The sequence below is a fragment of the Phreatobacter stygius genome (genome assembly GCF_005144885.1).
Lineage (GTDB): Bacteria > Pseudomonadota > Alphaproteobacteria > Rhizobiales > Phreatobacteraceae > Phreatobacter > Phreatobacter stygius.
Genome location: NZ_CP039690.1, coordinates 6,498,609 through 6,612,753, shown reverse-complemented (window position 1 = coordinate 6,612,753; position 114,145 = coordinate 6,498,609). Strand labels below are relative to the sequence as shown.

Below are 114,145 nucleotides of genomic sequence, written 5' to 3'. Positions count from 1 at the left end.
CTGGCGATCTCGTCGGGCCGGCCGAGGCGGCGCATCGGGGCGCGCGCCTCGATGAGCTGACGGTCGACCCGGCTGTCGGCGAACATCTCGAAAGCCATTGGCGCCTCGATATAGCCGGGCGCCACGCAATTGACCCTGATGCCCTTGCTCGCCCACTCGCAGGCCATGGTGCGGGTGAGATGAACGATGGCCGCCTTCGACACGCCATAGGCGTTGGAGCCGGGCAGGCCGATGAGGCCGGCGATCGAGGCGATGTTGACGATGGCGCCGCCGGCCTTGCGCGCCAGCATGTGCCGGCCGACGGCGCGGCTGACCAGGAAGGTCCCGCGCAGATTGACGTCGATGATCCCTTGCCAGGTGACGATGTCCTGATCCGTGGTGCGTCTGATCGGCTCGGCGATGCCGGCATTGTTCACCAGGATGTCGATCGCGCCGGCGCTACCGATGGCGCGCGCGACCAGATCCTCCACCGCCTCCTCCGACCCGATGTCGCCGGCGACCGCCATGGCCTCTGCCTCGGCCGGAAAGTCGCGCGCCGCCGCCTGAAGCCGCGCCGCGTCGCGATCGCACAGGATCACCCGCGCGCCGCCGCCGGCGAGGCGGCGGGCGATCGCCAGGCCAATGCCGCCGGCGGCGCCAGTGACCAATGCGGCGAGGCCGTCGACGTCGCGCGGAGCCGTCGTCATGACGCCACCCCGGGGGCTGCGGCGCGCTGCGAACGCTCGCGGAAGGCCTTGACGCGCTCGCGGTGGTCGGCGCTGGCATTGGTCAGGGCCTCATAAGCAAGGCCGGTATCCATCATGGCATGGGCGAGCTGTTTCAGGGCGATATTGACGGTGACCTTGGTCCAGCGGATCGCCTTGGTCGAGCCCTTGGCCAAGCGGTCGGCGAAGGCGTCGACCGCGGCATCGAGCTCGCCTGCGGTGGCGACATGGTTGATCAGCCCGATCGCCTCGGCGCGCCGGGCGGTGACCCGGTCGCCGGTGAACAGGAACTCCTTGGCACGGGCGAAACCGACGAGCTGTGGCCAGATCACCGCGCCGCCATCGCCGGCGACCATGCCGACCGAGACATGGGGATCGGCGAGATAGGCGGTCTCGGCAGCGAAGCCGATGTCGCAGAACAGGGCCAGCGTGGCGCCGAGCCCGACGGCCGGGCCGTTGATCTTGGCAATCGTCGGCTTTTCGCAGTCGAGCAGGGAGAAGACGATGCGTTTGGCTTCGGCGACCGTCGTTTCGAAGTTTTCAGGGTGATCGATGGCATCCTGCATCCAGTCGATGTCACCGCCGGCGCAAAAGGCGCGGCCGGCACCGGTCAAGACAACGATGTCCGATCCCGGATCATTGCCGGCATCCGAGAAGACCCGCGCCAGCTCTTCGTGCATCACCGCATCGACGGCATTCAGTGCCGCGGCGCGATCCAGGGTCAAATGGAGAACCCGGCCACGGCGCTCGATCCTGATGGTGCGGTAGTCAGCCTGCTTCATTGGTCGTGCTCCCATGGGACTGTTCGGCCGCGAGCCGGCGCAGGTCGGATTTCAGGACCTTGCCCATCGGGCCGCGTGGCAATGCGTCGGTGAAGGTGATGCGGCGCGGAATCTTGTAATCGGCGAGCTTGTCGCGGCAGAACGCCTGCAACGCCCCGGCATCGACCGTCCGGCCCGGCCGCGGCACGACAAAAGCGTGAATATCTTCGCCGAGTTTTGGATGCGGAACCGCGATGACGGCGGCGTCCTGGATGGCCGGATGGCGGAACAGGGCCTCTTCCACTTCGAGCGAGCCGATATTGTGCCCGCCCCGGATGATCATGTCCTTCTTGCGGTCGACATGGTAGAGGAAGCCCTCGGCATCGAGATAGCCAATGTCGCCGGTCAGCAGCCATCCGTCCTGCAGCGCTTTTTGGGTCAGCACCGGCTCGTCGTAATATTCCAGCATGACGCTCGGGCTGCGGATGGCGATCTCGCCCGCCGTGCCGGCCGCGACCGCTGCGCCCGCCTCGTCGACGACACGCACTTCGGTCAGCGGCCATGGCCGGCCGACCGACCCCAGCTTTGCTTGGCCGTCCTCGCCTTTCAGCACGGTCCCGGCCGGTCCGCTTTCGGTCATTCCATAGGTCTGGCGCAGTTCGATATGCGGGAAGGTCTCGGCCAGGCGCTGGATCACTTCGACCGGCATGGCGGCGCCGCCATAATCGAACATGGTCAGCGTCGACAGGTCGTGCCGCGAGCGGTCATAGTGATCGAGCAGGAAGATGTAGAAGGCCGGCGCGCCGATATATTTGGTCGTCCGCTCGCGCTCCATCCGGCCAATGATGGCGGGCACGTCGAGGGCCGGGTCGAGCACCGCCTGGGCGCCGGCCCACCAGGCCGGCAGCAGCAGGCAATGCAGGCTTGCCGTGGTGAAGAACGGGAAGAAGCTTTGAAAGACGTCGGTTTCGGCAAGGCTCATGGCCTCGGCGAAGCCATAAGCCGAGATGACGCTGCGCCCATGGGTCATCACGGCGCCTTTGGGATGGGCCGTCGTGCCTGACGTGAACAGGATTTCCGACATGGCGTCGGGCGGCACCGATGGCCAGGGCTCATGGCGGGCAGGGGCCTCGTCGAAGATCCGCTGCCAGTCCGCCGGCGCGGAGGCCGCGTCGCCACCGACGGTGATGACGTGCCTGACACCGGCAAGGCGTGGTTCAAGGCTCTGGAGCAGCGGCCAGAAGTCGCGCATGGCGATCAGCAGCCCCAAGCGCGCCTTGTTGACGACATAGACGATTTCATCCGCGGCGAAGCGGGTGTTGACCGGCACCACGACCGCGCCGAGGCGATGCAGCGCCAGCATGGTGACGGCGGCTTCCACGCCGGCCTCGTTGTTCATCATCATGCCGACATGGTCGCCGCGCGTGACGCCCAGATGCCGCAGGCCGGCGGCGAGCCGCTGCGCCCTTGCGAGCAGTTCTCCGTAACTCAGGCGTTGCTCCGCGCCGTCGGCCGACCGGGCCGTCAGGGCGAGGGCGTCAGGCCGTCGCGCCGCCTGGTCCGCGACGAGATCGATGATCGAGCGCCCGACCAGCGCGTCGGGCAGGACGAAGGCTGCCATGGCTTGTTCCTCCACTCGGGCGCTCGCCTTTTGCCGCCGGCGATCGGGCGGCCGGCCGGTACGAGCCGGCCGCGGCAATGGGCTTCGATCAACAAATTCGATTTCCGATTCGATAGTCAGTTTTCTTGACGTGTCCAGTGGAAAATTCTATGCCGGGGTCAAGCGATCGCAGTGACCGATTGCGTGAAAGGGGAGGACAGGCCATGCGTTCTTGGATCATGCGGTCTTGGATCATGCGTTCTTGGATCATGCGTTCTTGGACATTCGCGGCAGTTCTGGCCGCGGCGCTCGTTGCAACGGCGAGCCATGCTCAGACGCCGCAGCGGCCGCTGAAGATCGGGGTGCTGACCGATATGACCGGCATTCTGTCATCGGCGCTGGGGCCGGGTTCGGTCGACGGCGCCCGCATGGCCATCGAGGATTTCGGCGGCAACATGTTCGGACGGCCGATCGAACTGGTCGTCGGCGATCATCAGAACAAGCCCGACATCGGCTCCGGCCTGACCCGCCGCTGGTTCGACGAGGGCGGCGTGGACGTCATTGTCGACATCGGCAATTCGGCGGTGGCGCTGGCGGTGCGCGAACTGGTCCAGAGCAAGAACCGGATCGCGCTCTATGTTGGTGCGTCCAGCGCCGACCTGACCGGCAAGGCCTGTTCGCCGAACACCGCGCAATGGAGCCACGACACCTATCTGTTCGCCAATGCCTTGCCGGCCGAGCTGATGCGCCAGGGCAAGAAGAAGTGGTTCCTGATCGTCCAGGACTGGGCCTTCGGCCACGCGCTGCAGCGCGATGTCGGCAAGGTGGTGACCGATGGCGGCGGCCAGGTCATGGATAGCGTCCGTCATCCTCCCGGCACGCTCGACTATTCGTCCATGCTGTTGCGCGCGCAGGCGTCGGGGGCCGATGTCATCGCCTTCCTGAGCGCCGGCCAAGACCTCTCCAACATGATCAAGCAGGCGAGCGAGTTCGGCCTCGCCGGATCCGCCCAGCAATTGGTCGCGCCGGCCTTCCTGTTGTCGGACGCCCACGGCCTCGGCCCCCAGATGGCGCAAGGCATCGTGTTCTCGACCGTCTGGTACTGGAACCTGAACCCCGAGGCGCGAGCCTGGTCTGAGCGCTTCTTCGCGCGCAACCGGTTCATGCCGACGGAAGCCCATGCCGGCACCTACAGTGCCGTCAGCCATTATCTGAAGGCGGTGAGCGCGGCGGGCACCAGCCGGCATGATGCGGTCATGGCGCGGATGCACGACATGCCGGTGAACGACTTCTACACACGCAACGCCCGGCTGCGTCCCGATGGCCGGTTGATGCGGACGGCCTATCTCGCCCAGATGAAGACGCCGGCGCAATCGCGCGAGCCCTGGGACTATTACACGATCCTGTCGGAGGTCCCGGCCGAGCGCGCGTTCCGTCCGGAGAGCGAACAGGCCTGCAGTCTGCCGGCCCGGTGAAATCGGCATGCCGGCCCAAGTCAAAAGACCTGGTGGCATGCTAAAAGCCTCGGCCGGGCCGGACGGGCGCGGCCTTACGGGCAGGGAATGCAAGCCGATGGCGAAGACGGACGATCCGCGGCGCGACGACGGCGAGTTGGCGACGGCCGTGCCGGCCAGGAGAGCGCCGAAGCGCAAGCTGACGCGGATCGAGAAGTCGCAACGCACCCGCCAGGCGATCTGCGACGCGGCGGCCGAGATCATTGGCGAGTTCGGTTATGCCGAAGCCTCGATCGCGCGGATCATGGAGCGCGCCGGCCTCGGCCACGGCACTTTTTATGCCTATTTCGACAGCCGCGCCGCGCTGTTCGACCAATTGCTGCCGATGAAGGGCAGCGAGGTTCTCGACTTCCTGCACGACCGGGTGAAGGGCGCGTCGAATTTCGTCGAGATGGAAACCAAGGGTTTCCTCGGATTCCTGGAATTCGCCCAGAGCCATCCCTGGTTCTTCCGCCTGCTGCACGAGGCGGAAGTGGCGGCGCCGGACGGCTACCGGCAGCATATCGACAATATCATGGTGCGGTTCCGGCGCTCGCTGAAACGCAGCTGGGATCTCGGCGAACTGCCGGGATATGGCGAACAGGAACTGGATACGCTGGCCTATCTGCTGATCTCGGCGCGCGACTACGTCTATTCCCAACATGTCGCCCGCAGTCCCGACATGGCGTCAGCCCTGCAGGATGCGGTCGAGACCTATCGGAAATTCATCTCCTTCGGCCTGCGTGGCGCGCCGGGCGACCAAGCCGCGCCGCCGCCGGGCGCTTCGAGCCGCGCGAAACCGGCCTGAACGGAGCGGCCGCACCGCCGGTCGGAACAGGGCCGGGCGCGGTTGCCAGCACCAGGACACAACCGGGATCGGGCAGGGGGCTCAGGGGCGCCGATGGCCTGCCGGCTCATCGCGGCGCCTGTCCTCGAGGAGGTCGAGCCGCGTCATTTGGTGAATTTGACCAGCGCCTCGCTGCCGTCCCGAAGATGTCTCGACAGCCACATCAGTCCTTGCTCCCGGTTTCGAGCGCGGCAAGCGGCGAGAATCTCGCGATGTTCGGCCTGGGACCGCGCGCGGTAATCGAGATTTGACAGGAGAATGCGAACGTAGCGATCGGCCGCATTGTGCTGGGCTTCGATCAGCCCGAGCAATCGGGCATTTCCGCAGGCGCCATAAAGCGTCAGATGAAAGACACGGTTGAGGCTGCCCCACCGGCCAACATCAGGCTCCATATCGATCTGATCCAGCACCGCCGCTGCCTCGTCCAGCATCTGCCCGGTGAGATGGGGATAGGCCAGCCGCAGCGCTTCGATCTCCAGAAGCTCCCTGACCGCGTAGATCTCGCTGATCTCGGTGCTGTCCATCTGCGCGACGAAGGCGCCCCGTGTCGGGTGAATCGACACGATGCCTTCGGTTTCGAGCTGGCGAAGCGCATCGCGTATCGGCATGCGACTGAAGCCAAACCGCGCCGCAAGCTCATCCTGACGCAGCGGGGTGCCGGCGGTCAGCGAGCCCTCGGCAATGGCCTCGCGCAGAATATTGGCGATCTGCTCCGCCACGGTCTGCGGCTTCTGCATCGCCGTGCCTGCCAGTCCGCTCAAACGATCCATCCGATGTTCCACCCGCGACCAGGCCTGCCTAGCAGAAACGCTGTTGCTTGGACATGTGTATTCTCGTATACCAGTATCCAGCATTGGCTGTTTTCCTCCAAACACCATGTGCGGGTTTCGCTTCACAGCGTGAAACTGGAGACATCCATGCCGGGTTCAATTGCGCCGGATCGTCGTCCGCCTGGCAGTTCTCTTGCCAGTTCCCTTGGAAGTTCTCTTGGCAGGCCGGTGGAGGCCATCGTGATCGGTGGTGGCATCGCGGGCTGCACGCTGGCCTATGAACTGGCGTCGCGGAACGTCAAGACCGTCGTCCTGGAACAAAACTGGGTCGCCGCCGAATCGTCGGGGCGGAACACCGGCACGCTCCTGAGCGGCCCGCAGCGAGAGGTCGTGGAACTGCTCGATGCCTGCGCGGCGATCTATGAGGAGCTGGCCGAAGGACCGGTTCCATTCGAGTTTGCAAGGATCGGGCATCTCTTGATTTCGGAAGACGAGGCGAGCTTCGAGGCGGCGGGCGCCGTTGCCGATCGCTATCGCGCGGCCGGTGTCGGCATGGAGAAGGTCTCCGGAGCCGTGCTCGCGCGGGATCATCCGAGGCTGGGCTTCAACGTTGCCGGGGGCTATTTCGTCGAGCGCGCATGGTCGCTGGAACCAATGGGAGCGACGCATGCCTTTGCGCATGCGGCACGGGAGGCGGGGGCGACGATCAGGACCGGCCTCCGCGTCGCGCAGATATGCGCGCGCAACGGCAAGGTCGAGGGCGTGCTGACCGACGGGGGGATCATCGCCGCGGACCTGGTCTTTATTGCCAATGGTTTGTGGATGAACGACCTGCTCCGCCGCACTGTTGGCGACGGCCCGCTGCCCGGCTTGCAGTTCACCGCGGGACGCGGCTGGCTGATCCAGCTCGGCAAGTTGGACTTCGAGCTGCCGTGGATCGTCGAGGAGCTGACCTGGCCCGACCAGGAGGAGCTCGGCAGGCGGATGTCGCTCGATGGGCTCGCCGATGTCGCGGCCCAGCGAGACGACCAGCCGGCTGTCGAAGCGATCTGTCTCAATCCGATGCGCGGCGGCGATGCGCGGCTTGGCGCCTCGGTTCAGCCGGCGTTCCGGGACCTGGTCAGAAACACCGATATGGCGAGCCGTATCGCGGGGCGTACGCTGCGCATGCTGCCCGGCCTCGGTTCGCCGCGGGTCACGAACGTCTATCCGGGCAATCGGCCCATGCTGCCCGACGGGCTGCCGGTGGCCGGCAGGACCGCGGTCGAAGGCTTGTTCGTGCATGGCGGGATGGGGTCGATCGGCATGCATGCCGCGCCGGCCACGGCTCGATGGCTGGTTGATGCGGTGATGTCGGGCGACGGCAACCCGGCAAAGGCCTGGTTGTGTCCGCATCGCTTCCCGGGGTGGCGCGAATGAGCTTCGAACCGACAGGCTGGACCACGGTCCTTGTCCCGGACATGCTGGCCACCAGGACATCCGGGCCGCCGGGACAAAGCCCGGATCGGGCAGGGTGCTGCGATCCCCATGAGGAGAGCGAGCCGTGACCCTGGTCGACGATGCGACGCGCCGGATGCTCGCCGGCCTCTATGGCGCGCCGGACAGGTTCTATCGCGGCATGGCCCATGTGAAGGCCCTGCTCGGTCTGGCCGAGGCGCATTGCGCGGCGCTGGCCGATCGCGAGGCCGTCGAAGCCGCGATCTGGTTCCATGACGCGATCTATGACAGCCGCCGCACCGACAACGAGGCCAAAAGCGCCGATCTGGCGCGCGACCGGCTCAAGGGGGCCTGCGACCCGCTGCGCCTCGATCGTATCGCCAGCATGATCACGGCGACGGCGACCCATGTTCCGCCTGATTTCGCCGAGCCGGCCGCGCGCGCCGACGCCATGCTGTTCCTGGACATGGATCTCGCCATTCTCGGCGCGCCGCCGGCCGTATTCGACGCCTATGAACAGGCGACCCGCAAAGAATATGGCTGGGTCGACGACGCCACCTGGGTGCTCGGCCGGTCGCGCGTGCTGCGCGGCTTCCTGGAGCGCGCGAGGATTTTCCGCACGGCTGCGTTCCACCAGGCCTATGAGCAGCAGGCGCGCGCGAACATCGCGCTGTCGCTGCGGCGGCTCGCCGGGGGCGGCCAGGGCGATGCGCCTTGAAGGATGAACCACCGCCGTGACCATGACCGACCCCGCCGTCCGGATGACCACCTTGGCCGAGCAGCCGCATTTCCGCGAGGCGGTTTCCGATCGCATCTGGAAGGCATGGTGGCGCGATGAGGGGCATGCGCTCGCCGAGATCGACGACCGTGTCGGGCAAAGCCTCGGGGCCGGGCCGATCCCGTGCGCTCTGATCGCGGCCAGTGGCGAGCGCTTTGTCGGAACCGTGTCGCTGATCGAAAGCGACATGGACGAACGGCCTCAATACAGCCCCTGGATCGCGGCGCTGTGGGTCGACCCGGAGCATCGCCGGCAAGGCATCGGAGCGGCCCTGGTGAAGGCCGCGGCGACCAGGGCATTCGAGGCCGGCATCGGCATGCTCTATCTCTGCGCCACACCCGACAAGGCACCGTTCTACATGTCGCTGGGCTGGCGCCAGATCGAGGAGAACGTCGCCGGTCTGAACGTCCTCTCGCTGTCGCGATAGAAGGCGGACGGTTGGTGCCATGGCGCGTCGCGATGGCCGCGAAGACATCGCAGCCTTTGTCGAAAAGCGCCGGCCATCTTTCGACGGCCGGTGAGTGAGAAGAGGTGGGCGCCGGCCTATCTCTGATTCGCATAAGACATATTATGGAACCAAAACAGATCGAGGAAATGGCCGTCGCGAGCCGATCCCGGCGCTCCTGCGGCGCCTTGCGGTCCCGCCCTGGCATCTGAGCTCATCAGGCCAAGCCACTCGGATCATTTGATATTCTTTGATAGTCTTGGCCGTTGCGTTTGAACTGTGCGGCGCCTTGCCGGCCGCAGCCCGCTTCGTCGCTTGACGCATCGTGCCTCCGGCGCCAGCCGCGACGCTCTGCGTCCGCCATTCGAACATCCAGCGTTTCCTTGCTGCCATCTGGATCGGCCGCCTCAGAGCCGTCGGCGGCTCAACCTGCCGTCCCTTGCCTGGAACGCAAAGCCGAGCCCGCCAATGACGGTCTGCCGTCAGAGCTGGGTGACGCGCGCATCGGCGATGAGGTTGCGCATCTTGACCGAGTCGGTTGCGACATAGGTTGCAAAGCCGCTGGCGTTGAGCGGCATATGCTCGAACCCGATATCGGCCATTCGTTGCCTGAGGCCCTGTGTGCCCAGCGCCGCCTGAAGCGCGCCCTCCAGTTTGCTGATGACGTCCGTGGGCGTGGCTTTGGGAACCGACAGGCCGCACCAGGCCGCAATATCGAATTTTGGCAGGCCCGCGGCAGCCACAGGCGGCACACCCGGCAGCAGTTCGGACGGTTTCGCGGTGGTGACGCCGAGTGCGCGAATGGTGCCGGCGCGAATATGCGAAAGCGCGGTTGTCGCATCGACGAACATGTACTGCACCCGGCCGGCCATCAGGTCGGTCAAGGCCGGCGGCGTTCCCCGGTAAGGAATAGCGGTCGTGTCGATCCCCGCATATTCTTTGAAGGCCGCGCCAGCGAGCAGACCGGTTCCGTTGCCGACGGCATATTGCAGCGGCGTCGGCGACTTCTTGGCATAGTCGATCAGCTCCCGCACGTTGGTGGCTGGGAACGTCGATCCAACGGCCAGAAGGAACGGAAACACACCGATCAAGCCGACGGGGGCAAAGTCGTCGATCGGGTGGTAGGAATTGTTCACCCCGAGAGCGGGCGAAATGATGTTCGACGTCGACGTCGCCATGAGGATTGCATAGCCGTCTCCCGGCGCCCTGCTGACGAATTGAGGCGCGAGGGTTCCGGTGGCGCCGGCGCGATTGTCAATGATGATCGACCCGCCGATCGCTGAGCTCATGAGCGGCTGCACCAGACGAGCCACCGAATCCGTGCCGCTGCCGGCCGGGAACGGCACAACAATGGAGATCGTTCGGTCGGGAAAGGTGCTGGCCGACGCCGGCCGCGACAAGGCCGTCGCACCCCATCCAGCTGCCAACATATGAAACGAGCGGCGGGATATCATCTCATGGCGTCCTTTGCGGATCAAAAATTCCGGAAACGAAGGTCGCAGCTTCAGCGACGGTCGCGCTCTGTTCGGTATGAGTTTGCTGGGCATGCCAATAATTCACATGCGTGTATCATGAATGCGGATTCTTGGATTACAGGTCAATGGCTCCCGCAAGCCGTGGTCGAGCGCCACAAGGCCACAGAGCAAGCTTCTGCGCCCATGGCGCGGCCAGATTAGCCAATTTGTCCATATACTCGGCGATTTCGCATTCACCTCACTTATGAGACCGCTCCGCGCGCCCTCTGCCTAACGACCGATGATCCCGTCGGAGCGTCCGCACTATTCATGATCATGGATTCAGATTAGCAATATCATGAATTCATGAATGGACCCAACCGCGGGAGTGAGGGTCATCGATATGACGTCGGTCATCATGAAGCCCGGGCCACACCTGAAGGCGGCACGACGCGTGCCGGATTCGCGTCTCGGCCAAAGTCACCGGAACCAGGATTGCTAAGGTCGATGTTCGTCAGGCAGGCCTCAAACCTATTGGAACTGCTGGAGTATTTTTGCCAAGCGCCAGCGGCCCGCACGCATGTCCGAGAGGCGACCGCGAAATCTCAACACACAGAAAAGGACCGGGAGATGACATCCGCACCAGAGGCTTCGCCAGTTCACACCCGACCAATGTCACGCCGGCGCTTCGTCACCGCGGCCCTCGCCGGCCCGGCCCTGCTGGGCTCCGCGCAAGGAGCCTTTTCGCAGTCCTATCCCAATCGCCCGATCACCATGGTGGTGCCCTTCCCCGCCGGCAGCGGAACCGACACGGTGGCGCGGCTGGTTCAGCCGCTGCTGCAGGCTGAGCTCAACAGCAGCGTGGTCATCGACAACCGACCGGGTGTGAACGCGGCGATCGGCGCAGGCGTGGTCGGGCGAGCCGATCCCGACGGCTATACGCTGCTCTTCACCACGTCGACGTCGCATTCGATCACACCCTTCGTGACCAAGAACGTCACCTACGATCCCGTGACCAGCTTCACGCCGATCGGCCAGGTTGGGGTCTTTCCGGTGATCCTGGTCGCGGAGAACGGGCTCAATGTCCGCACCGTTGGCGAGCTGATCGCGCGGGCGAAAGCCGAGCCGGGCAAGCTGCAATACGCCTACGGCAATGGCACGGGCCAGGTCGCCGGTGCCGCACTCTCGCGGTTCGCCGGCATCGATGTGCTTGCGGTTCCCTACAGGGGCACGCCAGCGGCCATGACCGACCTGATCGCCGGCCGGATCAATTACATCTTCGTGGACGCCACCACGGGCCTGCCGCACGTCCGTGCGGGCGCGGTCCGTGCCCTTGCGGTCACGACCGAAGAACCGAGCCGGCTCCTGCCCGATCTGCCGACGGTCGCGGCCTCCGGTCTGCCGGCGTTCAATCTGTCTGCCTGGTGCGGCCTGTTTGCACCCGCAGGTCTGGAACCAGCCGTGCGCGACCGTCTGAGCCAGGCGCTGGCAAAAGCCGTTGCGGCGCCCGCGCTCAGGCCGCGGCTCGAAGAATTGGGGTTCGAGCTCATCAGTCGCGAGACGGGCAGCTTCGCTCAACTCGTCAAATCCGACGTCGAGCGCTGGCAGGTGATCATCAAGGAGGTTGGCCTGGCGCAGACCCAGTGACCGGTCTTGGCAAGACACTACAGGAAGGACGCACATGACAGACGCGACGCGCAGCTATTTCATCAAGGCCGGATCGCCTGCTCCCTACTCTCCGAAGAACCACACCGGGACCGTCAATCGCCGCATCATCGGTCGCGAAAATGTCGGCGCCACGCAGCTCGAAGTCGTGCTCGGTCGCGTCGAGAAGGCCCATGGCGCCCTGCCCCACAGCCATCCAGGCATTGAGCAGGTCTGTTACATGCTGTCGGGCGCGGCCGTCGCGGAAGTCGCCGGTCAGACAATGCAGCTCGGGCCGGGAGATGCCTGTTTCTTCCCGGCCGACGCTCCCCATACGTTTGTCGCCACCAGCGAGCAGCCGGTCGAGGTTCTGATCATCTATTCGCCGCCCTATGCGGAGACCCATGCACGGACGCACGAGAAGGCCTAGCTGCGAGGCCAGGCAGGCAGACCTGCCAACCGTCAGCCTGCTCCCCGGCCGAAGGGTGCCCCAGCCGGAGGACGGCGGTTCTCCCGCCCGTGTCCGCAGCGCCCATGGCAGCGGCACAAGCCTGCGAGCGTCGAGGCGGGGGCGCGACGCTCGCAGGGCCACGGCATGGGCTGCGGCTGGCCTCGACGTCGTTCAGCGATACCAGGTCATCCGGGTATGCCGTACATCCATATGCAGAATTGATCGCCGACGATAGGAACCGATGCCGCCGACCCCGGGAATCCCGCGCATCGCCTGCAATGCGACCCTGTTGCTGACCCGAAGTGGTCGGAAATCCACCGCCATGCAGTGGCCGTGCATGCCTCGGGATCGTCGATAGCCCGAGGTAATCTGAATGGGGCCTATTCGTGATTGAAGGATTGCTATCGCGTTTCGCAATTTGGCCGGGAAACAACTTGTCACGACGCGGCTGGTTTGAACATTCAGTCCGTGAGGCCGGGGGCGCGCCATGGTAGTGCTGATCATGGCGATTGAGAGCGCTGCGACCGAAGTGAGTAATTTGTACATTTGAAACTCCTAGGATCCTTGCTCGGGATCATTCGTTCCTATGGATTAGGTTGGAGTGCGGATGCAGCAATGCATGATCATGATTGAAAGCTTGAGCCTTCAATCGCGATGACTAACGGGAGTGCGGGGTATGTTGTCGGATTGCAAGTGATCCTGCCGCTATCCGAAGCAGCAGAATTGAAAGCAAATGCTACGCTGGCCGTCCCGAGGATCGCTCGGCGGTTGCTTCACGCCAGGACTTGATGCCGATCGTGAGGCGATCTTCGATGGTTCGCCCCAGGACATGCTCGTTCGATCGCGATCGCATGGCTCAGGATCGAATTGCCGCCGCATCGGCCGCACGGCAATTCCGTGGCCTTGTCCGACACATCCACGGCGAAAATGTGCCGGGCGTCGAAATGATCGTGAGAGTGGCGGCCGCGCGATCAGCCATCGCCGCCATGCGGCGGCCCCGGCGCAGCTGAACTGGCCGGCGCGGCATGGGAGTCCGGCCGGCCTGGCGGACGGTTGGTCGCGGCGGCGGACCGTCGCCTCTTCCTGGCCTGTCCGGCCTGCGCGAGATGCCGGCTCTGCAGGAACGCAAAAGCGATCATGGTCATCAGGGCATGGCGGTGAAGGCCGCTCCAGGAGCGCCCCTCGAAGTGATCGAGGCCGAGCTCGTCCTTCAGTTGCCGGTCGGCCTGCTCGGCGGCCTCGCGGGCCCGGATGATGCGGGCCAGCGTGCGCAGATCGGTCTCGGGCGGCAGATTGGCGAGAAAGTACCGCCGCTCTCCGGAGGCTCTGTGCTCGCCGATGAGCCAGACGTCGTCACCCGGGACATGCGGCTGCCGCTTGTCCTCCCGTTGCGACAGGCTGTCGGCGGTACGCACACGGACCGCGGCAAAGCGAACCTGCAGCGGGCCCTTCCGGCCGCCGTGCCGGCTGTCGTCCCGCGCTTCGGCTTCAGCCAGCATGGCTTCGGCGGACAGCGGCGGGAGATCTGGCGCCTGGACCTTTTCATGACGGGAAATGCCGGCCACCCAGGCCAGGCCGCGCTCGGTCAAGCCACGGCGGAACGATGCGCTGAGGCCGTAGCCGGGATGGGCGAGCACACAGCCGAAACGGACGCCGCCGGCCAGCAGGCGGTCGAGCTCGGCGAGCGCGATCGCCGGTTTCGTCCGGTGAGCGCGACAGGCGGCGGGAACGCCTGCCCGCTCGAGCCGGTCCGGATGGCTCGCCCAGTTCTCGGGCAGGAACAAGCGCAGCGCCACCGTGACGGGCACGTCGCCGCGGACCAGCGCCAAAGACACCAGGGTCTGGCAATTGGCGCTCTTGCCCAGCGCCGGGACATATTGCGCGGCGACGCCGACCGAGTGCTTGCCCTTCTTGGGCAGCGCCGTGTCGCCGATCACCAGGACCGCGTCACCGCCGCCAACGAGCTTGTCGGCCTGGACCAGCAGCTCGGCCTCGAGCGGCGCTTCGTCCCATAGGCCGGCGGCGACGAAATGGTGCAGCTGGTCATAATCCCCGGCCGCCAGCCGGCTCGCCATCGGCTGCATGCTCTTGCGCTCGCCCGGGCCGATCAGTCCGGAGACATAGAGCGGCAGCATCCGCCGCCGCGCCTTGTGCCTCAAGGCGGCGAGGAACGGCGCCAGCCAGACCTGCTGATGCTCGTCCCATTCCGTCGCCCGCTGCATGCCGCCGCTCCGCTCCCGATCGGAGCGCAGCCTTGGCCTCGAAGCCCTAAGATCCCGTCAATCTGCCAGAGTAGGACGACCCGGATTCGCCATTCGCGGCGCCCGGATCAGCGCGGCGACACCTGCGACGACGGCTGCCCGGAGGCGCCGGCGCCGGCCACTCCAGCGACGGAATCGGCGGTCATTGGCAGGCCCGGTGCGGGCCGGGCAATGGCGTACGCCCTGCCCGCGGCGCCTGCCACGGGCGGCTCGCGACCGGTCAAACTACCAAAGTAGGCTGTGAATTAACACCAAGATGACAAATTCTCGCCATCGATGGCAACGAGAAGTGCCGTGCTGGGTAAATGAACAAAAAGGACATGCCAAACATGACACTTCATTACACTGCGGGTGGCGGTATTGACGACAATGGTCAGTATGCTGCAGGAAAAGTTGGGTTCAATCTGGCGGATGTACAATCGCTGGACCAACTCAATGCCTTACCAGATGGCGTTAAAGGCCTGGTTTGGCTGGACGAAGGCAATGGCGTTACTCAGGAATTCATTGACAAGGTAACGCCTTACATTGGACATCCGAAGCTCGAGGGCTTCTATCTCGTTGACGAGCCCGACCCGACCGGCCAGTGGGGTCCGCTGGTGACGGCCGAGGATCTGAAGGCCGAATCGGACTGGATTCACGCCAATGTGCCGGGCGCCTCGACCTACATTACCCTGATGGACATGGGCTGGTCGGAACAGCCTGATTTCATGAACACCTACAACCCCGCCAATACCGGCATCGACTATTACGGCATCGACCCCTATCCGGTGCGGTCGGGCAACGGTGGTGAGGTCGATTACAGCATGATCGGCAAGGCTGTCGCCGCCGCCGAGGCGGCGGGCATTCCGATCGAGAAGATGGTGCCGATCTATCAGGCCTTTGGTGGCGGTGGCTGGACCAACGACCAAGGCGGGCAGTATGTCATGCCGACGGCCGAAGAAGCCAAGAACATCATCAATGAATGGGCCAAGTTCGTCCCCAATCCGGCTTTCGACTACGTCTATCACTGGGAAAGCCAGAACGGCGACACGGCGCTGTCGACCTCGCCCGAACTGCAGCAGGTCTTTCTCGATCACAATACCGCCGACGGGGGCGCCACGGCCCCTCCGCCGACGACCGAGCCGCCGGTGACCGAGCCGCCGGTGACCGAGCCGCCGACGACCGAGCCGCCGACGACCGAGCCGCCGACGACCGAGCCGCCGGTGATCAAGCCGCCGGTGACCGAGCCGCCGGTGATCGAGCAGCCCACGCCCGAACCGGGCAAGACCATCTCGGGGACCTGGGGATACGACACCCTCGAGGGCACCACCGGCGCGGACATCATCCGTGGCCTCGCCGGCAACGACCAGTTGAGCGGCCTTGCCGGCAACGACAGGCTGAACGGCGGCGGCGGGCATGACACGCTCACCGGCGGCGCGGGTGACGACACCCTGCTCGGCGGCGCGGGCCGCGACACGCTCAATGGCGGTGCGGGCAACGACGTCCTGAACGGTGGCCGGGGTGCCGACACACTCGACGGCGGCGACGGCGACAACACGCTGACCGGCGGTGCGGGCAACGATATTTTCGTGGCCAATGCCGGCGGGATCGACACGGTCACCGACTTCTCGGTCGGGAACGACGTGTTCCACCTCGATCAGGCCGTCTTCGCGAACCTGGGCGGTGCGGGACAGCTCGACTCGGCTGCCTTCCACATCGGCTCCGCCGCTGTCGATGCCGACGACCGCATCATCTACAACCAGGACACTGGCGCGCTGCTCTATGACGCGGACGGCAACGGTGCCGGCGAGGCGCAGCAATTCGCTGAATTGGCGCCTGGCCTGGAGCTGACGGACGCGGATTTCCTGGTCGTCTGACAAGGCACTGCACCCCCGTTCCGGTTCGTCCGGAACGGGGATTGTCTTGGTGCGAACATACAGCCGCCGAGGGCCAGGGCCCTCGGCGGCATTTTTTTGGGCTCCACAAGGCAGTTGAGCGGTTCTGGCCAAGCCTCTCGGATCATTGGCGATGCTGCCGCCGGCCATGGCCGCGACGCCACGGGTGCGGCTCGCGAACGCCGGCTGCGTTGCGGCAGGCTGGCGTTTCTTGCATATGCTCAGTGGCCGGTCAGGCCCCTCGCAAGCGAGCCCACATGGACCAAAGCAAGAATTTGAGCTCGACCCATCGCGCCCCCATGCGAAAGCGCGGGCTCGAACGCTTCGGCTTGCTGCTCGACGCGACCGCCGATCTGCTCGCCGAGCTGGTCGACGAGGACATCAGCCTGGCCCAAATCGCCGACCGCGCGGGCGTGCCGCTCGCCTCGGTCTATCACTTCTTTCCCAATCGGAACGCCGCCTTCGTCGCCCTGGCCCGGCGTTATCATGCCGAGCTCGGGGCTTCGGCCCGGGTCCTGATCGAGCCGCCGCCGGATACCTGGCAGGACTACATCGCCAACCGCCAGAGGCACGGATCGGCCTATCTCAACGCCAATCCCGCGGCCCTGCGGCTCTTCATGGGGGCCGGCGTCAGCGTCGAGGTCAGGAACACCGACCTGAACGGCAATGCCGAGCTGGCCCGCCTCAGGGCGGCTTATCTCCGGGCGACCTTCGACATGCCGAACCTTCCGGATCTGGAAGACAGGGTCGCCGTCTCGATCGCGCTGGTCGACGGCATCTGGGCGATGTCCTACAGCCTGCATCGGCAGATCACTCCCCGCTATCTGAGCGAGTCCATCCGCGCGGCGATCGCCTATCTGCGCTGCTATCTCCCCGAGGTCGTGGGCCGGCGCCAAAGCTGATCACACCAGCCTGACGGCCGGCTGCAACTGTGCGTCCACGGCAAGTGCTGTGGTCGCGAGACCGTTCCTGCATATTCAAAGTTTCTATCATAAGGTATTTTCCGGATGGGCCCCTCTGACGGCACCTCTTGCCGTCAGACGTTTCGCTCGCTCCGAAATATTCAATGATTTCTGAGTGTTTTCTCCGCCGTCGCAGCGGATCTGCCGCCGCAGGTCGCCGCGGGCCGATCTGGCTGGCAGCGTGAATCGGTCCTTGATAGCCGAATTATTTATCACTAGCGTCATGGGGCTATCAGAAGCGGATCAACCGCCACCGAGAACCATCACGTCTCGCACAGCAGAGGGGCCGTTATGAAACGTCGTGACTTCCTGAAGGCAGCAGCATCCGCAGTCTCGGCCGGCATTGCCGCGCCGGGCGTCGCCTGGGGCCAGAGCAACAAGACCATCACTTTCGTCCCGCAATCCGACCTGACCCTGCTCGATCCCGTGCAGACCACGGGCCTGGTGACGCGCAACCACGGTCTCATGGTTTTCGACACGCTCTATGGCGTCGACGAGAAATTCGAACTGCAGCCGCAGATGGCCGCCGGCCATGTCATCGAGAAGGAAGGCCTGCGCTGGACCGTCACGCTGCGCGACGGCTTGAAGTTCCATGACGGCGAACCGGTTCGCGCCAGGGACGCAGCGGCCAGCATCGTGCGCTGGTGGAACCGCGACGTGTTCGGCGGCGACCTGCGCAACGCCACGGCCGAGCTGTCGACACCGAACGACAAGACCCTCGTTTTCGACCTCAAGCAGCCGTTCCCCTTGCTCGCCTATGCGCTGGGCAAGCCTTCCGGAATATGCCCGATCATGCCGGAGCGCCTGGCGCTCAGGCCCGGTACCGAGCAGGTCACCGAAATGGTCGGCAGCGGCCCGTTCCAGTTCGTCCCCGCGGAACGGGTGGTCGGCTCCCAGGTCGTCTACAAGCGTTTCGAAGGCTATGTGCCGAGGTCATCGGGCACCGCCAGCTTCATGGCCGGGCCGAAGGTCGCCCATGTCGATCGCGTCGTCTGGCGCGTCCTGCCGGATCCCGCGACCGCGGCGGCAGCGCTCCAGGCGGGCGAGGTCGACTGGTGGGAGCAGCCGACGCCGGACCTCATTCCGCTGCTCCAGCGCCGGCGCAACCTCAAGGTCGAGATCAAGGACACCGGCGGCTATCTGGCGATGATCCGCCTCAACCATCTGGTGCCGCCTTTCGACAATCCGGCGATCCGCCGGGCCATCCTCTCGGCGATCAACCAGTCGGACTATATGACCGGGGTGATGGGCACGGAGAAGGCCTATTGGAAGGACAATGTCGGCTTCTTTCTTCCCGAATCGCCCCTGGCGAACGACGCCGGCATGGAGGTCTTCGCCGGGGCCCCGAACTACGCCAAGGCCAAGGACGATCTCATCAAGGCCGGCTACAAGGGCGAGCGGATCGTCTTCGTGGTTCCGACCGATCTCCATGCGCTCAATTCCATGAGCCTGGTCGCCGCCGACATGTTCAAAAAGATCGGCCTCAACGTCGACTACTATACATCCGACTGGGGCACGGTGCTCCAGCGCATCGCCTCGCAGCGCCCGCCCGACCAGGGCGGCTGGAGCGCCTGGTGCAACTATGTCCCGGGCGCAACGACCATCAATCCGGCGACGCATACCTATCTGCGCGGCATCGGGCGCGCCGGAACCTTCGGCTGGCCGACGAGCGAGAAGGTCGAAGCCCTGCGCTACGCCTTCCTGTCGGCGCAAGACGAGAAGGACAAGAACCGCCTCGTGCGCGAGATCCAGGCTCAGGCCTTCCAGGACACGCCCTATCTGCCGCTTGGCTATTTCGCCCAGCCAACCGCCTACAATCAGCGGCTGCGCAACGTGCCGGTCGGTTTCGCCCAGTTCTACAATGTGACGAAGGACTGACATCGGGCCGACCGGCCGGCCTGTCCGGCGGGTCGGCCGTCCTTCCCACCGCTTCGGCGCGTCGCCATGCCGGAGCGGATCCGCCCCCTCCATCACCAGCGCCCGGCCGCTTGCCGCCGGGCCCTTCCTCAAGCGCTGCCGGGGCAGCCGGGACAGAGAACGATGACCAATCTTCACGCTGACGCCGGCTTTGCCACCGCCGCCGATCTGAGCCAACGCTATGCCCGCGGAGACAGCGCGCCGACCGAGGTGGTGAAGGCGGTGCTCGACCGGATCGACGCCGTCAATCCCGATATCAACGCCTTTTCCGTCATCATGCGCGAGGCGGCGATGGCCTCGGCCAGCCAGTCGGACCGACGCCTGCGCAGCGGCGAAGCCGGTCCGCTGGAGGGCATTCCGGTCACCATCAAGGATGCCTTCGACGTCGCCGGCCAGGAAACCGCGACCAACACGCTCGCGCTCAAAGGGCCTGTCGCCGCCACCGACAACATCGTGGTGGAGCGGTTGCGCCGCGCCGGCGCGGTGATCATCGGCAAGACGACGATGTCGGAGCTCGGTTGGTCAGGCATCAGCCGCAACCCGGTCACCGGGATCACCCACAACCCCTGGGGACGCGGTCTCAATGCCGGCGCCTCCTCGGCCGGCGCCGGAGCCGCGGCCGCGGCCGGCTTCGGCCCGCTGCATCTCGGTTCGGACGGCGCCGGCTCGATCCGCATGCCCTCGCATTTCTGCGGCGTGTTCGGGCTCAAGCCGACCTATGGGCGCGTCCCCTATGCCCCGGTCTCCAACAATGATTATGCCACTTTCATCGGCCCGATGACGCGCACGGTCGCCGATGCCGCGCTCATGCTGGAAACGATGGCCGGCCCGCATTTTCTCGACCACACGTCCTGCGAAGCGCCGCCCGACGCCTATCTCGCCAAGCTCAAGGCCTCGATGAAGGGCAAGCGCGTGGCCTTCAGCCCGGACCTCGGCCACGCGCGGGTCGATGACGAGATCGCCGATATCGTCCGCGGCGCGGCGCGGGTGTTCTCGGACACGCTTCAGGCCGATGTCGAGGAGGTGACGCCGGATTGGGGGCCGCTCGGGCCCGAACTCGGCCGCTTCTTCTGGGCGGCTCTATGGGGCCGGCGCAGCCATCTGCTGCCCGAATGGGAGGACCGGATGGGCGCGGACCTCGTCGCCTGCATCCGCGAGGGGGCGAATTTCTCGTCGGCCGAGTACATCGACACGCGCGAGCGCAAGTTCGCCTATGTGGCGCAGATGTCGTCCTTTCTCGAGACCTGGGACTATCTGATCACGCCGGTCGCTTCGGTCGCCGCCTTCCCCGTCGAGCGGGTGCGGCCGGCGCATTGGCCCGACCATGCCTGGGACTGGCTCGCCTGGTCGGAATTTCTCTATCCCTTCAACATGTCGGGCCATCCAGCCGCGAGCATCCCCTGCGGAACGACCCGTGCGGGACTTCCGGTCGGCCTGCAAATCGTCAGCCGCCGTTTCAATGATCTCGGCGTGCTGCAGGCGGCGGCAGCCTTCGAGGCCGCCGTGCCGATGCACCGCCGGCGCCCGGATCTGGCCAGGGCAGCCTGACCGGGACCGCGGCGCTGCCTCATCACATCTGATTGCGCCACCTGGCCGTGCCGACGCCCATCAACCTTCAAACCGCGCGAGGAAGCCATGAGACGAAACTCGAGGGATGCCGAACTGCGCGAGCGCGCCCGACTGGTGATCCCTGGCGGCATGTATGGCCATGAGTCGGCCGCACTGCTTCCCGACACCTTTCCGCAATATTTCGCGCGGGCCGACGGTGCCTATCTCTGGGACTGCGACGGCAACCGCTATGTCGACTACATGTGCGCCTTCGGGCCCAATCTGCTGGGCTATCGCCATCCGGCCGTCGAGGCCGCGGCCGCGGCCCAGGCCGCCGAGGGCGACACCATGACAGGTCCCTCCGAGGCCATGGTGGTGCTTGCCGAGGATTTCGTGTCGATGATCTCGCATGCCGACTGGGCGATATTCTGCAAGAACGGCAGCGACGCCACCAGCATGGCCATGGTCACCGCCAGGGCCTATCGCGACCGCAAGAAGATCCTCGTCGCCAGGAGCACCTACCACGGCGCGTCGCCCTGGAACACGCCGAGCCTGAAGGGCATCGTCCCTGAAGACCGCGCTCATATCATCACCTTCGACTACAACGACCTGGACAGCGCCAAGGCGGCTTTCCGGAGCGCCGAAGGCGACGTTGCCGGTGTCTTCGCCACACCCTTCCGCCACGAGGTCTTCGCCGACCAGTTCCTGCCATCGGCGGAATACGCCACCGGCCTGCGGCGCCTGTGCGACGAAGCCGACGCGCTGCTGATCATCGACGAGGTCAGGACCGGGTTCCGGCTGTCGCGCGACTGCAGCTGGGCGGTCCATGGCGTTGCGCCTGACCTCAGTGCCTGGGGCAAGGTGCTCGGCAACGGCCATCCGATCTCCGCCCTGCTCGGTTCGGACAAGGCGCGGCAGGCGGCCTCCTCGATCTATGTGACGGGGTCCTTCTGGTTCTCCGCCGTGCCGATGGCCGCGGCGATCGCGACGCTCAACGCGATTCGGTCGACCGACTATCTCGAGCGGATCGTCGCGGTTGCCGACCGCCTGAGAGACGGCATCGATGAACAGGCCCGGCGGCACGGGATCCCGGTGCGGCAGACCGGGCCGGCGCAGATGCCGCTGATCCTGTTCGACGACGATCCCGACATGCGCAAAGGTTCGTTCTGGACCGGCACGGCGGCCCGGCTCGGCGTCTATATGCACCCCTATCACAACATGTTCTGCTGCGCGGCGATGACACCAGCCGACGTCGACGACACGCTGGAGATCACCGACCGGGCTTTCGCCGAGCTGAAGAACGCCCTGCCCTCGCTGCCCGCCCAACCGAACGAACGCCTGCTTCAGCGCCTCGCTCAGCGCCGATAGCATCGCCTGACGTTCGACCGGGCGGGTGTCTCACAGGGCCATGGATAGCCGTGTGGGAGCTCGGGCTGCACCGACAATCGAGGACATTTCCGATGACCGATACCGAGCCATCGCAGCAGGTCACACGGTGGCTCGCGACTTTCGCCGAACGCCTCGCGGCGGCCGATCACGCCGGAACGCTCGCGCTGTTCGAGCCGCACTGCTATTGGCGCGATCTCGTGGCGCTGACCTGGTCGCTCGTCACGCTCGAAGGCAAGCCAGAGGTCGAGCGCATGCTGGAGCGCTGTCTTCCGGCCAGCGTGCCCGCCTCGTTCAGCCTGGAGGGCGAGCCGAGGACGGACGCTGCCGGCGTCACCGAGGCGTGGTTCCGGTTCGAGACCAGGGTCGCGGTCTGCCGCGGCCACCTGCGGCTGCGCGACGGCCTGTGCTGGACCCTGTTCACCTGCATGCTCGAGCTCAAGGGGTTCGAGGAGAAGCGCGGAGCGCTGCGGGCGAAGGGCGTGCAGCACGGCGCCGTGAGCGGCCGGAAGACCTGGTCGGACGACCGGCGGGAGGCGGCCGCCACCCTCGGCAGCGAGGTCCAGCCCTACTGCCTGATCATCGGCGGAGGCCAGGGCGGCGTCACGCTTGCGGCACGCCTGAAGATGCTGAACGTTCCGGCGCTCGTCGTCGACAGGCATCCCAGTCCCGGCGACGCCTGGCGCGAACGCTACAAGTCGCTCTGCCTGCATGACCCGGTCTGGAACATTCACCTGCCCTACCTGCCGTTTCCCGATCACTGGCCGGTCTTCACGCCCAAGGACAAGATGGCCGACTGGATCGAGGCCTATGTTTCCATCATGGAGCTCGACTACTGGAGCGCCTCGGCGGCGACGGCTGCCCGTTATGACGACGAGCGCGGCGAATGGACCGTCACCGTCGAGCGTCAGGGCGAAACGGTGATCCTGAAACCGAAACACCTGGTCGTCGCGACCGGCATGTCCGGCCCTCCGGCCGTGCCGCACTATCGCGGCCAGGAGGCCTTCGCCGGCCTTGCCCATCATTCGAGCGCCTATCGCTCGGGCGAAGCCTTCAAAGGCAAGCGCTGCGTGGTGATCGGCTCGAACAATTCGGCCCACGACATCTGCGCCGACCTTTGGGAGCACGGCGCCGACGTCACCATGGTGCAGCGCTCCTCGACCACTGTCGTCCGCGCCGAGACGCTCAGGAGCTTCCTGTCCAGCAAGCTCTATTCCGAAGAAGCGCTGGCCGCCGGCATCACCACCGACAAGGCCGACTTCACCTATGCGTCGCGCCCTTATGCCGTCATGGCAGAGGCCCAGAAGGCGGTCTATATCGACATCCGCAAGCACGATTCCGGGTTCTACGACGCCCTCGAACGGGCGGGCTTCCTGCTCGACTTCGGCGAGGACGACACCGGCCTGTCGATGAAGTACCTGCGTCGCGGCTCGGGTTATTACATCGATGTCGGCGCCTCCGAACTGATCATCGACGGCCGTGTCAAGCTGAAGAGCGGCGTTCAGGTCGAGCGCCTCGCTAGGGATGGACTGACGCTGAGCGACGGCTCCTTCCTTGCCGCCGACCTGATCGTCTACGCCACCGGCTTCGATCCGATGGAGCGATGGCTCGAACAGCTGATCTCGCCCGCGGTCGCGGCCAAGGTCGGCCACGTCTGGGGGCTCGGCTCCGACACCCGGCGCGATCCCGGACCCTGGCTCGGCGAACTCCGCAACATGTGGAAACCGACGCGCCAGGACGCGCTCTGGATGCATGGCGGGAACCTGCACCAGGCCCGGTTCTATTCGAAACTCCTGGCCCTGCAGCTCAAGGCTCGGCTGGAAGGCCTGGAGACGCCGGTGCACGACCCCAGGGGGCTGGGATCAAGCTACCAGGAGCATTGACCATTGGCCGCCCTCACAGCCGCTCGACACGCAGCCGCAGCGCGTTGCCGATGACGCTGACCGACGACAGCGCCATGGCGGCCGCGGCGATGATCGGCGACAGGAGGATGCCGAAGACCGGATAGAGCACGCCGGCGGCGATCGGTACGCCGGCGGCGTTGTAGATGAAGGCGAAGACCAGGTTCTGGCGGATATTGGCCATGGTCGCGCGCGACAGCTGGCGTGCCTTGACGATGCCGTTGAGGTCGCCCTTGAGCAGCGTCACGCCGGCGCTTTCGATGGCGACATCGGTGCCATGGCCCATGGCGATGCCGACATCGGCGACGGCCAGCGCCGGCGCGTCGTTGACGCCGTCGCCGGCCATGGCCACGACCCGGCCTTCACGCTTCAGGCGCTCGACCACGGCGCTCTTCTGGTCCGGCAGGACGTCGGCTTCGACCTCGGAGATGCCGAGCCGGCGCGCCACGGCCTCGGCCGTGACCCGGTTGTCGCCGGTCAGCATGACGATGCGCAGACCGGCTTGCCTGAGGCTCTTCAAGGCCTCCGGCGTGGTCGGCTTGACCGGATCGGCAATGGCGATGGTGCCGGCGATCCGGCCGCCGACGCCAATGAAGATCGCGGTGGCGCCGTCCTGGCGCAGGCTGTCGGCTGCGGCCACGGCCGGCCCGAGGTCGATCCCTTCGCTGGCCAGGAAGGCGGCATTGCCGATCGCGACGGCCTGCCCCTCGACGATGCCCTTGGCGCCTTTGCCGGTTGGCGAATCGAAGCCGCTGACCGGCGGCAGGGCGAGGCCCCTGCCCTCGGCAGCCTTGACGATGGCGAGCGCCAGCGGGTGTTCCGAGGCCCTTTCGACGGCCGCCGCAAGGCGCAGGATGTCGGCTTCGGCAAAACCTTCGGCCGGCACGATGGCGGTCACCGCCGGCTTGCCTTCGGTGAGCGTGCCGGTCTTGTCGACGACCAGCGTGTCGACGCGCTCGAGCCGCTCCAGCGCCTCGGCATTCTTGATGAGGATGCCGAGGCCGGCGCCGCGGCCGACGCCGACCATGATCGACATGGGCGTTGCAAGGCCAAGCGCACAGGGACAGGCAATGATCAGCACCGCGACGGCGGCGACCAGGCCATAGGCCAGCCGCGGTTCCGGTCCGACCAGCGCCCAGGCGACGAAGGCCGCGGCCGCCACCGCGATGACCAGCGGCACGAACCAGCCGGCGACCGTGTCGGCGAGCCGCTGGATCGGCGCGCGCGAGCGCTGGGCCTCGGCAACCATCTGGACGATGCGTGCCAGCATGGTGTCGCGGCCGATCTTTTCGGCAGTGATCACCAGGCCACCCGACTGGTTGAGCGTGCCGCCGATGACGGCGGCGCCCTCGCCCTTGGTCACCGGCATGGATTCGCCTGTGACCATGGACTCGTCGATCGCCGAGCGGCCCTCGGCGACCCGGCCGTCGACTGGTACCTTCTCGCCGGGCCGGACGCGCAGCCGGTCGCCGACCGCGACGAGATCGAGCGCTATCTCTGCCTCGGTGCCGTCAGGACCGATGCGGCGCGCGGTCTTGGGGGCGAGATTGAGCAGCGCCTTGATCGCGCCGGAGGTCTGCTCGCGGGCGCGCAGCTCCAGCACCTGGCCAAGCAGGACCAGGACGGTGATGACGGCGGCGGCCTCGAAATAGACCGCGACGGTGCCGTCGGCAGCACGGAAGGCCGCCGGAAAGATGCCGGGTGCCAGGCTGGCGACGAGGCTGTAGAGCCAGGCAACCCCGGTTCCCATGGCGATCAGGGTGAACATGTTGAGATTGCGGGTGACCAGCGACTGCCAGCCGCGGACGAAGAATGGCCAGCCGGCCCAGAGCACGACCGGCGTCGCCAGGGCGAGTTGGATCCAGATCGAGGTCGCGGGCGGCACGAGATGGTGCAAGGCCGGCACCAGATGGCTGCCCATCTCGAGCAGGAAGACCGGCAGCGTCAGCGCCAGGCCGATCCAGAAGCGCCTGTTCATGTCGGCGAGTTCCGGATTGGGGCCGCTATCGGCGGTGACGATATCCGGCTCCAGCGCCATGCCGCAGATCGGGCAGGATCCGGGGCCGATCTGGCGGATTTCCGGGTGCATCGGGCAGGTATAGACGGTGCCGTCCGGGACCGGCGCGGCGGGCGCCGCCTGGTCCGGCGCCAGATAGCGCATGGGATCGGCCTCGAACTTGGCGCGGCAGCCGGCCGAGCAGAAATGATAGGTCTTGCCGGCATGCTCGGCCCGGTGCCTGGAGGTCGCGGGATCGACATCCATGCCGCAGACCGGATCCTTCACCAGGTGCGCGGCGTTCGGCTGGCCATGGGAGGCATGACCGTGGCTTGCGTGATCATGGCCGCCCGGATTGTCGCTGCAGCAGCTGCCGCCCGGCTTCTGGTGGGGGTGATGATCATGCGTGGCCATGCCCTCGCCTCTCTCTGCTCTGCTACCCATAGGGGGTATATGCCGACTTGTCCCATATACCCGCATGGGGTATATGGCAAGCATGCAAAGTGACACCAAAACCTCTTGTCAGCAGCGGCTCAGCCGGATCGAAGGCCAGGTGCGCGGCATCGCCCGCATGGTCGACGAGGACCGCTACTGCATCGATATCGTCACCCAGATCTCGGCGGTCCGCGCCGCCTTGAAGCGGGTCGAGGAAGAGGTGCTGAAGGACCATGTCGGCCATTGCGTCGAACATGCCATCGCGTCCGGCGACAAGGACGAGCAGCGGCGCAAGGTGGCCGAGTTGATGGATGTGTTCAGGCGCGTCCAGGCGTAGTACCGCTGCGCAGAGGTTATGAGCCTTTGGCCGGACAGGCACGGCGAAGCCTTTCGCGTGCTTTTTTGGTGGTGGTCATCCGGTTGGCCGGCGTTGCGCTGATGGACCCCAGGCGGAAACGATAAAATCGAGGCGACGCGCACCCCGAATGGCCGTTCTCTATGTGCAATAGGGGTGAAGTCGTGGATGGCCGGAACAAGCCCGGCCAAGACGAGAAGTGCCTTCGAGGGGTGCGCTGGATCTACCGCCACACGACGCGTGCCGTGGCCCAGGACGGCGTGAGGCCCACACATCGTCTTGCCCGGGCCTGTCCCGGGCATCCACGACTTGTCCGCACCGAAATCGACCGGTGATAATCACTGTGCAGTGGCGGCGCCCGGCCCTACTCGACCGTGACGGTCATGCCGTCATGGGCCGGCACGATTCCGGTGGGCAGCCGCGCGGCGAGCGTCTGGTAGTCGAGATCCGAGTGCAGATTGGTCAGGATCGTCCGGGCCGGCTTGAACCGCTCGATCAGCGCCAGCGCCTCGTCGACGCTCAGATGGGTGGGGTGACGGGTGAAGCGAAGCGCATCGAGCATGATCAGCTCGCAGGCCTCGAAATAACGTGAAGATTCATCCGATAATATATTGATATCAGGGCAATACACTGTGTTATTAAAGCGAAATCCGAGCGCCTTGTAGGGCGCCCCATGCATGACCGGGAAGGGCACGGCGACAATTGCGCCGCCCGGCCCCTCGATGGCCAGCGGCTGATGGGCAACCAGCGGATTGAGGTTGATGATCGGCGGATAGTCGCTGCCGGCGGGCGAGGCGAAACAATAACCGAAGCGGGCCATGAGGGTCGCATAGGTCGCTTCGTCGGCATAGGCCTCGACGCGCCGGCGCATGTTCAGGGCGAGCGGCCGGAGATCGTCGATGCCATGGGTATGGTCGGCGTGGTCATGGGTATAGATGACGCCGTCGAGCCGGGTCACGCCGGCATCGAGCAACTGTTCGCGCAGGTCCGGGCCGGTATCGACCAGCACGCTGGTGACGCCGCCCGGCCCGGTCTGCTCGACCAGCAGCGCGCAGCGGCGGCGGCGGTTCCTGGGGTTTGCCGGGTCGCAGGCACCCCAGCCCTGCCCGACACGCGGCACGCCGCCGGAGGAGCCGCAGCCGAGAATGGTCAGGGTCAGCGTCATGGATCGGCCCTACGCTGCCTCGAGGCGCTGACCGCGGTCGGCCTTGGCGAACAGGCGGTAGAAATTATCGGTCGTCTGCCGCGCCCAGTCCTCGGCGCCGACGCCGCGCGCCTCGGCGACCACCTTGCCGGTCTCGACCACGAAGGACGGCTCATTGGTCTTGCCGCGGTATTTGCCCGGCGCGAGATAAGGCGCATCGGTCTCGACCAGGATGCGGTCGGCCGGCAGCAGCGCGGCGATCCGGCGCAGTTCGGCCGCGCTCTTATAGGTGACGATGCCGGAAAACGACACATAGAGGCCGAGCGCGACGCCGGTCAGCGCCAACTCTTCCGAGCCGGTGAAACAGTGCAGCACCGCCTTGAAGGCGCCCTTGGCCATTTCCCGGGTCAGGATCTCGGCGACGCGGTCGTCGGCCTCGCGGGCATGGATGACCAGCGGCAGGCCGGTTTCGCGGGCGGCGGCGATATGGGTCAGGAAACCCTGTTCCTGGGCTGCGCGCGGCGACAGGTCGTAGTGGTAGTCGAGGCCGGCTTCGCCAATGGCGACGACCTTGGGATGGGCGGCCAGCGCCACCAGCTCGCCGGCGGTGACGTCGAGCTCCTCATGGGCATTGTGCGGATGGGTGCCGACCGAACACCAGACCCCGTCATGGGCCTCGGCGATGGCGCGGATCGCCTCGAAGCGGCGCACCCGCGTGTTGATGGTCACGACGGTTCCGACACCCGCCGTCACGGCGCGCTGGAGCAGCGCGCGGTGATCGACCGCGAGTTCGGGAAAGTCGAGATGGCAGTGGCTGTCGACCCACATCAGGCCGTCTCGTCGGCTTTGTCGACATAGCGCGGGAACACGCCTTCCGGCGCCGGCAGGCTGATGCCGGGCGTCAGCGCCGTGTCGAGATCGGCGAAGTCGCGCGCGTCGGCCGGCACGGCAAGCAGGTCGAGCAGCTTGGGCGCCGCCAACGGTACCGCCGGCTGGGCCAGGATGGCGACCTTGCGGATGATCTCGGCGGTGACATAGAGCACCGTTTCCATGCGCGCGAAATCGGTCTTGCGCAGCGCCCAGGGCGCCTGGCCGGCGAAATAGCGGTTGGCTTCCGAGACGACCGCCCAGACGGTTTCGAGATAGCGGTGGATCTGCTGGCTCGCCATGGCTTCGCGCGAGGGCGCGAGCATCGCGTCGGCCTGGGCCAGGATCGCCTTGTCCTCGTCGCTGAGCGCGCCGGGCTTCGGCAGCACGCCGTCGCAGTTCTTGGCGATCATCGACAGCGAACGCTGCGCCAGATTGCCGAGATCATTGGCGAGATCGGCATTGGTGCGCGCGACGATCGCCTCGTGCGAATAGGAGCCGTCATTGCCGAAGGCGACTTCGCGCAGCAGGAAATAGCGCATGGCATCGACGCCATAAGCTTCGGCCATGGCGAAGGGGTCGACGACATTGCCAAGGGATTTCGACATCTTCTCGCCGCGGTTGAACAGAAAACCGTGGCCATAGACGCGCTTGGGCAAGGCAATGCCGGCCGACATCAGGAAGGCCGGCCAATAGACCGCGTGGAAGCGCACGATGTCCTTGCCGATGACGTGCAGGTCGGCCGGCCAGCGCGCCCACTGCGGGTTGTCGACATCGGGGTAGCCGAGGGCGGTGATGTAATTGGTCAGGGCATCGACCCAGACATACATCACGTGGCCGTCCGAGCCCGGCACCGGCACGCCCCAGTCGAAGGTGGTGCGCGACACCGACAGGTCGGTCAGGCCGCCTTTGACGAAGCTGATGACCTCGTTGAAGCGGGTATCCGGGCCGACAAAGTCGGGATGAGCCTCATAATGGGCGAGGAGCTTGTCCTGGTACTTCGACAGCCGGAAGAAATAGGTCTCCTCCTTGGTCCATTCCACCGGCGTGCCCTGCCCGCCGACGCGCACGCCGTCAGGCCCGACCGAGGTCTCGTCCTCGCCGTAGAAGGCCTCGTCGCGAACCGAATACCAGCCCTCGTAGCCACCGAGATAGATGTCGCCGGAGGCGACCATGGCCTCCCAGATGGCCTGGCTCGCGCGGTAGTGGCGCGGTTCGGTGGTGCGGATGAAATCGTCGTTCGAAATGGCCAGCGCCTTGGCCATGGCGCGGAACGCCTCGGCATTGCGGTCGGCCAGCGCGCGCGCCGTCAGGCCCTCGCGGGCGGCGGTCTGCATCATCTTCAGGCCGTGCTCGTCGGTGCCGGTCAGGAAGAACACGTCATGGCCGTCATGGCGCATGAAGCGGGCGATGGCGTCCGTCGCGATGACCTCATAGGCATGGCCGATATGCGGCACGCCGTTCGGATAGGAGATAGCGGTGGTGACGTAGAAGCGCGGCTTCGCCATGATGATCGATCAATGCTTTGGGGTCAGGTCCGTCGCCGGCCAGCCTCGGCGAGCCAGCCGAAAACCTGGAAAACGAAGGGCTTGCGTTCGAGATTGAACGTCCGCACCTGCGCCGCGGCTATGTCGATCTTCTCCCATACCTCGGAAAGCGGTGCAAGGCGCCGGGCGCCGGCGCCGAGCTCGGCCCTGACGGTTGAATGGATGTGGTCGGTCACGGCGCGCTGGAACAGGTCGAACATGGCGTCGTCACGGCGCGCCAGCTTGTCGCCGAGCGCGTGCAGGGCCTGCGGATCGGTGGCCGGCAAGCGGGCGAGCTCGGCTTCGACCGCCGCGGCAAAGCTGGCCTGGCCGCCCTCGGCGATCTCGAGCGCGCGGCGCAGGCTGCCCTCCGAGCGCCGGGCGAGGTCACGGGCCTCCTCGACCGGCACCTTGACCGTGTCGAAGCTCGCGAGCCCCTGGACCACCTCGTCCTCGGTGAGCGGCGCCAGCGTCAAGGTCCGGCAACGCGAGCGGATGGTCGGCAGGAGCCGGCCCGGCATATGGGCGACGATCAGGAACAGCGAGCGCGGCGGCGGTTCCTCCAGGAGCTTCAGCAGCGCATTGGCGCTGGACCGGTTGAGTTCGTCGGCGGCATCGACCAGGCAGATGCGCCAGCCGCCCTCACCCGCCGTCGAGCCGAAGAAGCGCACGATGTCGCGCATGGCACCGACCGAAATATCCTGCGGGATCTTGTCCTTGCCGGCCTCGGCGATGCGCCGGAGCGCCAGCAGGTCCGGGTGCGCACCGGCGACGATGCGACGCGCCACCGGATGGTCGGGCGAGACGGCGAGATCGGCGACAGCGGGCGGGATCGCGCGCGGGTCGGGATGGGCCAGGACGAAGCGGGCGAAACGATAGGCGAGCGTCGCCTTGCCGATGCCCTGCGGTCCGCTGATCAGCCAGGCGTGGTGCATGCGCTTGCCGCGATAGGCCTCCAACAGGCCACGCTCGGCTTCGCCATGGCCGATCAGCAGGCTGCGTTCGCGCGGGTGCGGCGCGCCATCCAGGCGATCGGCGGCATTTTCCTCGATCATGACGCCACCAGCCGTGCCGGCAGGTCGAACCGGGTCAGCACCAGGTCGCGGATCTCGGCGGCGACCACGTGCTTGTCCCGGGTCGCGTCGATCAGCCGGCAGCGCTCCGGTTCGGCCTGGACCAGCGCCTTGAAGCCCTGGCGCAGCTTGGTGTGGAAGGCGACGCCCTCGCGCTCGAACCGGTCGAGCGTGCCCTGCTGGCGGCTGGCGACCCGGGCGAGCCCGATCTTCGGCGGCAGATCGAGCACCAGGGTCAGGTCCGGCCGGTCGGCGCCGACCGTCAGGCGTTCCAGGGCGAGAATGAAATCGGGGTCGACCTTGCCGGCGAGCCCCTGATAGACCCGGGTCGAATCGGCGAAACGGTCGCAGATCACCCAGTCGCCGCGGGTGAGCGCCGGCAGGATGGTCGAGGTCAGGTGATCGCGCCTGGCCGCGCCGAACAGAATGGTTTCGGCCTCCGGCCCGAACGGCTCGGCTGCGCCGCTCAGCAGGACATGGCGGATGATCTCGGCGCCCGGCGAGCCGCCCGGCTCGCGGGTCAGCACGGCATGGATGCCGTGGCTGCCGAGACATTCGGCGAGCAGGCGCGCCTGCGTCGACTTGCCGGCGCCCTCGCCGCCTTCGAAGGTGATGAACCGGCCGCGGCGGGCCGGTTCCCCGGTTGACGGATTGTCGGTCACGGCCGGGCGATCCCTGAACGCAGCCAGCCCGACGCCGCTTCCCAGGCCCCTTGCATGGCGCGCTGGCTGAGCGAGCCGACTTCGACGTCGGCGGCGGCATAAACGGGCACTTCGAGGGCGAGCTGGGCGCCGCGCATGACCCTGAGCTTGCCGATCTCGGTGCCCTGGCGGACCGGCGCCTTGACCGGCCCCTGATAGACGATCTGCGCCGAGACGCGGTCGGACTGGCCGCGCGGCAGCAGCAGCCGCACCAGCTTGCCGGCGGTCACCGGCACGGTGGCCGAGGCGCCGCCGAACACCCTGACATCGCCGAGGGTCTCGCTCTCGGCGAAGAGGTCGCGCAGTTCGAACGAGCGGAAGCCCCAGTCGAGCAGCTTGCGTGCCTCGTTGGTGCGCTCCTGCAGCGAGCGGGCGCCCAGGACGACGACGATCAGCCGCTGGTTGCTCTGCACCGCCGAGCCGGCCAGGTTGAAGCCGGCCTCCTCGATATAGCCGGTCTTCAGGCCGTCGGCGCCGTTATAGGTGCCGAGCAGCGGGTTGCGGTTCTGCTGGCGGATATTGTTCCAGGTGAACTCGCGCTCGGCATAAACGGCATATTGCTCCGGGAAGGTCTTGATGATGTGTTCGGCGAGCCTTGCGACCTCGCGGGCGGTCATGCGCTGGTCCGGATCCGGCAGGCCCGTGGCATTGCGGAACACCGAACGGACGAGGCCGAGGTCACGGGCGCGCTTGTTCATCAGCACGACGAAATTGGCCTCGGTGCCGGAAATCGCCTCGGCCAGCGCAATCGACGCGTCGTTGCCGGACTGGATGATGGCGCCGCGCAGCAGATCCTGCACCCTGACCCGCGAATTGACCGCGACATACATCGAGGATGTGCGCGACGGGGCTCCGCCGCGCCGCCAGGCATCGGTGCTGATCACCACCTCCTGGTCGAGCGGCAGGCGGCCCTGGCGCATCTCCTCGAAGACGATCGACATGGTCATCAGCTTGGCGAGGCTGGCCGGCGCCTGGAGCTCGTCGGCGGCCTTCTCGAACAGCACCGACTCGGTGCCGACATCGATGAGAATCGCGTTGCGCACCGTGGTCTGGAACGCGTCCTGGGCCTTGGCCGTGCTCAAGGCCAATGTCGCGAAGGCCAGCGCAATGGCCCATCGGCGCCATCCAGGCCTTCGCTGTCGTCCGTTCCGCTCTGCCCGCGTCTTGCCCTGCATTCCCCATGCATGGGGCTCACGACGCACGAAATCAAGCAGGCCGATCGATGATCAGTAAAGCCCGCCGACGCCGAACGAAGCCCGTGCGGCCGGTGCGCCGGGCATGGCGGCGATCGCCGGGACCGGCGGCGGCGGCGGAGCCGCGAAAGCCGTGGTGGTAGTGGTCGCGCCGGTCGATACGGTGACCGGCCTGGATGCCGCCGAGGCCAGGGCCGGCGGCTGCTGGGTGACCGCGGCGACGGCCGGCGCAGGGCTCGAGACCGGGGCCGGCGCGGGCACCGGCGCCATGGCGGGTGCTGCCGAAACGGCTGCGGCGACGACCGGCGTGGCAACGGCGGGCGCGGCCTGACGCGGCGCCGCGGAGGCGACCACCGTGGTGCCGCCGCCGGCCGAAAGGCCGAGATCGAAGGGACGTTCGGGCGGCAGCGGCATGCCTTCGGACAATTGGCTGGGAATGCCGCGGTTCTCGACCACGGCCGGCTGGGCCGGGGTCTGCGGCACGAAAGCGGGAGCCGCGGAGGCGACCATCACGCCGGCGCCGAGGCCGGTCGGCGTCGGCGCGGCCGAACCGTCGGTGCGCAGCGTTGCCAGCAACATGCGGTCGTCGGAGCCTTCGAGCGGCGCCCGGCCGACATATTCGACCTTGACGCGGGCGACGCCGTGGCCGCGGAAGTCGAGGAGATGCGAGGCGCGGCTCGACAGGTCGACGACCCGGTTGGCATGGAACGGGCCACGGTCGTTGACGCGCACGATGATCGAATGGCCGTTGCGCAGATTGGTGACGCGGGCATAGCTCGGCATCGGCATGGTGCGATGGGCCGCCGTCAGGCTGGTCATGTCATAGACCTCGCCATTGGCGGTCAGGCGGCCATGGAACTGCCGGCCGTACCAGGACGCCATGCCGACTTCGGCATGGCCCTCGCGCTTCTCGAACGGGGTGTAGCGACGTCCGCCGACCATATAGGGGCGGCCGATGCGGTAGACGCCGCCGCCACGCGGAACCGGCTGGCCTTCCTGGACCACCCGCGGGCTGGAGCTGACGCCATAACGCTGATCGAACGTATTGCCGCGGCCTTGCTGCTGGGCGAGGCGATCCTGCGAAGCGCAACCGGCGACGATAAGGCTGAAACCTGCCAGGGCCGCATAACGAAGCGCCATCTTGCGATCGCAAATGGTGGCGCGCGACACGCCGGTCGTGGTCATGAAAATCAAGCCGATTGCTCCGCGCCCGCATTCGGGCACTGTCGGCCCGTTCCGCCGGATGTCATAGCCGACGTTAATAGACCTTTGCATCATCGGGTCAAATGAGACCAAAACGTGGCGTCAGCGAGAATGCTGGGCCTTGATGGTTGATGATGTCTTAGCGGGCGGCCGCCTCGTCGGAGGCCTGGCGCAGCGCCCGATCCAGGTCGCCGGCGGCCAGCTTCCCCAGCGGATTGGCGATCTTGTCGGCCGTGGCGGCGGTCAACAGGCCGGTTTTCAGGCCGGCCAGGGTGCGGACCATCTCGCGCCGGAGATAGGGCAAATATTTCATGCGGTTGAAGGTCCTGTCACGGGCCCAGGCGAACAGCCGCGAATCGGACTGGAAGAACGGCGTCATCAGCGCGCTGGCAGCCTGATAGAAGCGGATCTGGCGCCGTCTCGCCCGTTCGTAGAGCGCCAGCGCGGCGGTCAGATCCGGGGTCGCGGCGAGCGCATCGGCGAGCGCCACCGCGTCCAGGAGACCATGGTTCGCCCCCTGCCCCAATTGTGGCGAAGTCGAATGCGCGGCATCGCCGATCAGCACCAGCCGGCCGCGATGGAATCGCTCGGCGGTGAAGTGCAGGTAACTGGCCAGCGTGAACTGATCCGGCCCCGACAGGGCCTCCATGACCGGCGCGAGTTCGGGCCAGAGACGGGCCGCCTGTTGCTGCCAGTTGTCAAAGCCGCTGCGCCAGGTTGCATGCTCGGCCGGTTTCAGGCTCCAGAACAGCGCGGTCAGCGGCGGTCCCGAACCGTCGAGCGTGCCGATCGGCAGGTAGCCGAGCATGATCCGGGCGGCGACATAACGCTGGGCCAGTTTGGCCGGCGCGACGCCAATATCGGGCACGGTCGCCCAGACCGCGCCGTAAGGATAAGGCTTCGGCCGGCCGCTGGCGACATGGCGACGCAACCGGGACTGGGCGCCGGAGGCGTCGATGACCAGATCGAAGGGGCCCGATCTTCGCCCGGCGGCATCGAGGATGGAGAGCGCCGCCGCGCCGTGACCGTCGTCGACCGTGGCCACCGCGAAGCCGGTCTCCAGCCTGGCCCGCGAGCCGGCAAAGGCATCCCAGAGCACGGCGTGGAGCGCGCCGCGATGGACGGCGACGGCGTGCAGCGACGGGTCGAGATCGCCATAAGCCAGATCGAAGATGATGGCGCCGCGGTCGGTGAGACCATGGAGCCGGTCGATCCGGGCGCCGCGGCGCTCGATCTCGGCCTTCAGACCCAGCCGCTCCAGCGCCGCCAGCCCGGTCGGCTGCAGCATCAGGCCCGAGCCGACCGGCCGCGAGGCATCGAAGCGCTCGAACACGGTGACGCGATGCCCGGCCCGGTCGAGCAGGGTCGCGACCGCGAGGCCGGCGACACCGGCGCCGACGACGGCGACATCAAGGGGGGTGGCAGTCATGCGCGTGGCGTTGGTCGAGGCCATGGGTCCGGGACAGGGCGGGATGGATCAGGTCGCGGGGCCGCTCATTGCGGGCGGCTCCGGCGCAGGAGATAGAGGTCCATGATCCAGCCCCGCTCCTGGCGCGCCTTCAGGCGTTTTTCGGCGATCTCGCCGGCGACCTCGGGCAGACGGCCGGACACCAGCATTTCCTCGGGCGTGCCGAGATAGGCGCCCCAATAGATCTCCAGGTCCTGGTCCGCGATCGCGGTCAGCGCCGTGCCGTCGTCGAGGAAAACCACGGAACTGCCTGATACATCGCCGATTTCTTCGGAAATGCGGCGGCCGGTGGTGAACCGGACCGGCTCGCCGATGCGGTTCAGCGGCATCCTGTGGGCGGCGGCCAGCGCCTGCGGGCTGCTGATTCCCGGAATGACCTCGCAGTCGAAATCGACCACCCCATTGGCCAGCACCTGATCCAGGATCCGCAGCGTGCTGTCATAGAGCGAAGGGTCGCCCCAGACCAGGAAGGCACCACATTCGCCGTCCTGGAGCTCGTCCTGGATCAGCTGTTGGTAAAGCGTGGCGCGGTCGTGGTGCCAGCGGTCGACCGCCGACAGATAGTCCCTGTCGGCGCGGTCGCGCGGCGGATTGACGGCCTTGACCACCCGGTAGTCGCTGTTGCGGATATAGCGCGCGCAGATCTCCTCGCGCAGCCGGACCAGGTCCTCGGCCGCCTCGCCCTTGTCGAGCACGAAGAAGACCTTGGCCTCGTTGAGGGCGTTGATTGCCTGAACCGTCACATGTTCGGGATTGCCGGCGCCGATGCCGATGACCAGGATCTTCTTTTTCATTCCGTCATTCTCTCGATCCGTCCGACAGGCCTGAGGCGCCTTGCGCAAGGGCCGGCCGCCGCGCAATACACCGTAATGCCAACCGGCCCAATTCCCAATCAACGCCAAGACCATGGGCTGAAGAGGACAGGAATGCGCATCGATCTGGCCGGCTGGACCCGCGAGGCGACGCTCGGCGACCACAGGGCTTTCCTGGCGCTGTTCGAACGTGCCGACCGGCTCGGTTTCGACGGCGTCTGGTTCGCCGAGTTCCATTTTCGCGCCGGCCTGCCTTACCCGTCGACGCTTCTGCTGGCCGCGGCGATCTTCGCCCGGACCGGACGGCTGCGTGTCGGCACCTCGATCCTGGTCCTGCCGCTGCATCACCCCCTGATGCTGGCCGAGCAGATCGCCCAGCTCGACTTTCAGAGCGGCGGACGGCTGGATGTCGGGATCGGCCGCGGCACCGATCCCGCGACCTTCGCGGCGCTCGGCATCGAACAGACTTCGGCGCGCGACCGTTTCGAACAGGGGTTCGCCATCCTGCGCCAGGCGCTGACGCATGAACAGGCGAGCGCCGGGACCGGCCCCTGGCACTTCAGCGACGTGCCGGTCGGGCCGCGCGTGGTGCAGCGGCCGCATCCGCCGCTCTATGTCGCGGGATCGACGCCGGAAACGCTCGGTTTCGCCGTCGCGCACGACCTGCCGCTGCTGCTCAGCCTCGAGCCGCCGGAGGGCCGGCAGCTCGGCATCTACCGGGACCTTCTGGCGCGCAGCGGCCGGCCCAGCGCCTTGGCCCGGTCGTCGCTCTCCCGTTATGTCTGCATTGGCGCGACGCAAGCGGCGGCCGAGGCGCGGATCGACGACCTGCTGCCGCGGATCTACCAGCGCCGGCTTGGGTTTGCCGCGGCGCGCGGCGTGCCGGCCGACCAGGTGCCGCCGCTCGACCGCGACCAGGTGCTGCGCGACCAGGTCATCCATGGCGACCCGGACGCCTGCCATGCCGAGATCGTCAGGCTGAAAGCGACGACCGGCATCGGCGAGCTGCGCTGCGTCTTCAACGGCAATGGCGTGCTCGACAATGAAACCGCGCTCGCCGGCATGGAGCTGTTCGCGGCCGAGGTCCTGCCGGCCTTGCGGCGTGAGCGGCCAACGGCACAGGCCGCGCCGGAGGTCAGTTTCACCGATTGAGCCGATCAGCCCGCAAGTGCCGCCGCGAGGCGTGACCAGGCCGCCTCGCCCGCCGGCAAGCCGAAGCGCAGCCGCAACGGCTGGTCCTGGAACCGCCGGACATAGATGCCGTGGCGGCCGAGCCGGTCGAACAGATCGGCGGCCTGCTCGGTCTCGACCAGGCGAAACAGGCTGGTGCCGCCGATCACCCGTCCGATTTTCGCCAGCAGTCGATCGAGGCGTTCGGCATCGCCGGCGCGGGCCCGAGCGGCGGCGTCGCGCCAGCCGCGGTCGGCCAGCGCGGTCGTGCCGACAACCAAGGCCGGGCCCGGGACCGCCCAGGGGCCGAGCCGCTCGGCCAGCCGGGCGGTAAGGTCGCCACGAGCGACAGCAAAACCGAGCCTCAGCCCGGCGAGACCATAGGTCTTGCCGAAGGACCGCAGCACCAGGGTCGATGGCGGCAGGGTCGGAACGATGCTGGTGCCAGGCTCGAAATCGGCAAAGGCCTCGTCGACGATGATGAGGCCGCCACGGGCGGCGAACCGGCGGGCGACATCATCGAGCTCCCCCGGCGCAACGATGCCGCCGTCGGGGTTGTTCGGATTGACCAGCACGAGAACGCGCGCGTCGCCGGCTTCGGCCAGGCTCTGGACCTCGGCGACCTCGTGCCCGGCCTTGCGCCAGGTCCTCACATGTTCGCCATAGGTCGGGCCGACCACGGCGATCCTGTCGCCGGCCCGGCCGAGCGCGGGCAAAAGCTCGATCAGGATCTGCGTGCCGGGCGCGGCGATCAGGCCGGCATCAGCGGGCACGCCATAGGCCCGGCGCGCCGCCGCCAGCAGGCCGGCCTCTTCGGCGCGGCCGGGCAAGCGCTGCCAGGCGCTGGCGGGAATGTCGGGCAATGGGTATGGGATGGGATTGATCCCGGTCGAGAGATCGAGCCAGGGGTCCGGCGCATCGGGGAAAAGCCGCTTCGCCGTGTCCAGATCGCCGCCGTGCCAGATCGCCGAAACCACCGTCATGCTCGCCTTCTCACCCTTGATCCTGCTCGGCCTCGCCCTCGTGATCGAGGCGGCGCTCGGTTATCCCGGGCCTGTCTACGCGGCAATCGGCCATCCCGTCACCTGGATCGGTCGTCTGATCGCAGGTCTCGACGGCAAGCTGAACCGGGAGACCTGGACATTCGAACAGCGCCGCCGGGCCGGTATCGTGGCGCTGGTCCTGCTCATCGCCGTGACGCTTGCCATTGCCGTTGCCATTGTTTTCGCCTGCGGCCTGCTCGGGCCGATCGGCGTCATTGCCCTGGCGCTGGTCGCCTCCAGCCTGATCGCCCAGCGCAGCCTCCACGAGCATGTCGAACGGGTGGCGGCCGCGCTCGAGACCGGCGGGCTTGCCGCCGGGCGGACCGCCGTGTCGATGATCGTCGGGCGCAATCCGGAAAGCCTCGATGTCTCCGGCGTGTCGCGTGCGGCGATCGAGAGCCTGGCCGAGAACTTCTCCGACGGCGTCACCGCGCCGGCGTTCTGGCTCGGGCTCGCCGGCCTGCCGGGCGCCGCCCTCTACAAGGCGATCAACACCGCCGATTCGATGATCGGCCACCGCACGCCGCGCCATGAGGCGTTCGGCTGGGCGGCGGCGCGTCTCGACGACCTGGTCAACCTGCCCGCGTCCCGGCTGACGGCGCTGCTGATCATCGTGGCGGCGGCATTCGACGACCTGAAGGCGGCAAGCCGCGCCATTGCCGCGGTCCGGCGCGACGCCGGCCATCACCGCTCGCCCAATGCCGGCTGGCCGGAAGCGGCCATGGCCGGCGCGCTGGGCTTAAGGCTCGCCGGGCCGCGCATCTATGGAGCGGTCAAGGTCGAGGACCGCTGGATGGGTGATGGCCGCGCCGAGGCGACGGCAGCCGATATCCGCGCGGCGCTGCGGCTCTACCGGCGCGCCTGCGGCCTGCTCTGGGGGTTGGCCGGCATTGGGGCTCTGATCGTGCTGAGCCTTTGACTGCAGGGTTGGCGGGTTCACACAATGCGTTGCACGAGCACTGTACGTCACCCCCGGCCGAGCGCAGCGAGGGGAAGGGGGTCCAGGAGTTGCAGTGCTCCGGCCCTCAACACTGCAAGATATCTGAACGCGTGCGCCGCGAGGGCGGCCTGTTGGCTCCTGGACCCCCTTCCCCTCGCCTCCGCAGAAGCAAGGGCTTCTGCTCCGGCTCGGCCGGGGGTGACGTAGAGGATGCCGACAACCGGAGGCCACGCCGCAGCCTCACCCCTCCGCCTCGCCCGCGATCGCCCAGAGCCGCTCGATATCGAGATGGGCCTCGAGATGGGCGGCGAAGCGGTCGAGGATGTCGTCGACCAGGGCTTCATAGGCGAGATTGCTGGTCGCGGCGCCGAGATGGGCGAGCCAGGCGCGCCGCTGGGCATCGCCGGCGAACAGGCCGTGGACATAGGTGCCGGTGACCCGGCCGTCGGCCGAGACGGCGCCGTCGCGGCGGCCATCGGCGAAGCGGGCGAAGGCGCGCCCGGTATCGGGCCCTTCGGTTTGGCCGAGATGCATTTCATAGCCGCTGAACGGCGCCCCGGTCGCCAGGCTGATGCCGGTCACCGGCGTCAGGTTCTTATCCGCCGTCAGCACGGTCTCGACGTCGAGCAGGCCAAGGCCCGGCACCTGGCGCGGCGGCCCCTCGATCCCCTGAGGATCGGCAATGGAGCGGCCGAGCATCTGGTAACCGCCACAAATGCCGAGCACACGCCCGCCGCGCCTGACATGGCCGGCAAGATCGATGTCCCAGCCCTGGGCGCGCAGGAACAAGAGGTCGTCAATGGTGGTCTTGGAGCCGGGCAACAGCACGAGTGCTGCCTCGGCGGGGATCGGCTTGCCCGGCTCGACCAGCTGGACATCGACCCCGGGCTCGGTGCGCAGCGGATCGAGATCGTCGAAATTGGCGATGCGCGGCATGACCGGCACGGCGATCACGGCGCGGCGGTCGCGACCGCCCTCGCCCGCGCCGTCGGCCTGACGGCGGAGCCCCAAGATGTCCTCGGCCGGCAGCAGGCCGGCTTCGGCGAAATGTGGCACGAGCCCCAGGGCCGGCCAGCCGGTGCGCTCGGCGATGATGGCCATGCCGCCAGAAAACAGGCTCGGGTCGCCGCGGAAACGGTTGACGATGAAGCCGCGGATCATCGCCGCGTCCTCGGGCGCGATCACCACCTTTGTACCGACCAGGCTGGCGATCACCCCGCCCCGGTCGATGTCGCCGACCAGCACAACGGGGGTATGGGTGGCGCGGGCAAAACCCATATTGGCGATGTCGCCGGGGCGCAGATTGACTTCCGAGGCCGAGCCGGCGCCCTCGACCAGCACCAGATCCGCTTCGTCCGAAAGCTGGCGGAACGAGCCGAGCACGGCCTCCATCAGGCGCGGTTTCCAGGCCTGGAACTCGCGCGCCTTGGCGGTGCCGACACGCCGGCCCTGGACGATGATCTGCGAACCGACGTCGCTTTGCGGTTTCAACAGGACCGGGTTCATGTGGACGGTCGGGGCGACGAAGGCGGCGCGGGCCTGCAGGGCCTGGGCGCGGCCGATCTCGCCGCCGTCCGACGTGACGGCCGCATTGTTCGACATGTTCTGCGGCTTGAACGGGCGAACCTTCAGGCCACGCCTGGCGAACAGCCGCGCCAGGCCCGCGACGACAAGCGATTTGCCGACATTCGACCCGGTGCCCTGGATCATCAAAGCGCGGGCCATGGTCAGAACTCGATTCCCGCCTGGGCCTTCACCCCTTGCGCGAAATGGTGCTTCACCAGGGTCATTTCGGTCACCAGGTCGGCGGCCGCGATCAGCTCCGGCTTGGCATTGCGGCCGGTGACCACGACATGCAGGCCGGGCCGGCGGCCGGCCAGCGTCTCGACCACCTCGGCGAGCGGCAGATAGTCGTAGCGCAGCGCGATATTGAGTTCGTCGAGCACGACGAGGCCAATGGTCTCGTCAGCCATCAGCTCCCGGGCCTTGGCGAAGGCGCGCTCGGCGGCGGCGATGTCGCGCGCCTTGTCCTGGGTTTCCCAGGTGAAACCTTCGCCCATCGCATGCCAGGCGATCCGGTCGCCGAAGACGGCAAGCGCCTGCCGTTCGCCGGTCGACCAGGCGCCCTTGATGAACTGCACCACGCCGACCCGCCAGCCATGGCCGAGCGCCCGCAGGATCAGCCCGAGGGCGGCCGTCGACTTGCCCTTGCCCGGGCCGGTATTGACGATCAGCAGGCCCTTTTCGACGATCTTGGAGGCCACCTCGGCGTCCTGCACCGCCTTGCGCTTGGCCATTTTGGCGCGGTGGCGCTCGGCCTCCTCGGTTTTATCAGTCATGTCCGGCCTCATTTCACGATCATCGGCAATCCGGCCACCATGAAGACCACATGGGTCGCGACATCAGCAAGCTCCTGGTGCAGCCGGCCGGCCTCGTCGCGGAACCGGCGCGCCAGGGCATTGTCGGGCACGATGCCGAGCCCGACCTCGTTGGAGACCAGAACCAGCGGCCCGGTGGTTCTCCGGCAGGCCTCGGCAAGGGCTGCGCGCGCCGCGGCGATGTCGGCCTCGGCCAGGATCAGGTTGGTCAGCCAGAGCGTCAGGCAGTCGACCAGGACGGGCGTGCCTGCGGGCGCCCCGGCGATCGCGCCGACGAGATCGATCGGCGCGTCGACGGTCTGCCAGCCTGCGCCGCGCCGGCCGCGATGTTCGGCGATCCGCGCGCGCATCTCGTCGTCATAGGCCTGCGCGGTTGCGACATAGCGCCAGGGTGCGGGCAGCGCCTCGATCAGGCTTTCGGCATGGCGGCTCTTGCCGGAACGCGCGCCGCCCAACACCAGGGTCACGGATCGGGTCGGGCTCGGCATAAGGACCTATGGGTTCGGAGCGGACGTGAAGGAGCGCATCCATTGCAAATCGGCGAGCGCGCCGGTAGTGCTAAATCCCGACGGTGCCTCTCAGACGAGGTGAAAAGGGAACGTGGTGCGACGCCACGGCTGCCCCCGCAACTGTAAGCGGCGAACTGAAGCCACAAGCCACTGGGCGCAAGATCCCGGGAAGGCGGCGGAAAGTTTAGACCCGTGAGCCAGGAGACCTGCCGTCACCAGTGCTTCTCATGGGCCCATCGAGCGGGGTGTTTCGATGGCAACCGGTCCAGGCGTTCCGCGCCCGGCTTCGTCCTTGGGAGCGTTTCCGGCGAAAGCCGGCTGCCAGACGGAGTATGCCGTAATGAGATCCCGAGACCCGCTACGACTTGCGCTTCCCCGCCATCCCGAGCCGCCGATCCGACCGCGGGCCAACTGAGCGCCCGCATACGAATCGCCCGGATGCCGAACCGAGGGCGCCCTCGCCCGCTTTCCCCTTTGCCTTCACGGACACATCATGACCCAGCCGACCCCGGCCACTTCCGTCAAAAATCCCCCGGCCAAAATCCCCTGCACCATCGTCACCGGCTTTCTCGGCGCCGGAAAGACCACGCTGGTCCGCCATCTCCTGGAAAACAATGGCGGCCGGCGGCTGGCCGTGCTGGTCAACGAGTTCGGCGATATCGGCTTCGACGGGTCGTTCATCGAAGGTTGCGGCATTACCGGCTGTACGGCCGAGGACATTGTCGAACTGCCGAACGGCTGCATTTGCTGCACGGTGGCCGATGATTTCATCCCGGCGCTGGAAAAGCTGCTGAACCGCGCGCAGCCACCCGACCATATCCTGATCGAGACCTCGGGCCTCGCCCTGCCGAAACCGCTGGTCAATGCCTTCAACTGGCCGGCGATCCGCAATCGCGTGACCGTCGACGGCGTCATCGCGGTGGTCGATGGCCCGGCGGTGGCCGAGGGTACCTTCGCCGACGACCCGGAGGCGCTCGCCGCCCAGCGCACCCAGGACGGCGCGGTCGATCACGACAATCCGCTGGAAGAGGTGTTCGAGGACCAGATCCTGTGCGCCGACCTGATCCTGCTCAACAAGAGCGACGCGATCGACCAGGCCACCCGGGACCGGGTGAAGGCCGAGATCCAGGCGCATCTGCCGAAAGCGATCAAGATCGTCGAAACCTCTCACGGCAAGGTCGAGCCGGCCCTGGTGGTCGGTCTCGGCGCCGCCGCCGAAACCGATCTGGCCGGCCGCCCCTCGCATCACGAGACCGAAGCGGACCACGACCACGACGATTTCGAGAGCCATTCCTTCGCGATTCAAGCGGTCGGCTCGCCCGACATCCTGGCGGCCCGGGTCGCCAAGGCGGCGGAAGCCGCCGGCGTGCTGCGCCTGAAGGGTTTCGCCGCGGTCGGCGACAAGCCGATGCGCCTGGTCGTCCAGGGCGTTGGCCGCCGCATCGCCCATCATTATGATCGGGCCTGGACGCCGGGCGAGGCCCGCCAGGGCCGGATCGTGGCGATCGGGTTGAAGGGTTTCGACCGTGGCGCGGTCGAGGCCGCGCTCAACGGCTGAGGCGCCAAGGGGCGATCAGCCAAGGCCTCGTAACGCGGACCAATCATGCACATCCTGCCCGCCACCACCGTGACGCTTGACGAGGCCGACCGCGCGGTCGACCTCGGCCAGGCGGCCGGCGACGTGGTGGTGCTGTCTTTCGCCGACAGCGACCTGACGGCGCTGTCGGCGGCGGCCAAGGCCCAGCCGCTGACGGTCAGGCTCGCCAGCCTGCGCCAGCTGAAACACCCGCTTTCCGTCGATCTCTATCTCGACAAGACGGTCACGGGCTCACGTTTCGTGCTGGTGCGCCTGCTCGGCGGGCTCGACTATTGGCGTTATGGGCTCGACCAGCTCCATGCCGCCTGCCGGCAGGCGAATATTCCGCTCGCCGTCCTGCCGGGCGACGATCGCGGCGATGACCGGCTCGCCGCCTATGGCACCGTCGACGCCACGGTCACGCATGCGCTCGACAGCTATTTCCAGGCCGGCGGCGGCGCCGACAACATGCGCCGGCTGCTCGGCCGGATCGCCGGGCATCTCGACCCCGAAGCAAAGGTGGAGCCGGCCCTGCCGCTGCCGGCCTTGTTCGCCTGGAGCGCGGCGAAAGGACCCGAGGCCTGGCCCGAGGCGCTTGCCGGCTGTCCCGCCGGCCGGCCGCTCGCCCTGGTCCTGGTCTATCGCTCCAGTGTGACATCAGGTGATACCGGGATCGCCGCGGCGCTCGCGCGGGCCTTGGCTGCGCGCGGCCTGGCGCCCCTGGTCATTGCGCTGACCAGCCTGAAGGATGCGCCGGCCGCCGCCGAACTGGAAAGGCTGATCGCGACGCGCAAGCCTGCGGTCATCGTCACGACCACCGCCTTTTCGGCGCGTGACGGCGACGGTTTCGTGCTCGATACCGCGGATTGCCCCGTTCTGCAGGCCATTCCCGTCGGCAATCCGCGCGAGGCCTGGCTGGCGTCGCCACGCGGGCTCTCGGCGGTCGATCTGGCCATGCAGGTTGCGCTGCCGGAATTCGACGGCCGGCTTGCCGGCGCCGTGGTCGGTTTCAAGCAGGCGACGGAGGACACGGCATCCGGTCTCGTCGAGCGGCGCCTGCTGCCCGACGAAGACGGTGTCGCCGCGCTGGCCGATCTTGCGCTGGCCTGGGTCGTGCTCCGGCAAAAGCCAGCCGCCGCGCGGCGCCTTGCTTTGGTGCTGTCAGACTATCCGGCGCGCGGCGGGCGCGCCGGCTTTGCCGTCGGCCTGGATACGCCCGAGAGCGTCAAGGTCATCCACGGCTTGCTGGCCGAGGCCGGTTACACGGTCGACGACTGCCCGGCGCCGGCGGCGCTGATGCCTTTGCTGGTCGACGGCGATGCCGGGTTCAGCGTGCCGCTCGACACTTACCAGGCCTTCCTTGCCGGCCTGCCCGACGGTGTCCAGGCGGCGTTGCTCGCGGCCCATGGCAAACCGGAGGACGACCCGAGCTTTGACGACGGCGCCTTCCGGTTCCGGGCCTTGTCGACCGGCCATCTGCGCATTGCCCTGCAGCCGCCGCGTGATGCCGGCCCCGATCGCAAGCTTGCCTATCACGATCCCGACCGGCCGCCCGGCCACGGTTATCTCGCCTTCTATTGCGGCCTCAGGATCGTCGACCAGGTCGACGCGATAATCCATCTCGGCACCCACGGCACCACCGAATGGCTGCCGGGCAAGGCCGTCGCGCTGTCGGCCGCCTGCTGGCCGAAGATCGCCATCGGATCGCTGCCGGTGGTCTACCCTTACGTGGTCGATGATCCCGGCGAAGCCGCGCCGGCCAAGCGCCGGCTCGGGGCGATCACGCTCGGCCACCTGCCGCCGGAGCTTGCGGCGAGCGATCTTCATGGCGAAACCGCCCTGCTGCGCGATCTGGTCGAGGAATATAGCGCCGCGCAGGTGATGGATCCGCGCCGCGCCGATCTGGTCGCCGCCGAAATCCGCCAGCGCGCCGAAAGCTCCGGCCTCGCCGCGGCCTGCGGCGTCACCGCCGAGCAGGACATGAGCGCGGCGCTGACCACGCTCGACGCCCATCTCTGCGACCTCGCCGAGACGAGTTTTCGCGACGGGCTGCATGTGTTCGGCCAGGCGCTCCATGACCAGGACTCGTCGGCCAACGAAAGACGGAACCTGATCCGGGCGCTCGACGGGCGTTTCGTGCCGCCGGGGCCGGCCGGCTCGCCGCATCGCGGCCGGCCCGATGTCTTGCCGACCGGGCGGAACCTCGCGACCCTGGACCCGCGCGCCATTCCAACCCGCGCGGCGACGCAATTGGGCGCCCGTGCGGCGCGCGCCGTGCTCGACCGCCATTTGCAGGACCAGGGCGACTGGCCGCGCCGGGTCGTGATGGATCTCTGGGCCTCGCCGACCTTGCGCTCGGGCGGCGAAGATATTGCCCATGCGCTGGCGCTGATGGGGGTCGAACCGGTCTGGCATGCCGCCTCGACCCGTGTCACCGGCTTTTCGATCCTGCCGCTCGCCCGGCTCGACCATCCAAGGGTCGATGTCACCATTCGCATTTCCGGCGCCTTTCGCGACACGTTTCCCGAACAGATCGCGCTTCTGGATTCAGCCGCGCGCGCCGTCGCCGATCTCGACGAGGACGATGCCTGGAACGAGCCGGCGGCGGCGCGACGGCGCGGCGAGAACCGGGCGCGGGTGTTCGGCGCACCGCCCGGCCGCTTCGGCGCAGGCGCCGGCACGCTGGCGCTCGACGGCGACTGGCAAGATCTGGCCGACCTCGGCCGCGCCTATCTTGCCGCCACCAGCCATGCTTTTGGCGGGCCCGAGGCCGCCGGCGTGGCGGATGCGAGCTTCGCCGGCCGGGTCGCCGGCGCCGAGGCCTTCATCCATGTCAGCGACGTCGCCGGCCGCGACATCCTGGAGGCGTCGGGCGCCGCCGACGGCATTGGCGGTTTCGCGGCCGCGGCCGAAAGCCTCGGCGGCCAAGCCCGGGCCTATAGCCTCGATACGTCGACGCCCGACACGCCGAAGGTCAGGACGCTCGCGGAAGATCTCTCGCGCATCGTCCATGGCCGGCTCATCCATCCGCGCTGGATCGCAGGCCAGCTTGCCCATGGCTGGCGCGGTGCCGCCGAACTCGCCGAGGCGGTCGACAGCCTGTTCGTTTACGCCGCGACCACCAAGGCCGTGCCCGACGCGATGTTCGACGCGGTGTTCCAGGCCTATCTCGGCGACGAGGCCGTGGCGCTCCGGTTGCGGAAGGCCAATCCCGGAGCCCATCAGGCGATCGCCGAGCGTTTTGCCGATGCCCGGCGGCGCGGCCTGTGGACGACCCGGCTGAATTCGGTCGCGGCCTTGCTCGATCTTGCCGCCGGCGAGGCGACACCATGAACCCGGCGGTGCGATCCGCGCTTCGCCGGGGCTGGTGTCCGGGCGCGCTCCGGCCGATGGCGACCGGCGACGGCCTGCTGGTGCGGCTGCATCCGCCCGGCGGCAGGTTCAGCGCCGCCGATCTCAGTCTCGTCGCGCGGCTGGCCCGCGACACCGGCAATGGCCTTGTCGACCTGACCGGCCGTGGCAATCTGCAGATCCGCGGCGTCCGTCCGGAAAGCCATGGCGATCTGGTGGCCGGGCTGATCGATGGGGCGCTGGTCGATCCCGACGAGGATGTCGGCCCCTATCGGCTGACACTGGTGTCGCCGCTCGCCGGGCGCGATCCGACCGATCTCATCGATGCCGCGGCGCTGGCGGGACGGATCGAGCGGCTCCGCCGCGAGATCGGGGGATTGCCGGCCAAGACCTCCGTGATCGTCGACGGCGGCGGCGCCTTGTCGCTCGATCGACAGGCGGGCGACCTGCGTCTCATGGCGATCTCGTCGACGCACGGCGTGATCGGCCTGCCTGATGGAAGCTGGTTCGGCCCGGCCGCGGTCGAGGTCCTGCCCGGCGTGACCGAGCTCTTGCTGGGCCGGCTCGCCGAGCGCCACCGGGCCGAGCCGGAGCTCGTCCGGCGCATGCGCGACCTGGCGCGAGACGAACTCGCCGGGCTTGTCGCGCCGCTCGGCTTCGGTCGAACGACCGCGCCGCCCGGGCGCCCGCGCCCGCCCGAGGCCGGGATTGTGAGCGAACCAGGCGGCACCAGCGCCATCCTGTTCGGCGCAGCCTTCGGCCGCTGCACCGCTGATCAGTTCGATGGCCTCGCCGCCATCGCCGAAGCGGCCGGCGCCGAAGATTTCAGGCTCTCGCCCTGGCGCGGTTTCGCCATGACCGGGCTGGCCGGGCCGGACCTGGCGCTGGCCGAGGTCGCGAAGCTCGGTCTGATCGTCGCGCCCGACGATCCGCGCCTTGGCGTGCGCGCCTGTCCGGGGGCGCCGGCCTGCAGCCGCGGCGAAGTGGCCGCGCAAAGCGATGCCGCGATGTTTGCCCGCGCCGCGAGCGCCCGTCTTGCCGGCGGCATGACCTTGCATGTCTCGGGTTGCCCGAAGGGCTGTGCCCATCCGGGGATTGCCGATGTGACGCTGGTCGGGCATGACGGCGCCTATCACATCGTCCTTGGCGGGACCGCGGCCGGCCGACCCATGGCCCGGCTCACCGCCGCCAATATCACGTCTGCTCTTGCCGGAACCGGCGATATCGGGCCCAATCTTCAGGGAGTTTCGTCATCGTGACGATCGCCGAGGCGGCCAGCCGCCAATCCTATCTTCGTGACGGCGCCGAGATCTATGCGCGCTCGTTTGCGATGATCCGCGCCGAAGCCGACCTTGCCGGCCTCGCGCCGGTGGCCGAACGCGTGATGGTACGCATGATTCATGCTTGCGGCATGACCGACCTGCCACGCGACGTCGAAATGTCCGGGGATTTCGCTGGTCAGGCGGAAGCGGCGCTGCGCGCCGGGGCGCCGATCCTGTGCGATGCCAAGATGGTTGCCTTCGGTGTCACCCGCAGCCGCCTGCCGGCGCATAATGCCGTCATCTGCACCCTCGACGATCCCAGGGTCGCCGACATGGCGCGCGACGCCGGCACGACCCGCTCGGCGGCGGCCATGGAGCTGTGGCGCGAGCAGCTCGCCGGCAGCGTCGTGGTCATCGGCAATGCGCCGACCTCGCTGTTCCGGCTTCTCGAAATGTTCGATGCCGGAGCGCCCCGCCCCGCGGCGGTGATCGGCATTCCCGTCGGTTTTGTCGGCGCCGCCGAATCCAAGGCGGCGCTCGCCGCCGATGGCCGCGTGCCCTTCCTGGTCGTGCATGGCCGGCGCGGCGGTTCGGCCATGGCGGCAGCCGCCGTCAATGCGCTGGCCAGCGAGCGGGAGTGACGGCATGACCGTCTCTGGCAAGATCGCGCTTTATGGCGTTGGCCTCGGGCCCGGCGACCCGTCCTATGTGACGGTCAAGGCGCGCGAAATCCTCGAGACCGCCGATCGGCTCGTCCATTTCTGCAAGCAGGGCCAGCGCGGCAATGCCCGCACCATTGCCGACCGGCTGGTCGGCGCCGACCCGGCGCGCGAAATCGCGCTGGTCTATCCGGTCACCACCGAGGCGCCGGTCGACGCCGCAGCCTATATCAATCCGATGGCGGCGTTTTATGCCGCTTCCGCGGCACGGCTTGCCGCCGAGGTCGACAATGGCCGCCTGGTCGCCATCCTCTGCGAAGGCGACCCGTTCTTCTACGGCTCCCTGATGCATCTCTGGCGCCGTCTGGCGCCGCTCTATCCCTTCGAGGTCATCCCCGGCATTACCGGCATGTCGGGCGCCTGGACGCTTGCCGCCGCGCCGATCACCTGGGGCGACGACATCCTGACCGTTCTGCCGGGCACCTTGCCGGAGGCGGAACTCGCCCGCCGGCTCGGCGATACCGACGCCGCGGTGGTGATGAAGATCGGCCGGAACTTCCCGAAGGTCCGCCGCGCGCTCGCCGCGGCCGGCCTGATCGAGCGCGCCATCTATGTCGAGCGCGCCAGCATGAGCGACCAGCTCATCCTGCGGCTCGCCGACAAGACCGACGACGAGGCACCCTATTTTTCGATGATCCTGGTGCCTGGCGAAGGGCGGCGGCTGTGACGGCGGGATTGGTCACGGTCATTGGCCTCGGCCCCGGCGATCCGCGCTATCTGACGCCATCAGCCGCGGCGGCGCTTGCCGCGGCGACCGACATTGTCGGCTATGGCGCCTATGTCGACCGGGCGCCGCTGCGGGCGGGCCAGCGGCGGCACGCCTCGGACAATCGCGTCGAGGTCGAGCGCGCCCGTTTCGCCCTGGATCTGGCAGCCGATGGCGGCAGCGTCGCGGTCGTCTCGGGCGGCGATCCCGGCGTCTTCGCTATGGCGGCAGCGCTGTTCGAGGCCTATGAGGCCGAGACGGCCCGCTGGCCTGGCGTGGCGATCAAGGTCGAACCGGGGATCACCGCCATGCTGGCGGTGGCGGCGCGTGTCGGCGCGCCGCTCGGCGGCGATTTCTGCGCGATTTCGCTGTCCGACAATCTCAAGCCCTGGGATGTCATCGTCGCCAGGCTGAAGGCCGTGCTGGCGGCCGATCTGGTCATCGCGCTCTATAATCCGATCTCCAAGGCCCGGCCCTGGCAGCTCGGCGAAGCGCTGAAACTCGCGGGCGCCGAGCGGGCGGCCGAGACGCCCGTGATCTTCGCCCGCGCCGTCGGTCGGCCGGACGAAACGATCCGTATCGTTCCGCTTGATAGGGCGATCGAAGCGGCCGAAACCGCCGACATGTCGACCCTGGTGATGATCGGCGCCGCGGCGACACGGCTGATCGCACGCGCTGGCGAAGAACCTTTTGTTTATACGCCGCGCTCGGTCGGGGTGAGGCCATGACGGCTGAGCCAGGCGATCACCTGATCGATATCGGCGGCCTGCGGCACGTCGGGTTTGGCAGGCCGCGCCACCATCACGACGGCCAAGCCGAGCGCCCGCGCCGCGGCGAGCTTGGCTTCGGTCTGTGTGCCGCCCGAATTCTTGCTGACGACCAGGTCGATGCGCTTCTGCCGCATCAGGGCGATCTCGTCCGCGACCAGGAAGGGGCCGCGCGCCTGGATGAGCGTGACATCGGGCATGGGCAGCACATCGCCCGTCGGTTCGATGCTGCGCACCAGATAGCTGTGCTGCGGCGCTGCGGCGAAGGCACCGAGTTCCTGCCGGCCAATGGTCAGGAAGACCCGGCGCGGTTGCGTGCCGAGTGCCGTCACGGCGGCGGCCATGTCCTGGACGCCAATCCAGTTGTCACCGGCGACCGGCGTCCAGGGCGGCCGGCGCAGCGCCAGCAACGGCTTTTTGGCGATCCGGCAGGCCGCTTCGGCGTTGAACGGCATGATGTCAGCGAAGGGATGGGTCGCGTCGATCACCGCCGTGATGCTGTTCGCGGACAGGAATGCCGCAAGCCCCTCGATGCCGCCGAAGCCGCCGGTCCGGGTCGGCAGCGCCAGCGGTTTCGGCGCGCTGGTGCGCCCGGCGAGCGACACCAGGGCCGGCAGGTCGGGGAAGCTCCGGGCCAGGCGGCGGGCGAGCGCGGCCGCTTCCGTGGTGCCGCCGAGGATCAGGATCGTCATGGCTGACTTGTCGCGGAATGAGACCGCCCTGTCGAGCGGTGAGACGGCGCCCTGGCTGACGATTGTCGGCCTCGGCGAGGACGGCCGTGCCGGCCTGTCGGCCGCGGCGCTCAAGGCGCTGGATGAAGCCGAGCTGGTGGTCGGTGGCATCAGGCATCTGGCTTTGGTCGCGCCGCTGGCCCGGGAGACGCTCGCCTGGCCGAGCTCGATCCAGGAGGCCTTTCCGGCCATCCTGGCGCGGCGTGGCGGCCGGGTCTGCGTGCTCGCCTCCGGCGATCCCTTCCACTACGGCGTCGGAGTGCAATTGACTGCACACGTGCCGGCTGCGGAGATGCGGGTGCTGCCGCAGCCCTCGGCTTTTAGTCTCGCCGCCGGACGGCTCGGCTGGGCGCAGCAGGATTGCGCGCTGGTCTCGCTGCATGGTCGACCATTGGAACGGATCGTTCCGTATCTGCAGCCGGGCGCGCGCATCCTGGCGCTGTCCTGGGACGGCTCAACCCCTGCCAAGCTCGCCGCACTGCTTGGCGAACGTGGCCTCGGAGCCTCGGAGATCGTGGTTCTCGAGGCGCTGGGCGGCCCGCGCGAGCGGGTCCGGCGCGGTATCGCCAGGGATTTCGTCCTCGATGACATCGATCCGCTCAACACGATTGGCATCGACGTGGTGGCTGGCCCTGGCGCGCGCACGCTGCCGCTGACCCCTGGCCTCGACGACGACTGGTTTTCGAGCGACGGCCAATTGACCAAGGCGGAGATCCGCGCCGTGACCCTGTCGGCGCTGAGCCCGCGCCGCGGCCAGGTCTTGTGGGATATCGGCGCCGGTTCCGGTTCGATCGCCATCGAATGGTGCCTGCGCCATCAGGCCAACCGGGCTTTTGCCATCGAGCCGCGGCCGGATCGCGCGGCGCGTATCGAGGCCAATGCGCTCGATCTGGGGGCGCCCGAGGTCACGCTGGTGCGCGGCGAAGCGCCGGCCGCGCTGGCCGGGCTGGCCGCCCCTGATGCCGTGTTCATCGGCGGCGGCATTGGCGATGCCGGAGTGTTCGAGACGGCCTGGGCGGGACTGAAATCCGGCGGCCTTCTGGTCGCCAATGTCGTGACGCTCGAAGGCGAGGCACGGCTTGCTGCGCTGTTCGCGACCCATGGCGGCACGATGCGGCGGATTGCGGTTGCCCGTCTCGATGCGATCGGCGGCCTGCACGGCTGGCGCGCGGCCATGCCGGTCACCCAGTGGCGGGTGCAAAAGCCATGATTGCCGTCGGATTGGGCCTGCGCCCGGGAACCGGGCCTGTCGACATCAGGGCCTGTATCGAGGCCGCGCTCGGCCGGCTCGACCTCGACGTCGCCGACATCGGCTGCCTGGCGACGGTCGCCACGCGGGCCGCCGAGCCGGGACTGATCGCGCTCGCCGCCGCTATCGGCGCGCCGGTCATCGGCATTCCCGACGAGGCGTTGCGCGGCCAGGATGCCGGCTGCGCCACGCGCTCGACCCGTGTGGTCGCGCTGTTCGGCGTCGGTTCGGTGGCCGAAGCGGCCGCGCTCGCCGCGGCCGGCGCCTCCGCCAGCCTCATCCTGCCTCGCATCGTCATGGGCCGGGTCACCTGCGCCCTCGCCCGCGGAAACAGACCATGACCGTTCATTTCATTGGCGCCGGCCCGGGCGCCGCCGACCTCATCACGGTGCGCGGCCGCACGCTGATCGAGCAATGCCCGGTCTGCCTCTATGCCGGCTCGCTGATCCCGCAGGCCCTGCTCGGCTGGTGTCCGCCGGGCGCGCGCATCGTCGATACCGCGCCGCTCGATCTCGACGCGATCATCGCCGAGATCGCGGCCGCGCATGACGCCGGCCAGGATGTCGCGCGATTGCATTCCGGCGACCTGTCGATCTGGAGCGCGGTCGGCGAGCAGATGCGCCGGCTCGATGCGCTCGCCATTCCCTATTCGGTGACCCCCGGCGTGCCGGCCTTTTCGGCGGCCGCGGCGCTGCTGCGCCGCGAACTGACCTTGCCGGAGGTGGCCCAGTCGGTGGTGCTGACCCGCACCAGCGGCCGCGCCTCGTCCATGCCGCCAACCGAGACGCTGCCGGCCTTCGCCGCGACCGGCGCGACGCTGGCGATCCATCTGTCGATCCATGTGATCGACCAGGTGGTGGCCGAACTGACGCCGTTTTACGGCGCCGACTGCCCTGTGGCCGTGGTGTTCCGGGCCTCCTGGCCGGACGAGCGCCTGCTAGAGGGGACGCTCGCCGATATCGCCGAGGCGGTCGCCGCGGCCAAACTCGAACGCACCGCGCTGATCCTGGTCGGACCGGCGCTCGGCGCCAGCGATTTCCGCGAAAGCGCGCTCTATTCGCGTGATTATGACCGCCGCTTCCGTCCGCGCGGCGGTGACGAAGGGCCGGACGCATGAAACGCCGCTTTCGCCAACCACCCTGCCCTTCCCCATCCTGCCGAGCCTGTCTGCGATGACGCCCTCTTCATTTCTGCCGGTGTTCGAGCCAGGCACGGTCTGGCTGGTGGGGGCCGGTCCTGGCGATCCCGGGCTGCTGACCCTCACCGCGGTTCATGCGATCGGCCAGGCCGACGTGATCCTGCATGACGCGCTGATCGATCCGCGCATCCTGACCTATGCCCGGCCCGGCGCGATCCTGGAGAATGCCGGCAAGCGCGGTCACAGGCCTTCGCCGAAACAGTCCGAAATCAGCGACATGCTGGTCGACCACGCCCGCCAGGGCCGGCGCGTGCTGCGCCTGAAGGGCGGCGACCCCTTCGTGTTCGGGCGCGGTTACGAAGAGGCGCTGGCGCTGGCTAAGGCCGGCATCGGTTTTCGCATCGTGCCGGGGGTGTCGAGCGGGCTTGCGACGCTGGCGCTGCACGGCATTCCCGCGACCTCGCGCGACTCCAACCACGCGGTGATCCTGGCGACCGGTCATCTCGCCGAGGACAAGACCGTCGACTGGGCGACGCTCGCCAGGACCGGCCAGCCGCTCGTGCTCTATATGGCGGTGGCCAATCTCACCCCGATCACCACGGCGCTCCAGGCCGGCGGCCTTGCCGCGGATACCCCTGCCATTGCCGTTCACCGCGCCACGACCGGGGCGGAAGAGGTCATCACGACGACACTCGCCGCGCTGCCCGGCCTGGCGGCGGCCGGCCGCATTCATTCGCCCGCGGTAATCGCCATTGGCGCCATCGCGCCGCTGCGCGCCGCCATCGCGCCCTATCTCGCCGGCGTCGGGGAGGCTGTCCGATGAGCCGTGCCAAGGGCCTTTTGATCGCCGCGCCACGCTCGGGCTCGGGCAAGACCACCATCACGCTTGGGCTGCAGCGCGCCTTTGCCAGGCGCGGCCTGACGGTGCGTGGCATCAAATGCGGACCCGACTATATCGACCCGGCCTTTCATGCCGCGGCGACCGGCGCGCCGAGCTGCAATCTCGACAGTTTCGCCATGTCCGACGATCTGGTCGCAGGCCTTGCCGGCGCGGCCGCGCAGGACAGCGACATCATCCTGGCGGAGGGCTCGATGGGCCTGTTCGACGGGGTGCGCGCGAGCCACGGCCATACCGGCGCCAGCGCCGATATCGCCGCGCGCTGCGGCTGGCCGGTCGTGCTGGTCATCGACGTTTCCGGCCAGGCCCAGTCGGCGGCGGCCATCGCGCTCGGCTGCATGCATTATGATCCGCGCATCACCATTGCCGGCGTCATCCTCAACAAGGTGGCGAGCCCGCGGCATCGCCGGCTGGTCGAAGACGGCATGAAACGCATCGGCCTGGCCGTGCTCGGCGCCCTGCCGCGCGAAGCGAGCCTGATCCTGCCGGAGCGCCATCTCGGCCTGGTCCAGGCCGGCGAGACCGAAGACCTGATGGCCCGGCTCGATGCGCTCGCCGCGGCCGTCTCCGAGGCCGTCGATCTCGACGCCGTGCTGGCCGCGGCCGGCACGACCGAGATCGCCGGTTCCGGCCCGACCGGCGCGCCGGTTCCGGCACCTGGCCGGCGCGTCGCGGTGGCGCGCGATGCCGCCTTCTCCTTCATCTATCCGCATGTCGAGGCAGGCTGGCGTGGCGAAGGCGCCGAGATCGTGGCTTTCTCGCCGCTTGCCGATGAAGCCCCGCCCGAGGATTGCGATGCCTGCTGGCTGCCCGGCGGCTATCCGGAACTGCATGCGGCGCGGCTTGCCGAAGCGAGCCGGTTCAAGGCCGGTCTCGCGCGTTTCGCCGAAACCCGGCCGGTCCATGGCGAGTGCGGCGGCTATATGGTGCTGGGCGAGGCGATCGAAGCGGCCGACGGCGTCCGCTACCCCATGCTCGGGCTGCTGCCGGTCGTGACGAGCTTCGCCAAGCGGCGCATGTCGCTCGGCTATCGTGTGGTGACGACCAGCGCCGCGAGCGCGCTTGGCCCCGCCGGCTCGCGCCTCACCGGCCACGAGTTCCACTATGCGACGATCCTGGCCTCGAGCCCTGATGGTGCGCTCGGCGAGGCGGTCGATGCCGAGGCAAGCGCGCTCGGCCCGGTCGGCCATGTCAGGGGCCATGTCTCGGGTTCGTTCTTCCACGCCATCCAGCGCGGCTGAGGGCCGCCGGTCAGACCCGGCGGCCGTCGACGCTGACGGTCTCGAAGGCGACCTGATGCCGAGCTGGACTATTTCACCGCAGCGTGCACGACACACTCTTCAACCCTGACGTCTCCGAGCAGATGCTCGGCCACGATCCGATCGATCCGCTCGCGGGTCAGCCCGCCATACCAGACGCCGTCGGGATGCACCGTCATGAGCGGCCCCAAATTGCAGGGATAGAGGCAACTGGAGCGGGCGCACATCACCCGCCGAGGGCCTGCGGCGAGCGCGCGATGGGACTTCATGGCGCTGCGCAGGTGCTGGTAGAGCGGCTCGGCCGCGCGATGCAGGCAGCGGGCGCCGACGCAGAAGAAGACCTGCCGTCCGTGTTCCGGGATTTTCGACCAGCCGGGCTTGCCGAGGCTCGGCACGACCTGTGCCACGTCGCCGGCGGCCGGCAGGGCGAGAACGGCGGCGACGGCGGCGGCCATGTCGATCGCCTGCTCGACCGGCGGCGCCAGGCGAACGGTCATCGCGGCTCCACGATCGGCGCGCCATTGGCTGAGTGCGCCGGCCAGCCAGGTCGACAGGCTCGGGTCGGCCGGCACCATGCAGGTGACCACCGTGGTGTCTTCGATCCCCGCGGCGGCGAGCGCATCGAGCACGTCGGGCAGGGACGGCCCGGTCAAGTCGGCGAAGGCGGTGGTGATGCGGCAGCCGGCCCGATCAGGCTGAAGCACCTCGTGCAGGCGGGCGGCCAATTGCGTGAGGTTCTGCGTCTGGTCGAAAGCCGCCCGGCCGTAGAGAACGATGGCGGACGGAGGAGAAGAGTTGGACATGCGGCTCGGCCTTTGCGGGATCAGATGCGCCGCCGGCGCATCAGCCAGAGGAAAAACACCCCGCCGCAGAGCGAGGTGACGACCCCGAGCGGGATTTCGCGGGGCGCGAAGGCCGTGCGGGCGAGGACGTCCACCCAGACCAGAAACAGCCCGCCGGCGAGCGCCGACAGCGGCAGCAGACGGCGCAGGTCGCCGCCGACGAACAGCCGGACCAGATGTGGCAGGACGAGGCCGACGAAGCCGATCCCGCCACTGGCCGCGACGATCGCGCCGGTCATCAGCGAGGCGACGACGAAGACTTCGATGCGCAGTCGCACCGGGTCGATGCCGAGGCTCCGCGCCGTATCGTCGCCAAAGGCGAGCGCGTTGATCGTGCCGGCGCGCAGGCAGAGCCAGGCGGTGCCGGCGAGCGTCACGATGGCCGGAACCGGGACGGTCGCCCAGCGGGCATTGCCGAGCCCGCCCATCATCCAGAACAGCGCCGCCTCGGCTCCGCGGTCGGCCGCGCCGACAATCAGGGCATTGGTCACCGCATGCAGGATGAAGGCGACCGCCACGCCGGTCAGCACCAGCCGCTCGCTGGTCGGCGCACCGCCGCCGCGCGCCGCCGCGAAGACCAGCACCATGGCTGCGAAGGCGCCGGCGAAGGCCGCGATCGGCAATCCCAGGGCGCCCGCGAAGGGGCCGATATAGAGAATGACCAGGACGGCGCCGACGGCAGCGCCGGCGGAGACGCCGAACAGATAGGGATCGGCGAGGGAGTTGCGGGTCAGCACCTGCAGCACGGCGCCGATCACGGCAAGCCCGGCCCCCGCGGTCGCGCCGAGCAGGACACGCGGCAGGCGCAGCTCCCAGACGATGTTGCGCTCGGCCCGGCTCCAACCGGACGCAACGCGGCCGAGACCGAGTTCGTCGGCGACGATGCCCGCCACGGTCCGGATCGGGATGGCGACCGCCCCGAAAGCGACCGCCGCGATGCAGGACGTGACCAGCAGGGCGGCGAGGATGCCGCACCAGACGATCAGATCGGCGCGCTGACGGCGTCGCGCCTGCCCGATGATGACTGGCGACGCGGCGGCGGCGGGACGCGTGCTGCTTACCTCGGTCATGGCGCGAACCGATCGGGATGGAGGGCGCGGGCGATCTTCTCCAGCCCGTCGACGCTGCGGGTCGAGGGCGTCTGCTCGGCATAGGTGATGATGATGAACTGCCGCTTGCGAATGGCCTCGACATGGCCGAGCTGCGGGTCGGAGGTCAGGTGGCGGATGATCTCGCTGATCGGGACGCGATGGTCGCTGATCAGGATCCATTGCGGATCGCGCCGGGCCACCTCCTCCCAGCTGACCCGCACATAGCTGTCGGCGACGTCGTCGAAGATGTTCCGTCCGCCGGCGAGCCGGGTGATCAGCGCGGTCATGCCCTCGGCTCCGACCGACACCGGCGGGCTCTCGCTGTTGCAGTCGCTGCAATACATGACACGGGGCGGCACGCCGGCGCCGCGCACACGCTCGACCACATCGGCCACGCGCCGTCGCAACGTCGTCACCATCCGCTCCGCGCGTTCGACAATGCCGAAAATCGCGCCCAGCGCCTGGAGGTCGGTATAGAGCGTCTCCATGGTGATCGGCTCGCGGCGGCCGACCCGGATGCAGCTCTCGCGCAGCGTGTAGCTCTTCACGCCCATCTCCGCGAGCGCCGCCGGGGTCAGGCCGCGCGCCGCCGAGAAGCCATAGTTCCAGCCGGCGAACATGAAGTCGGGGTCCTGGCCGAGCACCGCTTCGAGCGAAGGGTAGCGGCCGACGAACTGGTGCAGCGCCGCGACGACGCCGGGGGCTGCGATCAGATGGCGCTCGACGCCGGCAATGCCTGAAACCGCGACGATCCGATCGGCGAGGCCGAGGTCGAGCATGGTCTGGACCATGTTGGTGTCGTTGACCACGGCCCGGCGCGGCGCGGCATCGAAGCGCGCCGTTTCGAAGCAATTGTCGACCTCGACGGGAAAGGCCCGTGCGGCGCCGGGGGCAAACCCGAGGGCCATGGCGAGCGCGAAGACGGGGCCGAACCTCATGGCTGATGTCTCCCTTGGGCTGGCCGCAGGTCGACGCGGATCTGCCGCGTGGCCGGGTGGGTGTCGACGCTGGCGTCGACCGCGAAGGCGGCCATCAAATGCTCCGAGGTCAGGGCCGCGGCCGGGGCCGCGTCGGCGAGGACCCGGCCGCCCTTCATCAGCAGGATGCGGTCGCAGGACCGGCCGGCCAGTTCGATATCGTGGAACACCGCCAGAACGGTGATGCCGAGCGACCGCAGCAACGCCAGCACGGCAAAGCGATGCTGGATATCGAGGTGGTTCATCGGCTCGTCGAGCAGCAGGATGTCCGGCTCCTGCGCCAGGGCGCGCGCGATCAGCACCCGCTGGCGCTCGCCGCCGGAGAGGCTCTCGACCGCGCGGTCGGCGAGATCCGTCAGGTCGAGCCTGGCGAGCGCGCGGGCGACGACGGCCCGGTCGCGCTCGTCCTCGCCGTGCCACAGGCCGCGGCGGCGGGCCAGGCGCCCGAGGCCGACGACATCGCGCACGCAGAAGCCGAGCGCGGCATCGGCATCCTGCGCCTGCAGCGCCAGATGGCGGGCCCGCGTGGCCGGCGACAGCGTCTGCACGTCCGAACCCGCCAGCACGACGCGGCCGCGATCGGGCCGATCGAGGCCGGCGATGCAGCGCAGCAGCGTGCTCTTGCCGCAGCCGTTCGGGCCGAGGATGCCGAGGATGGTGTTCGCCGCGACGCTGAGGCTGACCTCGCGCAGGATGTCGCGGCTGCCGCGGCGGTACCACAGGTCCTCGACGAGAACGGCCGCGGCTGGATACGTGTCGGCTGGAACGGCCATCACGTCGCCTCAGAAGGTGACGGCATAGGACAGTTCCACCGTGCGCGGCCGCCCGAGCAGCCACATGGTGGAACTGCCGGTCACGGCATAGACCTGGTCGAACAGATTGTAGCCGCGCAGGCTGAGCCGGGACTTATCAGTCACCTGGTAGTCGATGCTGGCATTGACCAGCGCGTAGCCGGGTCGCCGCGCCGTATTGGCGAAATCACCGAAGGTCGGGCCGACATATTGCACCCCGGCGCGTGCCTCCATGCGCGGCGCGAAGGCCCAGGAGAGCCAGAGATTGGCGACCTGGTTCGGCACGTTCTGCGGCTGGTTGCCCCGATAGGAGACCGCGACGCCGCCGACGGATTGCCGGAAATTGTCATATTGCGCGCGGAGCAGCGCGAGATTGCCCTCGACGCGCCAGTTCTCCCAGAGCCTCAGCGACAGCGAGGCCTCGACGCCCTGGGACGATTGGCTGCCGACCTGCACGATGACGGCCGGATTGGTCGGCTCGACGGTCAAGAGGTTGTCCTTGGTGATCCGGTAGCCCGCCAGGGTGAACTCGCCGCGGCCGCCCCAGAAGGCCTGCTTGAAGCCGATCTCGATCTGCCGCCCTGTCGAGAGCTGGAAATTCCGCTGCGACACCGGCAGTGAGATCAGGCTGCCGACGGGGTCGACGCCTGTGGCATATTGGGCATAGAGCGCGGTGTCGGGAAACGGATTGTAGACCACGCCGAAGCGATAGCTGATCGCGTCGAAACTCTTGGTGAAGCTGTTTGCCGGGTTGATCAGGTCGTCACGGCGGATGCGCGGCGCCTCGTAGCGGATGCCGGCGATGAGCGCGAGCTTGTCGGTGACCGACAGGCGGTCCTCGGCGAAGACGGAGACCTGGTCGGTCGTCGTCTGGAAGGCCGGGCGTGTCCCGGCGAGATTGATGAAACGGCCGGGATCGAAAGCGTAGGGGTCGACGCTGCTCGTGCCGCCATAAGGCGAATTGCTGGTGTTGCGGAACGAGATTCGGTTGACGTCGAAACCGACCACCAGCTCGTTCTTCAGGCCGAACAGGCTGCCGCGCAGGGTGGCGTCGGCGCGGTTGCCGATCTGCTCCTGGCGGTGGAAGATCTCGATATAGCTGGAGCGCGCGATCCGCCCCGTGCTCGGGATGGCGGCGTAGCTCTCGACATTGCGCCAATGCCGGTCCGAGGTGATGCGATAGGCGGTGTTGCGGATGGTCAGGTCGGCATTCGGCGTCCACTCCGCCTTGAACTGGGTCCAGTTGTCCTGGAAGCGGATGGCGCTGTCGGCGACGTTGTAGTTGTTGAAGCGGAGTGCGCGATTGAGCTGGCCGTTGACCAGTGGCGTGCCGAAATAGCGCATCGGCTCCTGGTAACCGAAGTCGTTCGACAGCGTGAAGGCGAGATCGGGCGTGGCCTGGAACAGCAGTGCGCCCGAGATCGCCAGGTTGCCGAAATTGCCGTTCTGCCTGAGCCAGCCATCGGTCATGTTGCCGCTGATGTTGAAGCGATAGGCGAGCCGGTCGCTGATCGCGCCACCACTGTCGAGGGCCAGGCGCCTGGTGCCATTCGTGCCAAGGACGGCACGCACCTCGTTGATGGCATCGAAACTCGGCTTCTTCGGTACGACATTGATGATGCCGCCGATGGCGCCTTCGCCATAGAGGACCGAGGCCGGCCCGCGCAGCACCTCGATGCGCTCGACGTTCCAGGTGTCGAAGGGAAAGGTGATGGTGCCCGAGCCGACATAGAGGCGGGTGCCGTCATAGAGGTTCATCACCGAATTCACGCCGGCGAAGCCGCGCGAGGTGTAGGCGGCGCCGCCATTGCCGGGCGCGCCGACCGAGGTGATGCCGGTGGCGTTCTGGGTTACCGCTTCGGTGATGCTGTTCTGCCCGCGCTCGCGGATCTTCGCACCGGGAATGATCTCGATGCTGGCGGGTGTTTCGAGCGGTGTCAGGTCGAGACGGCTGCCGCCGCGGCTGGGCGTGCCGAGATTGAGGCCGGTCGGCACCACGGTGCCGCGGCCCTGGACGGTGATCGTGTCGAGCGTGACCGTGGCGGGGGTGGTCTGACCGCCCTCCCCGGTGGCGCGGGCCGCCGCAGCGGAGACCATGACGAGGCCAATGGCGGTGGGCAGAACAATGCGGGCTCGCGCCGCAGCGCGGCGCTCCGGGGGGCAAATGGACGGGAACACGAAGGGCCTCGCGGCGACGGATGTGGCACGTCACCGCGAATGAAGCCTCGCCGCCGGTCCAGTGCGGACAGGCGATTCGGCACCAGTCAGGACACCCCGCCCAACCTGTTCGCGCATGACCACGACTGACGGCAGGTCTCCTGGCTCACGGATCGATGCCCTCTGTCGTCTTCCCAGGCACAAGGCCCAGTGACATGGTGACAGAGGACTCTCCGCTTACAGTTGCGGGGGCAGCCACGGCCTTGAGCAGAGCTCGCACCGTATTCCCATTTTGATCCCATGCGGGAACCGTCAACCCAAGGTAGGGGGATTGGGCTCGGCAGGTCAACAGCCAAAACGGTGGGTGTGTCGCGATTGGTCGGATCCATGCCGCGATGCGGCTGACGGCTGCCGGTCAGACCGGGCGCCCGGAGGCCGGCCGCGCCACGGTGATGCCGTCGACGCTGACCGTCTCGAAGGCCACCTGGAAAACCCGCGCCAGCACGTCGGTTTCGACCAGATCGCCGGCCGCCATGTCGGCGGCGACGCGGCCCTTGTCGATCACCACCACCCGGTCGAACCAGGTGGTGGCGAGTTCGATCTCATGCAGGGCAACGATGACCAGGCGCGTCTTGCCCCGTTCGGCGAAACTGCGGACGAGATCGATCCGGTGGCGGATGTCGAGGCTGGCGCCGGGTTCGTCGGCGATCAGGACCGGCGGGTCGGTGACCTCCACCGCCGCCATCAGGCCGCGCGCTCTTTCGCCACCCGACAAGCCCGACCAGCGGCGGTCGGCGAGATCGGTCAACTCACCGTCGGCCAGGGCCTTGCCGACCGCGTCGGGCCCAAAACCCGGCAGCCGCTCGGCGCCCATCTCGACCAGCATGCGCGGGGTGATATCCCAATGCGGCACGAAATTCTGCGGGACATAACCGAGCGCCGCCGCCCGCTCGCGCCCGGTCAGGGATTGGAGGTCGCGTCCGCCGATCGTCACCGTGCCGGCATGATCCGGCTCGAGACCGGCAAGGATCTTCAGAAAGGTCGACTTGCCGGCGCCGTTCGGGCCAATGACCGCGACCGTGCCGGTGGCGCCGGCGGCGAAATCGATGCCGTCGACGATCGGCCGGCCGCCACGGATCAGGCGGAGACCCTGAGCGTTGACGCTGCTCATGATTTCAGCCGCCGCGCCAGCAGGAACAGGAAGAACGGCCCACCGGCAATGGCGGTGACCAGGCCGAGCGGGATTTCCGCCGGCGGCAAGGCCGAACGGGCGATGGCGTCGGCGACCACAACGACGATGGCACCGGTGAAGGCGGAGGCCGGGATCAACAGCCGGTGCCGCGGTCCGACCAGCCAGCGCGCGATATGCGGCGCGGCAAGCCCGACAAAGGCGACGAGCCCGCCATAGGCCACGGCGATCGCCACGACGATCGCGCCGACCAGGACGCAAAGCGTGACGAAACGGCGGACGTCGAGACCGAAGCCATGGGCCATGGCCTCGCCGAGGCCAAGGAGATCGAGCCCTTGCGCGGTCCTGAGCGCCAGCATGATGGCGGCCGCCAGCAGTGCCGCTAGCAGGGCGAGACCCTGCCAGGACGGCGTCTGGATGCCACCGAGCACCCAGCTCAGCACGACCTGCAGGTTGATCGTCTCGTCCGACAAGGCGAGCATCATGAAGGACCTGACGGCGCCGAGCACGGCGGCGACCGCGACACCGGCGAGCAGGAGGCCGGCGGCATCGACCACGCCGGCCACCCGCGACACCGCCAGGACCAGCACGGTAGCGCCCCAGGCGCCGGCAAAGGCCAGCACCGGCAGCGACAGGGCCTGTGGCACACCGAGCGGCACCAGCAGGGCAACCGTCGCGCCGACCGCGGCGCCACCGGCCGAGCCGAGCAGATAGGGTTCGGCGAGCGGGTTGCGGAACAGGCCCTGGAACAGGCAGCCGCCGAGGCCGAGCAGCGCGCCGACGGCCGCCGCGGCCAGCACGCGCGGCAGGCGCCAGTCGATGATCAGCCGGCTATCGAGCGACTGGTCGCCGCTGACGGCGGTCCAGAGCGCGGCGGGCGATGCCCAATCGTGGCCGGCGGAGAGGCCAAGCACCATGACGGCGAGCAAGACGGCGCCGAGCGACAGCCAGACCCGGGTCATGGCCTGGCTTCCGGATGCAGCAGGGCCGCAAGCTTTTCGATGCCGCCGACCACCCGCGGGCCGGGGATCAGGAACTCGGCGCGCGACACCGTGAAGACCCGCTTCTCCTTCAGCGCGCGCAGGCTCGACCAGCCGGGCCGGGCAAACAGATCCGCCATGTCGGCGGCGGAACCGGCGAACAGCACGACATCGGGGTCGGCGCGCAGCACGGCTTCGGGCGAGACCTGGGACAACATCTGCGCCTGGTCGAAAGCCAGACTGCCACCGGCGGCGATGATGGCGTCGGCGGTATAGCTGCCGGAACGGGCGATCAGCAGCATGCCGGTGGCGACACGGCCGGTGATCATGACGATGCGCGGCCGGGATCGGCCGGCGATGCGGGCGGCGACCGCATCGAGGCGCGCCTGCAACAGGCCGGTCACGGCTTCGCCGCGTTCCGGCACGCCGGTCGCGCCGGCCACCAGGCGAATATTGGCCATGACTTCGGGAATGCTGCGATGGGTCAGCACGATGATCGGGATGCCGAGCCGCTCCATCGGGTCGACCAATTGGTTCACCGCCTGGCGCGCCGGCGTGACGACGACGAGATCGGGGCGCTGGCGCACCACCCGGTCGACCGAGAAACCGAGCCGGCCGCCGACCGTCGGGCGGCCGACCACTTCGGGTGGAAAGCGGGTGAAGGTTTCGATGCCGACAATGCGCTCGGCCAGGCCGATCGCGGCGACCAGTTCGGTATTCGAGGCGAAGATGGTGACCAGCCGCGCCGGCGGACGCGCCAGCACCACCTGCCGGCCGAGCGCGTCGACGATCGCCTGGTGATCCGCGGCCAGGGCCGGGGTGGCGGTCGGCGCGGTCGCGAGCGCCAGTCCAAGACATGCCGCGGCGACCGCTTTCAGCCTCACGATCAGAACCTCGCCTGCATGCCGACGATGAACTCGCGCCCCGGCATGGAATTGCCCATGTTGCCGATGCCCTGCGTATTGGCATTGGTCGGATTGCCGAGGAAGGGCTGCTGGTCGAGCGCGATGAACAGGGCGTGCTGATTGACGTTGAAGATGTTGTTCACCGCGGCATAGGCGGTCAGCCCCTTGCGCAGCTCGCCCTCCAGCCGGGCGTTCCAGACCCAGAAGGCCGGCTTCCAGTGGATATGGCTGGCATTCGGTTCGGCTGCCGGAATGCGCAGGGGTTCCTCGGTATTGTACCAGAGCGGCCCCCGCAGAATGCCTGTTATCGCCAGGCTCCAGGGGATCGCCACACCGGTGCGCTGACCGAAGCGGGTGCCGACCGCTGCCTGGTACTGTTACATGCGCTCGACCTGATTGCTGTTGGCGGTGGCCGCAGCGCCACCGTCGCGCATGAAGAAATTATAGCCGCCATTGGATGTCACCGACCAGTGCCAGCCATTGGCCTGAGCGGAGAAGGCGCGCAGCACGTCGACGCCGAATTGCAGCTCGATGCCACGCACGGTCACGTCGCCGGCATTGTTGACATAGTCGGAGGTGGTGGTCGAACCCGGCCGGAGCCTCGTGATGATCCGGTTCGAGATAACGTTCTGGAACAAGGCCGCGTCGAGGCTCCAGCCGTTCAAGGCGAAGGTCGTGCCGACTTCATACTGGCGGCTGGTTTCCGGCTTCACATTCGGATTGCCGAAAATCTGGGTGCCGACCAGCACGGTGTAATTGCCGGCAAGCTCGGTTGCGGTCGGCGAGCGGAAACCGGTCGAGACGCCGGTGCGGAAGCTCAGGTAATCGGTCGCCCGATAGGTGCCGCCGACGGTGTAGGTGGTGGCGTCATAAGGACGGCTGCCGGTCGCCTGGTTGGCGAGATTCGGCGTCGGGTCGAAGCTGGTCGAGCCGCGGGTGTGACGGATGCCGGCCCGCAGGATCACCCGGTCGTCGAACAGGCGCTGGCTGTTCTCGGCGTAGAAGGCCATGACCGAGTCGGTCTGGTTGTTATCCTGCGGCGAGACCTGAGCCATGTTGGTATAAGGCGCGACCACGCTTTCGCGGTAGCGCTGCGACCGCAGCCAGCTGCGCTCGGCATCAAAACCGAGCAGCAGTTCATTGCCGGCCCACAGGTTGAAGATCGGCTGGAACCGGAGGCCCATGATGTCGAGATGGCGGCGGTTCAGGTCCAGCCGCGTTCTCTGCGCGACCGTCGCCGAATTCGGCGCGGCCCAGCGGAACACGTCGCGATCGGCGACCAGATAGCTATGCGCGGTCCAGCGGGCGAAATCGCTGTCGGTCTTGCCGGAATAAACCAGGTCGAACGAGGCATTGGTCCGCTCGTCGCGGTTGAACGTGCTCCAGGACGAGCCGCGGAAGCCGGCATCATAGATGCCGTCGGACCGCACCGTGAGATCGATGCGGTGGTTGTCGTTGAGCTGGCGGCCGAAGGCGCCGGTCACGCCGAAGCGCTGATATTGGGTATTGGCCAGGAGGCCGCCGCCGGCACCGGAATGATAGCTGTCGCGCCGGCCGCCAGAGATGCCAATGTAGAAATCGTCGCTGCCGTTGCGGCCGGCGGCATGGGCACGGCCCTGCAGCAAGCCCCAGGAACCGCCCTGAATATCGGCGAAATTGCCCGTGGTGTTGCGGCCGTTCTTCAAGATGATGTTGATGACGCCGCCGATCGCCTGGCTGCCATAGATCACCGAGGCGGGTCCCCGGATGATCTCGACGCGATCGACGTCGGCCGGCGACAGTTTGGAAATATTGGCGGTGCCGGCGCGGCGGCCGTTGATCAGCACCAGCACCTGGCTGCGGAAGTCCTTGCCCTGCCCGTCGCTGGCGCCGCCGCGAATGTTGATCGAGGTCTGGCCGGGCGTCCATTCCGAGAGGAAGCCGACGGCATTCTCGGCCAGCAGTTCGGTCACCGAATGGGCGGTCGACCGGGTGATGCGTTCGCCCTCGATGACCTGCACCGTGCCGGTGATGCGGCTGCGCGGCTCCGGGCGCCCTGTGGAGGTCACGACGATTTCGTCGAGGATGGTCGGGGCGTTGCGGACCTCTTGGGCAAAGGCCGGCGCGAAGGCCCCGGCGAGGACAAGGGCAGCGACAGCCGGCGCGGTCGCGCACGGCGAAAACATGGACATGGATCGACTCCTCCGGCCCGCCGCCGGCATGGGTTGCACTCGATCCTCGGCCGGTCTCCTGGCTCGCGGGTCACGCGCCGCTTCCCCTTCCCGGCCTGACGGCCAGTGGATTGTCGAAGAGCGCTATCCGCTTACAGTTGCGGGGGCAGCCGCGGCATTGTGCTTCAATCAGCACGCACCGCATTCCCGTTTCACTCCCTGAGGGAGCACCGAAGATTCCTTAACGAAACACAAATGGCCGGCTGCCGCAATGCAGCCGCATTCCGTTTCGCACAGCCCTGTGCGGGATAAGCGCGTGGGTGCGCTGTTTCGGCATCGGTCGAAGGGGCGAGCGTTTGCACACGCTTCTCAAACGAAGCCTGAATGCGCCGTCCTTCGAGATCTCGCGCCGGAACCTCCGCCCTGACCTCGCCCTGGCCGGGCGAGAGGTCGGCGCGCCTGTGCAGGTTCGTGGCTGTCCTCGTCGCCGGTGTCCGGCCTCACCACCCCATTCGGATCGACGCGCCGGCGATTGATCGGCGGCGTTTCGGTCTCGCCGTCAGGCCTTTGGTCCGGCTTCCGGCGCCTGCCACCGGGTGGTGATCGCCGCGATATCAGGTCGCTTGCGCTCGGCGGGCGTCTCCTTGGCCGTGCCGATATGGACGACGCCGGCGACTTTTTCATGCGCCTCGAGACCGAACAGCCGGTGGGCTCCCGGGCTATAGGCGGCCCAGCCGGTCAGCCAGGTCGCGCCGAAACCGAGGGCTGCGGCCGCGGTCAAGAGGTTCATGCAAACCGCGCCGGCCGACAGGTCCTGTTCCCAGGCCGGAATGCGTGCGGCCGCGTCGCTGCGGCTGACGACGATGACGATGACCGGCGCATAGGTGAAGACGCGCGACATGATGCCGGCGAATTTGGCGCGCTTTTCCGGATCCATGTCGCCGTTCTCGGCGGCATAAAGGGCCGCGAGATGGGGGCCGGCATCGAACCGGGCCTGCCCCTCGATGACGATGAACCGCCACGGCTCCAGGCCGCCGTGATCAGGCACGCGGGCGGCAATGGCCAGGAGCCGTCGGAGCTCGGCCTCGCTCGGTCCGGGCCCGGCCAGCACGGTCATGCCGACCGAGCGGCGCGTCTCGAGCAGCGCGAGGAGCCCCTCGCCGGCCGGCTCGCCGGTGCGTTGGGCCGTCGCGGCCGGATCGGTCACCTGGATGTTCATGTCGTCTGCCTTTCCTGGCCGCGCGCCGCCAAACGTCCGGCGCGCTTGTTTGCGCGATCTGCCGCGCCGAGCGCAAGCCCCAGGCCTCAGGCCCGCCCGAGTGCCTGCATCGTCAGGAGATCGGTGACGTGTGGCGACGGGATCATCGCGGCGAGTGCCGCCTGCAGCGCCTCGACGTCGGCGCCTGGATCCGGCTGCCAGCCACAGGGACAGGCATTGTCGCCGCGATGGGCTTCTGCGACCTCCTGATAGACCGAACCGAGCGCCATGGCGACCAGCCCGAGCACGGTGATGGGCGGCAGCTGCGTCGTGCGCAGCGCATGGCAGAAGGCCGCCATGATCGCCTGGTGAAACTCGGCGCGTGCGGCGTCGGCGTGGTCCTCGGCAGTCTGGCCGTTCGACATGAGCGGGCACTCCTTCGGCGATGCCGGATCTCGCCGCGGCCGACGCCAGATGCGCCGCATCGGTTATCCTGCTTGATCGCGACCGAGCCATAGGCCGAATTGCGATATTGAGCAAGATGTTGAAATTACAAGAGAAATAGAATAATTCGAAACTGCGGCGGGGTCTCGTTGCGAGGCTCGAGGAGCCGCGCCGGGGCCATGCGGGCCGGCCGCTACGGCCGGCCTCCGGCCCTGCCCAGGGCAATGGCCAGATCCTCCAGGCTCGGCTGGAACCACAGGTCGGTCCGCCGATCAGCCTCGCGCACCCAGGCGCTCAAGGCGTTGCTCGCGGCGAGCTGTTCCGAGATGTCGCCGATGATGGCGAGCTTCAGCCGGTAATTGACGGCCTTCTGGGTGATCTCGCCCGCCAGGCCCGAGCGGAGCTGAAAGAAGCGCGGGCCGAGCCGCGCCACAGGCAGGGCGAGCAAGGACGCGCCCTGCCAAGCGGCCTCGCCGATCAGATCGGTCGCCTGCCGCTCATCGTCGATGATCGGGCCATCGGTGTCGCAGAGCAGGATCTGCTCGCCGGCCAGTTCAACCAGTTCCACCATCACGCCCTTGTTCCACTCGGCAGGCCGGCCGGCGATCTCAACCAGATCGTCACGGCTGCCGCAACCGCGCCTCCAGCGCTCGCCTGTCCTCAGCCGTCAGCTCGGCTTCGACCTCCGGCAAATAGACCCGGCCGATTTCATTGCCCTGAGCCTTGCTCCGCGAGAGCCAGAAGGCGGATTCGACACGGTCCGCCGCTATGCCAATGCCGAGGTGAAGGGCGACGCCGATCATGCCCTGGGCTCCCGGATGACCTTGCCGGGCAGCACTCAGGAACCAGGAGGCGGACCGTTCGGGATCGCGCGTGACCCCGAGGCCTTCATGGTAGATGGTGCCGAGACGGGTCTGGGCTGACGAATGGCCTTGATCGGCGGCCTTTTCGGACCAGGCACGGGCGGCTTCGTAGAGTTCCGGGTCGTCATCCGCCAGCAGCAGCCGGCCGAGCGCATCCTGCGCATCGGCATGTCCCTGCTCGGCCGCCATCTCAAAAAATTTGAGGGCGCCACGAAGATTGCCCTCGCCTTCGAACATCGCGCCAATGGCCGCCAGGGACGGCGTCCAGCCCTCTTTCGCGGCGGTCAGGAACCATTCCGCCGCCGGCTCCCTCTGGCCGGCCTGAAGCGCAAGGACGCCCAGATTGTGCTTGGCCCTGACGAAGCCCTGCTCGGCCGCGCGCATGAACCATGCCCCGGCCACGGCTGTTTCCGCGGTGTTGTCCGCATACCACCGGCCGAGCGCATTCTGCGCTTCCGCATCACCGGCCTCGGCGCCCAGCCGGACATCCTCCGGCGGCGCGGCGGCGGGCGCGGGCTTGCCTGAAGAGAACAACGACTTGATGCGGCTTCCGATCGATCTGGACATGGCGCGCCCGATGCCGTGTGACGGGTCAAGATGCAACTTAAGGTAGGATGGCCTCTAAGGAAATAGGAATATGTGCATGGCGGATCGCCGCGATTTCGGCGCTCCTTATCAGCCCATCGCAGTGCGATAAAATCAGACACAATATCAGTACGATAGGTGCGAGTCTTTGGTGCGCTTCCAAGCGGGTTTTTGTTGGATTTTTGGTAGAGTTCGGCTAGGGTGAAAGGATAAAATTCAGGGAGGTGGAATGACAGCACAATGTCCCGACGTGCTCGCTTTGCGCGGCCAACTTCATGACCTCTGCGCCTTGCCGCTGGAGCCCTATCTCAGGCGGCTCAAAAAGGCCCGGCGGCCGGTCTTTGTGACCACGTCGAGCGCCTGTTGGCGCGGTTATGTGGCCCATTGGGTAGTGCGTGACGACGCGCTCTACCTCGTCGATCTCGCCGGCTGGATGGAACGGGACGGCGAGCCAATCCAGGCGAGCCTGGAGGTTGCCCTGCCCTGGTTGAAGCCGCCGGTGCTGGCGACCTGGGTCAGCGATTGGTTGCGTTGCCCCGAGGGGCGCCGGATCTCGTACCGGCACTTCGGTTTCGAAAGCAGGTATGAGCGTGACCGGAAGTTGCGTGTCGAGAAAGGCCGCGTTCTGGAAGAATGGCTGCGCCTGAATCCACCTGAACCGATCTGGTACAGGATCGCGCCAGGCGGCGGACGAACCCGTTTCGAAGTGCCGCATTCCGGCGAGCCCGAGCTCGACGATCCCTTCCCGCCGGAAGCAACACCTCAAGGTCACCATTTCTGGGGCCAGCCGCCGGCGGTCGACCAAGACGAGGGTGATGACCTGGGGGCAGATGATGTGACGTGGCCGCCGCGTGGGCTCGGGCTCTGATCCGGCGGCTGACACAGGGAACCGGCATCAAGCAACTCGCCTGCCCACTCGGGACCCTCCCGCGGCCGTCTTGGCCCCCCAGTCGCGCCTGCGGCCGTCCGGCGTTTTGCGGCCAGTGATATTCCCCCATGAGTTCAGGGTATTGCCCGATCCAAGGCGGTGCCGATCCGGCGTTCAATCGGCCGGTCCCGTCCTGTCTCGTGGAGATGTCGATGTCCCGTTCCGCACGCAGATCGCTGGTCGCCGCACTGGCCGCCGCCGGTGGCCTCTTGATGCTCGGCGGCTGTGCCGAACAGCGGGCCATGAGCAATGATCCCGCGGTAGAGGCCGCCTGCCTCAGGGCTGCCCAGCGTGCCGCGCCGGGAAGCTATATGGGGACCGGCGTCCAGGAACAGCGCACCGCTCTCTACCGGTCCTGCATGGCCAATGGCGGAACCTTGCCGCGCGCGCGTTGAGCGCCTCGCGACACGGCTGGCGACGCGGCTGGCGACGCGGCTGGCGACGCGTCTCTTGGATCGGCCTGCTGATCGGGTTTTCGGCAGCGGTAGACGGCACCGCCAGGGCGCAGTCGCCGAGCCAGGCCGACGACTTGGCCCGGCAGTTGTCCAATCCGGTGGCGAGCCTCATCAGCATACCGCTGCAGTCCAACCTGACCCAGGGCTATGGATCGCTCGGGGCCTGGCGCAACACGCTGAATATCCAGCCGGTCATCCCGATCAGGCTGAACGACGACTGGAACCTGATCTCGCGCACGATCCTGCCGATCATCTGGCGGCCGCGCACCCATGTCGGCGATCCGTCGACGACGGGCTTGGGCGATGTCACGGCGAGCCTGTTCCTCTCGCCGTCACGGCCGATCAACGGCCTGACACTCGGCGTGGGACCGGTATTCGTATTGCCGACCGCGACCGATCCGCTGCTCGGCGCCGGCAAATGGGGTGTCGGCCTGACCGGCCTGGTGCTGCATCAGACCAAGACCATGACCATCGGCATGATGGCCAACCATATCTGGTCCCTTGCCGGCCCGGCCAATCGCGAGGAGGTCAGCAACACCTTGCTGCAGCCGTTCATCGCCTTCCCGCTTGGCGAGGGCCGCACGCTCAGCGTCAATACCGAGAGCAATTACGATTGGGTGCACCGGCAATGGACAGTGCCGATCAACGTCCAGCTCAGCCAGGTGATGAAGCTCGGCGGGCAGATGCTGAGTGTCGCCGCCGGCCCGCAGATCTATGTCGTGAAACCGACAGGTGGGCCGTCCTGGGGACTGCGCTTCTCACTCACGTTCCTGTTCCCGGAGAAATGAGCGGATCGTCCGCACATCTGCAATGAAGGAGACGGCCATGATCAATCTTCGCACGAGCCTGTTCGCCGGCGCCCTGCTGACGATGCTGTCCGCCGGCGCGCCGGCCGTCGGCACCACGCTGGCCGCGGAAGTCCCGTCGGCCGCGCGGGCCAGCGCCCAGCCCGCCGAGATGCAGCGCCGGGGTGGTGTGCGAGCCTCCGCCGGCTTCGTTCGTGGACCGCGCGGCGGCGTTGCGGCCTATCGCGGCGGCGCTGCCTGGCGCGGCGGCCGGCCGGTCGTCAGGCCGGGCTATGTGCGCCCGGTGGTCCGGCCCGTGGTGGTGCGGCCGGGCCGTTGGGTCAGGCCCGCCGGCTACTGGTGGCGTCCGGGCGGCGCGATCGCGGCGGGGGCCGCGATCGGCTTCGTCGCGGCGGCCACCGCCGTCGCCTGGGCCGGACAGCCGCCGACGCCCAATTCCTGCTGGTACTATACCGATCCGAGCCGGACGCGCGGCTTCTGGGACGCCTGTCCGTAACACCCCCCGACGGCGACGTTCGCGCGGGATCCGGCCGGCCGCTGATGGCCGTCGCTGTCCTGTCCGCCCCTCCGGCCGAAGAGCCCGCCACCATGGCCAAGACGAAACGATGCGCGGGATCCGCGGCAAGGCTGCTGGCGCTGGCGGCCATGTCGCTATCAAGTCTCGGGTTATCAAGCCTCGCGCTGTCGACCCCGGGGCTGGCGCAACCGGCGCCCGCCGCTGGCCAGGCTCCGGCTGCGCGACCCGCCGGCGCGCCGCCGCGCACCATGGCATTGCCGCGGATCCGGCCCTGGACCGGCGATCTCGACGGCATGCTGAAACGGCGCACCGTGCGCATCCTGGTGCCCTACAGCAAGACGCTGTTCTTCGTCGATCGCGGCCGCCAGATGGGCCTCAACGCCGAATTCGGCCAGGCGCTCGAGGACTGGCTGAACAAGCGTCATCCGCAGCGCAACCTGCGCATCTACGTCGCCTTCGTGCCGACCGCGCGCGATCAGTTGTTGCCGGCGCTGGTCGCCGGGCTCGGCGACATCGTCGCAGCCAATCTGACCGTAACGCCGGAGCGCGAGGCGGCGATCGACTTCGCCCGCCCCTGGATGCGCGACGTCAGGGAAGTCGTGGTGACCGGGCCGGGCGCGCCGGCGCTGACGCGGATCGAGGATCTGGCCGGCCAGACCGTCCATGTCCGGGCCTCGTCGAGCTATGCGACGCATCTGGCAAGCCTCAGCCGGCGCCTGGTGTCGGAAGGCGCCAGGCCGATCGTCATCGCGCCGGCCGACGAGAACCTCGAGGACGAGGACCTCATGGAAATGGTCCATGCCGGGCTCCTGCCCTTCGCGGTGGTCGACGAACACAAGGCCAAGGTCTGGGCCGAGGTGTTGTCCGGGCTGACCCTGCGGCCGGATCTCGTGGTCCATGCGGGTGGCGAGATCGCCTGGGCGATGCGCGAGAACAGTCCGCTGCTGCGGGCCGAGCTCGACGCCTTTTTCGCCCAGCACCAGGCCGGCACCAGTTTCGGCAATACCCTGCGCCGGCGCTATTTCACCGACACCAGGATGGCGCGCAACGCGCTGGCCGAGGACGATGCCCGCCGGCACGGGGAATTGCTCGGGCTGTTCCAGCGCTATGGCGGCCAATATGGCTTCGATGCCCTGATGATCAGCGCCCAGGGCTACCAGGAAAGCCAGCTCGACCAGTCGCGCCGAAGCCCGCGTGGTGCCGTCGGCATCATGCAATTGCTGCCGGCGACCGCGCGCAGCCCGGAGGTCGGCATCAGCGACATCGGAACCAGCGCGGAGAACAATATCCATGCCGGCGCACGCTATCTGCGCCACCTGGTCGACACCTATATCAACGACCCGGGCTTGAGCGAGCGCAACCGCACCCTGTTCGCTTTCGCCGCCTACAATGCCGGGCCCGGCAATCTCCGCCGCTTCCGCGCGCGCGCCAAGGCGGAAGGGCTCAACCCCGATGTCTGGTTCAACAATGTCGAACAGGCCGCGGCCCTCATCGTCGGCCGCGAGACGCCGCAATATGTCAGCAACATCTACAAATATTACACGGCCTACCGCATGCTGGCCGAGCGCGAGCGCGATCAGGCCCGGGGCACGACAGCGCCGGATCCGGCTGCCGCAAGCCTTCCCACAGGGTCAGATGCCGCGGCTCCCAACCCGATCGCGCCAGATCCCGCCACGAGACCCCGGACGCCCTGAGCCGGCAGACCACCGTCGCCGAGCGGCGGGGCGGCACCGGTTCATTGACCGCGAGGTGCCAGCCGTTGCTGGTCTGGCCGAGCCGGCTGGTCCGCAGCACGAGCCAGGGTTTTCGCGTCGAGCCGCCTCTTGAAGATCGGCAGAATATTGTGGCCGCGGCCGAAGACGCGCTCCGAGCCCTCTTTCATGCCGTCCATGTTCAGGGCCGGCAACGCCCGGAGATAGGCCTGAACCGCTCGCTGGAAGACCAGCGCGTCAATGAGGCTCTGCGTATCCCGCCGGGGCGATGTAGCCCTGGCTGAATGGCAAGTTGGACGGTTCGTTGTAGCGCACGGCCTGGGCGCGGACCGAGCCGACCAGGCTGGCGGCGGCGAGCAGCAGGACAAAACCCAGCAATGCCTTGCAGAATGATTTCATGAGAGCGTCTCCATCTGTCCAGGCGGATCAGCCAGAACCGCAGGGTGCGGGCCGGCGACACCGCCCGTCGACCGTCTTGTCAGAACGGCAGGATGTAGTTGAGCAGCGCCGTCTGCCTCAGAATGACGCGCCGGATGATGTGGGCGGCCTGGACATGGTCGGTGAAGATCGCCGCCTGGCCGGTGCTGCCCGCCGGCAGGCGGCCGGCTATGGCTGGATCGTCCAGGGTGAAGCGGACGACGAAGGGTGCCGCCTGGACCTCTTTCGGCGTGACCGCCGTGCCTGATGGCGAGGCCTGGCCGGTCGAGATCGCCTGCAGGACCGCCTGGACCTTGCCCGTGAACACCTGTCCGGGCAGGAACTTGAAGGTCACTTCGACCGCCTGGCCGGCCCTGATGTAGCGGGCATTGATCTGGTCGATCTCGGCGCCAAGAACGGTCTCCGAGGTGTCGACGAAGGCCATGGCCGGCGCCAGCGCGAGGGTCGAGACCCTGGCGCCCCTGCGCAAGGCCACATTGGTCACGAAGCCGTCGGCCGGCGCGCGCACCACCGTCTTGTCCAGGTTCCACTGGGCGCTCGTGAGCTGCGCGCGCAATTGGTCGACCTCGGACTCGCGCTGCTGGACATCGAAACCGCGGCCGGCGTCGCGTTGGGCAAGCTGCGTCATCTGGCCGAGGCGCAGTTCGGCGAATTTCAGCTGGGCGGCCAGCGCGTCGACCTGGGCCTTGAACGGCGTCGGGTCGATGCGGAACAGCACGTCATTGGCCTTCAGCGGCGTGTTGGGCTGCACCGGAACGTCGATCACCTCGCCGGCGACATCGGGCACGATCTGCACCGACTGGCGTATCACCAGGGCCGGTCCCGACGGTGCCCCCCAACCCATCGGAATGAACAGCCCGACCAGCAGCACGAGCAGCCAGATCGCCGGCGAGATTTTCCAGAACAGGTTGAAGCGAATGATCCTCAGCTTCACCAGGACGAACAGCAGGACGAGGTAGATGTTGAACAGGAAGATGATCTTTGGCCTGCCTCGCCAAGGCGCGGCGCCGGTCCGGCATCTGCCGGGTGGCCAGCGGGACTGGCTCGCGATGACAGGTCGGTGCGGGCGGGGATATCGACATAGGCCCAGATCATGGCGACGGGCCAGAGCACGAAACCGCAGATCAAGGTGACCCAGCCGGCGATCGTGACCGCCTGGGCGTAGGGATGCCGGCGCTTATGCGCGACCCAGCCGGGCAAGGCTCCGACCACGACAACGAGGGCAACCCCGCTCGCTACGACGAAGCCGAGAACGATGATGGCGAAGATATCGAAGGTCGACATGGTCTTTGCGTTCCGATGAAGCATCGATCATGCGAGGCGAGGCCATGGCCCGATATCGGACAATACCCTTGGGCCCGTCGGGGTTGTCCCTGAGACCTGGCAGACCTGCGTCGCCAAAGGTCTGGTTCGGACCGGCCTGGAACCGGTCAGGCGTCGACCAGCTTGTTGCGCACGGCGTAGCGCACCAGTTCGGCCACCGAGCGGGTGCCGAGCTTGCGCATGGCGGTGGCGCGATGGGTCTCGATCGTCTTGACGCTGACCTGCATTTGCCAGGCGATGCGCTTGTTGCTCAGCCCTTCGGCAATGAGCTGCACCGTCTCGCGCTCGCGCGGCGTGAGTTTGCTTGCCGGCTCACTTTGTCCGGTGAAGGCCGACAGCATCGCCTCCGAAACCCGCGCGGTGAAATAGGGTCGTGACAGCGCCAGCGTGCTGATCGCGTCGAGGAGCTGGTCCTCGGCGTCCCGCTTCAAGAGGAAGCCGCGCGCACCCGCCTGCAAGGCGTCGCGGATCAGCGTCTCGCCGTCATGTTCGGAAAAGATCAGCGCCTGCAGCTTGGGCAGCTTGACCAGCAGCTGTTTGGTGGCGTCCAAACCATTCAACTCCGGCATGAAATAGTCGAGGACCGCAACGTCGGGCTTTTCCTTCACCGCGAGTTCCACGGCTTCCACACCGTTGGCGGCTTCGCCGCAAATTTCCCAACCCCCGCGTGTTTCGATCAGACTGCGCACGCCGCGACGAACGATTTCGTGGTCATCAGCCAACAATATCCGGATCATTACGCCACTCCCTGCCCCAGTTTGAATGACATCATCCTGATGGAGGTCTTCAAACATCCTTATTAAGTTTGGAAATTCCAACGCATTATGATCGGGTGAAACCCTGACCGCTCTGCGGGTTGATTCCGGAGAAAAAGCCGCGCCGGAGCCGCAATTTTCAGTGACGTGTCCTATCTGAAGTACATTTTGCGGCGCAAAAGATCAAATTGGGCCGGGTCCGCAAGCGAGACCTCCCCAGGCGCAGGCTCCGGTCGCCACCGGACGCCTCGCGACCTTTACTTAGGGGAATACATGCCGGCCTTCGGAAAATACCCGGAGGCGGCCGATAATGGCTTTTCGAATCCATGGTCGCGATTATAGTCTCGCCGAGTCAGCGCCTGGGTGATCAGGACGCCGGAGCGTGCGCAACGCCACAAGCATGGTGCGGTCAATGAATGATGCACAATTTTTGGTTGCTCGATCGGCAAGATGCGCGCGGCTCTGGATCGGAGCCGTCATGGTTGTCGCGGGCCTCTCCGGAGCCGTCGACAGAGCGCGGGCCGCGGAAAATGCCGCCGGCTTCTATTTGCTCGGCGCGCGTGGCCCGGGGGCCGGCCTTCTCGCGCCGGAAGGCCTCTACTTCCAGAATACCGCCTATCTCTATGGCGGCGGGTTGAGCGGCTCGCGGTCGCTGCCGGTGGGCGGCAATATTGCCGCCGGCCTGCGCGGCACCATTCTCGGCGATTTCGCCACCCTGCAATGGGTCACGCCCTGGCAGGTTTTCGGCGGCCGGATCGCCTTTAATGGTTCGCTGCCGATCGGCGGTCCCTGGGTCAAAGCCAATGTGACGGTTGGACCGTTCACCGGTTCGCGCAGCGACAACACCTTCACCATTGGCGATCCGGTGTTCGGCGCGACCATCGGCTGGACCTTCGACAAGTTCCACATCTCCGCCAATGCCACGGTCAATACGCCGGTCGGCCAATATAACGAGGGCGCGCTCGCCAATCTCGCCTTCCATCGCTGGGCCGGCGATTTCACCCTGGCCGCGACCTGGCTGGACCCGGCGCTCGGCCTCGACATTTCCGGCGCCGTCGGGGTCACCTTCAACGGCATGAACCCGGCGACCAACTACCGCACAGGTACGGAATTCCACGCGGAATGGGCGATCTCGAAGACCCTGACCAAGGAATGGTCCGTTGCTCTTGTCGGCTATCACTATCAGCAGGTGACCGGCGACAGCGGGCCCGGAGCGGTGCTGGGCGACTTCAAGGGCCGGGCGACCGCGCTCGGCGGCATGGTGGCCTATAATTTCACGGCCTGGGAGACCCCGATGCAAGCCAGCGTCAAGGTCTACCGCGAGTTCAACACGCAGAACCGCCTGCAAGGCACTGCCGGCTTCCTGACCATCTCCATGCCGCTCTACATGCCGGGCGCTCCGGTCGGGCTGCTGCGTTCGGCCATGCGCTGACGCTGCGGGCCGAGGCCCGCATCGATCCCCGCGCCATTCGGGCCGGCGCGCCGCTGAACGGCTGATGGCGGCCCCGGGCCCTGTCCCGTCGGGGGCCTCGCCGCTTCCGCCTCAGGTGATTTACCACCGCCGCGGCGCTGGTCTTGCCTGATTGTGAAAGCGGCCGGCATCCCGACAATCACGATCGTTGAGACCGCAACGGCCGAAACCACGGAGCCTGGCGGGCAACGCCAGGGCGCTGCTGTTTCGGTTGACGCAGTCGCGCGTCGGGCCGGGTCCCGGCCATCAGAACGAGCAGGGCCGATGCTGGACTATGTCGCTCTCGTCATTCTGGTGCTGGTCGCGGTTGCGCTCGTCTACGGCATCATCGCCATCCACGACATTCCCTATCGCCTGGCCCGCGCGCGCCATCACCCGCAGCAGGATGCCATTCAGGTCGCCGGCTGGGTCAGCCTGTTCACCCTGCATGTGATCTGGCCGTTCCTGTGGATCTGGGCCATGGCCTATCGCCCGGATCGGGGCTGGGGGATTGCGGCTGGCGATGAAGCCGCGCCGGCGGGTCCGGCCGCCACCATCGCCGCACTCGAACGGCGGGTCCTGGTGCTCGAACAGCGGGACTTGGTTCTCGAACAGCGGGACTTGGTTCTCGAACAGCGGTCGGCGCCGAAGGCTTCGGCATGACCACGCTGCTCATCCTGACCTATGTCGCCCTGTGCATCGGCGCTTTCAAACTCCTGCGCATAGCGGCCAATGAGTGGACACTGACCACGGCCGGGCTCGGCGGCGTCGCGATCGTCGGCGGGGTGCTCGCGCTGATCAACTACAATCACCCGTTCACCGACGAGGCACGCATCGTGTTCTCGACCACGCCGATGACGTCGGCCGTGCAAGGCCGGGTGATTGAAGTGCCGGTCGAGGCCAACATGCCGCTGAAGACGGGCGATGTGTTGTTCCGGCTCGATCCGCGGCCGTTTCAATATGCCGTCGACCACCGTCGCGCCGCGCTGGCCGAGGCCGAACAGGGCGTGCGCGAAATGAAGGCCGGGCTGGATGCGGCATCGGCGGCCGTCACCGAGGCGGCGGCTGCCCGCGACCGCAGCAAACAGGCCTATGAACGTTATCGCGACGGCAATGCGACGGCGCGCCAGACCGGCCGGGCTTCGCCCTTCACCGAACTGGACGAACAGAACCGGCGGGGCGAATATCTGGTGGCCGAGGCGGCGCTGACGGTCGCCCAGGCGCAGGCCGAGCGGGCAAGGCTCGCCCTCGCCTCGCAGATCAACGGCGAGAACACCTCTGTCGCAACCGCCGAAGCCGCCCTGCGCAAGGCCGAGTTCGAACTGGAACAGGCCACCGTCCGGGCGCCGACCAATGGCTTCGTCACCCAGGTGGCGTTGCAGCCCGGCATGGTCACCGTGCCGTTCCCGTTCATGCCGGCCATGGTCTATGTCAATACCGACAGGCAGTTCTTCGTCGCCGCCTTTCCGCAGGCCGTGCTGCAGCGGCTGAGCCCGCAGGACAAGGCCGAGATCGCCTTCGACGCCTTTCCCGGGCGCATCTTTCAAGGCGTCGTCGAGCGGGTGCTCGACACCATTCCGCAAGGCCAGTTCCAACCCGGCGGCGGCTTGCTGTCGGTCGAGGACCGGGCCCGGACGCCAGGGCGGGCACAGGTCATCATCAAAGTGCTGGACCTGCCGCGAGGGGCCAATCTCCCGGCCGGTGCGATCGGCCAGGTCGCGGTCTATTCGGGGCGCTTCGAACATGTCGCGATCATCCGGCAGATCCTTCTGCGCATGAAGAGCTGGCTCAATTATCTGGTGTTCTGAGGCGGTGAAACCCCTTGCGCTTTTTTCGGGGTTTTGCCGGATGGCTTCTGCCGCCTCCAGCGCAGAGCATCCTGAAAGCAGCTCGCATGCCGACAGGTCCCGCAGGCCCAGACCATCGTCGCGATGGCAATGCCGGAACCGCGGGCGCCAGCCAGATTCAGGAGTGCGAGATGCCCGTCACCGGCCCTAACCTGACCCGTCGCGCCATGCTGCCGGCGACCGCCATCGGCGTCGCGCTGATCGTGGAGCCGGGATCGCCTCATGCCCAGGCCGTCCCCGCGGCGGAGGCCCGCACCATTGCCAAGGAGGCCTATCTCTACGGCTTCCCGATGGTCGAGAGCTACAAGACGCTCTACACCCAGGCGATCGATCGCGAGAGCCCCAACTTCAAGGCGCCCTTCAACCAGATCAGCAATACCGCCAATGTCTTCACACCGAGGGATACCGCCTTCGTCACGCCGAATTCGGATACGCCCTATTCCTTCATCTGGATGGACCTGCGCGCCGAGCCGGTGGTGCTGACGCTGCCGGATATCGACCCGAAACGTTATCTGTCGGTCCAGTTGATCGATCTCTACACCCAGAACTTCGCCTATCTCGGTCAGCGCACGACCGGCGCCAAGGCCGGCAATTTCCTGGTCGCCGGTCCGAAATGGCAAGGCCAGACGCCGGCCGGGGTCAGCGCGGTGGTGCGTTGCGAGACCGAGATCGCCTATGCGCTCTATCGCACCCAGCTGTTCGGCGCGGATGACCTCGACAACGTCAAGCGTATCCAGGGCACGTATCGGGTTCAGCCGCTGAGCGCCTTCCTCAATCAACCGGCTCCTGCCCCCGCGCCGGCCTTGAACTGGCCGAAGCCGGAACTCGCGACCATGTCGCAGACGCCGGCGATCTTCCGCTACATGAATTTTCTCATGAGCCTGGCGCCGACCGACCCGAGCGAAACCGCGTTGATGGCCCGCTTCGCCAGGATCGGCGTCGGCGCCGGCCTCGGCTTCGGCTTCGACGAGACGGCGCTGTCGGCCGAGACGCGCCAGGCGCTGGAAGGCGGCATAGCCGACGGCATCAAGGCGTACGAGACGTTCAAGGCGACTGAGCTCGACACCGCCAAGGTCAGCAGCGGCGAGATGTTCGGGACCCGCGCCTTCCTGAACAACAATTATCTCTACCGTTATGCCGGCGCGAAGCTCGGCATCTTCGGCAATTCACGCGAAGAGGCGCTCTATCTCGGCTATTTCGTTGATCGCAACGGCGCGCCGGCCAATGCCGCGCAGCGCCGCTACATGCTGCGTTTCGAAAAGGACAGATTGCCGCCGGCCAATGCCTTCTGGTCCCTGACCCTCTATGACGGCAAGACCCAGTTGCTGGTCGACAACCCGCTCAACCGTTACCTGATCAACTCGCCCATGCTGCCGCAATTGAAGACTGCCGCGGACGGCAGCCTGACGCTCCATATCCAGCAGCAGTCGCCGGGAGCGGCGGAAGAGAGCAACTGGCTGCCGGCGCCGAACGGGCCGTTCTATCTGGTCCTGCGGGTCTATGAACCGAAGCCGGAGCTGATTTCCGGCGCGTGGATCCGCCCGCCGCTGCAACCGGTCGAATAGGCTTGTCGGCCGGTCTGGGTTCGGTCGTGGTCCCGGCGGTCTCGGGGGCGTCCCGCTTCGGGCTCCTCCCGGGGATGACGCCGCGCCGCGCCGGGCGTATGCTTGAACGCGACCCACCAGACCAAGCGATGATTCATCGTGTCGGCTCGGTCGCAACACCCCGCGCGCCGTCGCAGACCTGACCGAGGCATCCTCAAGAGCGTTTTGGGTCTGCCTCATCGGGGCGGCAACGGCATCAAAGTAGTCATAACTTAAAACTATCCAAAAATTCTAATGAATACTCGGTATTTTTGAGTGCATTTCGAGCAATTGCTACGTGCAATTGTTGACCAGGGGTTCTGCGACGGGCAATCTCAGGTATGATTTGTACCCGAGCCGGCTTTGTTCGCGATCGCCATAACGAGGGTTTCCCGCAGCAATTGTCAGATGGAAGGGGCGAGCCTGTGCAAGTGCGCCTTTCGATCATGATCGGGGGCCTGGTCCTGGCCGCCAGTGCGCTGGCCGCGGGTCTGGTGTTTCAATCGCTCGGCCTGCCCGCTACGCTGGAGCAGCCCGTGGCATTGGCGCCCTTCCCCCTGCTGGAGGCGAAAGTCCTGATTGCCACCTGGCTCGGCGGCGGCGCCATCATGGGGCGCGTCGAGACCTCCGATGACGCGGAGCAGGCGATGGCCGACTGGGGGCTGCGTTATGGGCTCTATTGGGAGAATTCAGCCGAGAGCCTGTTCGCCGTCCGGGTCGAGGCCGACGGCCGCTTCATCTATGAGGGCATGAACCCGGCTCAGGAACGGCGCTCGGGCATCCGGTCGTCAGCCATTGCCGGCCGCGAGCCGCACCAGTGCCTGGAGCCGGCGCTGGCCGATCAGGTCGTGGCGCGGTTTCGCCAATGTGTCGAAGCCGGCAGGCCGATCCGTTACCAGCAGGTCTATGATTTCGCCGGCGCGCCGCCGCTGGTGCTGCAGATGGTGCTGGTACCGCTGTGGAATGCCGACCACAGCCGGGTGATCGCCCTGCTCGGCAGTGGCCACGACGTGACCGAGCTGCAGGCGAGCGAAAGCCGCTTCCGCCTCGTCGCCGATACGATCCCGGACATGCTCTATCTGCTGGAAACGAGCGACGACAGCTTCTTCATCAACCGCAGTTTCCAGGACTTTACCGGCATGCCCGCCGGGCTGAGCTGCGACGAGCTCCGGCATGCCGTGGTGCATCCCGACGACATCGGGTTTCTCGAGGCGAGCCAAGCCGAGACAACCGGTGAATTCGCGCACGAACTCAGGATCCGGCGCGCCGACGGCGAATATCTCTGGTTCTCCAACAAGGGCCAGATCGTCCGCGACGAGCGCGGCGAGATCGAGCGCCTGTTCGGGGTTGCCATCAATATTCACGACCTGAAGGCGGCGGAAGAAGCCGCCCGGGCCACCCAGGGGCGGCTCGAGGCGATTCTCTTCGCGGTCGGCGATTGTTTCATCGGCCTCGATCCGGAGCTCAGGATCACCGAAGTCAGCGGTCCGGCAACCGAATGGTTCGGCGTGTCGGAAGCCCATCTCAGGGGCCAGAAATATTTCGATATCCTTGGCCGGCGCGATGCTTTCGCTCGGACGATCGAGCGTGCGGTCCAGCTGCAACGGCCGACACGGATCGCCCGGCGGTCCGCCTTCGTGGCCGACCGGTGGATCGAATTGAACGTCTATCCGACCGCCAAGGGCGTCGGGATCCTGTTCCACGACATCACCGACCGCAAGCAGGCCGAACAGCAGAAACAGGACCAGACGACCTTCCTGCAGTCGACCATCGATGCCTTGGCCGCGGCCATCGCGATCATCGATCACGACGGCAAGATCATTGCGGTCAACCGCGCCTGGCGCGTCATGGGCGAAGGCCGCGGCTCCACGCAAAAGGGCTCCGGGGTCGGTCACGCCTATCTCTCGACCTGGATCCGCGGCGCTGTCGGCCTCGATCTCGCCGGCGCCCTGCAGCGCCATGTCGGCGATATCCTCGCGGGCCGGAGCGAACGGTTCGAGACCCTGCTCAAGCTCGCCGACCATCCGTTGTGGCTGCTGGTCAAGGCGACGCGCTTCGCCGTCGGCAATGCCGAGCATATCGTGGTGACCCATGAGGACGTGACCGAGATCTTCCGGCGCGACGCGGAGCTGCGCACGCTGTCGGCGCAATTGCTCGAAACCCAGGACGCCGAACGCCGCCGGATCGCACGCGAGCTGCACGACTCCACCGCGCAACATCTGATCGGCATTCAACTGGGCCTCGCCGGCCTGCGCGACAAGCTGCCGGCCGACGCGCAGACCCGCAACATCATGGAGGATATCCGCACCGCGCTGAAGGATGCCCAGCAGGAGGTCCGGGTGCTGAGCTATCTCCTGCACCCGCCGGCGCTCGAGCATGGCGACCTGATGTCGGCGCTCGACCGCTTCGTCACGGGTTATTCGGCGCGCACCGGACTTGCGGTCGATTTCCGCACCAATTCGCGCGCCACCAGGCTCGCCGAGGACACCGCGATCGCCATGATGCGGATCGCCCAGGAAGCGCTCACCAACGTGCTCAAGCATGCTGGCGCGTCGAAAGCCGTCGTCCGGCTGCGCGACCAGGGCAACTGGCTCGTGCTGGATATTTTCGATGACGGCATAGGCATTCCCTTCGACCCGCAGGGCGAGGCCCATGCGGGACTGGGCGTCGGGCTCCCCGGCATGAAGGCCCGCGTCGTCCAGCTCGGCGGAAAGCTGACGATCCGCCGCCGCGCCGGCAAGGGCACCATGGTGCGCGCCTCCATTCCGGTCGGACATTGAACGGCCGGGCCGGGCTCCGGCACGGGTCAATTCGGCAACGACGCCGGCCTCAGGGTTTCCCCTGAAACTGCCCCGGGAATATTCTCCGGCGCTTCAGTGCATCGCCTGATCGATGTGAACCGGCTCCAGCGCTTCATTGGTCCCGCCAACCCCAAGAGGAGCACCACATGGCTCGCCTGACTTTCACCTCGATTTCGGCATTCACGCTCGCATCCGTCGGCGCCACCCTGCTGTTTGCCGGTGCCGCCAACGCCCAGTCGGCAACGGTGCCGAACCGGTCGAATGCGGTGATTCAATCCAAATGCATGCATGATGTGGTCGAGGCCGTTCCCGGTTCCCGCGAGGACACCGGCATCGCCGAGAGCCGCACCATGCTCTACCAGTCCTGCGTCGCCAATGGCGGCACCATTCCCGGTCGTCGCTGACCTGACCTCGCCGGCGCATGCTTCAGGAGCTGGCGGCACCTCCCCCCAATCCCGACCTGGGATGCTCCCAACTGTGGAGGCCGTCGCAAGGCGGCCTCCTCTTGTCCTGGCGTCCAGGCCCGAGGCGAGCTGGCACGGGTGCTGTCCGCTTCGGCTCAGGCAGATCCCCGGCAAGATCGGGGCAATGACCCTGGGGGCGGACGAGGCCTGGACCCGATAGCCCGCCGGCCTGGTCGGTGCCCTGATGGCTCCGGTGTTCATACCCGAGGCGGTGACATGGTTCTGTCCCGAACGTCGATCGCGGTCCTGTCGGCCGTGTTCCTGCTGATCCCGGCCGCCCCTGCGTCGGCTGGATCGGTTGAAACCAACAGTCCATCGGCGACTTTCGCCGCTTCGCCCGAGGCTCGGACGAGCGGCCCGCAGCGGCCGGTCTGGCCCAGGTCCGCCGATCGGTTCTGCGCGGATCGCTGTGCCGCGCCGGTGGTCGGACTGACCTGCGGCCTGACCCACATTGTCGATCCGCCGAGCTTTCGAGCCGTGGCAATTCCCTGTGTCATGGACATCCAGGCGATCGGCGAGCCGGGCGGGCTGTTCTTTGACTGATGAATCGTCGGGTTCGGCCGGCTTCGAGCCAGCATGCGGGAGATCATGATGGACGCGCAATTTCCGGCCGGCGCCCTGGCTGACCCCGTTTCGGGCGATGTGAAGTCGTGCGGCTGCGCGCTTCCGGCATCGGCGCAAACGATGATGCCGGCCGACGCCGGCATGGTCTGGATCTCAGCCGGTTCGTTCCGCATGGGGTCGGATACGCATTATCCGGAAGAATCCCCGGCGCACCAGGTGCGGGTCGACGGGTTCTGGATCGACCGGACACCGGTGACCAACCGGCAGTTCAACGCCTTCGTCGCGGCCACCGGCTATGTGACCTTTGCCGAGATCGCGCCGGATCCGCGCGACTATCCCGGCGCCCTGCCCCATATGCTGCGCGCGGGTTCGCTGGTGTTCCATCAGCCGCCGGCACCGGTCGACCTGCGTGACTGGAGCCGCTGGTGGGGCTTCACCTTCGGCGCCGACTGGCGCCGGCCATCCGGACCGGGCAGCAGCCTCGACGGCCTCGACGAGCACCCGGTCGTCCATATCGCCTATTGCGACGCCGAGGCTTATGCGCGCTGGGCGGGCAAGCAGCTGCCGAGCGAAGCCGAGTGGGAGTTCGCCGCCCGCGGCGGCCTTGATGGCGCGGAATTCGCCTGGGGCGACGCGTTCATGCCTGGCGGCCGGCATATGGCCAATACCTGGCAGGGCCTGTTTCCGCACGAAAATCGAGGCGATGACGGCCATGACCGGACCTCACCGGTGACCGCCTTCCCGGCCAATGGTTATGGCGTCCTCGACATGATCGGCAATGTCTGGGAGTGGACCGCCGACTGGTACAGCCCGAAACACGCTGATGATGCCGGCAAGGCCTGCTGCATTCCGCAGAACCCGCGCGGCGGCGCCGAGGCCGCGAGCTACGATCCGCGCCAGCCGCAGATCCGCATCCCGCGCAAGGTCCTCAAGGGCGGCTCGCATCTGTGCGCGCCGAACTATTGCCGCCGCTACCGGCCGGCCGCCCGCCATGCCGAGCCGGTCGACACCTCGACCAGCCATGTCGGCTTTCGTTGCGTGCAGCGCCAAGCCTGACGCGATCAGCGCCGATCTTTCGATCCGATGGGCGGACAAGACATGGGGCCGGTCTCCTGGCGAGACCGGCCCCTGCTTCTTGCGATGAAAGCGCTTATCGCGGCGGCGCCACGGCGACATAAACGAGCTGGTTGCCGGAATAGGTCGGCCGGTACCAGGTGCCGCCGCAGAGCTCATAAGTGCTGCCGTTGACCACTTCCCTGGCGCAGGCCGGCGGCAAGGTGGCGATCATCGTGCCAACCGCGACCGCGGTGGCCGCGGCCGCGCCGGCGGCGATCCAGGGCGCGCCCATGTAACCCGGGCCCCAATAATAGCCGGGATAGAGCGGCGGCGGTGGTAGCGGTGGCAATGGCCGTGGCGGCAGTGGCGGCGGGGGTGGCGGCCCCGGCGGGTGCGGCCCGGGTCCTGGTCCGGGATGCGGTCCTGGTCCAGGTCCCGGATGAGGCCCTGGTCCAGGCCTTGGGACCGGGCCCGGGCGCAAGCCACTGGGTCTGACCGGCCCCGGTCCGACATAGGGATGGCCGGGCCGGAAGGCCGGGTGAAACCCCATCTCGGGGTGGAATGCCGGGCGGAACCCGCCGGGTTCGAAACCACCGGGACGAAAACCGCCACCGCCGAAACGCGGCGCGTTGAAGCCGCCGCCGATGTTGAAATGGCCACCCCGCCCGCCGCCGAAGCCACCGAAACGCGCTTCGGCGAGCTGCGCCGACACCGCCAGCGTCAACGCGACGCCGCCAACCGTCAGCGCCTGGCGGGCGAGACGCCCTCGCCCTTGAAACCGGTCGCTCCAGGCCATCAGCGGGCTCCCGTCATGTCGGAGGTGAGGAACTCGATCCGTGTCGTGCCGGCGCCGGGCGCATAGGCGAACAGGCCATCGCCGAGATCCGGATTGACGGTCCAGGTCAGGATCGCTTCGAAACGCGGCCTGGCGGGATCGCGGGTGCGGACGATGGCGATCCTCAGCGGCAGTGGCTGGTCACCGGTGCGGATGCACAGTTCCCAGTCCTGGTCGCGCTCACGGAAGGCCCAATGCTCGCAGGGCGCGCCGCCGACAATGGCCTCGCCGACGCGAAACGATCCGCGCACCGCGTTCCACTGGGCGTCGCTCGCACCCCAGGCGAACAGGTCGGCGAGCGGCATGTCGACGCCGAGCCGCCGGGCCGCCTCTTCGAGCATCTCCTTGATGGTCGGGCGAGTATCGACCTGGGCATAATAATGCTCACGCGGCGCGATCACCATCAGCGTCTTGCCGTCATAGACGATCTCGCGCTGGTGGCTGCCGGCGGCGAGATCGACCCGCAGCCGGTCGGGCAGTCGGGCGCGATAACGCGCCGTGCCGACGATGCCGATCTTCTGGTCGTTGTCGAGCACCACCTCGACGAGCGTCGTGGCATTGATTTCAAAGGCCTTGAGCGAGCGCAGGTACTCGCCCATGCGGCTGAGCGCGGCGATCGAGGCAGGATCGACGGCGGGCGTGATCAGCCGCGCCTCTGCGCCGCGCGGCGGCCGGGTCTGGGCCTCCGCCGGCCCTGCCACGGCCATGGCGCCGGCCGCGAGCGCGCCGACCGCGAGCACGCACAGACCGGCTTTTCGCAACGGGCCGGTCCGTCCAGGTGGATTGGGCATGGCATCATCCTCGGTATGGAAAGGGTCGGGCGGATATCCCGCCGCGCCAGACGGGCCGGACGGGCCGAAGCCCCGTCGACGGCGACCTCAGCGCGCCGGAAAGACGGTGCGCCAATCGCGCTTCATGCTGACCACGACCCAGTTGCGCTGGGTGGCCTCGTCGAGCGCCTTGTCGAGCCGGCCGACATGGGATTGCCGGTCATAGGCATATTCGCGCTCGGCATCGTCGTGATGGACGATCAGCATCAGGCGCGCGCCAGGGCCGCCGGCGGCATATTGCAGCATGGCCAGATCGCCGTCGGAATTGCCGAAGGCCGCGGTCGGCCGCCGGCCGATATGCAGGTCGATATTGACCGGCTTGCCTTCCTTGTCGTCGATGCTGCCGATATCGGCCTGTTTGATCAGGACCGCCCGGCCGTCGCGGATCTCGAACTTGGTCTTGCCGCTCGAGCCGATGACCTGTTCGGGCGGAATGCCATAGGCGGATTCGGCGAAGACACGCATGAAGTCGACGCCACCGCCCGACACGATGAAGGTCTTGAAGCCGTTGGCGCGAAGATAGGCCAGCAGTTCGAGCATGGGCTGATAGACGAGCTCGACATAACGCCGCTGGAAGCGCGGGTGGATGGCGGTCTCGGTCCAGCGCCGGACGATGGCGTTGAACTCCTCGGTGGTCATGCCGGCATGGGTCGCCGCCATCAGCGCGGCGATCTCGTGCTCGCCGAACTTGGCGATCGCCGCCTGGTCGCCCGCCAGGATCGACTTGAACGGCTCGCGCTGGGCCAGGACAGGATCCTTGGAGGCCAGCTCGTGCGCCCGCGCAAAGGCGAAGAGCCCCTGGAAATACATCGGGTTCTCGGCCCAGAGCGTGCCGTCATTGTCGAAGGTCGCGATGCGCTCGTTCGGCGGCACGAAGTCCGGCCCGCCCTCGCGGGTGACGCGTGCCACGAAATCCAGGATCGCCTGCCGGTTCGGCCCCTCGTTCCAGGACGGCAGCGGCGCGGGTATCAGGACGGGTGGCTGGGCAAGCGCCGGCGCCGAAGCCAGGCCGAGCAAGGTCAGGCCGGCGGCGGAGGTCACGACGTTCCGGCGCGACGGTGCGGCAAACGGATTGGACATGGCATGTCTCGCTTGGGATGTCCCGCTGAAGCACGACGAAAAAAAGGCGCGCCGGCCGAGGCCACGGCCGGCGCGCCCCGAGGCTTACTGGCTGGCCGTCATCGAGCGCCGCATCTTCTCGACCACCTGGTCGATGCCGAAGCTCGCCGAGCGCTGCGCCGGCGGGAAGTCCTTGAACGTCGCGAGGAATTCGGTCGCCTCGGCGATGGCGATATAGGCCACGTAATTGTTCGACATCCACCAGTCGTAATAGGTGTTCGAGGTGACATCGGCGCGCTCATAGGGGTCGGCGCGCAGGTCGAACAGCTTGGGTATGCGAAGCGTGGTGAACGGCTCGGCCCAGATGCGCAGGGTTCCCTGCGCGCGCTGTTCCTCGAACACGACCTTCCAGTTCTCATGGCGCACGGCGACCAGATCGCCGTCGTCGTTGAAATAGATGAACGACTTGCGCGCGCCGCGCTCCTGCTGCCCGGTCAGATAGGGCAGTTGGTTGAAACCATCGAGATGGTTCTTGAAGGTCTTGGACCCTGCGGTGTGGCCCCTGAGCAATTTGGCCTTGATGTCGGGATCACCGGCCGCCGCCAGAAGGGTCGGCAGCCAATCCTGGCCGCTGACGATCTCGTTGGAGATCTGGCCCGGCCGGATCCGGCCCGGCCAGCGCATCATGCAGGGCACCCGGAAGGCACCTTCCCAATTGGTGTTCTTCTCGCTGCGGAACGGCGTCATGCCGCCATCCGGCCAGGAGTTCATGTGCGGGCCATTGTCGGTCGTGTAGAGCACGATCGTGTCATTGGCGATGCCGAGATCCTCGAGCTTCTTGAGGATGATGCCGATCGTATTGTCGTGCTCGATCATGCCGTCGGCATATTCGGTCCTGGAGGTCAGGCCCGGCTGGTCGCGATGCTCGGCCCTGACATGGGTGCGCAAATGCATGCGCGTGGCGTTGAACCAGCAGAAGAACGGCTTGCTGGCCTTGACCTGGCGATCCATGAAATCCATGGCGGCGGTCGAGGTCTCGTCGTCGATCGTCTCCATCCGCTTCTTGGTCAGCGGCCCGGTATCCTCGATCTTGCCGTCGGCGGTCGAGCGGATCACGCCGCGCGGGCCGAACTTCTTGCGAAATTCCGGATCGCGCGGATAGGTCCGCGATTCCGGTTCTTCCTCGGCGTTGAGGTGATAGAGATTACCGAAGAACTCGTCGAAGCCATGGGCGGTCGGCAGATATTCGTCCTTGTCGCCGAGATGGTTCTTGCCGAACTGGCCGGTGGCGTAGCCCAGCGGCTTGAGCAGTTCGGCGATGGTCGCATCGCTCGCCTGCAGGCCGACCGGCGAGCCCGGCGTGCCGACCTTGCTCAAGCCCGTCCGCAGCGTGCACTGGCCGGTAATGAAGCTCGACCGGCCTGCCGTGCAGCTCTGCTCGGCATAATAGTCGGTGAACATCATGCCTTCCCTGGCGATCCGGTCGATATTCGGGGTCTTGTAGCCCATCAAGCCGAAGGTATAGGCGCTGATATTCGCCTGGCCGATGTCGTCGCCGAAGATCACCAGGATGTTCGGGCGCCGCCCCGTGGCCGCGGGGGCCGCCGGCTGCGGCGCCTGGGCGGGCTGGCCAGGTTGCGCCGGACGCTGCTGCGCCTGGGCGTCACCGAAGGGCGCGGTCGCCGCGATGGCCGCGAGCGTCGTGCTCGACAGCAGGATATTGCGGCGGCTGAGGCCGCCGCCCTGCGGGGAACTGGCCGGCCCCTGGCTGATTTCCGCGGCGTCGGATGGATTGGTCTCGTGGTCCTCGTGCGTGGACATCGCAAATCTCTCCTGGTGGGGGCTTGGCGAAGGACTTGCCTCAGCCGACCACGGGCAAGAGGGCGCGGGTATCGGGCCGAGCCGCAGGTGCGGGCAGCCGACATCACCGGCTCCGCTCCAGGGATAGTCATGAGGAGCCAGGTGGGGTTTCGCCGATGCGCCACCGCGGGATGACCGGGCGGTGGTTTCCACAATCACTGGATGTCGCGATCCGGCGGTCTGGCCGACGATCGCCGCTCAACCGCTATCGACCAACGAGACCCCGCGACGTGCCGGGTCGACGCGTGGAGCAGAAATGGGCGCCCCCCTGCCGCAACACGATCCGATGACGCAGCCCGGCCGCGACCCGGCGCCGGTCGAGGCGCCGCCCTCGCCCGCCCGGCAGGCGATCGCCGACCTGAAAAGCCGGATCGCGCAATCCGTGTTGGGCCAGGACCAGTTGATCGATCGCATGGTGATCGGGCTTTTGTGCAACGGCAACCTTTTGGTCGAAAGCTTGCCGGGGCTCGCCAAGACCCGCAGCGTCAAGGCGCTCGCCCATAACCTCGATGCCCAATTGTCGCGCATCCAGTTCACCCCGGATCTGCTGCCCTCCGATGTGACCGGCGCCGAGATCTACCACCAGACCGAAAAGGGCGGCGAGTTCACCTTCGAGGCCGGCCCGATCTTCGCCAACCTGGTCCTGGCCGACGAGATCAACCGGGCGCCGGCCAAGGTTCAGTCGGCCTTGCTGGAGGCGATGGAAGAACGCCAGGTGACGGTCGCCGGCAAGACCCGGGCCTTGCCCGAGCTGTTCATGGTGCTGGCGACCCAGAACCCGATCGAACAGGAGGGCACCTATCCGCTGCCGGAAGCGCAGATGGACCGCTTCCTGATGCATGTCACCATTACCTATCCGGACGAGGCCTCGGAAAAGGGCGTGCTGCGCCTGGTGCGCGGCGAAAGTGCCCGTGCCGCGCCGAAAACCGACGGCAAGGCGCCGGCGCCGCCTCTGGCGCAATCGGTGATCTTCGACGCCCGCGCCGAGATCGACGGGATTTTCACCTCCGACGCCATCGAGACCTATATTGTCGACCTGGTCACCGCGACGCGCTTTCCCGCCCGTTATGGCGAGCCGCTGTCGACATGGCTGCAGATCGGCGCGAGCCCGCGCGGCGGCCTGGCGCTCGACCGCTGTTCCCGGGCGCGCGCCTGGCTCGATGGCAAGCCCTTCGTCACGCCGCGCCATGTCCGCGACGTCGTCCACGACTGCCTGCGCCATCGCCTGGTCCTGAGCTACGAGGCAAATGCCGAAAGCGTCACGGCGGACAAGGTCATCGACGAGATCGTCAAGCTCGTCGCGGTGCCGTGAGTGTCAATAAACAATTCTAAAATGTGTTATATTCCATCATGATAAAATATTTATTTAATCCATCTCTTGAAGCACAAGACGCAAAAGATCGGCAAGCCTGGAGGGGATGCCATGGTCGCCACCGCATCGACCGGTCCGGACAAGGGCGTCTATGCCGATCTGAACGACCTGGTCGCGCTGGAATACCGTTCGCGCGGTTTCTCCCTGCTGCCGCGCCAACCGGTTCACAGCCTGCTGACCGGCCGGCACGCCTCGCGCATGCGCGGTCGCGGCCTGGATTTTTCCGAGATCCGCACCTACCGGCCCGGCGACGACGTGCGCAGCATCGACTGGCGGGCGACGGCGCGGCTCGCCCGCCCGCAGGTCCGGATCTTCAACGAGGAGCGCGACCGGCGGACCTTCCTGGTCGTCGACCAGCGCCTGTCGATGTTTTTCGGCAGTCGCGTGGCGATGAAGTCGGTGACCGCGGCCGAACTCGCGGCGGCGGCCGCCTGGCGGGTGATCAAGGCTGGCGACCGGGTCGGCGCCATCGTCTTCGACGACAGCTCCAGCACCTCGGTCGAGCCGCAGCGCAACCGCCGCACCGTACTCCGGATCTTCCACGAGATCCTGGTCAAGAACCGGGCGCTCGGCGTCGACAGGGCCATCACGCCGCAGCCGGCCATGCTGAACGTCGCGCTGAAATCGGTCGCCGGTCTCGCCCGCCATGACGACACCATCCTGGTGGTCAGCGATTTCGACGGCGCCGATGCCGAGACGCGCCGGATGGTCATCGAGATGGCCTTGCATAGCGACGTGCTCGCGGCACTCGTCCATGATCCCCTGCAGAGCGCGCTGCCGGATGCCGGCCAGGTGACGATCACCGACGGGCAAGCGCAACTGGCGCTCGATCTCGGCCATGCGCCGACGCGCGACCGGGTGCTCGACATGAGCCGGCAGAGGCTTGCCGACATCCGGTCATGGGACCGCGAGCTCGGCATTCCCGTGCTGCCGATCAGCACGGCCGACGACCCGGTGCTGCAGGTGCGGGCGCTGCTCGGCAAGGCGCAGGCGGCGCGCCGGCGCACGCCGCGCGGCAATGGCGGAGGCTGACGATGGATTCGGCCGCCCTGGACAAGGCGCTCGCGCCGCTGGTCGAGTTCCCGCTGCCCCCTGCCCCGTCCTTGTGGCCGCAGACCTGGGCCGGCCGGGTCCTGCTCGCGCTGATCATCGCCGGCGCCGTTGCCGGGGCCTGGACCTGGCTCCGCCAGCGCCGGGCCAACCGCTATCGGCGCGAGGCGATCGCCGAGCTGCAGCGGATCGAGCGGCGTCTCGACGCCGCCGAGACCCGCGGCATCCTGGTGCCGCTGGAGAGCTTGCTGCGGCGGGTCGCGCTGGTCGCTTTCCCGCGCGACAAGGTCGCATCGCTCGTTGGCGCGGACTGGCGCGATTTCCTGGACCGGAGCGGCGGCGGCCATGGCTTCGACAGCCCCGCCGGCCGGCAGCTGACCGAAGCGGCCTGGCGGCCGGCCGCGTCGATTGCGCCGGATGAGATCCGCGCCGCCGCGGCGCTGGTCCGGCACTGGATCGAGAAGCATCATGTTTGAGCTCGGCTGGCCATGGCTGCTGGTGCTGCTGCCCTTGCCGATCCTGGTCTGGTGGCTCTGCCCGCCGTACCGGCAGCAGGTGGCGGCGGTCCGGGTGCCGTTCTTCGCCCTGGTCGCCCAGGCGCTCGGCGAGACGCCTTCGGAGGGCGCCGCGGTGGCCCGGAAACACCCGCTGCAGTGGATCCTCGCTTCCGTCATCTGGATCCTGCTGGTCCTGGCCCTGGCCCGGCCGCAATGGTTCGGCCCGCCGGTCACCAAGACCGTGTCGGCGCGCGACCTGATGCTGGCGGTCGACATTTCCGGCTCGATGGACCAGGCGGATTTCAAGGCCCCCGACGGCCGCGTGCTGCGCCGCCTCGACGGCGTGAAAGGGGTCGTCGACGATTTCATCGCGCACCGCCAGGGCGACCGGCTCGGCCTGATCCTGTTCGGCACCCGTGCCTATGTCCAGGCGCCCTTCACCCGGGATCTCGCCGTGGTTCGCTCGCTGCTCGCCGAAGCCGAGGTCGCCATGGCCGGCGAGCAGACGGCGATCGGCGACGCGATCGGCCTGACCATCACCCTGTTCGCGGCGAGCAAGGCCGAGCAGCGCGTGCTGATCCTGTTGACCGATGGCAACGATACGGCGAGCCGGGTGCCCCCGGCCAAGGCCGCCGAGATCGCCAGGCGCCATGGCGTGATCGTCCATACCATTGGCATTGGCGATCCCGCGGCGCGTGGCGAGAACCGGGTCGATCTCGACAGCCTGAGGCAAATCGCGACGGGCACCGGCGGCCGGATGTTCGACGCGGCCGATGGCGCGCAGCTCGGCGCGATCTATGCCGAGATCGACAAGCTGACGCCGGTCAAGCTGCAGAGCCTGTCATGGCGGCCGAAGCTGGAGCTGTTCCACTGGCCGCTCGGGGCTGCCACCGGACTTGCCCTCATCGCCCTGGTCCTGCCGCTGTTCCGGCGACGCGCGGAGCCGGCCCATGTCTGACCTCGCCTTCCACTTCCTTCGCCCGATCTGGCTTCTGGCCGTCCTGGTACCGGTCGCGGTCGCCTGGATCCTGCGACGCCGGCATCTGGCGCTGACATCGGGACATGGCGTGATCGCGCCGCATCTGCTCCGCCACCTGATCGTCGGTGCCGATCAGAAACGCTGGCTGCGCCCCGAATATGCCGTCGGGGCGGCCGTCGTCCTGGCGATTGTCGGGCTCGCCGGCCCGACCTGGCGCAAGGAGCCGCCGCCTTTCGCCGAGGACAAGGCGGCGCTGGCGATCGTCCTCAACGTGTCGCGTTCGATGGCCACGACCGACCTGAAGCCGTCGCGGCTGGAGCGCGCCAAGCAGAAGGTCCGCGACCTCCTGGCGCGGCGCCAGGGCGCCAAGACCGGCCTGATCGCTTATGCCGGTACGGCGCATGTGGTGATGCCGCCAACCGACGATCCGCGGGTCATCGAGCCCTTCCTCGAGGCGCTGGCACCCGACCTGATGCCGCGCGACGGCAATGAGATCGCCGCTGCGACCGCCCTGGCCGCAACCATGATGGCTTCGGACCATCTCGGCAGCACGGTGTTGCTGATCACCGACGGGATCACGCCCGGAGTGCTGGACGGCGCCCGGCAGGTCGTCGTCTGGGCCATGCTGCCGGACCGTGACGGCAGCCGGATCGCCGCCGGTCGCGGCGCCGATCTTGTCCGGGCTGCCGCCGGCAGCACCGATGTCGATGCGGTGGAGCGGCGCATCGCCACCAATTTTGTCGCCGCCCAGGCCGACAATCCGGAATCGCGCTGGCTGGACGAAGGCATCTGGTTCGCGCTTCCGGCGGCGCTGATCGCCTGCGGCTGGTTCCGGCGCGGCTTTGCGGTGCAGCTCGCCCTGGCGCTCCTGCTGACCCTCACCCTGGCGCCGACGGCCCAGGCCGCCGAGAGCTTTCGGTTCGCCGATCTCTGGCTGACGCGCGACCAGCAGGGCCGGATCGCCTTTGATCGCGGCGACTATCGGCAAGCCGCCAGGCTGTTCGCCGATCCGTTCTGGCGCGGCATCGCCTATTACCGGACCAATGATTTCTTCGAGGCCGGCCGAGCCTTCGCCGAAGTGCCGGGCCGTGACGGCATGCTGGCCTTCGCCAATGCCCAGGCGCGCAATCACCAGTGGGACAAGGCGATCGCGGCTTACCAGAAACTGCTCGCGAGCGACCCGGACGATCAGGACGCCAAGACCAATCTGGCCATCGTTCAGGCCATCTTCGCGGCCATCGAGGCCGAGCGCCGCAAGATGGAACAGGACGACCAGGCGCCGCCCGACCTGCCGCCCGACGAGACCAGGGTCGATCCGTCGCAACAGGGCGGCAAGCGGATCGAGGTGCAGCCGGGCGACGTCACGACGGATGCGGCGGCCGAAGCCTGGATGCGCTCCGTGCAGACGCGGCCGGCAAGCTTCCTGCGCGCCAAATTCGCCATCCAGTCGCAGGCGCCGGCGGTCCGGCCATGAGGTGGGCCCCAGGACAGGCGCCGGCGATCCTGCTCGTCCTGGTGTCGAGCACGCCGCTCGTCGCCCAGCCGGCGCCGGTCGAACCGGCACCGGCCCAAGCCCAAATCGAGGCGACCATCGAGGCAACCCTGGAGCCGTCGACGGTCGTGGTCGGCCGGCCGGTGAGAGTCCGGATCCGCGCCCTGGCGCCGAATTTCCTGACCCAGCCGGCGCAATTTCCCGACCTGCAGATATCCAATGCGGTGACCCGGCCGGCCGGGCAGACCAGCATCTCGGAGACCCGCGGCGACGTGACCCTGGCCGGGGTCATGGCCGATTACGACATCTATCCCCAGGAGCCCGGACGCTTCGCCCTGGCACCCGCGACGGTGACCTTGACCTATGCCCTGGACCCGCCCCGTGGCACGACCGCAAGGCTGGTCACACCGCAGCTGACCTTCACGGCAACCATCCCGGATGCCGCCCGTGCGCTGGATCCGTTCCTGGCGGCGCCGCGCCTGACGCTCGATCAGACATTCGCGCCCGAAGGCACACGTTTCCAGGTCGGCGACGCCCTCACCCGCACCATCACGGCCGAGGCCGACGACCTGCCGGCGATCTTTCTGCCGGCATTCGGCGCGAGCGCGCCGGACGGGGTCGCCGCCTATCCGGGCCAGCCCATCGTCGAGGACCGGGGCGGCGACCGGGGCGCGACCGGGCGCGGCCGGCGGGTTCAATCGGTGACCTATACGTTCGAGCGGGCCGGCGACCATGTCCTGCCGGCAATCGGGCTCGACTGGTGGAACAGCCAGTCCGGCCGTGTCGAACACGCGCGGCTGCCGGCGCTCGCCATCCATGTCGCCCCCGCGCCTGGCCAGCCCGCCGGCGAGGTTGCGCAGTCGCTTGTCCGGCAGGCCCTTCTGGGGCTGCGCGAGCACTGGCTTGCGGTCCTGGGCGTTGTCGCCCTGGTGGCGGGGTCCGCCGTCGTCCTGCCGCCGCTGCTGCGCCGGCTGGCGGCCTGGTGGGCTGCGCGCCGGCTGCACCGGGCGGCATCGGAACAGGCCGCCTATCACCGGCTCCGGCGCGCCGCGCGGCGAGGATCGCCCGAAGACATCTACGCGGCGCTGCTGATCTGGCTGGATCGCCTTCCATCCGACCGGGCCGCGGCCATCCGGGACAAGGCGCCGGGTGACGCGGCCGCTCGTCCGGCTTTTGAGATCGCGCGGCTCGAACAGCGGCTTTATGGCGGCGGCGGACGCGGGCCGGGCGCCTGGCCTGGCGGCAACCTGATCGCCGCGCTTCAGGCGGCCCGAAACACCTGGAAGACCGGGCGGCGCCCAGGCTTCCGGCCGGTGCTTCCGGCAAGCCTCAACCCGGGTGGCGAGCCCCGGTGATGCCCAATGGCGGAGGCCGGGTTTACCCCAACGGCAAGCGGTTGTGTTTTCCCGGCCCGATCAGTGAAACCGACAAGTTACGCGTGCACCTGCGCCGGCTACCATTGAACCACGGGGCGAAGGAGCATCGTCATGGCGCGGGTCCTCTTGGCCGAAGACCACGAGATCGTCCGTCGTGGCATCCGAAGCTTGCTGGAGTCCTATGGGGACTGGGAGATTTGCGGCGAGGCGGCGGACGGCCCGGAAGCGGTGCGTCTGGCGATCCAGGAACGGCCTGATGTCGCCATCCTCGACTATTTCATGCCCAAGCTGAACGGCCTGCAGGTGGTCCGGCAGGTGCGCAAGGTCTTGCCGCAGATCCAGATCCTGATGTTCACGCAGCATGACAACGAAGATCTCATCCGCGACATCCTGCGCGCCGGCGTCCGCAGCTTCCTGCTGAAGACCGAAGCTGACGAACATCTCATCCGGGCCGTCAACGCCCTGTCGCTGTCGCAACCCTATTTCACCGCGCGGGCCTCCGAGGCCATGCTGGCGAGCTTCATCAGCAGCCGAAAGCCGGCGCCGCATCTGACCGCGCGGGAACGCCAGACGGTCCAGTTCATCGCCGAAGGCGCCAGCAACAAGAAGATCGCGGCGGAACTGGGGGTGAGCGTGAAGACGATCGAGACCCATCGTTCGACCGCCATGCGCAAGCTCGGCGCGAAGTCCATGGCGGAGCTGATCCGCTATGCCATGCGCCACAAGCTGGTCGAGCCGTGAACGGCGAATGCGGGGCCGAGCGCGCGGCTTTTCCCACCCCGGGGAAATCCGCCACCGGGCTCGGTAGATTCAGCGCTCCGGCCCTCGGGTATCCGTCGATAGTGGCTACTGGACAGGCGTCCTAAGTGATGGATGAGCCCCTTTGCGGGGGCGCCAGAACGAAGGACCCCGGTCATGACCAAGATCATTCTTGTCGGCCTGTTTGTCGTCGCCTCGCTGACACCGGTTTTTGCGCAGCGTTATCATCAGCAGCCGCCCTCCTGGTATTCGTCGAGCCAGGGCATGGTCGACCGTCAGTCGACGCCATCGTCCATGTGAGCGCATGGCGGCCGGCTCGGGCTGGCCTGTCGGGACCTGACGGCAAGGGACGAACCGGGCGGCATCTCAAGAGGCCCGCCCTGTTGGGCGCCGAGTTCATCCGGCGCCATGCCGAACTCGGCGGGAATTTCGGCTTGGTCGACGTCACCCCGATCTGCCATCGTCGCGTCAGCCGCGGCGCGCCGCAATGATCGCGGCGACGTCGATCTTCGTCATGTCCATCATCACATCAAAGGCGCGCTTTGCTTCATCGCCGCCGGCCGCCATCGCCTCGATGAGCACGCGCGGCGTGATCTGCCAGGAGACACCCCACTTGTCCTTGCACCATCCGCATGCGCTCTCCTGGCCGCCATTGCCGACGATGGCGTTCCAGTAGCGATCGGTCTCTTGCTGATCCTCGGTGCTGATCTGGAACGAGAAGGCTTCGCTCTGCTTGAACGCGGGGCCGCCATTGAGGCCGAGACAAGGGACGCCGGCAACCGTGAATTCGACCGTCAGCACGTCGCCTTTCCTGCCGGACGGGTAGTCACTGGGGGCGTGATGGACGGCACCCAGCGCGCTGTCGGGAAAGGTCTCGGCGTAGAAGCGGGCAGCAGCCTCGGCGTCCTTGTCGTACCAGAGGCAAATGGTGTTCTTGGCCATCACGTGTCCTTTCGCTCTGAAGCCAAATTCCAGCCTTCTATCCTCATCCGCCGTCTTCCGCGTTAGCGGATTCACACATCTCGACAATCCGTGTCTTGGCGCGCCGTTCCTCGCTTCGTCATGGCCGTGCTTGTCACGGCCACCCACGTCGTCCGGTCTTCCGCGGTCAAGGCCATGCGTGGATGGCCGGCACAAGGCCGGCCATGACGGAAAAGGGCGGCGCGCGCGCTATCCGTGGTTCTCGTGCGAAGCCTCGAAGGGCTGCGAATTCGGATCCCTTTGAGAGATGTGCGCATCCGCTGCCTTCCAAGTCGGGTCGCTCCACGCATTTCTCCACCACGGAGGGGACCGTCTCGCTCTGGCCGTCGCCAAGGGCGACGCTCCGGGCGCGGGCCGTCGGCGCCCTGCCCCGCCCAGGCAACGGCTTGATCTGTCCGCCGGCCTCCCGTCAGAGCTGCTTCGGCGGATTGTTTTCGTCCGGATTGGGCTCCGGCTCTTCGTCAGGCAAACGATCCGGACGCGGCTCTTCGACCGGCGGCGGGCCAGGTTCGGTCGGAGGCATCGGTGGATGGGGCGGAATTTCGGTTTGCGCGATTGCGAGGCTTGTCATCTCCGACCCTCTCGTGATTGCCTGGCGGCACCGAGCGTCCGGAACGCGCTTGTCGGAACGCCGCTCTCCGAGGTCAACGATTCCGATGGCAGGACGTTCCAAAGGAAAGGCCGGCGAAGCGCGCCGCGCCGGGCGACACGCCGTCGGCGGGTTCGACACGCGAAGCAATAGCCCGGCCGCCGCGGCACTGAGGCCCCCCAGCGGCGACGCGAGAGGGGCCTGACCGATCGAGATGCCGCCGCGCCAAGCCCCTTAGTAAATGTTCGCCGTGGGCAAGCCTAGTGCTGTCGCGCCTGCATATTCTGCTTGTGGGCCGGCCTGGAGCGGGTGGTAGCGCGCGCCCTGTATGTCGCGGAACCGGCGCTCCAGCCCGTTCTCGCGATAGAAGCCCGCTCCGCCTGCCAATTCCATCGCGAGCTCGACGGCCTTGATCGCGTTTTCCGCCACCAGACTACGCCCGATCATGACCTCATTCACGGTGTCGGCCGACGGCGCGTTGCGCTCGACGATATCGAGCATCCAGCCATGGGCAAGCTGGGCGGCGCGCAGCGCCGTGTCCATGCGGCCAGCCAGTGCGAGCGTGTGCTGCGTCGGCCGCTTGTTCTTCGCCAGTCCGATGGCGATGTCGCGGGCACTCTCGGCGACGCCGAGATAGGCCGCATAGACCAGCGGAAAAGCGATCGTAGCGATCACCTGGAACAGCGGATGCCACTCGCCTGCCTTGCGCGACACCGCCACGCCGGCGTCCGGCACGAACAGGCTTTCGATCAGCACGTCGTTGGAGCCGGTACCGCGCATGCCGAGCGTGCGCCAGGTGTCGAGCACCGTCACTTCGGGCGCCTTCATCGAAACCGGGAAATGGATCACGGCGTCGGGCTCCCCCTCGTTGTGGACGACCGCGGTGGTCATCAGCACATCGCCCGCTTCGGCGCCCGAGGTGAAGACCTTGCGGGCCGTGATGCGATAGCCGCCCTCGACCTTCGCCGCCCGGCCCGAGCCGCCGATCCAGTCGGACCCGCCGCTGGACAGGAGGATGATGCGGTCGTTGGCTATGCGCTTCAGCAGCGGCTCGACGGCGGCAACCTTCTGATGACGCCAGCGCCAGGCAGGGATTGCCACCTGATGGGTGTGCATGGAAAAGGCGAGCGCGGTCGAGCCGCAGTGATGCGCGAGTTCGCGCAGCATCGCAGCCAGTTCACGCACCTCCGCGCCGCCGCCACCGAGTTCGGACGGAACACCCGCTTCAACCAGGCCGGCCTGCTTCAACGCTTGGTAGTTGTCGGTCACGAAGCGATCGTTTGCGTCCGTGTCGGCCGCGCGTTCGGCGAATTTGGCGCCCATAGCCCGCGCGATCGTCACGAGTTCGTCGCGGCATTGCCCTTGGGCTTCGACTTTCAGGGGATTGATCATGTTTCGGCTCCTCCCGGACGGTTCCTTCGAGAGGTCAGACTCCCGCACCTGCGGTCGGGATTCCAGTTCACGAACTGTACCGGGCAGCGCGCCCGGCCAATCGCATTCACACCGTACAAGTCCTTGGCATACTGCGCGCGCGCCGGTAATCTATAGTGATGTGGCAGATGTCGGAGGAGGCGGGCATGGAAGATCGCGGAGGATACGGACAGTTTTGCCCTGTATCCATGACAGCCGAAATCTTGTGCACGCGATGGACAGCGCTCGTTATACGCGAACTTCTCTGCGGCAGCACCAGGTTCAACGAACTTCGCCGCGGCGTGCCGCGCATGTCACCGGCGCTGCTTTCCAAGAGATTGAAAGAACTCGAGAAAATGGGCGTGATCGTCACCGCCCCGCGCGAGTCCGGTGCGATCGAGTATCATCTCTCGCCGGCCGGCGAAGACTTGCGCTCGATCATCCTCGGCATGGGCTTCTGGGGCCAGCGCTGGGTGGAATCGCAGCTTTCGCTGAAGAACCTCGATCCGTCGCTGCTGATGTGGGACATCCGCCGAAACCTCAATCCCGAGCCGCTTCTACCCGGCCGCTGCACGATTCAGTTTCAATACCCCGAACTTCCCGAGCCGCAGCGCAACTGGTGGATGGTGATCGAAAAGGGCAAGGTCGACCTCTGTGGCTTCGATCCCGGCTACGAGATCAACCTGCTTGTCCGCAGTTCGCTCCGGACGATGACGGCGATCTGGATGGGTTTTGCGCCGATTCTGCACGAGCTGGCCGCGGGGCGCCTTGAGCTCGATGGCGAGCGGCCGATCGCCAATGCCATCCAGAAATGGCTTACCCTCAGTACCTTTGCGGCCGAGCCGCGGCGCGCTTCTTGATGACGGCGTCAGGCAATCGTTCGCTTCGACGTTGACGCGGTGGCGGTCCGGTCACGGCGCGACCGTCTCCTTGCCCTCGGCAATCGAGCGCCGACTTCGCAGCATATCGCGCCACGGCGCGCGATCGGTAGCGATGGCGAGCCGTGCGGGAGCCGGATGAGAACCATGTCGACGCCATAGTCCTCCAGCACTGGCCTCAATGACCCTCCGCAGCGTCCGCTCACCTCACCTCTTGCGCGCCACGATGTAAGGACGGTTGTCGTTGCCCTTGGTCGCGTGGTTCTCGGTGGCGATGATGTCGAAGCCGGCCGCCGATATCTGCTGGCTCAGCTCCGCCGCGCGAAAGACGCCGGCATAGGGGGCCTGGCCGATCGCGCGCATCGCGGGCAACGCAAGCCGGATGAGCGGGTTCATCTCGCCGACGCAGGGTGTCTTGGAGATGAACAGGCCTTCCGCTGCCAGCAAGGCGTGGATGTGGCGCAGCGTGCCCGTGAGGTCGCGGACCAGATGCAGATAGCTGAATCCCAGAACCGCGTTGAACGGTGCCGCATCAGGTCTCAGCGCTTCGGCGGTCGCGGCGCGGAAGACGAGGGCCGGCACCGGGCCAGCGGCGTGTTTCTCATTGGCGATCGCGATCATGGCCGCGGAAATATCCGTCGCAAGATAGCTTTGAACATCGCCGGCGAGCCGGAGCGCCGTCGTTCCCGTTCCGCAGCCGAGTTCCAACACCCTGTCGCCTGGCCCCAACAGGCCGCGGGTGCGGTCCAGCGTGCGCTCATATCCGGCCTGATCGGCAATCGCAGCCTTGGCGTATTTGCCTGAAGTCCGGTCCCAGAAACGGGCGTCGCTCGTTGTGCTCACGGTGGGGGCACTCCTTTGCAATGCGGCTTAGGGATATGCGCAGAAGAAGAAAATTGTCGAAATTTGCAGCTACGATATACGTAAATGCATGAAGTCGATGGATTGGAACCATATTCGCGCATTTCACGCGACCGCCGCTGCCGGATCCCTGTCGGCTGCGGCCCGCCAGCTTGGTCTGACGCAACCCACACTGTCGCGACAGGTTCTGGCACTCGAGGCCGATCTGGGCGTGAGCTTGTTTGAACGGCTGGGCCGCAAGCTGGTACTGACGCAGACCGGCGCGGAGTTGCTCGATCATATCCGCATCATGGGTGACGCGGCGGATTCGGTCGCTCTGGCTGCCGGCGGTCGGGTCCAGGACATTGGCGGGCGGGTCTGCATCTCCGCCACCGACACCTTTGCCGCCCATATTCTTCCCGAGATCGTCGGGCGCATCAGAGCGGAAGCCCCGCAGATCACCATCGTGATCGTGGCCGCAAACGCGCTCAGCAACCTGCATCGGCGGGAAGCGGACATCGCGATCCGCCACGTGCGCCCCGACCGGTCCGGCCTGATCGGCCAGCATATCCGCGATACCGAAGCGTGCTTCTACGCGTCGGAAGACTGGGTTGCCCGGAACGGCCTGCCTGCAGGCCCGGCCGATCTGGCCAAAGCGGGCCTGATCGGCTTCGATGATACGGCGCGCCTTGCCGCCTGTCTGCGCGAGGTCGGCATACCCATAGAAGCCGCCGATTTCCGGCTGGTCTCGGATTCCGCTGTCGTGGTCTGGGAAATGGTCAAGCGCGGGATGGGCGTGGCGGCGATGCTGCGCGAGGTCGCCGAACGGACGCCGGGCGTGATCAAGCTCTTGCCGGAGATGACGCCAGTTCCCGTGCCGATCTGGCTCGTCACCCACCAGGAACTGCAGTCCAGTCCGCGCATCCGCATGGTCCAGACGATTCTGGCCGAGGAGCTGGCGCGGATGTAGCGAACCGGCGTGAGATCAAGGGAATGGCGGGGCGCGCCCGACGATGATGAGCACGATGTCTACGCCATGGCGCCATGATCTGAAGCCCGCTTCTCCTGCTGAAAATAGACGACCATCTTCAGGTGCCGGTACTCGTCCACGGTCAGCATCTCGTGCACGAAGCCGCGTCGAGTGCCGTCGGGATCAAGGATGGTGCCGATGCCCCGCGCATGGTTTTCCATGCTCGGCTGCTCGAACCAGCGACGGAAATCCGGGGACAGCTTCTTCATGTCATCGATCAGAGCAAGCATGGCCGGATCGTCGGGAGCGGCTGCGAGATCGCAGCGAAACTGCGCGAGCAACTTCGGTGCTTCATCGCCCCAGCGGGGAAGGCGCCGGCGGAACTCCGGATCGGCAAAAATCAAGCGGATGAGATTGCGCTCCGGTTGCTCGCGGTGTGTGAAGCCGAACAGATCATCGGCCGCTTCATTCCATGCAACGACATCCCAACGCAGGTTGGCGACATAAGCGGGCCGCCGAACGAGATCATCCAGCAAATTCTGGATGAGCGGGCCAACGGATGGCCATTGATAGGCTTCAGCTGGCGGAGGTCGCCGGTGCGCCAGCAGGAACAGATGGCTGCACTCGGCATCGTCCAGCTTCAATGCTTTCGCCACCCTGAGCAGAAAGCTTTCCGAGACCTGGATGTCGCGCCCCTGCTCGAACCATGTGAACCAGGTCAGGCCGACACCCGCGAGGGCGGCCACTTCCTCGCGCCGGAGACCCGGCGTGCGGCGGTGGCCGGTTGAGGGCAAGCCCGCATCGACCGGCGTCAGTTTTTTCCGGTGGCGCATCAGGAAGTCGGAGAGCTCGGTTCGCGTGCGCGCGAGTGTGCGGTCGGACAAGACTGTTGCCCTCGGTAACAGGATAATTTCCAACATTGTAACAGGATCACCCTGCCTCGAAAGTCCGCCCGCGACAAGGAGGCAGCATGACTTCTCAGGACCAACCCGATCTTCGACTGTCCAGGACGGCGGCTGACCTGGCCCCTTCGTCGGCTACGGCAGCCGGAGCCCGCGAATGGCTGGGGCTGGCGCTGCTGGCCTTGCCGACCGTCTTGCTCGGTCTGGATCTCACGCTGCTCCATCTGGCGCTTCCGGCGCTCGCCGCCGATCTGCAACCGACCAGTCTGCAAGCGCTCTGGATCATGGATGCCTATGGCTTCATGATCGCCGGCTTCCTCATCACCATGGGCACGCTCGGCGACCGTATCGGCCGGCGCAAGCTCCTGATACTGGGTGCGGCCGCCTTTGCCGTCGCCTCGGCGCTGGCGGCCTTCTCGACCAGCGCCGTCATGCTGATTGCGGCCCGGGCACTGCTCGGGATGGCCGGCGCAACCCTGATGCCATCGACGCTGGCGCTGATCACCAACATGTTCGCCGACCCACGGCAGCGCGCCCTTGGCTTTGGCATATGGGCGACCATGTTCGCGCTCGGCATGGCGCTGGGACCGGTTGTCGGCGGCGTGCTGCTGGAGCATTTCTGGTGGGGCGCAGCTTTTCTCATCGCCGTGCCGGTTGTCGGCCTGCTGCTTCTGCTGGCGCCTGTCCTGCTGCCGGAATATCGCGCAGCACAGGCCGGCAGGCTGGACCTTGCAAGCGTTGGCCTTTCGCTTGCCGCCATGCTGCCCGCGGTCTACGGCATCAAGCAGATCGCCAAGGACGGTTTTGGACTTCATCCCGTCGGTGCGATCGCGGTGGGGCTTTTCTTCGCCGCGGTGTTCGTGCGCCGGCAGCGGCGGCTCGCCGATCCGCTGCTCGACATGGCGTTGTTTGCCAACAGAGCCTTCAGCGTGGCGTTGATCGTGCTGCTCTTTGGCCTTGTCGCGGTTGGCGGCACAATGCTGCTGGTCACCCAATATCTGCAACTGGTAGCCGGTTATTCCCCGCTCGTCGCCGGTCTCTGGATGGGGCCGCCGGCACTTGCCATGGTCGCTGCCGGCGTCGCGGCGCCGCTCATTGCGCGGCGCGTAAGGCCGGGCTTTGTCGTGGCGGGAGCGCTGGGCCTGTCGGTGGTGGGTTATCTCATGCTGACCCAACTGGACAACAGCGCGTCCGGCGTGGTCATCGTCGTCGCCGGCTTCTCGCTGGCCTATCTCGGGCTCGGCACGATCGCTGCGCTGGGCACGGACCTCGTGGTCGGATCGGCCCCCGCCGACAAGGCAGGCTCGGCCTCGGCGATGTCCGAGACGGTGCAGGACCTCGGCATATCGCTCGGCATCGCCGTGCTCGGCAGCCTCGCGACCGCCATCTATCGCCGGACGATGCTCGGCCAGATACCTGAAAGTCTCGGTCATCAAGCGCGCGAGGCCGTTGGCGACAGCTTGTGGGCGGCGTCTTCGGTTGCGTCGGAACTGCCTCCCGGCCTTATCGAAGAGGCGCAGGCGGCGTTCACGGCAGGGTTCGGCAGTGCGGCCCTGTTCAGCGCCGTGGGCGTTGCCATCCTCGCGATCCTCGCGGCCGTTTCGCTGCGGCATATTGGTGTCGTTGGCGGGAGCGAGCCGCGCCAGTGACGGTCGCGCTTCGCCGTCTTTGAAATCAGCCGGCCGACGCTGTACTAGGCTTGTCTCATGAGCGTCCAAGAACCTGAAGCCCGCGCAACAGCTGTCTCGCCACTCGGTACGCTTTCGCTCCACGTCACTGGAGCGTCTGGCGTAACGATCGATGTCGCTCAGGCCCAAGTTCCCAAACTGCCCGAGGGCATGGCGGTTGACGGCGTGATGCTGATCTGTGTCCGCCTGGCCGTGCAAATCACCCGAGAGTCGCCCATGCGCATCAGAGCAACCGCAGATCAGGATGGTCATCCCGAAACCGGCGAGTGGCTGGAAAGCATGGCATTCGCAAACGGCGCCGGCCGCTTGCAGGTGGCCATGCGCGATGATGCGTGGCTGGCCGCCAGAGGCGTTGCCGCAGAGCCGGTGCAATACGAGCGGCAGGGCTTTAGCCAAGTGATCCATGAGGCTCCGGCCGGAACCGCGCTCTATGTCAGTGCCGCTTGGCGTATCGATTGCGCGACGGCCGCCGGCGACGTCTCCGCATGGTTTGCGGCCGATCTTGCCCTGCCCGCCTAGCCGGTCCGAACGGCCCGAAGCTATTGTCTTGGCCAAGTTGATCATCGCTACATCTGTGTCGCGCAGCTGGTTGAGCTGAAGCAACCGGAGTGGTGCCGGGCCCTCAGGGCCAAGCCGTGGCGCTGAGCGAGCGGCGTCAGGGTTTTGGCTCTTGCGTGCCGCGATCTTGCGCAATGGCCGTGAGCGTCCTGGCATTGAAACAATCGGCGAGCGTCAACAAAGGTTGACAACCGCGGTGTTGTCAATGATCGTTGACGCATGCTCGACCTGAAGGATCCTGAAGCCGGTCTCGCCGAAGTGGTCGCACTGCGCCGTCATGCCGATATTCTGGAGCGCCGGGCGGTCCGATGTGCACTCGAGCGCGGGTGGTCTTGGGCACGGATCGCACAGGCATTGGGCGTCTCGCGACAGGCGGCTCATAAGCGCCTGTCGGATATTGGCCACACAGACGGATAGGCGTCGTATGCTTGCCGCGATCAAGTCTCGTCTCGAGGCTGCCAAGACGCTCCGCCAGGTGCTTGAGGCCGCCGAGCGCTATGCTTTGGAAGACCAGCAGCGCGAGCCCGCTGCCGAACATTTCCTCCTCGCAGCGATCGACCTGCCGGACGGGACCGCACGTCACGTGTTTGCCGATGTGGGGGCCGACGCAGGCCACTTCCGTGAGGCGGTCGTGGCGCAACAGGTCGCGGCGCTCCGGTCGGCAGGATTGACCGGCACGGCAGCCGCCCCGGAACCGCTTCGGCGGCGCGACGGGCTTTATCGTGCCAGCGCATCAGGCATCGAGGTCATGAAGACGTTGGCCGCCCACCGATCCCGTCATCAGCCACTGAGGGGAGCGCATGTCGTGGCCGCGGTGGCGTCCTTGGACCATGGCGTCGCGGCGTGGGCGTTGCGATCGATGGGTATTGATCTCGCAGCCCTCAGAGAAGCGGCGAGCAGATACTAGATCGCGGACCGGCCGATTTTGGCGGACAACGATGGTCAAGGAAGCTGCCAAGCGGCGTCCACAATCATAAGCAATATGGAAACTGTCGCTTTTATCCCCGCATCTGGCCGGGTGTTCTGTCGCGCTCGCAGTAATGCTGCGTGCTCAACGCAAAAAGGCGATATAGCAGGCTCGCCACTGCAACTGGAGATGACGTTGAACACCGGAGAAGAACCGAAGTCTACAGGAGCCCCTGAGCCACCCCGGATTGAGCCCCGGCCTGTCTTGCGGAGTCGTACCATCTTAGCCCGCTTGCGTTACCGCGCGGGTGAAGCGGCTTTCCTCGGCATCATCGCGGCATTGGTCGGGTTCGCAGGATTTGCCGTATTTCAAAACATTCAACGGGCGGGATGGAGCGCGGACGCTGCGGGTTGGGCGCAAGCGGCTGGGTCAATAATTGCAGTTGCGGGCGCCGCTTGGTTAGCAAGAGGCGAAGTCAGGCGGGCGCGGCGCTGGCGCCGTGAACAGGGCGAGGAAGCGGCGTGGGGTGTTCGCTATGTGATAATGCAAGCCCAATATGAGGCCCAGATTGTTGCCGCAGAACTAACCCGGCCAAACGCTTCCCCCGACATGCTTTCGCTACGGTCCTGGCATCAACGCGTGGCGAACGCGTCGCTCGGGCTGCAGATGATGTTGTCGCGAGTGGATCACATTCATCCGGCGATCGTGCTTTCCACCTGCAATGCGAAAGTCTTGGTCGATGGATTAGCCTCCGATCTCACGCTGCTGGAGCAATGCATGGGCCGGGGAGAGGTCGCGACGAAGGGATTGCTAGATGACATTGTCTATGCCCACGTCAATTTGGCTACGCTACTCCAGCAATTTGATGAGCGATATCGCGGCATTCGTGAAGCCCTCGATCGTGGAGGTGACATGCTGCCTCTTGCTGAGTTCAAAGGGCGGTGAGACTTGCCGGCGATTGACCTGAGAGGCGCGTTTCAAAAAATGGCGGAGAGGGTGAGATTCGAACTCACGGTGGGCTTGCACCCACGGCGGTTTTCAAGACCGCTGCCTTAAACCACTCGGCCACCTCTCCGTGGCGCCTTCCTGCCTCAGGTCGCGCGTCGTGACAAGCCGGTGCCGGTCGAGGACCGGTTGGAAACATGCTTGGCCGCAGCCCGCCGCCCGGATGCAATGGGGCGCCGCGCCTGCCCGCTTCCCTAGAGTCAGATCGTTGGCGATCATGATGTGCGAGCCCAGATCGGCCATCGATCGCCGTCGGTTGCAGTGCAGCATGGATGCCGTTGGCCGCGAGCGCTTGAGCCCGCGAAAACTCCCCCGACGCAGTCCTTGCGCATGAGGCGCTTCGCGTGCAAGGCTCCCGGCGAATTCCTTCATCTCTGGCAAGGGTCTTGCCTGTCTCTCGCTCGAGGGGACGACAACCATGCCTGATTTACCTCAAAAAACCGCGGCGCCATGGCGCGTGGGCGTACTCTTCTCCCGCACCGGCTTCATGTCGGTGATCGAGGAGACCCAGCTTCAGGGCACCTTGCTGGCGATCGAAGAGATCAATGCGGCGGGCGGCGTCAACGGCCGCGAACTGGTGCCAGTCGTCTATGACCCCGGCTCGGAATCGGCCGCCTTCGGCCACTATGCCAAGCGGCTGATGATCGAGGACAATGTCACCACCATTTTCGGCTGCTACACCTCGTCGAGCCGCAAGGCGGTGCTGCCGGTGGTCGAGCGGCTCAACGGCCTGCTCTGGTATCCGACCCTCTATGAGGGTTTCGAGGCCTCGGCCAATGTCATCTATACCGGCGCGGCGCCGAACCAGAACAGCGTCGCCTTGTGCCGCTTCCTGATCGATACCTATGGCAGCCGGTTCTATTTCATCGGCTCGGACTACATCTATCCGCGCGAATCCAACCGGGTGATGCGCGAACTCCTGAAGCAGAGCGGCGGCTCGGTGGTCGGCGAGCAATACTTGAGCCTGCGCGCGCGCCGGCAGGATTTCCTGCCGATCATCCAGGACCTGCGCCGGACCCAGCCGGACGTGGTGTTCTCGACCGTGGTCGGCGAAGGCACGGTCTATCTCTACCAGGCCTATGTCGATGCCGGCCTCGACCCGCGGACCATGCCGATCGCCAGCCTGACCACAACGGAAGCGGAAATCCGTGCCATGGGTTTCGATGTCGGCGAGGGCCACATCACCGCGGCGCCCTATTTCCAGGGGGTCGGCGGCGAGGCCAATGCCTCTTTCGTGGCGCGTTACAAGAAGCGCTATGGCGACGACGAGCCGACCAACATGTGCGTCGAGGCCGCCTATTTCCAGCTCTATCTGTTCGCCAAGGCGCTCGGCCAGGCCAATACGCTCGATACCGACGTGCTGCGCTCCATGGTGCTGGGCACCAGTTTCGACGCGCCCCAGGGCCATGTGACGATCGATCCGTCATCGAGCCACACGGATCTGTGGACGCGCATCGGCAAGGTCAACCGGCGCGGCCAGTTCGACGTCATCAGGGAATCGCCGGCGCCGGTTCACGCCGACCCGTTCCTGATCGGTTATGGGCGCGCCGCGGCGCGTTGAGGAATGGGGATGCCATGAGCGAGGCTGCCTGGAAATCCGGCGACGACCGCGCGCCGGGCACGCGAAAATCCATCCTGCAGGAACTGGCGGGGCTCGATGTCGCTGTCGTCGCGCCGCGCGACGACCAGGGCAGTTTCCTGATGCGCGAGATGCAGCGGCTGCGCCTGCGCGCCCGTCAGGTCTGGCCCTTGCCGGAAAGCGTGCCCTGCGACGCCGACATCGTCTATTGCGAATATTCGCCCGACCTGGCGCGCCGGTTGCCCTGGATCCCCGGCGATGCGCGGGCGGCGCTGGTGGTCATCCTGCCGGCGGGCGAGCCGGTCGATGCCGACGCCTTGGCCCACGCCACGCCCGACGCGGTGCTGGCGCGGCCGTTCAACGCCAATTCGGTGGTCGCCAGCCTGGTGCTGGCGCGCAGCCAGTTCCGCTACGAGCAGCGCCTGCGCGCCAAGGTCGAGCGCCTGGACGAAAATCTTCGTTCCATGCGCACGGTGGAACGGGCCAAGGCGATCCTGATGGCAACCCGGCGCATGCCCGAGGACGAGGCCTATGGCTTCATTCGCCGGCAGGCGATGGACCGCCGGGTCTCGGCCAGCGCAGTTGCCTCAGCGATCGTTGACTCGTTTGAACTGCTTGGCTACGATCAACACCTGTAATCCCCAACAGAGGGGATCGGCGGCGACATAGCCGTCATTTAAACATCGGCAGCAAAGCCCTCCAAATGCTCGCGATTGCGCGCATCTGGGGGGCTTTTTGTTTTTTTCCAGGGGAGATCGACATGGCGATTACTCGACGCGTTCTGCTGAGGAGCGCGGCCGTCTTCGGGACGGCGACCGGTACGGGCTTTCCACATCTCTGGTTCAAGAATGCCGATCTCGCCATGGCGGCGAATGGCGAGATCAAGGTCGGCGTGCTGTTCTCGCTGACCGGCACCACCGCCATCATCGAGGAATCGCTGAACAAGGCGACCCTTCTCGCCATCGAGGAGATCAACGCCACCGGCGGCATCAACGGCATGAAGATCGTGCCCGTGGTCGAAGACCCGGCCTCCGATCCCGCGACCTTTTCGGAGAAGGCGCGCAAGCTGGTGGTCGGCGACAAATGCGTCAGCGTGTTCGGGTCCTATACCTCGGCCAGCCGCAAGGCGGTGCTGCCGATCTTCGAGCGGCAGAACAATCTCTACTGGTACCCGACCCTCTATGAAGGCCGCGAGTGCTCCAAGAACGTCATCTATACGGGTGCCGTGCCGAACCAGCAGCAGGACGAGTTCGTGCCCTGGCTGATCAAGCGGTTCGGCCCGAAATTTTACCTGATCGGCTCGAACTACATCTATCCCAAGGAAGAGAACAACTACTGCCGGAAGCTCTTGGAGCGGCACGGCGGCGAGGTGGTCGCCGAGGAATATGTGCCGCTCGGCCATTCCGAATTCGCCTCGGTGATCAACAAGTTCAAGTCGACCCAGCCGAACGTCATCTTCTCGACCGTGGTCGGCGACAGCGTGGTGGCGCTGCATCGCCAGTATCGCGCCGCCGGCCTCGATCCCGCCAAGATGCCGATGGCCAGCCTGACCACCTCGGAGAACGAGGTGGCGGCCATGGGCGGCGAAGCTGCGGCCGGCCATTTCACCTCGGCGCCCTATTTCATGGTGCACAAGTCGCCGGAGAACGAAAAATTCGTGGCCGCCTACAAGAAGCGCTGGGGCGACGACAAGGTCACCCATTTCGTCTCCGAGCCGTCCTATTTCCAGGTCTATCTGTTCCGTCAGGCGGTGCAGAAGCTGGCCCAGAGGGACATTACGCCGCCGAACATTCGTGACGCGGTCAAGGGTGCGGAAATGATCGCGCCGCAAGGCAAGGTGCGCATCGCGCCGGAGAACCTGCACACCTCGCTCTGGCCGAAGATCGCCCAGGCCAAGTCGAACGGCCAGTTCGAAGTGCTGGTGGATGCCGCCCAATGGGTGCCGCCGGTGCCCTATGCCGCCTATCCCGGCCAGGTCTGCACCGAACGGGGCCTGACCCAGATCTGACCGCCGGTCTCACCTGACCGATCGTGCCTGAACCGGCGGAACAGCGTTCCGCCGGAACGGCGGAGCCTTGTCCCGCGGCGCCGGAGCCTTGCGCATGGATCAATTCATTCAGCAGATCATCACGGGCCTGAGCATCGGTTCGATCCTG

The 114,145-nt window shown here is 67.2% G+C and carries 106 protein-coding genes, 1 tRNA gene and 3 riboswitches (2 of these 110 only partly in view); of the genes, 59 read left to right on the top strand and 48 right to left on the bottom strand.

Annotated elements, in window-relative coordinates; translation table 11 throughout:
- The 3 genes in view from E8M01_RS31330 to E8M01_RS31320 are tightly spaced (each overlapping or abutting the next) and all read right to left on the bottom strand, a layout consistent with a single transcriptional unit that may run on beyond the window.
- Positions 1-686, bottom strand: partial view of an SDR family NAD(P)-dependent oxidoreductase gene (locus tag E8M01_RS31330; RefSeq protein ID WP_136963743.1) — the 5' portion only. Its footprint begins 94 nt before the window's first position; the window shows 686 of its 780 coding nt (coding positions 1-686); it begins with the start codon at positions 684-686; its stop codon lies beyond the left edge, outside the window.
- Complete coding sequence (locus E8M01_RS31325; RefSeq protein WP_136963742.1) at positions 683-1,486, bottom strand: enoyl-CoA hydratase/isomerase family protein; 804 nt, start codon at positions 1,484-1,486, stop codon at positions 683-685. Before E8M01_RS31325 ends, E8M01_RS31330 begins: the two co-directional genes overlap by 4 nt.
- On the bottom strand, positions 1,473-3,086 hold the full coding sequence (locus tag E8M01_RS31320) for a class I adenylate-forming enzyme family protein (RefSeq protein ID WP_136963741.1): 1,614 nt from the start codon (positions 3,084-3,086) through the stop codon (positions 1,473-1,475). Before E8M01_RS31320 ends, E8M01_RS31325 begins: the two co-directional genes overlap by 14 nt.
- 248 nt (positions 3,087-3,334) lie before the next feature.
- Between E8M01_RS31320 and E8M01_RS31315 the strand changes: the two genes are divergently transcribed.
- Positions 3,335-4,540, top strand: coding sequence for an ABC transporter substrate-binding protein (locus E8M01_RS31315; RefSeq protein WP_170182151.1), 1,206 nt, complete (start codon positions 3,335-3,337; stop codon positions 4,538-4,540).
- 97 nt (positions 4,541-4,637) lie between these two features.
- A complete protein-coding gene (locus E8M01_RS31310; protein WP_170182150.1) occupies positions 4,638-5,366 on the top strand; it encodes a TetR/AcrR family transcriptional regulator in 729 nt (242 codons plus the stop codon).
- 143 nt (positions 5,367-5,509) lie between these two features.
- Here the strand turns inward: E8M01_RS31310 and E8M01_RS31305 are convergent, their stop codons facing one another.
- Positions 5,510-6,259, bottom strand: a complete 750-nt coding sequence (locus E8M01_RS31305) for a GntR family transcriptional regulator (RefSeq protein WP_425467688.1) — start codon at positions 6,257-6,259, stop codon at positions 5,510-5,512.
- A 156-nt stretch (positions 6,260-6,415) separates the two neighbouring features.
- On the opposite strand from E8M01_RS31305, the gene E8M01_RS31300 reads away from it, so the two are divergent.
- The 3 genes from E8M01_RS31300 (at position 6,416) to E8M01_RS31290 (ending at position 8,817) form a co-directional block, all read left to right on the top strand.
- A complete protein-coding gene (locus E8M01_RS31300; protein WP_246088501.1) occupies positions 6,416-7,594 on the top strand; it encodes an NAD(P)/FAD-dependent oxidoreductase in 1,179 nt (392 codons plus the stop codon).
- A gap of 124 nt (positions 7,595-7,718) precedes the next feature.
- A complete protein-coding gene (locus E8M01_RS31295) occupies positions 7,719-8,330 on the top strand; it encodes an HD domain-containing protein (RefSeq protein WP_246088500.1) in 612 nt (203 codons plus the stop codon).
- 43 nt (positions 8,331-8,373) lie between these two features.
- On the top strand, positions 8,374-8,817 hold the full coding sequence (locus tag E8M01_RS31290; protein WP_425467758.1) for a GNAT family N-acetyltransferase: 444 nt from the start codon (positions 8,374-8,376) through the stop codon (positions 8,815-8,817).
- 500 nt (positions 8,818-9,317) lie between these two features.
- On the opposite strand, the gene E8M01_RS31285 is transcribed toward E8M01_RS31290, so the two are convergent.
- Positions 9,318-10,382, bottom strand: coding sequence for a Bug family tripartite tricarboxylate transporter substrate binding protein (locus E8M01_RS31285; RefSeq protein ID WP_136963736.1), 1,065 nt, complete (start codon positions 10,380-10,382; stop codon positions 9,318-9,320).
- A 414-nt stretch (positions 10,383-10,796) separates the two neighbouring features.
- Between E8M01_RS31285 and E8M01_RS31280 the strand changes: the two genes are divergently transcribed.
- Positions 10,797-11,936 carry a Bug family tripartite tricarboxylate transporter substrate binding protein gene (locus E8M01_RS31280; protein ID WP_170182148.1) on the top strand — a complete coding sequence of 380 codons (1,140 nt, stop codon included), beginning with the start codon at positions 10,797-10,799 and terminating at the stop codon, positions 11,934-11,936.
- 34 nt (positions 11,937-11,970) lie between these two features.
- Positions 11,971-12,363 carry a cupin domain-containing protein gene (locus E8M01_RS31275; protein WP_136963734.1) on the top strand — a complete coding sequence of 131 codons (393 nt, stop codon included), beginning with the start codon at positions 11,971-11,973 and terminating at the stop codon, positions 12,361-12,363.
- Between the two features lie 992 nt (positions 12,364-13,355).
- Here E8M01_RS31275 and E8M01_RS31270 read toward each other — a convergent pair.
- Positions 13,356-14,606, bottom strand: coding sequence for an IS701 family transposase (locus tag E8M01_RS31270; protein ID WP_246088499.1), 1,251 nt, complete (start codon positions 14,604-14,606; stop codon positions 13,356-13,358).
- Positions 14,607-14,974: 368 nt separating this feature from the next.
- Here E8M01_RS31270 and E8M01_RS35810 point away from each other — a divergent pair, with 368 nt between their 5' ends.
- The 6 genes from E8M01_RS35810 to E8M01_RS31240 all read left to right on the top strand — a co-directional run bounded on the left by E8M01_RS35810 (position 14,975) and on the right by E8M01_RS31240 (position 24,215).
- Positions 14,975-16,501 carry a calcium-binding protein gene (locus E8M01_RS35810; protein ID WP_281287823.1) on the top strand — a complete coding sequence of 509 codons (1,527 nt, stop codon included), beginning with the start codon at positions 14,975-14,977 and terminating at the stop codon, positions 16,499-16,501.
- Positions 16,502-16,776: 275 nt separating this feature from the next.
- Positions 16,777-17,421, top strand: coding sequence for a TetR/AcrR family transcriptional regulator (locus E8M01_RS31260; RefSeq protein WP_136963732.1), 645 nt, complete (start codon positions 16,777-16,779; stop codon positions 17,419-17,421).
- A gap of 351 nt (positions 17,422-17,772) precedes the next feature.
- Complete coding sequence (locus E8M01_RS31255; protein WP_136963731.1) at positions 17,773-19,359, top strand: ABC transporter substrate-binding protein; 1,587 nt, start codon at positions 17,773-17,775, stop codon at positions 19,357-19,359.
- Between the two features lie 162 nt (positions 19,360-19,521).
- Positions 19,522-20,946, top strand: coding sequence for an amidase (locus E8M01_RS31250; RefSeq protein ID WP_136963730.1), 1,425 nt, complete (start codon positions 19,522-19,524; stop codon positions 20,944-20,946).
- Between the two features lie 87 nt (positions 20,947-21,033).
- Positions 21,034-22,314 (top strand): aminotransferase class III-fold pyridoxal phosphate-dependent enzyme, encoded by a 1,281-nt coding sequence (locus E8M01_RS31245; protein ID WP_136963729.1) that lies wholly within the window; start codon positions 21,034-21,036, stop codon positions 22,312-22,314.
- Between the two features lie 92 nt (positions 22,315-22,406).
- Positions 22,407-24,215 (top strand): flavin-containing monooxygenase, encoded by a 1,809-nt coding sequence (locus tag E8M01_RS31240; protein ID WP_136963728.1) that lies wholly within the window; start codon positions 22,407-22,409, stop codon positions 24,213-24,215.
- Between the two features lie 13 nt (positions 24,216-24,228).
- On the opposite strand, the gene E8M01_RS31235 is transcribed toward E8M01_RS31240, so the two are convergent.
- Positions 24,229-26,643 (bottom strand): heavy metal translocating P-type ATPase, encoded by a 2,415-nt coding sequence (locus E8M01_RS31235; protein ID WP_136963727.1) that lies wholly within the window; start codon positions 26,641-26,643, stop codon positions 24,229-24,231.
- A gap of 82 nt (positions 26,644-26,725) precedes the next feature.
- On the opposite strand from E8M01_RS31235, the gene E8M01_RS31230 reads away from it, so the two are divergent.
- On the top strand, positions 26,726-27,001 hold the full coding sequence (locus E8M01_RS31230; RefSeq protein ID WP_136963726.1) for a metal-sensitive transcriptional regulator: 276 nt from the start codon (positions 26,726-26,728) through the stop codon (positions 26,999-27,001).
- A gap of 382 nt (positions 27,002-27,383) precedes the next feature.
- Here the strand turns inward: E8M01_RS31230 and E8M01_RS31225 are convergent, their stop codons facing one another.
- The 9 genes from E8M01_RS31225 to cobF all read right to left on the bottom strand — a co-directional run bounded on the left by E8M01_RS31225 (position 27,384) and on the right by cobF (position 36,988).
- On the bottom strand, positions 27,384-28,184 hold the full coding sequence (locus E8M01_RS31225; RefSeq protein WP_136963725.1) for an MBL fold metallo-hydrolase: 801 nt from the start codon (positions 28,182-28,184) through the stop codon (positions 27,384-27,386).
- Positions 28,185-28,193: 9 nt separating this feature from the next.
- Complete coding sequence (locus tag E8M01_RS31220) at positions 28,194-28,991, bottom strand: TatD family hydrolase (protein WP_136963724.1); 798 nt, start codon at positions 28,989-28,991, stop codon at positions 28,194-28,196.
- Positions 28,991-30,538 carry a methionine--tRNA ligase gene (gene metG, locus E8M01_RS31215; RefSeq protein ID WP_136963723.1) on the bottom strand — a complete coding sequence of 516 codons (1,548 nt, stop codon included), beginning with the start codon at positions 30,536-30,538 and terminating at the stop codon, positions 28,991-28,993. Before metG ends, E8M01_RS31220 begins: the two co-directional genes overlap by 1 nt.
- A gap of 23 nt (positions 30,539-30,561) precedes the next feature.
- Positions 30,562-31,608, bottom strand: coding sequence for a DNA polymerase III subunit delta' (locus E8M01_RS31210; protein WP_425467757.1), 1,047 nt, complete (start codon positions 31,606-31,608; stop codon positions 30,562-30,564).
- A complete protein-coding gene (gene tmk, locus E8M01_RS31205) occupies positions 31,608-32,291 on the bottom strand; it encodes a dTMP kinase (protein ID WP_136963721.1) in 684 nt (227 codons plus the stop codon). The genes E8M01_RS31210 and tmk overlap by 1 nt, the downstream gene beginning before the upstream one ends.
- Complete coding sequence (locus tag E8M01_RS31200; RefSeq protein WP_246088498.1) at positions 32,288-33,412, bottom strand: D-alanyl-D-alanine carboxypeptidase family protein; 1,125 nt, start codon at positions 33,410-33,412, stop codon at positions 32,288-32,290. Before E8M01_RS31200 ends, tmk begins: the two co-directional genes overlap by 4 nt.
- Before the next feature lie 144 nt (positions 33,413-33,556).
- Positions 33,557-34,708, bottom strand: coding sequence for a septal ring lytic transglycosylase RlpA family protein (locus E8M01_RS35805; protein WP_342778717.1), 1,152 nt, complete (start codon positions 34,706-34,708; stop codon positions 33,557-33,559).
- A 157-nt stretch (positions 34,709-34,865) separates the two neighbouring features.
- Positions 34,866-36,155 (bottom strand): FAD-dependent oxidoreductase, encoded by a 1,290-nt coding sequence (locus tag E8M01_RS31190; RefSeq protein ID WP_170182147.1) that lies wholly within the window; start codon positions 36,153-36,155, stop codon positions 34,866-34,868.
- A 65-nt stretch (positions 36,156-36,220) separates the two neighbouring features.
- Entirely contained in the window at positions 36,221-36,988 is a 768-nt protein-coding gene (cobF, locus tag E8M01_RS31185; protein WP_136963718.1) for a precorrin-6A synthase (deacetylating), read from the bottom strand.
- A 132-nt stretch (positions 36,989-37,120) separates the two neighbouring features.
- Between cobF and E8M01_RS31180 the strand changes: the two genes are divergently transcribed.
- Positions 37,121-38,158 (top strand): LLM class flavin-dependent oxidoreductase, encoded by a 1,038-nt coding sequence (locus E8M01_RS31180; protein WP_136963717.1) that lies wholly within the window; start codon positions 37,121-37,123, stop codon positions 38,156-38,158.
- 5 nt (positions 38,159-38,163) lie between these two features.
- Here E8M01_RS31180 and cobD read toward each other — a convergent pair whose 3' ends face one another.
- Entirely contained in the window at positions 38,164-39,159 is a 996-nt protein-coding gene (gene cobD / locus E8M01_RS31175) for a threonine-phosphate decarboxylase CobD (RefSeq protein WP_136963716.1), read from the bottom strand.
- Here cobD and cbiB point away from each other — a divergent pair.
- The gene (cbiB, locus tag E8M01_RS31170; protein WP_136963715.1) at positions 39,158-40,138 is read left to right on the top strand and encodes an adenosylcobinamide-phosphate synthase CbiB; all 981 of its coding nucleotides are present in this window, start codon (positions 39,158-39,160) and stop codon (positions 40,136-40,138) included. The two genes, cobD and cbiB, sit on opposite strands and share 2 nt — an antisense overlap.
- Before the next feature lie 261 nt (positions 40,139-40,399).
- Here cbiB and E8M01_RS31165 read toward each other — a convergent pair whose 3' ends face one another.
- The 3 genes from E8M01_RS31165 to cobU are packed head-to-tail and all read right to left on the bottom strand — an operon-like array spanning position 40,400 to position 43,025.
- On the bottom strand, positions 40,400-41,884 hold the full coding sequence (locus tag E8M01_RS31165; protein WP_211596679.1) for a cobyric acid synthase: 1,485 nt from the start codon (positions 41,882-41,884) through the stop codon (positions 40,400-40,402).
- Positions 41,885-41,886: 2 nt separating this feature from the next.
- Complete coding sequence (cobO, locus tag E8M01_RS31160; RefSeq protein ID WP_136963714.1) at positions 41,887-42,498, bottom strand: cob(I)yrinic acid a,c-diamide adenosyltransferase; 612 nt, start codon at positions 42,496-42,498, stop codon at positions 41,887-41,889.
- Positions 42,499-42,506: 8 nt separating this feature from the next.
- Entirely contained in the window at positions 42,507-43,025 is a 519-nt protein-coding gene (gene cobU, locus E8M01_RS31155; protein ID WP_211596678.1) for a bifunctional adenosylcobinamide kinase/adenosylcobinamide-phosphate guanylyltransferase, read from the bottom strand.
- A 64-nt stretch (positions 43,026-43,089) separates the two neighbouring features.
- Positions 43,090-43,274, top strand: a riboswitch (cobalamin riboswitch).
- A 265-nt stretch (positions 43,275-43,539) separates the two neighbouring features.
- Here cobU and cobW point away from each other — a divergent pair.
- From cobW to cobJ, 6 genes are all read left to right on the top strand, one after another.
- Positions 43,540-44,604 carry a cobalamin biosynthesis protein CobW gene (cobW, locus tag E8M01_RS31150; protein ID WP_136963712.1) on the top strand — a complete coding sequence of 355 codons (1,065 nt, stop codon included), beginning with the start codon at positions 43,540-43,542 and terminating at the stop codon, positions 44,602-44,604.
- A gap of 45 nt (positions 44,605-44,649) precedes the next feature.
- Positions 44,650-47,955, top strand: a complete 3,306-nt coding sequence (gene cobN, locus E8M01_RS31145) for a cobaltochelatase subunit CobN (RefSeq protein WP_136963711.1) — start codon at positions 44,650-44,652, stop codon at positions 47,953-47,955.
- Positions 47,889-49,232 carry a precorrin-3B synthase gene (cobG, locus tag E8M01_RS31140; protein WP_136963710.1) on the top strand — a complete coding sequence of 448 codons (1,344 nt, stop codon included), beginning with the start codon at positions 47,889-47,891 and terminating at the stop codon, positions 49,230-49,232. Before cobN ends, cobG begins: the two co-directional genes overlap by 67 nt.
- 71 nt (positions 49,233-49,303) lie before the next feature.
- Positions 49,304-49,876 (top strand): precorrin-8X methylmutase, encoded by a 573-nt coding sequence (locus E8M01_RS31135; RefSeq protein WP_246088872.1) that lies wholly within the window; start codon positions 49,304-49,306, stop codon positions 49,874-49,876.
- Between the two features lie 4 nt (positions 49,877-49,880).
- Positions 49,881-50,621, top strand: a complete 741-nt coding sequence (locus E8M01_RS31130) for a precorrin-2 C(20)-methyltransferase (RefSeq protein ID WP_136963709.1) — start codon at positions 49,881-49,883, stop codon at positions 50,619-50,621.
- The gene (gene cobJ, locus E8M01_RS31125) at positions 50,618-51,388 is read left to right on the top strand and encodes a precorrin-3B C(17)-methyltransferase (protein ID WP_136963708.1); all 771 of its coding nucleotides are present in this window, start codon (positions 50,618-50,620) and stop codon (positions 51,386-51,388) included. The genes E8M01_RS31130 and cobJ overlap by 4 nt, the downstream gene beginning before the upstream one ends.
- On the opposite strand, the gene E8M01_RS31120 is transcribed toward cobJ, so the two are convergent.
- Complete coding sequence (locus E8M01_RS31120) at positions 51,355-52,119, bottom strand: cobalt-precorrin-6A reductase (protein ID WP_136963707.1); 765 nt, start codon at positions 52,117-52,119, stop codon at positions 51,355-51,357. The two genes, cobJ and E8M01_RS31120, sit on opposite strands and share 34 nt — an antisense overlap.
- On the opposite strand from E8M01_RS31120, the gene cbiE reads away from it, so the two are divergent.
- From cbiE to E8M01_RS31095, 5 genes are read left to right on the top strand one after another with little or no spacing between them, the layout of a single operon-like run.
- Positions 52,118-53,368 (top strand): precorrin-6y C5,15-methyltransferase (decarboxylating) subunit CbiE, encoded by a 1,251-nt coding sequence (cbiE, locus tag E8M01_RS31115; RefSeq protein ID WP_136963706.1) that lies wholly within the window; start codon positions 52,118-52,120, stop codon positions 53,366-53,368. The genes E8M01_RS31120 and cbiE overlap by 2 nt on opposite strands.
- The gene (locus tag E8M01_RS31110) at positions 53,365-53,748 is read left to right on the top strand and encodes a cobalamin biosynthesis protein (RefSeq protein WP_136963705.1); all 384 of its coding nucleotides are present in this window, start codon (positions 53,365-53,367) and stop codon (positions 53,746-53,748) included. Before cbiE ends, E8M01_RS31110 begins: the two co-directional genes overlap by 4 nt.
- Positions 53,745-54,524 carry a precorrin-4 C(11)-methyltransferase gene (cobM, locus tag E8M01_RS31105; protein ID WP_136963704.1) on the top strand — a complete coding sequence of 260 codons (780 nt, stop codon included), beginning with the start codon at positions 53,745-53,747 and terminating at the stop codon, positions 54,522-54,524. The genes E8M01_RS31110 and cobM overlap by 4 nt, the downstream gene beginning before the upstream one ends.
- Before the next feature lie 55 nt (positions 54,525-54,579).
- A complete protein-coding gene (gene cobA / locus E8M01_RS31100; RefSeq protein WP_136963703.1) occupies positions 54,580-55,368 on the top strand; it encodes a uroporphyrinogen-III C-methyltransferase in 789 nt (262 codons plus the stop codon).
- The gene (locus E8M01_RS31095; protein WP_136963702.1) at positions 55,365-56,684 is read left to right on the top strand and encodes a cobyrinic acid a,c-diamide synthase CobB; all 1,320 of its coding nucleotides are present in this window, start codon (positions 55,365-55,367) and stop codon (positions 56,682-56,684) included. The genes cobA and E8M01_RS31095 overlap by 4 nt, the downstream gene beginning before the upstream one ends.
- 68 nt (positions 56,685-56,752) lie before the next feature.
- On the opposite strand, the gene E8M01_RS31090 is transcribed toward E8M01_RS31095, so the two are convergent.
- The 14 genes from E8M01_RS31090 to E8M01_RS31025 all read right to left on the bottom strand — a co-directional run bounded on the left by E8M01_RS31090 (position 56,753) and on the right by E8M01_RS31025 (position 70,856).
- Positions 56,753-57,505 (bottom strand): (2Fe-2S) ferredoxin domain-containing protein, encoded by a 753-nt coding sequence (locus E8M01_RS31090; RefSeq protein WP_136963701.1) that lies wholly within the window; start codon positions 57,503-57,505, stop codon positions 56,753-56,755.
- A 20-nt stretch (positions 57,506-57,525) separates the two neighbouring features.
- On the bottom strand, positions 57,526-58,614 hold the full coding sequence (locus E8M01_RS31085; RefSeq protein WP_136963700.1) for a FecCD family ABC transporter permease: 1,089 nt from the start codon (positions 58,612-58,614) through the stop codon (positions 57,526-57,528).
- The gene (locus E8M01_RS31080; RefSeq protein WP_136963699.1) at positions 58,611-59,573 is read right to left on the bottom strand and encodes an ABC transporter substrate-binding protein; all 963 of its coding nucleotides are present in this window, start codon (positions 59,571-59,573) and stop codon (positions 58,611-58,613) included. Before E8M01_RS31080 ends, E8M01_RS31085 begins: the two co-directional genes overlap by 4 nt.
- The gene (locus E8M01_RS31075) at positions 59,570-60,385 is read right to left on the bottom strand and encodes an ABC transporter ATP-binding protein (protein WP_136963698.1); all 816 of its coding nucleotides are present in this window, start codon (positions 60,383-60,385) and stop codon (positions 59,570-59,572) included. Before E8M01_RS31075 ends, E8M01_RS31080 begins: the two co-directional genes overlap by 4 nt.
- Positions 60,386-60,394: 9 nt before the next feature.
- Positions 60,395-62,500 carry a TonB-dependent receptor gene (locus tag E8M01_RS31070; protein WP_136964921.1) on the bottom strand — a complete coding sequence of 702 codons (2,106 nt, stop codon included), beginning with the start codon at positions 62,498-62,500 and terminating at the stop codon, positions 60,395-60,397.
- A gap of 194 nt (positions 62,501-62,694) precedes the next feature.
- Positions 62,695-62,889: riboswitch (cobalamin riboswitch) on the bottom strand.
- 86 nt (positions 62,890-62,975) lie between these two features.
- Positions 62,976-63,731, bottom strand: coding sequence for an ABC transporter ATP-binding protein (locus tag E8M01_RS31065; protein WP_136963697.1), 756 nt, complete (start codon positions 63,729-63,731; stop codon positions 62,976-62,978).
- Positions 63,728-64,711, bottom strand: a complete 984-nt coding sequence (locus E8M01_RS31060) for a FecCD family ABC transporter permease (protein WP_136963696.1) — start codon at positions 64,709-64,711, stop codon at positions 63,728-63,730. The genes E8M01_RS31065 and E8M01_RS31060 overlap by 4 nt, the downstream gene beginning before the upstream one ends.
- The gene (locus tag E8M01_RS31055; RefSeq protein ID WP_246088497.1) at positions 64,708-65,613 is read right to left on the bottom strand and encodes an ABC transporter substrate-binding protein; all 906 of its coding nucleotides are present in this window, start codon (positions 65,611-65,613) and stop codon (positions 64,708-64,710) included. Before E8M01_RS31055 ends, E8M01_RS31060 begins: the two co-directional genes overlap by 4 nt.
- Positions 65,614-65,615: 2 nt before the next feature.
- Positions 65,616-65,966 carry a TonB-dependent receptor gene (locus E8M01_RS35920; protein ID WP_136963694.1) on the bottom strand — a complete coding sequence of 117 codons (351 nt, stop codon included), beginning with the start codon at positions 65,964-65,966 and terminating at the stop codon, positions 65,616-65,618.
- Between the two features lie 45 nt (positions 65,967-66,011).
- Positions 66,012-67,805 (bottom strand): TonB-dependent receptor domain-containing protein, encoded by a 1,794-nt coding sequence (locus E8M01_RS31045; protein WP_170182146.1) that lies wholly within the window; start codon positions 67,803-67,805, stop codon positions 66,012-66,014.
- Positions 67,806-67,836: 31 nt separating this feature from the next.
- Positions 67,837-68,034: riboswitch (cobalamin riboswitch) on the bottom strand.
- 309 nt (positions 68,035-68,343) lie between these two features.
- Positions 68,344-69,003 (bottom strand): nitroreductase family protein, encoded by a 660-nt coding sequence (locus E8M01_RS31040; protein ID WP_136963692.1) that lies wholly within the window; start codon positions 69,001-69,003, stop codon positions 68,344-68,346.
- A gap of 86 nt (positions 69,004-69,089) precedes the next feature.
- The gene (locus E8M01_RS31035; protein WP_136963691.1) at positions 69,090-69,407 is read right to left on the bottom strand and encodes a hypothetical protein; all 318 of its coding nucleotides are present in this window, start codon (positions 69,405-69,407) and stop codon (positions 69,090-69,092) included.
- Between the two features lie 212 nt (positions 69,408-69,619).
- Entirely contained in the window at positions 69,620-69,997 is a 378-nt protein-coding gene (locus tag E8M01_RS31030; RefSeq protein WP_136963690.1) for a DUF4180 domain-containing protein, read from the bottom strand.
- Between the two features lie 49 nt (positions 69,998-70,046).
- Complete coding sequence (locus E8M01_RS31025; RefSeq protein WP_136963689.1) at positions 70,047-70,856, bottom strand: tetratricopeptide repeat protein; 810 nt, start codon at positions 70,854-70,856, stop codon at positions 70,047-70,049.
- Positions 70,857-71,124: 268 nt separating this feature from the next.
- On the opposite strand from E8M01_RS31025, the gene E8M01_RS31020 reads away from it, so the two are divergent.
- The 5 genes from E8M01_RS31020 to E8M01_RS31000 all read left to right on the top strand — a co-directional run bounded on the left by E8M01_RS31020 (position 71,125) and on the right by E8M01_RS31000 (position 75,274).
- Entirely contained in the window at positions 71,125-71,742 is a 618-nt protein-coding gene (locus E8M01_RS31020) for a hypothetical protein (protein ID WP_136963688.1), read from the top strand.
- Positions 71,743-71,954: 212 nt separating this feature from the next.
- Positions 71,955-72,197 carry a hypothetical protein gene (locus E8M01_RS31015; RefSeq protein WP_136963687.1) on the top strand — a complete coding sequence of 81 codons (243 nt, stop codon included), beginning with the start codon at positions 71,955-71,957 and terminating at the stop codon, positions 72,195-72,197.
- A 134-nt stretch (positions 72,198-72,331) separates the two neighbouring features.
- Complete coding sequence (locus E8M01_RS31010) at positions 72,332-73,045, top strand: hypothetical protein (protein ID WP_246088496.1); 714 nt, start codon at positions 72,332-72,334, stop codon at positions 73,043-73,045.
- Between the two features lie 37 nt (positions 73,046-73,082).
- Positions 73,083-73,559 (top strand): hypothetical protein, encoded by a 477-nt coding sequence (locus E8M01_RS35675; RefSeq protein ID WP_425467687.1) that lies wholly within the window; start codon positions 73,083-73,085, stop codon positions 73,557-73,559.
- Between the two features lie 92 nt (positions 73,560-73,651).
- On the top strand, positions 73,652-75,274 hold the full coding sequence (locus E8M01_RS31000; RefSeq protein WP_170182145.1) for an MltF family protein: 1,623 nt from the start codon (positions 73,652-73,654) through the stop codon (positions 75,272-75,274).
- 255 nt (positions 75,275-75,529) lie between these two features.
- Here the strand turns inward: E8M01_RS31000 and E8M01_RS35195 are convergent, their stop codons facing one another.
- The 4 genes from E8M01_RS35195 to E8M01_RS30980 form a co-directional block, all read right to left on the bottom strand.
- Entirely contained in the window at positions 75,530-75,691 is a 162-nt protein-coding gene (locus tag E8M01_RS35195; protein ID WP_170182144.1) for a hypothetical protein, read from the bottom strand.
- Positions 75,692-75,770: 79 nt separating this feature from the next.
- Entirely contained in the window at positions 75,771-76,664 is an 894-nt protein-coding gene (locus E8M01_RS30990) for an HlyD family secretion protein (protein WP_246088495.1), read from the bottom strand.
- Complete coding sequence (locus tag E8M01_RS35915) at positions 76,661-77,014, bottom strand: DUF3302 domain-containing protein (protein WP_136963682.1); 354 nt, start codon at positions 77,012-77,014, stop codon at positions 76,661-76,663. The genes E8M01_RS30990 and E8M01_RS35915 overlap by 4 nt, the downstream gene beginning before the upstream one ends.
- 146 nt (positions 77,015-77,160) lie before the next feature.
- Positions 77,161-77,847, bottom strand: coding sequence for a response regulator (locus tag E8M01_RS30980; RefSeq protein WP_246088494.1), 687 nt, complete (start codon positions 77,845-77,847; stop codon positions 77,161-77,163).
- 439 nt (positions 77,848-78,286) lie between these two features.
- Between E8M01_RS30980 and E8M01_RS30975 the strand changes: the two genes are divergently transcribed.
- From E8M01_RS30975 to E8M01_RS30940, 8 genes are all read left to right on the top strand, one after another.
- Complete coding sequence (locus E8M01_RS30975; RefSeq protein WP_136963681.1) at positions 78,287-79,240, top strand: SphA family protein; 954 nt, start codon at positions 78,287-78,289, stop codon at positions 79,238-79,240.
- Between the two features lie 303 nt (positions 79,241-79,543).
- The gene (locus E8M01_RS30970; RefSeq protein WP_136963680.1) at positions 79,544-79,921 is read left to right on the top strand and encodes a DUF3302 domain-containing protein; all 378 of its coding nucleotides are present in this window, start codon (positions 79,544-79,546) and stop codon (positions 79,919-79,921) included.
- Entirely contained in the window at positions 79,918-81,066 is a 1,149-nt protein-coding gene (locus E8M01_RS30965) for an HlyD family secretion protein (RefSeq protein WP_136963679.1), read from the top strand. Before E8M01_RS30970 ends, E8M01_RS30965 begins: the two co-directional genes overlap by 4 nt.
- A gap of 170 nt (positions 81,067-81,236) precedes the next feature.
- On the top strand, positions 81,237-82,670 hold the full coding sequence (locus E8M01_RS30960; RefSeq protein ID WP_136963678.1) for a DUF1254 domain-containing protein: 1,434 nt from the start codon (positions 81,237-81,239) through the stop codon (positions 82,668-82,670).
- Positions 82,671-83,119: 449 nt separating this feature from the next.
- A complete protein-coding gene (locus E8M01_RS30955; protein WP_170182143.1) occupies positions 83,120-85,468 on the top strand; it encodes a sensor histidine kinase in 2,349 nt (782 codons plus the stop codon).
- Positions 85,469-85,635: 167 nt separating this feature from the next.
- Positions 85,636-85,893, top strand: coding sequence for a hypothetical protein (locus tag E8M01_RS30950; RefSeq protein WP_136963676.1), 258 nt, complete (start codon positions 85,636-85,638; stop codon positions 85,891-85,893).
- Between the two features lie 315 nt (positions 85,894-86,208).
- On the top strand, positions 86,209-86,496 hold the full coding sequence (locus E8M01_RS30945; protein WP_136963675.1) for a hypothetical protein: 288 nt from the start codon (positions 86,209-86,211) through the stop codon (positions 86,494-86,496).
- A 144-nt stretch (positions 86,497-86,640) separates the two neighbouring features.
- Positions 86,641-87,573 carry a formylglycine-generating enzyme family protein gene (locus E8M01_RS30940; protein WP_136964918.1) on the top strand — a complete coding sequence of 311 codons (933 nt, stop codon included), beginning with the start codon at positions 86,641-86,643 and terminating at the stop codon, positions 87,571-87,573.
- Between the two features lie 94 nt (positions 87,574-87,667).
- Here E8M01_RS30940 and E8M01_RS35665 read toward each other — a convergent pair whose 3' ends face one another.
- The 4 genes from E8M01_RS35665 to E8M01_RS30920 form a co-directional block, all read right to left on the bottom strand.
- Positions 87,668-88,369, bottom strand: coding sequence for a hypothetical protein (locus tag E8M01_RS35665; protein ID WP_246088890.1), 702 nt, complete (start codon positions 88,367-88,369; stop codon positions 87,668-87,670).
- Complete coding sequence (locus E8M01_RS30930) at positions 88,369-89,199, bottom strand: DUF2092 domain-containing protein (protein ID WP_136963674.1); 831 nt, start codon at positions 89,197-89,199, stop codon at positions 88,369-88,371. Before E8M01_RS30930 ends, E8M01_RS35665 begins: the two co-directional genes overlap by 1 nt.
- Positions 89,200-89,286: 87 nt before the next feature.
- Positions 89,287-90,318, bottom strand: coding sequence for an HAD family hydrolase (locus E8M01_RS30925; RefSeq protein WP_136963673.1), 1,032 nt, complete (start codon positions 90,316-90,318; stop codon positions 89,287-89,289).
- 84 nt (positions 90,319-90,402) lie between these two features.
- On the bottom strand, positions 90,403-92,118 hold the full coding sequence (locus E8M01_RS30920; RefSeq protein ID WP_136963672.1) for an arylsulfatase: 1,716 nt from the start codon (positions 92,116-92,118) through the stop codon (positions 90,403-90,405).
- A 325-nt stretch (positions 92,119-92,443) separates the two neighbouring features.
- Between E8M01_RS30920 and E8M01_RS30915 the strand changes: the two genes are divergently transcribed.
- The 8 genes from E8M01_RS30915 to E8M01_RS35190 all read left to right on the top strand — a co-directional run bounded on the left by E8M01_RS30915 (position 92,444) and on the right by E8M01_RS35190 (position 99,982).
- Positions 92,444-93,469 carry an AAA family ATPase gene (locus E8M01_RS30915; protein WP_136964916.1) on the top strand — a complete coding sequence of 342 codons (1,026 nt, stop codon included), beginning with the start codon at positions 92,444-92,446 and terminating at the stop codon, positions 93,467-93,469.
- A 111-nt stretch (positions 93,470-93,580) separates the two neighbouring features.
- A complete protein-coding gene (locus E8M01_RS30910) occupies positions 93,581-94,561 on the top strand; it encodes a DUF58 domain-containing protein (RefSeq protein WP_136963671.1) in 981 nt (326 codons plus the stop codon).
- 2 nt (positions 94,562-94,563) lie between these two features.
- Positions 94,564-95,055 carry a DUF4381 domain-containing protein gene (locus E8M01_RS30905; RefSeq protein WP_170182142.1) on the top strand — a complete coding sequence of 164 codons (492 nt, stop codon included), beginning with the start codon at positions 94,564-94,566 and terminating at the stop codon, positions 95,053-95,055.
- Positions 95,048-96,034 (top strand): vWA domain-containing protein, encoded by a 987-nt coding sequence (locus E8M01_RS30900; protein WP_136963669.1) that lies wholly within the window; start codon positions 95,048-95,050, stop codon positions 96,032-96,034. Before E8M01_RS30905 ends, E8M01_RS30900 begins: the two co-directional genes overlap by 8 nt.
- Positions 96,027-97,529, top strand: coding sequence for a VWA domain-containing protein (locus E8M01_RS30895; protein WP_136963668.1), 1,503 nt, complete (start codon positions 96,027-96,029; stop codon positions 97,527-97,529). The genes E8M01_RS30900 and E8M01_RS30895 overlap by 8 nt, the downstream gene beginning before the upstream one ends.
- Positions 97,526-98,902 carry a BatD family protein gene (locus E8M01_RS30890; RefSeq protein WP_136963667.1) on the top strand — a complete coding sequence of 459 codons (1,377 nt, stop codon included), beginning with the start codon at positions 97,526-97,528 and terminating at the stop codon, positions 98,900-98,902. Before E8M01_RS30895 ends, E8M01_RS30890 begins: the two co-directional genes overlap by 4 nt.
- Positions 98,903-99,034: 132 nt before the next feature.
- Entirely contained in the window at positions 99,035-99,664 is a 630-nt protein-coding gene (locus E8M01_RS30885; protein WP_136963666.1) for a response regulator, read from the top strand.
- Positions 99,665-99,838: 174 nt separating this feature from the next.
- Positions 99,839-99,982 (top strand): hypothetical protein, encoded by a 144-nt coding sequence (locus tag E8M01_RS35190; RefSeq protein ID WP_170182141.1) that lies wholly within the window; start codon positions 99,839-99,841, stop codon positions 99,980-99,982.
- Positions 99,983-100,150: 168 nt separating this feature from the next.
- Here E8M01_RS35190 and E8M01_RS30880 read toward each other — a convergent pair whose 3' ends face one another.
- Together E8M01_RS30880 and E8M01_RS30875 are read right to left on the bottom strand one after the other, a co-directional pair.
- Positions 100,151-100,624 carry a VOC family protein gene (locus tag E8M01_RS30880; RefSeq protein ID WP_136964915.1) on the bottom strand — a complete coding sequence of 158 codons (474 nt, stop codon included), beginning with the start codon at positions 100,622-100,624 and terminating at the stop codon, positions 100,151-100,153.
- Between the two features lie 862 nt (positions 100,625-101,486).
- On the bottom strand, positions 101,487-102,644 hold the full coding sequence (locus E8M01_RS30875; protein ID WP_136963665.1) for an acyl-CoA dehydrogenase family protein: 1,158 nt from the start codon (positions 102,642-102,644) through the stop codon (positions 101,487-101,489).
- 185 nt (positions 102,645-102,829) lie between these two features.
- Here E8M01_RS30875 and E8M01_RS30870 point away from each other — a divergent pair, with 185 nt between their 5' ends.
- Positions 102,830-103,522 (top strand): winged helix-turn-helix transcriptional regulator, encoded by a 693-nt coding sequence (locus tag E8M01_RS30870; RefSeq protein ID WP_136963664.1) that lies wholly within the window; start codon positions 102,830-102,832, stop codon positions 103,520-103,522.
- A 225-nt stretch (positions 103,523-103,747) separates the two neighbouring features.
- Here the strand turns inward: E8M01_RS30870 and E8M01_RS30865 are convergent, their stop codons facing one another.
- Complete coding sequence (locus tag E8M01_RS30865) at positions 103,748-104,383, bottom strand: class I SAM-dependent methyltransferase (protein ID WP_136963663.1); 636 nt, start codon at positions 104,381-104,383, stop codon at positions 103,748-103,750.
- Positions 104,384-104,471: 88 nt separating this feature from the next.
- On the opposite strand from E8M01_RS30865, the gene E8M01_RS30860 reads away from it, so the two are divergent.
- Positions 104,472-105,350, top strand: a complete 879-nt coding sequence (locus tag E8M01_RS30860) for a LysR family transcriptional regulator (RefSeq protein WP_136963662.1) — start codon at positions 104,472-104,474, stop codon at positions 105,348-105,350.
- 59 nt (positions 105,351-105,409) lie between these two features.
- Here E8M01_RS30860 and E8M01_RS30855 read toward each other — a convergent pair whose 3' ends face one another.
- Entirely contained in the window at positions 105,410-106,234 is an 825-nt protein-coding gene (locus E8M01_RS30855) for a helix-turn-helix transcriptional regulator (RefSeq protein ID WP_136963661.1), read from the bottom strand.
- Positions 106,235-106,320: 86 nt separating this feature from the next.
- On the opposite strand from E8M01_RS30855, the gene E8M01_RS30850 reads away from it, so the two are divergent.
- The 5 genes from E8M01_RS30850 (at position 106,321) to E8M01_RS30830 (ending at position 110,350) form a co-directional block, all read left to right on the top strand.
- Positions 106,321-107,901 (top strand): MFS transporter, encoded by a 1,581-nt coding sequence (locus E8M01_RS30850; protein ID WP_136963660.1) that lies wholly within the window; start codon positions 106,321-106,323, stop codon positions 107,899-107,901.
- A 57-nt stretch (positions 107,902-107,958) separates the two neighbouring features.
- Positions 107,959-108,459, top strand: coding sequence for a hypothetical protein (locus E8M01_RS30845; protein WP_136963659.1), 501 nt, complete (start codon positions 107,959-107,961; stop codon positions 108,457-108,459).
- Positions 108,460-108,717: 258 nt separating this feature from the next.
- The gene (locus E8M01_RS35910) at positions 108,718-108,915 is read left to right on the top strand and encodes a helix-turn-helix domain-containing protein (protein WP_136963658.1); all 198 of its coding nucleotides are present in this window, start codon (positions 108,718-108,720) and stop codon (positions 108,913-108,915) included.
- 7 nt (positions 108,916-108,922) lie between these two features.
- Positions 108,923-109,405: a Clp protease N-terminal domain-containing protein gene (locus tag E8M01_RS30835; RefSeq protein WP_136963657.1), complete on the top strand. Its 483-nt coding sequence runs from the start codon at positions 108,923-108,925 to the stop codon at positions 109,403-109,405.
- Positions 109,406-109,696: 291 nt separating this feature from the next.
- A complete protein-coding gene (locus tag E8M01_RS30830; protein WP_136963656.1) occupies positions 109,697-110,350 on the top strand; it encodes a hypothetical protein in 654 nt (217 codons plus the stop codon).
- A gap of 40 nt (positions 110,351-110,390) precedes the next feature.
- Here E8M01_RS30830 and E8M01_RS30825 read toward each other — a convergent pair.
- Positions 110,391-110,480: transfer RNA gene (locus E8M01_RS30825), tRNA-Ser, on the bottom strand.
- A 387-nt stretch (positions 110,481-110,867) separates the two neighbouring features.
- On the opposite strand from E8M01_RS30825, the gene E8M01_RS30820 reads away from it, so the two are divergent.
- The 4 genes from E8M01_RS30820 to urtB all read left to right on the top strand — a co-directional run.
- Positions 110,868-111,971, top strand: a complete 1,104-nt coding sequence (locus E8M01_RS30820) for a transporter substrate-binding domain-containing protein (protein ID WP_342778645.1) — start codon at positions 110,868-110,870, stop codon at positions 111,969-111,971.
- A gap of 14 nt (positions 111,972-111,985) precedes the next feature.
- Positions 111,986-112,627, top strand: a complete 642-nt coding sequence (locus tag E8M01_RS30815; RefSeq protein WP_136963654.1) for an ANTAR domain-containing response regulator — start codon at positions 111,986-111,988, stop codon at positions 112,625-112,627.
- A 122-nt stretch (positions 112,628-112,749) separates the two neighbouring features.
- On the top strand, positions 112,750-113,997 hold the full coding sequence (locus E8M01_RS30810) for a transporter substrate-binding domain-containing protein (protein ID WP_136963653.1): 1,248 nt from the start codon (positions 112,750-112,752) through the stop codon (positions 113,995-113,997).
- Between the two features lie 94 nt (positions 113,998-114,091).
- A protein-coding gene (gene urtB / locus E8M01_RS30805; RefSeq protein ID WP_136963652.1) for an urea ABC transporter permease subunit UrtB crosses the window boundary here: on the top strand, positions 114,092-114,145 show its beginning. Its footprint extends 816 nt past the window's final position; 54 of the gene's 870 nt are visible here — the first part of the coding sequence; its start codon is at positions 114,092-114,094; its stop codon lies beyond the right edge, outside the window.

Coding starts and splice junctions, on each gene's coding strand:
- E8M01_RS31325 (WP_136963742.1), bottom strand. CDS start 1,486: ATGAAGCAGGCTGACTACCGCACCATCAGGATCGAGCGCCGTGGCCGG.
- E8M01_RS31320 (WP_136963741.1), bottom strand. CDS start 3,086: ATGGCAGCCTTCGTCCTGCCCGACGCGCTGGTCGGGCGCTCGATCATC.
- E8M01_RS31315 (WP_170182151.1), top strand. CDS start 3,335: ATGCGTTCTTGGACATTCGCGGCAGTTCTGGCCGCGGCGCTCGTTGCA.
- E8M01_RS31310 (WP_170182150.1), top strand. CDS start 4,638: ATGGCGAAGACGGACGATCCGCGGCGCGACGACGGCGAGTTGGCGACG.
- E8M01_RS31305 (WP_425467688.1), bottom strand. CDS start 6,259: ATGCTGGATACTGGTATACGAGAATACACATGTCCAAGCAACAGCGTT.
- E8M01_RS31290 (WP_425467758.1), top strand. CDS start 8,374: ATGACCACCTTGGCCGAGCAGCCGCATTTCCGCGAGGCGGTTTCCGAT.
- E8M01_RS31285 (WP_136963736.1), bottom strand. CDS start 10,382: ATGCCCAGCAAACTCATACCGAACAGAGCGCGACCGTCGCTGAAGCTG.
- E8M01_RS31280 (WP_170182148.1), top strand. CDS start 10,797: ATGTTCGTCAGGCAGGCCTCAAACCTATTGGAACTGCTGGAGTATTTT.
- E8M01_RS31275 (WP_136963734.1), top strand. CDS start 11,971: ATGACAGACGCGACGCGCAGCTATTTCATCAAGGCCGGATCGCCTGCT.
- E8M01_RS31270 (WP_246088499.1), bottom strand. CDS start 14,606: ATGCAGCGGGCGACGGAATGGGACGAGCATCAGCAGGTCTGGCTGGCG.
- E8M01_RS35810 (WP_281287823.1), top strand. CDS start 14,975: ATGACACTTCATTACACTGCGGGTGGCGGTATTGACGACAATGGTCAG.
- E8M01_RS31260 (WP_136963732.1), top strand. CDS start 16,777: ATGGACCAAAGCAAGAATTTGAGCTCGACCCATCGCGCCCCCATGCGA.
- E8M01_RS31255 (WP_136963731.1), top strand. CDS start 17,773: ATGAAACGTCGTGACTTCCTGAAGGCAGCAGCATCCGCAGTCTCGGCC.
- E8M01_RS31250 (WP_136963730.1), top strand. CDS start 19,522: ATGACCAATCTTCACGCTGACGCCGGCTTTGCCACCGCCGCCGATCTG.
- E8M01_RS31245 (WP_136963729.1), top strand. CDS start 21,034: ATGAGACGAAACTCGAGGGATGCCGAACTGCGCGAGCGCGCCCGACTG.
- E8M01_RS31240 (WP_136963728.1), top strand. CDS start 22,407: ATGACCGATACCGAGCCATCGCAGCAGGTCACACGGTGGCTCGCGACT.
- E8M01_RS31235 (WP_136963727.1), bottom strand. CDS start 26,643: ATGGCCACGCATGATCATCACCCCCACCAGAAGCCGGGCGGCAGCTGC.
- E8M01_RS31230 (WP_136963726.1), top strand. CDS start 26,726: ATGCAAAGTGACACCAAAACCTCTTGTCAGCAGCGGCTCAGCCGGATC.
- E8M01_RS31225 (WP_136963725.1), bottom strand. CDS start 28,184: ATGACGCTGACCCTGACCATTCTCGGCTGCGGCTCCTCCGGCGGCGTG.
- E8M01_RS31220 (WP_136963724.1), bottom strand. CDS start 28,991: ATGTGGGTCGACAGCCACTGCCATCTCGACTTTCCCGAACTCGCGGTC.
- metG (WP_136963723.1), bottom strand. CDS start 30,538: ATGGCGAAGCCGCGCTTCTACGTCACCACCGCTATCTCCTATCCGAAC.
- E8M01_RS35805 (WP_342778717.1), bottom strand. CDS start 34,708: ATGACCACGACCGGCGTGTCGCGCGCCACCATTTGCGATCGCAAGATG.
- E8M01_RS31190 (WP_170182147.1), bottom strand. CDS start 36,155: ATGACTGCCACCCCCCTTGATGTCGCCGTCGTCGGCGCCGGTGTCGCC.
- cobF (WP_136963718.1), bottom strand. CDS start 36,988: ATGAAAAAGAAGATCCTGGTCATCGGCATCGGCGCCGGCAATCCCGAA.
- E8M01_RS31180 (WP_136963717.1), top strand. CDS start 37,121: ATGCGCATCGATCTGGCCGGCTGGACCCGCGAGGCGACGCTCGGCGAC.
- cbiB (WP_136963715.1), top strand. CDS start 39,158: ATGCTCGCCTTCTCACCCTTGATCCTGCTCGGCCTCGCCCTCGTGATC.
- cobD (WP_136963716.1), bottom strand. CDS start 39,159: ATGACGGTGGTTTCGGCGATCTGGCACGGCGGCGATCTGGACACGGCG.
- E8M01_RS31165 (WP_211596679.1), bottom strand. CDS start 41,884: ATGGCCCGCGCTTTGATGATCCAGGGCACCGGGTCGAATGTCGGCAAA.
- cobO (WP_136963714.1), bottom strand. CDS start 42,498: ATGACTGATAAAACCGAGGAGGCCGAGCGCCACCGCGCCAAAATGGCC.
- cobU (WP_211596678.1), bottom strand. CDS start 43,025: ATGCCGAGCCCGACCCGATCCGTGACCCTGGTGTTGGGCGGCGCGCGT.
- cobW (WP_136963712.1), top strand. CDS start 43,540: ATGACCCAGCCGACCCCGGCCACTTCCGTCAAAAATCCCCCGGCCAAA.
- cobN (WP_136963711.1), top strand. CDS start 44,650: ATGCACATCCTGCCCGCCACCACCGTGACGCTTGACGAGGCCGACCGC.
- E8M01_RS31135 (WP_246088872.1), top strand. CDS start 49,304: ATGATCCGCGCCGAAGCCGACCTTGCCGGCCTCGCGCCGGTGGCCGAA.
- E8M01_RS31130 (WP_136963709.1), top strand. CDS start 49,881: ATGACCGTCTCTGGCAAGATCGCGCTTTATGGCGTTGGCCTCGGGCCC.
- cbiE (WP_136963706.1), top strand. CDS start 52,118: ATGGCTGACTTGTCGCGGAATGAGACCGCCCTGTCGAGCGGTGAGACG.
- E8M01_RS31120 (WP_136963707.1), bottom strand. CDS start 52,119: ATGACGATCCTGATCCTCGGCGGCACCACGGAAGCGGCCGCGCTCGCC.
- E8M01_RS31110 (WP_136963705.1), top strand. CDS start 53,365: ATGATTGCCGTCGGATTGGGCCTGCGCCCGGGAACCGGGCCTGTCGAC.
- cobM (WP_136963704.1), top strand. CDS start 53,745: ATGACCGTTCATTTCATTGGCGCCGGCCCGGGCGCCGCCGACCTCATC.
- cobA (WP_136963703.1), top strand. CDS start 54,580: ATGACGCCCTCTTCATTTCTGCCGGTGTTCGAGCCAGGCACGGTCTGG.
- E8M01_RS31095 (WP_136963702.1), top strand. CDS start 55,365: ATGAGCCGTGCCAAGGGCCTTTTGATCGCCGCGCCACGCTCGGGCTCG.
- E8M01_RS31090 (WP_136963701.1), bottom strand. CDS start 57,505: ATGTCCAACTCTTCTCCTCCGTCCGCCATCGTTCTCTACGGCCGGGCG.
- E8M01_RS31085 (WP_136963700.1), bottom strand. CDS start 58,614: ATGACCGAGGTAAGCAGCACGCGTCCCGCCGCCGCCGCGTCGCCAGTC.
- E8M01_RS31080 (WP_136963699.1), bottom strand. CDS start 59,573: ATGAGGTTCGGCCCCGTCTTCGCGCTCGCCATGGCCCTCGGGTTTGCC.
- E8M01_RS31075 (WP_136963698.1), bottom strand. CDS start 60,385: ATGGCCGTTCCAGCCGACACGTATCCAGCCGCGGCCGTTCTCGTCGAG.
- E8M01_RS31070 (WP_136964921.1), bottom strand. CDS start 62,500: ATGGTCTCCGCTGCGGCGGCCCGCGCCACCGGGGAGGGCGGTCAGACC.
- E8M01_RS31065 (WP_136963697.1), bottom strand. CDS start 63,731: ATGAGCAGCGTCAACGCTCAGGGTCTCCGCCTGATCCGTGGCGGCCGG.
- E8M01_RS31060 (WP_136963696.1), bottom strand. CDS start 64,711: ATGACCCGGGTCTGGCTGTCGCTCGGCGCCGTCTTGCTCGCCGTCATG.
- E8M01_RS31045 (WP_170182146.1), bottom strand. CDS start 67,805: ATGTCCATGTTTTCGCCGTGCGCGACCGCGCCGGCTGTCGCTGCCCTT.
- E8M01_RS31040 (WP_136963692.1), bottom strand. CDS start 69,003: ATGAACATCCAGGTGACCGATCCGGCCGCGACGGCCCAACGCACCGGC.
- E8M01_RS31035 (WP_136963691.1), bottom strand. CDS start 69,407: ATGTCGAACGGCCAGACTGCCGAGGACCACGCCGACGCCGCACGCGCC.
- E8M01_RS31030 (WP_136963690.1), bottom strand. CDS start 69,997: ATGGTGGAACTGGTTGAACTGGCCGGCGAGCAGATCCTGCTCTGCGAC.
- E8M01_RS31025 (WP_136963689.1), bottom strand. CDS start 70,856: ATGTCCAGATCGATCGGAAGCCGCATCAAGTCGTTGTTCTCTTCAGGC.
- E8M01_RS31015 (WP_136963687.1), top strand. CDS start 71,955: ATGTCCCGTTCCGCACGCAGATCGCTGGTCGCCGCACTGGCCGCCGCC.
- E8M01_RS35675 (WP_425467687.1), top strand. CDS start 73,083: ATGATCAATCTTCGCACGAGCCTGTTCGCCGGCGCCCTGCTGACGATG.
- E8M01_RS31000 (WP_170182145.1), top strand. CDS start 73,652: ATGGCCAAGACGAAACGATGCGCGGGATCCGCGGCAAGGCTGCTGGCG.
- E8M01_RS35195 (WP_170182144.1), bottom strand. CDS start 75,691: ATGAAATCATTCTGCAAGGCATTGCTGGGTTTTGTCCTGCTGCTCGCC.
- E8M01_RS35915 (WP_136963682.1), bottom strand. CDS start 77,014: ATGTCGACCTTCGATATCTTCGCCATCATCGTTCTCGGCTTCGTCGTA.
- E8M01_RS30980 (WP_246088494.1), bottom strand. CDS start 77,847: ATGTTTGAAGACCTCCATCAGGATGATGTCATTCAAACTGGGGCAGGG.
- E8M01_RS30975 (WP_136963681.1), top strand. CDS start 78,287: ATGGTTGTCGCGGGCCTCTCCGGAGCCGTCGACAGAGCGCGGGCCGCG.
- E8M01_RS30970 (WP_136963680.1), top strand. CDS start 79,544: ATGCTGGACTATGTCGCTCTCGTCATTCTGGTGCTGGTCGCGGTTGCG.
- E8M01_RS30965 (WP_136963679.1), top strand. CDS start 79,918: ATGACCACGCTGCTCATCCTGACCTATGTCGCCCTGTGCATCGGCGCT.
- E8M01_RS30960 (WP_136963678.1), top strand. CDS start 81,237: ATGCCCGTCACCGGCCCTAACCTGACCCGTCGCGCCATGCTGCCGGCG.
- E8M01_RS30950 (WP_136963676.1), top strand. CDS start 85,636: ATGGCTCGCCTGACTTTCACCTCGATTTCGGCATTCACGCTCGCATCC.
- E8M01_RS30940 (WP_136964918.1), top strand. CDS start 86,641: ATGCCGGCCGACGCCGGCATGGTCTGGATCTCAGCCGGTTCGTTCCGC.
- E8M01_RS35665 (WP_246088890.1), bottom strand. CDS start 88,369: ATGGCCTGGAGCGACCGGTTTCAAGGGCGAGGGCGTCTCGCCCGCCAG.
- E8M01_RS30930 (WP_136963674.1), bottom strand. CDS start 89,199: ATGCCCAATCCACCTGGACGGACCGGCCCGTTGCGAAAAGCCGGTCTG.
- E8M01_RS30925 (WP_136963673.1), bottom strand. CDS start 90,318: ATGTCCAATCCGTTTGCCGCACCGTCGCGCCGGAACGTCGTGACCTCC.
- E8M01_RS30920 (WP_136963672.1), bottom strand. CDS start 92,118: ATGTCCACGCACGAGGACCACGAGACCAATCCATCCGACGCCGCGGAA.
- E8M01_RS30915 (WP_136964916.1), top strand. CDS start 92,444: ATGACGCAGCCCGGCCGCGACCCGGCGCCGGTCGAGGCGCCGCCCTCG.
- E8M01_RS30910 (WP_136963671.1), top strand. CDS start 93,581: ATGGTCGCCACCGCATCGACCGGTCCGGACAAGGGCGTCTATGCCGAT.
- E8M01_RS30905 (WP_170182142.1), top strand. CDS start 94,564: ATGGATTCGGCCGCCCTGGACAAGGCGCTCGCGCCGCTGGTCGAGTTC.
- E8M01_RS30900 (WP_136963669.1), top strand. CDS start 95,048: ATGTTTGAGCTCGGCTGGCCATGGCTGCTGGTGCTGCTGCCCTTGCCG.
- E8M01_RS30895 (WP_136963668.1), top strand. CDS start 96,027: ATGTCTGACCTCGCCTTCCACTTCCTTCGCCCGATCTGGCTTCTGGCC.
- E8M01_RS30890 (WP_136963667.1), top strand. CDS start 97,526: ATGAGGTGGGCCCCAGGACAGGCGCCGGCGATCCTGCTCGTCCTGGTG.
- E8M01_RS30885 (WP_136963666.1), top strand. CDS start 99,035: ATGGCGCGGGTCCTCTTGGCCGAAGACCACGAGATCGTCCGTCGTGGC.
- E8M01_RS35190 (WP_170182141.1), top strand. CDS start 99,839: ATGACCAAGATCATTCTTGTCGGCCTGTTTGTCGTCGCCTCGCTGACA.
- E8M01_RS30880 (WP_136964915.1), bottom strand. CDS start 100,624: ATGGCCAAGAACACCATTTGCCTCTGGTACGACAAGGACGCCGAGGCT.
- E8M01_RS30875 (WP_136963665.1), bottom strand. CDS start 102,644: ATGATCAATCCCCTGAAAGTCGAAGCCCAAGGGCAATGCCGCGACGAA.
- E8M01_RS30870 (WP_136963664.1), top strand. CDS start 102,830: ATGGAAGATCGCGGAGGATACGGACAGTTTTGCCCTGTATCCATGACA.
- E8M01_RS30860 (WP_136963662.1), top strand. CDS start 104,472: ATGAAGTCGATGGATTGGAACCATATTCGCGCATTTCACGCGACCGCC.
- E8M01_RS30850 (WP_136963660.1), top strand. CDS start 106,321: ATGACTTCTCAGGACCAACCCGATCTTCGACTGTCCAGGACGGCGGCT.
- E8M01_RS30845 (WP_136963659.1), top strand. CDS start 107,959: ATGAGCGTCCAAGAACCTGAAGCCCGCGCAACAGCTGTCTCGCCACTC.
- E8M01_RS35910 (WP_136963658.1), top strand. CDS start 108,718: ATGCTCGACCTGAAGGATCCTGAAGCCGGTCTCGCCGAAGTGGTCGCA.
- E8M01_RS30835 (WP_136963657.1), top strand. CDS start 108,923: ATGCTTGCCGCGATCAAGTCTCGTCTCGAGGCTGCCAAGACGCTCCGC.
- E8M01_RS30815 (WP_136963654.1), top strand. CDS start 111,986: ATGAGCGAGGCTGCCTGGAAATCCGGCGACGACCGCGCGCCGGGCACG.
- E8M01_RS30810 (WP_136963653.1), top strand. CDS start 112,750: ATGGCGATTACTCGACGCGTTCTGCTGAGGAGCGCGGCCGTCTTCGGG.